Origin of the sequence: Prosthecobacter algae (assembly GCF_039542385.1) — a bacterium.
Lineage (GTDB): Bacteria > Verrucomicrobiota > Verrucomicrobiia > Verrucomicrobiales > Verrucomicrobiaceae > Prosthecobacter > Prosthecobacter algae.
In genome coordinates this window covers 1-114000 of the sequence record NZ_BAABIA010000009.1, presented here as the reverse complement: position 1 = coordinate 114000, position 114000 = coordinate 1, and the positions used below count along the sequence as shown (strand labels likewise).

Below are 114000 nucleotides of genomic sequence, written 5' to 3'. Positions count from 1 at the left end.
GGGGCTGACCGCGCTCAGATGCAAAAGCATGTCTGACATCGCCGACCGTCTCCAGGAAATCCGCCATCGCCTGACCCAAGCCGCTGCACGCTCTGGCCGCAAGCCGGAGAGCGTGGACTTACTTGCAGTATCGAAGACCTACCCTGTGGAAATCATCCAGGAAGCCGTGGATGCCGGGCAGATCCTCTTTGGTGAAAATCGTGTGCAGGAAGTCTTGCTGAAACAGCCGCAGCTTCCAGGAAAGTTGCAGTGGCATCTCATTGGTCCGTTGCAGTCTAACAAAGTGCGTAAAGTCCTGCCTCTGGTGCAGATGATCCATGCCGTGGATTCCGTGGAAATTGCCAAAGACATCAACCGCATCGGTGGGGAACTGGGCCTGCATCCGAAGGTGCTCATCGAAATCAATCTGGCTGCGGAGTCTTCCAAACATGGGTTTACCCCCAAGGCGATTCGTGAGCAACTGGAGGCCCTTTATGAACTGGACCGCCTCTACATTCAGGGGGTGATGTGCATCCCTCCGTTTGATCCGTTGGCGGAGAAGAGCCGGCGTTATTTTACCCAGCTCCGTGAGGTGCGTGATGAACTTGAAAAGGTCGGCGGAGCGCCTTTGCCCGCCCTGTCCATGGGCATGAGCCATGACTTCGAAGTCGCCATTGAAGAGGGCGCTACTATCGTGCGGGTGGGCAGTGCCATCTTTGGCTCGCGGAAGCCGGCGAAGTAAGAAGCCGTTACTCCTTCGGACCCAGGATGGCCTCGGTCATGCGCAGGGCTTCCATATTGGCTTTGACCTGGTGCACGCGGACGATGCGGGCGCCCAGCTCTCTCGAGTAAGAGGTCAGCGCCACGGTGGGCCAGTCGCGGTCATTCACATCGTCACTTTCCAGCAGGCGGCTGATGAGGGTCTTGCGTGAGACCCCCACCAGTACAGGCCGTCCTTGCACGGCCAGCAACGGCAGTGCCTGCATGAGGGAGATGTTATGCTCCAGTGTCTTGGCAAAGCCGAAGCCGGGGTCCAGCACAATGCGTTCTGGGGCGATGCCTTGCTCCGCGAGAATGTGCAAGCGCTCCTCGAAATAGGTCTGTACCTCTGCCACTACATCCTCATACACAGCCTGCTGCTGCATGGTGCGCGGGGTGCCCAGCATGTGCATCACCACCAGCCCCACTTCGGTTTCAGCAGCCACCCGGCACATCATGGGATCTCCGCGCAGGCCGGTGACGTCATTGATGATGTCCGCCCCAGCTTCAAGGGCAGCGCGGGCCACATTGGCCTTCATGGTATCAATGGAGATGAGCGTTTTCGTTTCAGATCGGACGGCACGGATCACTGGCAGTACGCGCTTCAGTTCTTCTGCCTCATCTACCGGGTCTGCGCCAGGGCGGGTGGATTCCCCGCCGATGTCCAGGATATCTGCACCTTCAGCGACCAGGGTCAGGGCATGTTCCACCGCACGGCCCGTGTCCAGGTAGCGGCCACCATCGGAAAAGGAATCGGGGGTGACATTGACGATGCCCATGACCATACCGCGTTGGGTGAGGTCATAGTCCTGTCCTTGGATGCGCCAGTGGAAATTCATGCGCTCAGTTCAGACGAGAAGACTGCGAATCACAACACAGTTTTCAGCAGGGCGGCCAGATTTGCCGAGGCGGCCTGGCCCACGCTCACCACTTCCGCATGGTGCAGCGTCTGCGCTTTCAGCCCAGCGGCCCAGTTGGTCAGCATGGAGATGCCAGCCACCTGCATGCCCAGGGCACGGGCTTGGATGGCCTCCGGCACGGTGGACATACCTACCGCATCGGCCCCTAGCGTGCGCATCATGCGGATCTCTGCCGGGGTCTCATACTGCGGTCCCAGAGTGGCCGCATACACTCCCTGGTGCAGCGGCAGGCCGAGCTGTGCCGCCGCCTGGAGAAATTGCGTGCGCCACGCGGCGGAGTACACCTCGCTCATGTCATGGAAATGCGGTCCGCCCCGCAGGGGCGTGGTGCCCAGGAGGTTAAGATGATCCGTGAGTAGCATGAGATCTCCCACCGCCATGGATTCCTTGATGGCACCTGCCGCATTGGTCAGGATGATGCGCCTAACACCAAGCGTGTGCATGAAGCGGATGCCTGCAGTCAGCTCATGTGCGGACAATCCCTCATACAAATGACGCCGACCTTGGGCAATCAGGATAGGTTTGCCATTCACGCGGCTGAGGACAAAGCGCCCAGCGTGACCCGGAACCGTGGAGGCACTAAGGCCAGGAATATCCGCGTAGGGAACTTCGGCCTCAATGCCCAGGCTATCTGCCACACTGCCCAGTCCCGAGCCGAGCACGATGGCGGTTTCAGGACAGGCTTGCTGAATGCGGGATAAGGACATCCGGCACTGACGTTGAGGCGGCAGAAAGTTCAATCATCGGCTCGGGGAAAGTGAAGAGGTATTGGTCTCTCTGCCTGCCTATGCTTTGTTTGCATACCAGGCATGGATGAGGCCGGTCTGGAGGAAGAGGACCGGTTTCTCGAAGCCGCCGGTGGTGATGAGGGAACCAACCTCCTCCAACGGCAGCAGGGCAACGTCCCGGCTATAGGCGGTGCGCATGGCCTCGATGCTTTCTTCGGTCAGGTCGGCGGAGAGCATCATCCGCATCCAAACATCCAGGAGGCTGGGGTAGGAGGGGGAGGCCACATCGTAAGCGAGGTCCGCACTGGCCAGGAGACCGCCGGGACGGAGGCGGCTGGCGATGCCACGGAAAAAGGCGATACGGTCTGCTGGAGCGAGGATGAAATGGGAAACGAGCAGGGAGGTGGCGGCATCGAAGGCATCCGCAGGCGGAAGGCTGTCGAGATACCCCACATGAAATTCGCACCGGGAGGCAATGCCGCTTTCCTCAGCCTTGCGGCGGAAGACGGCCAGCATGGGCGCGGAGGGCTCCACAGCGGTGAAGTGCCAGCCGGGGTTTTTCTGCGCCAGGTACATGATTTCCGCGCCGGTCCCGGCACCGACGCAGAGGATTCGCGCTTGCGCAGGAAGCGGAGAAAAAACAGCGCCGATGAGCAGATGCAGGGCATCGCGGATGGCGGCAATTTTGACGAATTTCTGGTCGTAAGCGGCGGCGTGGGTTTCGTCGAAGGCGATCTTCGGAGCGGAATCTTTCATGAGGACAGGGCCGGGCAGCGGAAGCGTGTTTTATGAAGTTGAGTGGCCGGGACAGCTTCAGCTCAGACGAGCTTTCAACTCATCATGCAGGGCCTGCACGAGGGGCATGGAAAGGCCAGCCACGGCGGCCTGGCGAATAGGCTGCCCCCAGATAGCCTCAAGCTCCACCTCACGGCCTTCCAGATAGTCAATGAGGGAGGAGGGTTTGTAGGCGGCCATGGTGCGGGTGTTTTTAACCATGGTTTCAATGAGGTTTTCCGGCAGTGTATGCCCAAGGCTGGCGGCGGTCTGGATGATTTCGGCCATGAGCTCACGCACGCGAGTTTCCTGGGCCGGGTTTGCCAAAATAGCCTCGGTATCCATGCCGCCTGCGGCAATAGAAAGGCCGTTGAAAGGAATGTTCCAGACGAGCTTTTGCCAACGCGCTGCGGCTAGGCTTTCCATGACCTGACAGTCAATCTGGCTACGCTGAAACTCAGCCGCGATCTGGCGCGTGCGGGGCAGGGGAGCGCGGGTGTGTTCCCCCAGATTGATCCGGCCTTGGGCGATGTGATTAATCTCGCCAGGGGCCGTGCGGTTGATGCACACGAAACACAGGCCGCCGAGCACACGCTCGCCACCGAAATGTTCGGCGAGGAACTCCTCATTACCCAGTCCATTTTGCAGCGTCAGCAAGGCGGTGTTCGCATGTAGAAGCGGCGGCAGGAGATCCAGCAGTGCCGCATTGGATGTCACCTTCATCGCAATGATCACAAGGTCACAGGGACCGATGTCGGTGGTGGTTTGATGGGCTTTCACTGGCAACTGCACATCGCCTAGTGGACTGGTGATATGCAGGCCCTTTTCGCTGACGACCTCATAATCACTGCGCATCAAGAAATGCACGTCATGCCCATGCTGAGCCAGCCGCCCGCCATAATAACAGCCGACAGCTCCAGCACCAATGATCGCCACGCGACCTAACTCAGAAGGAATATCCACAGAAGACACGGATTTCAGAGGCATGAAGAAGCCAAATATTCCGTGTACTTCTTGGTTTTCAGTCTTGATCTATCACGCAATCAGCTTGCCTGTGATAGGCTTCTTCAGTTCGTCCGTGACGAATTCCACCAAGGCCTCCACCGCCACCAGTTCCTGGCTGCGGCTGACGAGGTTTTTGATGGCCACCTGGGGATACTCGGCACCGAAGACCACGGCCAGACGAGCTTTCTGGTTTTCAGCAGCTTGAAACTGCTTGCCCACTTTCTGGGCGCTGAAGCTGTAATCCACCCGTACGCCTGCGCTGCGCAGGGCCTGCACAGTGGCCAGAGCCGGTGCGCGTTGAGCTTCATCGGCGATGACGACATAGGCCTCCACGCCTTGCTGGGCGTTGAGGTATTCCGTGATGCCAAATTGAGCTCCAGGTGTTTTGGAGAGCAGGATACCCAGCACTACATCCCCCATGGCAAAACCTGCCGCTGGCATGTCCACGCTGCCATCGCTCATCAAGGAACAGAGCTTGTCATAACGTCCGCCACCGGCCACGGCTCGCAGGCCGTGCTTGAGGTCGAAGACTTCAAACACGGTGCCCGTGTAGTAGGCGAGGCCACGCACGATGCTGGCATCAATCTTCACATAGGACCATAGGCCACGTGCACTGAGGTCGGCCTTCAGCGCGGCAAAGGCCGGGTGATCCCCGTCCGTGCCTGTCATGAAGGACCTGACTTCATCCAAAGTTAGGCCAATGGCCTCCAGTTTCTTGGTGGTGTCTTCAGGCTTGGCTCGTTCGATTTTGTCGATGATCTGTAGAAAGGCGGAGGTGTGCTCCACCGCGATGTTTTTGTCCGCCAGGAAATCGGTCCAGATCTGGCGATTGCTCAGACGAATAACAAAATCCTCAGCCTGGATGCCAAAGGCCAGCATCACATCAATGGATAGAGCAACGAGTTCTGCATCCGTGCCCTGGCTAGCATCCCCTAGGATGTCTGCATTGAACTGGATGAACTCACGTGTGCGGCCTTCCTGCGGCTCTTCATAGCGAAAGCAGGAGCCGATTTGGAACCACTTCATCGGCTTTTTATAGTCGCGATGACGGGTCGTGGCCATGCGGGCTAGGGAAGGGGTGACCTCTGGGCGCAGGGAAATTTCACGCTCAGCCTTATCTGAAAAGCAGAAAAGCTGGCTGGTGATCTCGTCCCCGCTCTTTTTGCGGTACAGGTCGGTAGACTCCACGACGGGAGCTTCGTATTCGACAAAACCATAGCGGCGCGCGACAGAGCGCCAGGTGTCGAAGATGTAATTGCGCAACGCGCACTCCTCGGGGAAGAAGTCGCGAAAGCCTTTGACGGTGCGGAAGGAGGCCATTAGAAGGGCCGGACACATGGCCCCCTGCTCAATGAATTCAACCAAAATTCAGCCTAGGGGCGTTGTGTGAGAGGTGCCCATGCTCACAGATCTGCTGCTTCGAGACTTCCGTTGCTTTGAAGAATGCCGCGTCACGCTGCATCCGGAGATGACGGTTTTTGTCGGTCGCAACGCACAGGGAAAGACCTCCCTCATGGAGGCCGCATGCGTGCTTTTACGCCTGCAATCCCCCCGCACCAGCAACCGGGCCGAAGTGATCCGCCTGGGAGCTAAGACGATGCTGATCGAGGGCACGCTGAAAGACAAACGACTGCGTTGCGCACAGTCGGTCACTGCTCGCCGTCTGGCCGTTGAAGGTGCTGTTTGTGGCAAAACGGCGGAATACCTCTCGCAAAGTGGGCTGGTCGTCTGGATGGATCATCGTGACATGAACTTGCTGCGTGGCAGTGCTGAACATCGGCGGCGTTATCTTGACTTTGCTGCCAGCCAGATGTTCCCCGACTATTTGAAGGCCCTACGTGGTTATGAGCGTGCTCTACGGGGGCGTAACTACGTGCTCAAGCGGGATGCCGTCATCGCCTGGCGGCAAGCGGATGCTTTTGCGAAAGTCATGGATGATTTTGGCCAGGTCATTATCGCTCGTCGTCATGAACTGGTTCAGATTCTGCAACCGCACGTGACACGCATTCATGCCGAACTGAGCGGTGGGAGTGAATGTGGCGTAACCAATTATGCACCTAGTTTTTTCGAGGGCAGTCTGGTGGAAGGACTGGCTGAGAGACGTGAAGAAGAGCAACGCCTGCGGCAAACATCCGTGGGGCCGCATCGGGATGATTTGCTGCTGCTGCTCAATGATCTGGATGCCACCTCCTTCGCCTCAGAAGGCCAGCAGCGCAGTCTGGCCCTGTCACTGAAGATCGCTCAAGCTCATGCCTTGGAGCAAGTCGCAGGTCAGCCTCCACTGCTTTTGCTGGATGATGTATTTGGTGAACTGGATGCTCATCGTCGCCGGGCCTTGCTCAGGCTGTTGCCCGCAGGCACACAGAAGGTCATCACCACCACGCATCTGGATTGGGCTCAAGGGGAGGCTATTCCAGGATTGGTCTATCAGGTGGAAGTGGCATGTGTGACCACCGTAGAATGAAATAATTTCTGCTCCTTCATGATCCTTTGTCGTGGGTTTGCTCGCATACCCTGATATGGCTACCCAAACTTCATTTTCAGCGAAAGCGACGACCGCTACTTTTATTGTTCATTTTTGCCTGACCTATGTCTTTGCCGCATGGATTTTCATCACGGCCATGGGGTCCTTCACTGAAAACGTGACTGATGAAATGGCTTTCTGGAACAAGTGGATGTGGATTTGGACGCCATTGGCCAGAGCCCAGTTTAAAGTGGAGGATGCAAATTTGTGGAACCTCCATCTACTAGCTTTCGGCTGGTCAATGATCGTCGGGATGATGGTCGGTTTGGTTGGAGAGTGTCTTGGGAAATATTCCAGCGCGGCAGATTCATCGGATTGAGGTGGATATGGACCTCTTTATCGAGGCTCACGGTCTCCTTAAATTTTCGATCAAGAGGCTAAATACCTGACTTTTGGCCCAAAATTGCTCAAAATCGGGCCGTTTTACCTCTTTTTCACCTTGGGGAATCTCTCCTTGACCCTAAAAACCGCTGCCCTTACGTTCGTGGCCAGTCAGGAGCCCGTGGGTGGCGCTGCTTTTGTGATCTGAAAAAAGCCGGATTCCTTCCACTACCACACAGGGTCCGCTGCTAACTCTTTCATTCACAACCTTTTATAGCTCATGCTTGGCAAACTTTTTGGCTTCGTCGCCAACGACATCGGAATCGATCTTGGAACTGCTAACACCCTCGTTTACGTCAAGGATCACGGCATCGTGCTCCGCGAACCCTCCGTGGTCGCCGTAAAAACCGGCACCAACGAAGTGGTGGCCGTCGGGGATGATGCAAAACGCATGCTGGGGAGAACCCCCGGTGGTATCACCGCTATCCGCCCCCTAAAGGATGGCGTCATCGCAGACTTCCGTGTCACGGAGGCCATGCTGCGCCACTTCATCCGTAAGGTGCACAACAACCGTCGCGCCATGCGTGGCCCACGTGTGGTCATCGCGGTGCCCTCTGGCATCACGGAAGTGGAAAAGCGCGCCGTCAAAGAAAGCGCCGAACAGGCAGGAGCGCGGGAAGTTTACCTCATCGAAGAACCCATGGCCGCTGCCATCGGCGTGGGCCTGCCAGTGCAGGAAGCTGCCGGCAACATGATCGTGGACATCGGCGGTGGCACTACGGAAGTGGCTATCATCTCCCTCAGCGGCATCGTTTACAGCCGCAGCGTGCGTGTGGCCGGGGATGAGCTGGATGAAGCCATCATCAATTACATGAAGCGTGCCTATAACCTCATGATCGGTGAGCGCACGGCGGAAGAGATCAAGCTTCGCATCGGCTCTGCCTTCCCCCTGGGCAAAGAAACCACCATGGAAGTGAAAGGCCGCGACATGGTCGCAGGTCTGCCCAAGACCATCACCATCACCAGCCAGGAAGTGCGTGAGGCGATGCTGGAACCCCTGAACGCCATCATTGATGCTGTGCGCACCACGCTGGAGCGCTGCCCGCCAGAACTTTCCGCTGACCTTGTGGACCGTGGCATCATGCTCGCCGGTGGCGGTGCACTGCTGCGCGGTCTGGACAAGCTGCTCCAGGAAGAGACTGCTCTGCCTGTTCACGTGGCAGAAGATCCCCTCAGTGCTGTGGGCGAAGGCACGGGCCGTGTGCTCAGCGAACTGGAGTTCCTGCGCAAGGTCAGCACCACTGAGGTGTAAGAGTGTCGCAGGTGCAAACCCGATCCTGTGGCCATCAGTGAAGCTGCTGAAGACAGGAGAACAGGCTAGACCATGAAAAAGCTCAACATCCTGGCGCTGCTGCTTTTCATCGCGGCGGTCGTTTCCGTGTTCACCATGGATACGCCCGTCACGCGTGACATCCAGAGCCGCACCATGACGGTGCTGTCACCCTTCATCCACTCCAGCGCGGCTGTGGAGCAAAGTGTCAACAGTGTAACGGCCTCGCCTGAAGATCCACGTGAGATGAAGCGTGAAAATGAGCGCATGCAGATCGAGGTGGAGAGACTCCGCATCATCTCGCAAAAGTATGCGCAGGTGCTGGAAGAAAATAACAAACTGCGCGACCTCATCGAGTTCAAACAGGCTGCTCCGTTCAAGTCCACAGCAGCACGTGTGATCAAGCGTGTTTCCTCCACCTGGTGGAACAGCATGATCATTGATAAAGGCTTGCTGGATGGGCTAGCCACAGACAGCCCGGTAATCAGTGCTTCGGGTTTGATTGGTAAGACCGGCAAGATGGCCGACCACATGGCCGAGATCATTCTGCTCACCGACGAAACGTGCCGCGTGTCTGCAAAGATCGAAGGCACCTTGGAGCAGGGGATCATTTCAGGAGAGCGGGCAGGTTTGGATATGCGCCCCGATTTGCGTCTGCGCTTCCTTAGCAAGAACATCCTCATCAATCCTGGAGCCAATGTGCTCTCCACGGGTGAAGGCGGAGTCTTTCCCGCGGGCCTGCTGATTGGGCGAGTGAAACGTTTTGAGAATCGCGACCTCTCCGGCGAAGCGATTGTGGAGCCAGCAGTGGATTTTTCCTCCCTGGAATACGTGTTTGTGGTGGAAATGCAGCCCGCCACGGAGCCCACGACCAAACCTGAGCAAAAATGACGAACGAAGTGTGGACTCCGAATGACAAAGCAGCCTGCCATGATTGAATCACCCTCCGCCTGCTCTCTGAGCGAGACGGAGATTTCCTCATCCTGCCGTAGTCTCCTGCCCGTCTCAGCGTTTTAGCCGTCATGGTCTTTTATCCCGTCACCTTCCTGCTGCTGCTGCTCACCTTCGTGGTGCAGGAGTTTATTCCCGGGATACCCATGGCGCAGTATGCTACCCTTTTTCTGCCGCCTGTCTTTTTCTTTGCGGCGTCGGTGGCCGTGCCTTTTCCCGTCATGCTCATGCTGGCCTTTGTCACCGGCTTCCTGTGGGATGCCCGCTATGTGCCCGGCGTCTTTGAGCCTGTGGGCAAGACCGCCCATTCCCTGATCAGCGGCAGCGGGAATTTGCCTGAACTGGACATGGCCGGCGGCGGCTTTGGGTTCGGCCTATCCATCTTGCTGTTTGGCTTGTTAGGCATCTTTTTGCAGGGCGTGCGGCCTTTGTTCAAACGTGGCCGTTTGGAACTGCCCGTGCTGTTGGTGGGCTTCACCACCTTCGCCTGGCTGCTCAGCGAGTACCTGGTGATGACTTTCCTTCGGGGCAGTCTGCATTTCCCCCCCATGGTCTGGACCAAGATGGTCACGGACACGCTGCTGGCCATGCTGGCCTCGCCGCTCATCTTTCTTTTCCTGTATTCCCTGGCGGGTTTGTCACGTTACGAGATCAAATACGAAGGACTGAGGTACTCATTCGATGGTCGTTAAATATCGCTTCCGCCTCTACTTGCTCACCCTCGCCATGCTGGGTGGGTTTGGCATCCTCACCTATCGCCTCTGGACGCTGCAAATCGTCCGTCATGAGGAATTCGTCAACAAGGTGCCGGAGGCCCGTCAGCAGCGGGCCCGTGTCCCCGGGGTGCGTGGCGAGATCAAGGACCGCAACGGCATAGTGCTGGCCACAAACAAGGCCACCTTTGAGGTGCAGGTAAACCTACGCGAGGTTTACGAGGAGTACGCGCGCCAGTGCAAGGTGAAGAAGGTGGATATCCCCACCGTGCCATTTGAGTACATGGACAATGGGCTGCCCCGTAAAAAGCTGGAACCCGATATCGTGCGGATGTTTCAGGAGCTCATCATCGGCCGTCTGAATGAGATGGGACTGGCGGTGGAGTTCAATGCGGAGAAGGACCTGCGTACCCATTACCGCAGCTTTGGCGGCGTCATCCCTTGGGTCTATCGGGACAGCCTCACCTTTTCTGAATTCAGCCGCTTTGCTGAGCATAACCTCGGCCTGCCCGGTGTGACCGTGGCCGAACGCGGCAGCCGCGTGTATCCATTCGGCTCCATGGCTTGTCATATCCTTGGTTATGTCAGCCTGCCGGATGATCAGCGTGTCTCCGTGGAAGAACGGAAAGGCTGGGACTATTACATGCCGGATGACTTTGGCGTCGCCGGGGTGGAAAAGAGCTTCGACAAGCATCTGCGCGGCAAGCCCGGCGTGCGCACCATGCAGGTCAATGAGCGCGGTCGTCTGGTGGGAGAAGTCAGCTTCGATGCACCCCGCAAAGGCAATGATGTGCATTTGACGCTGGATGCGCGCATCCAGTACATCGCTGAAAAAGCCCTTCGGGATGGCAAGATCGGCCGCGGTTCCGTGGTCGTCATCCAGCCACAGACCGGCGAGGTGGTGGCCATGGCTTCCGTGCCCAGCTATGATACCAACAGTTTCATCCCCAGCATCCGTCAGGCCGACTGGGATGTGCTGATGGACAATCGCACGGTGCCTCTGATGAACCGTGCCACCCGGCCCTTTGCGCCTGGCTCCACCTACAAGGTGCCAATTGCCCTTGCAGGCTGTTTGGCCAATATCCAGGGCCGAAATTTTAACTGCAGCGGCAGCGTCACTTACGGTAGCAAGGCCATGCAGTGTTGGATCCAGCGCCAGAGCGGTGGTTCTCACGGCTCCCTGGGCCTCAGCGATGCGCTGATGCGCTCCTGCAACTGCTTCTTCTATCAGTATGGCAACACGGCCGGGATCGATAACATCACCAAGGTGGGCAAGCTGCTGGGCTTGGGCGAACGCACTGGCATTGAGCTGGATGAAGATGAGGCTGGCATCCTGCCGAACCCCAACTGGCTGCGCCTGAACAGCCCGCAGGAACGCTGGAGCAACGGCTACACTGCCAACACTTCCATTGGTCAGGGGTCCGTGCTGGCATCTCCTTTGCAGATGGCCTCCGTCACGGCGGCCGTGGCCTCGGGGAAATCCTTCAAGCCGCATCTTCTCCATCGCGTCATGGATGGTGATGAGATGGTGCTGGATCAAAAGCCGATACTGCGGGCAGACCTTGCCCAGCACTTCGATCCCAAATCTCTGGAACTTGTGCGCAAAGGCATGTGGAAGGTGGTCAACGATGCAGGCGGCACCGCCAAAGGTGCGCGCATTCCAGGGGTCGAGGTGGCGGGCAAAACCGGCACTGCCCAAAACTGGCGGCGCAATGAGAAGAATGTCCGCGTCGTGGATAACCATACGCTTTTCATCAGCTTTGCTCCTTACGTAAATGCTAAGTACGCCGTTTGTATCCTGGTGCAGGGCGGCAAGTCGGGCGGTGGTTGTGCCGCCCCTGTTGCCCACCGTGTTCTGGAGCAGGCGCTCGCCCTTGAAAATGGATATCAGGTCACACCCGCGCCGCTGGCTGCGGTGGACGGCAATTTCAACGCCATCGAGTCCGTCACCTATGAGGACCTTGGCGTCCCGGTGGTGGCAGCGGCCGATGAGGATGGCGACACCGGCACCAATGAGCCGGCCAATGAATCTACTGACGAAGCGCCGCGCATCCGCAGCGCCCCTAAAATTCGCAGGGAGGCCGACCGTGAAGGGTCGTCCGGTGTCAACTCCAGCCGTGCGGTCCCGAAAGCTGAGCCTGTCCGCAGAGCTCCGCTATTCAACCGTGGAGGCAACACCGACGAACCTTCGACACCACCAGCCCCAGGTGGTTTTTTACGGCGGATCTTTCGTTAGTACCTTGCCTGTTTTCTTACCCCTAACCTTACCTATTTTTTTATGCCCCTTGGAATCGTGAAACGCATCAAAGAGTTCATCACCGGAAAAAAAGATCTCAAAAGCGGAACCCGCCTGGTGATCAACTGTGAGAAACTGGAAAACCGCGTGGCCTTGCTGGATAACGGAGTCTTGGAAGAATACACCATCGAACGTGTGGGGACGAGCACCATCGTGGGCTCCATTTTCAAAGGCCGAGTGAAAAACATCGAGCAGGGCCTCAAGGCCATGTTCATTGACATCGGTCTCGACAAAAATGCCTTCCTGCATTTCTGGGATGCCATCCCGGAGGCCCTTTCCAACCAGGGCATGGAAGAAGTGACCCGCGGCGGTGCGCAGAAGAAACGCAAGCGCATTGAGGCCAAGGACATTCCCGATCTCTACCCAGTGGGCTCGGAAATCATGGTGCAGGTCACCAAAGGTCCGATTGGCAACAAGGGCCCCCGTGTCACCACCAACGTCTCTCTGGCGGGACGCCTTCTGGTGCTCATGCCGCAGAACGATCAGTTCGGCATCTCCCGCAAGGTGGAAGATCCAAAGGAGCGCGCCCGCCTGCGCAAAATCATCGAGAAGGTGAACCTGCCCGAAGGCATGGGCCTGATCATGCGCACCGAAGCCTCCGGCAAACGTGCCCGCCACATCATTCGCGATCTCAGCCTCCTCATCGAGCAGTGGAACGACATCGTCGCCAAACGCGACGGCCAGAAAGCCCCCGTGTGCTGCTTCCAGGAGCCTGAACTCATCGAGCGCACCGTGCGTGATTTCCTCACCGAAGAGATTGACGAAGTGGCCTGCGATGACCTCGCCACCGTTGAGCGCATGCAGAAGATGGCTGCCCAGATTTCCCGTCGGGCCAAGAGCCGCATCACCTATTACCAGGGGCAGACAGCCCTGTTTGAGCACTACGGTATTCAGAAGCAGATCGATAACGCCTTCTACCGTCAGGTCTGGCTGCCCTGCGGTGGCTACATCGTCATTGATCAGACCGAGGCACTGGTCTCGATCGACGTGAACACTGGCCGCAACAAAGGCGCGAAGGATCAGGACAAACTGCTCCTCGATACCAACATGGAAGCAGCCCAGGAAGTGGCCCGCCAACTGCGCCTGCGCAACATGGGCGGCCTCATCGTGGTGGACTTCATTGACATGAAGCATCGCAAAGATCAGCAGGCCGTTTACAAGGCCATGATGGATCACCTCAAGCGCGACAAAGCCAAGACCCAGGTCCTGCCGATCAGCCAGTTTGGCCTCATGGAAATGACTCGTCAGCGCCTGCACGAAAGCCTCAGCAGCGCCCTTTATGAACCTTGTCCGTATTGCAAGGGCCATGGCCAGGTGAAGACCACCATGACCATGAGTGTCGAGCTTCAGCGTCGACTCAGCGCCATCCTGGGCCGTGGCAAAGAGGATCAGAAAAGTCTCCTCGTGGTCGTCCACCCGGAAGTCATGCAGCGTCTGAAAACAGAGGACGGCGAACTGCTGGTGGACCTCGAGCGCAAATACGGCGCCCGCCTGACCTTCCGCAGCGATCCATCCCTTCATCGCGAAGAAATGAAGCTCGCCAATGCCACCAATGGCGAGGAAATCCGCAACTGACGTTTTCGGTGCATTTTGGATTTGAACGTATTCCGCTCCGCCGCTTGTCATAACGCCTATGTCTTCAGCCTCTTCTTCGTCTAAACAACGACTCGTTCTCATCGTCTCCGGTCTCGCTGTTGCTGCCGTGCTTTACATTGCCTGGCAGTTCGGCGGTTCAGAGCCCGTGCGCCCAGATGTGGCTGAAAAGTCCCAGGCCAAGCCAGCGGCAAAAACGGACATTCAGCCGCTGGCACCTACCACCCAGATGCCTGCTGGATCCGCCCCTGCCACCCAGTTGACGACGGCTGAGGAAGGTGATGTGCTCATCGACGAGATTCTGCGTTCTGAAAAAGAGATCCCGCAGATGGCTAGGGACTTGCAGGAGCTTGTCAAAAAGCTCAATGGCGAAGCCCAGGTCAATGCCAGCCGCCATTTGGTCAACCTGACCAGTGATGAGGACTACAGCCTTATCGCCGGTCTCCTGGTTGACCAGAAGACGAATCCCGAAGTCATCGAAGTGCTGTTTTCAGACCTCATGAACCGCGAGCGGACCCTTCAGTTGCCGTTGTTCCTGAACATCCTCAAAAACCCCCAGCACCCCCAGAATGAGGAAGTGCGCAACGTGATGAGCATCCTCGCGGGGGATGATTACGGCACGGATTATCCCGCTTGGGACAAATGGGCGGCAGAGGAGCTGAAGACGCTCCAGGCCCAGTAGTCCAAACTTGAATCCTTCTGTTGGCGGAATCTTTGAACCGTCTTAGTGACAGTGCTGTCTCCCATCCTGCCTTGCACTCTGCATAGGCATTTGATATCCTACAGGCTTCCCTTTTTTGCCCATGAAAAATCCTGACGAACTCATGCTCATCCCTCACGAGGAGGGATTCCGTGCATGGCGTCTTCGTGCTGGCAGCGAGGCACAGGCCGACCAGGATTCGCGCTCCCGCCGTGGCACCGCCTGGATCGCCCTTCCGGCGCGCAGTCTCATCACGGTGCCATTTCGTTTTCAGGGTGTGGATCCCGCACGACGCGAATCCATGGCCCAGTTGGAGCTGGAGGCTGCGGGTTTTGGCCAGGAAACCTCGGACTCCAACAACTTCGACGTTTGGAATCTCGGTCAGGATGATCGCGACCAGCGCTCCATCAGTTTCATTCAGGTGGCCCCGCTGCCTGCGGATATTCTGGAAGAAGGAAGCGATGCCAAATTCGCCCCATCGGTGGCCTTTCATCAGCTCCAGCCGGGGGAAGCCCTCATCTGGCGCGAAGCAGGGGCCCTGGTCCTCGCGATCCCTCATGAAACCGGCGAACCGCTTTACTGCCAGGCCCTGGCTGGCCGTGTGCTGGATGCAGATGCTGCAGCGGAGATTCGTTGCATCCTCGCCTCCCTGGAGCTCGGCGGCCTAACGCCGAGTGTGCAATCGCTAGCTGTGGTTAGTTCCGCCCGCGCTGCATTGTCGGTGGGAGAAGAGGGGGCGGAAGCCCCAGCTTTGCTGGAAGACCTCATCACGGATGACTTCACACGCGATCTGGACATGCCGGTAACGCTGCGCCAGGAGCAGACCCCTTCGCTCCCACATCATGCCTCCCGGCTCATTCCTGCACCTGTGGTTAGGCTGCGCCACGAACGGCAGCAACGCCGCATGGTCATGATGGGGGCGCTCGCCTTCACCTTTGTGCTCATTGCCGCGCTTGGGGCCTTTGCCGCTCGCGTCGCCCTGCGCCAACACTCGGTGGCCAAAGAGGCGGCTCGTCTGGAAGCCCTGGAGCCAGAGTTGGTCACCATCCGCGATGCCCAGGCGGCCTGGGAAGACATGCGCTTTGCCGTCACTCCGGAGCTTTATCCTGTCGAGGCTCTGCATCAGCTTGTGCAGTTGCTTCCCCAACAAAACATCCGCATCACCAGCTTCGAACTTCGTGAAGACGGCATCGTTATTGCCGGTGCCGCCTCCAGCCTGGGCCATGGCATTGATTTTCGCGAAAAGCTGATCTCGCATGAGGCCTTCAAACGCTGGGTTTGGGACTTTCCCAATCCGACCAATCTTAACGATGGCACCGCCACCTTCCGTGCCGAAGGTCGACCTGCGGAACTGGTGGCTGCTGAAACGGAGGTGACCCAGCTATGACCGCCAACGAACAACGTCTTGCCCTGGGTCTAGGGGCTGTGGTCGTCATCGGTGGCGCTTTCATTGGTCTCACCAAGCTCAAGAACTGGAAACAAAGCGTGGATGTCCGCTCCATTGAGGTGGAGACACGCCGTTTGGAAGCCGAAGATCTCCTGGCTCAGAAAGAATTTTGGAACGAGCGTTTCACTTGGCTTACCGAAAAACAGCCCCTTTTCACCCGCCGTGGCGAGGCCGACAACGGCTTCCTGGAGCAATTGGAAACGTCTGCTGGATCGCATGGGATTAAGCTCCCAAAAATTCAGCCTATCGAGCCGACTGAACGCGCAGGCATTGTCTCCTCCACCTTCAATTTGGAAGCCCATGGAGGTTGGAAGGAAATCAACGAGTGGCTACACGACCTGCAAAAGCCAGATTCCTACATCAGCATTCCTTCGATGACGATGACCGTCAATAATGACGATACCGCCCAGATCATCGTGAACTTAAACATTCAGAAATGGTTCCGCCTTCCACCTCTATGAAAAGGCTGCTCACATTTCTAATCCTGGGTTGTGTTGCCATGAGTGGGCTCGCTCAGGAGAATGCCGTCGAGCCAGATGCCTCCTCCCCAGATCAAGCCGGGGCGGAATCTCCCATTTCCACTCCGCCCACTGCGGCGGAAGTGCTGAGTGAAGAAGTCATTCCCAAAGCCTTCGAAAATGCACGTTACCAGGAAACCTGGAAGAAGAATCCCTTTTTGCTGATTACCAACACGCCATCTGGTCCAATCATCGATTGGTCCAATGACTGGGCCCTAGCCGGGATGTACAAAAGCACCACGGGTAAGATCACCATCAGTGTGCAGAACAAGCAGACAGCGGAGTTCAAGCGGGTGACTAGCGATGGCGATGCCAAAAGCGAGTTTAAGCTGGTGTCCGCCAACTTCAACCGCAACCGCAACGAAGCTTCTGTGGAGCTGGAGAAGGACGGTAAAAAAGCAACGCTCAAGTATGATGACAACCTCACCTCCCGGCCCGTGACGGTGAGCAACACCTTCAAGGCCCCGGGTGCTGGCCAGCCTGGAGCCGTCCAGGGCAATCCCAATCTGCGCCCCCCACAGCCGGGGCAGCCTAATCAGCCTGTCAACGTCACGCCTCCTCGGGGTGCTATTTTGCCAGGAGCCGTACCTGCCGCCAATACGCCGAATACCGGTGTGCCAGCCGCTAGTAGCCCCCCCACCATTTCCCGCCGTCGCCAGTTGATACCCGCACCTGTTGTGCCGCCAGCCCAGCCGCAGTAAGCCTTTAGCCAGTCCATCCTCATGATCGTTTCCTACCGCCGCATTCTTCTGGCTGCCTGCCTTGGCCCAGCGACTGTTCTGTTGGCTCAGATTCCACCGCAGGCGCGCCCGACCAATCCGAATGCCGTGCCCCCTCCTGGTGCTGCTGGCTTTAATCGCCCCAGGCCTAATGTGCCTCCGACCGGGGGGGCTCCGCAGCGTCCCGGAGCTGCAGGCAATGCCGCCAATCCAGGTGAAGAACGTCCCGCCATCCGCCCCGAAGATGCCATTAAGCCCGGCGGCGGTGTGGAACTCCAGTTTCCTAACACCCCTCTGTCCCAGATTCTCCTCGTCTATGAAGACCTGACGGGGCTGAAAATCATTCGGGATGCTGCCATCGAGCAGGTGACGGTCTCCATCGAGACCACGGGGGAGCTGCCCAAGGACAGGGCCATCATGTTCATCGAAAAGAGCCTTTTGCTGAACGGCTATTCCTTTGCACCGGCGGGTGAGGGCATGGTCAAGATCCTGGGCGAGGGCAAGAAGGCCCAGGCTGAAGGTGCTCCTTTGTTTGAGGCTGCCGCTGACTTGCCAGAGACGGATCAGGTGGTGAGTTTTGTCGCCATTTTGAAGTACCTGACTCCGGATGATGCGGTGAAGGCGATTGATCAGATCATCCCCCGCCATAGCTATGGCGTCATCACGCCGGTCCCCAATGCCAAGGCTTTGGTCATTGTGGAAAACAGCAACACCATCCGTTCCATTCTAGGCCTGCTGGAGCGTCTGGATGTGAAACCAGGAGCTACAGTTACCAAACGCATTCAGCTCGTCCGCTCAGATGCTGAAGATGTAAAGAAGGCCCTGGATGAGATCCTGGGACTCGATGAAAAAGAGGGGGGAGCAGGGGGTGCCACTGGTCGGCCCAGCACGCCCACCATTGCTCAGCCCGGTGGCATTCCCCAGCCACAGCTTGCCGCACTTCCGGCAGGTGTCGGTGCCGAAGGTTCCACCGCAGCCGAGGTAAAGCCCAAAATTCTCGCCATCCCCCGCACCAACCGTCTGCTGGTCATCGCCATGCCGGACACCCTCGAATACATCGAGACCCTGGTGACGGAACTGGATGCGGCCTCTGAACTTCGCACCTTTGTTTCACGCACGCTGAACTATCTCGGAGTCGAGGCTGCGATGGGCATCATCAGCGATGCCATCGCTCGCACAGAAGGTGAAGACTCAGGCTCCGGTGGCAGCGGCGGCGTGAACAGCCTAGGCCAGTCCAACAGTTCCTCTTCAAACAACCGCAATAGCAGCACCGGGACCTCCGGTTCAGGCACGGGCAGCAGCGGTCTTTTTGGCAACAGCAGTAGCAGTGGTTTCGGCAGCAGCAGCAATGGCGGATTTGGCAGCAGCAGCAGTGGATTCGGCAGCAGCAGCGGCGGTGGTTTTGGCGGCGGTGGAAGTGGCCTGGGTGGGGGTGGCGGCGGTAATCTGCAGCCTCTGCGGCCAAACAATGGCCCGCGTTCCCTGGTCATCGGCAAAACGCTGCTCATCAGCGACCCGACCGCAAACTCCCTTTTTGCTTCCGGCCCGCCTGAGCATCTTCGTGTGCTCAATGAAATTCTGGATGAGCTCGATCGCCGTCCTCAGCAGATCCTGATCTCCGCTGTGATCGGTGAAGTGCAGTTGAGCAAAGGTGAAAGTTTCGGTGTCGAGTGGCTGTTCCGCAGTCGTCGCAATGGCACGGCCACCGGGGCCTCCAGCAGCCTTGCCAGCCGCCTTGGCAGCGGGATCGCGCCTCTGAATCCTCGTTTGCCTCTCAGTCTGACGGATCTTGCTACTGGCAACGGTTTCGCTTTCTATGGCGCGATCAGCCAGAATGTGGACGTGATCGTCAATGCATTGGACAGCTATCAAAACTTCAAGGTCATTTCCAGGCCTTCGGTGTTCACCATGAACAACACACCAGCACTGATCAGCAGCGGTCAGTCCTTCCCTATCGCCACATCCACCCAGGGACTCGTCGGTGGAGGTGCAAACAACGGCCTCCTCTCCAACGTCCAATATCAGGATGTTGCTCTCAGCTTGAACATTGTTCCTCTCATCAACTCCGACGACGAACTGACGCTGCAAATCTCCCAGGAGAACAGCGAAGCCACGGACAACACCGAGATTGCGGGGAACGAATATCCCGTGTTGAGCAAGCAGCTTCTCAACACTGTCGTGATGTGCAAAAACCAGTCCACAGTCCTCTTGGGCGGACTGATCCGTGAGGGCAAAAGCAAGGACAGAACGGGTGTGCCTATCCTTTCAAATGTGCCTGTTTTGAACTTCCTCACAGGCTCCCGAGGCAAAGACGATGCCCGCCGCGAACTTCTGATCTTTATCGAGCCTCGCATCGTCCGGGCCGATTACGATCTGCCTCCTTCGGCCCAGGACAGCCCTGGCAATAGCAGCTTTGGCCGTGAAGTCACAGGCTTCATGAACCACGAAAAAAATCGCCAAAGCTATCCTTCCAAGGAAGTCTATGCGCCACCCCCCGTCAAAGAAGGCCGCCTTCGTTCTTTGGTGAACAAATTGTTTAAGCGCGACCCTAAGGCAGAAGAGATTCCTTTTGGCACTCCGGAACTGCAATAGTGGTCTCTTCACAGAGGTTAGCATCTGCAGCCGTTTATCTCGGCTGCTAGAGTGTAATTCTCCAATGACGCAGGTGTTCTATTCTGGTGCCTGTGAAGTGAATTGAGGAGAAAAAGCAAAAGAACTCGCCAGGGCCTACAAGCCTTTCTGAAAGTCTTGCACAGCCGGGAAGTCCTGCCGCCAGTTTCTGACAATGGCGGGATGGATTTGGCAGTGCAGCACTTTTTCCCCATCTGAGGCATCGGCGATGATGACGCCATGTGGGTCCACCACCACACTGCGGCCACAGTAGGTGTAGTTAGGTTCCTGCCCGCAGCGGTTTACCCCGACGACGTAGGCCTGGTTTTCGATGGCTCGGGCTTGCAGCAAAGTCAGCCAGTGCTGAATCCGGCGCGCGGGCCAGGCGGCGATGTAAACGAGCACTTCGGCCCCCTGGGCCAGAGCTGCACGTCCTAGTTCAGGGAACCGCAGATCGTAGCAGACCAGCGGTGCTACTTGGAGGTCCTGCCATGGGAAGATGGCGGTTTCTGTGCCTGCTTGGTGAACATTGGATTCTCCGCCAAGACTGAAGGGGCGAATTTTGCAGTAGCGCACAAGCTCCCGGCCATCCGGGGCAATGGCGAGCGCCTGATTGCTACCTAGCTCATCCGACACCGAAACCACTAGGCCGCCCAGCACAGCGCATTGCCAGCGGGAGGCCACCTCGCGAAAGAAATTTTCCGTTTCAGCCGCCATGAGCTCGGCGGTGATCGCCAAGTTGCAACTGAACCCGGTGGCAAACATTTCAGGCAGCACAATCAGGGAGCCGGGCAGGGGAGCAGCTTCCGCCAAAAGTGCGCGGACCTTGGTAAAGTTAGCGGCTTTGTCCTCCCAAACGGAATCAAGCTGGACGGCGTAGAGATGCATGGGAAAAGGCGGGTGAGCGAGCAGTGAAAACTGCACCCCAATGCTCTTATTGTAGAGTCTCCAAGACGAAAAACAACCGACGGTTGTGGTCTGTTTTAATTCCTACTTGACGAGTGTATTTATAAAGAATAGGAATATGCGCGGAGCGGCCCGCTGCCTTGTTATAAAGCAGCCTTGTCGGGACCTTTTTTCTCATGAACCTTCATCTCTTTAGCTTGCTGACCATGCTCCAGAAGACGGCCCTCGCGGTGTCTCTGGGCGGTTCCGTTTTCATCACCTCGATGATGGCTGCGGATGCTGGCCCGACGAGCTATTACCGCGCACCGAAAAGTTACAGCACGACTCGGGATCCTGACCTGCCCAAATACGCCACGCAGGCCTCCAAACTTGGCTGGGATGTTTTGCAGAATGCGGCATGGCTAGACCTCGGGCTGGATTACCGCTTTCGTTATGAATATCGTGATGACGATCTCCGGCGTGCCGAGGCGGGGCTGGACGAGCCGCTGCTGCACCGCACCCGGGCCTACCTGGGCATCCATGATGTGCTGGATCCTTTCCGCTTCGCCGTCGAGATGCAGGATTCCCGCCGCTACAATGGCAACTACCCGCGGGATAACCGGGATGTGAATGAGTTTGAGATCATCCGCCTTTATGCCGAGCTCTACTTTGAGGATGCCCTGGGCACAGATGCACTGGGTAACAGCCGCCCAGTAAGCCTTCGCTACGGCATCCATAACTTCGAGTTTCTGGACCGTCGTCTTATCGGGAACAATCAGTGGCGAAACACGGCCAATACCTTTCAGGGCTTTCAGGGCCGCGTGGGGCAGGAGAGCAATGACTGGCAACTGGACCTGCTGGCGGTGCAGCCGCTGAACCGCCAGAAATATGACTGGGACAGGCCGGTGGAGCAGCAGTGGATGTATGCCGCCATCGGCCACTGGCGCCGCTGGTCCGATGTCATCACGCTGGAACCCTATTACCTTGCCCTCAACCAGTCTGCGCATGGAAAGGTGGAAGAGCGGCTGGTACATTCACCCGGTCTGCGTGGGTATGGCGTGGTGGGGGAGACCGGCTTCGATTATGATTTCAATTTGGTTTATCAGTTTGGCTACAGCGGCTCCAAGGATCTGCAGGCTTACGGTGGTTCGGTGGAGGTGGGTTACAGTTTCAAGCAGCCCTGGCAGCCGCGCTTCAGTCTCTTTTATGGTTATGCCAGTGGTGACCAGGATCCCAATGACAACGAGGACAACCGCTTTGAGCGTTTCTTTGGCTTTGGCCGCCCCTGGTCCGCGAATGACTACATCGTCTATGAGAACATCAGCACTCCGAAGCTGCGGCTGGAGCTGACGCCAAACAAGAAGTTGCGAATGGATCTGGGATACAGCTTCTATTGGCTGGCCAGCGACACGGACCGCTTTTCTGCCGCCAATCTTCGTGATCGTCAGGGCGACAGCGGCAGCATGATCGGGCACGAGTTCGATGGACGCATCCGCTGGCAGGTGACACCCAAGGTGGAAGCCATCCTCGGTTATGCCCACTTCACGGCTGGCGATTTTACCCGTGGCCAGGGACGGCCACAGGACACCGACTTTGCTTATCTGGAAATCAGCCTCAAGGCATTCTAACAAGAATTGATTCAAAAATACACCCGATGAAAACCATGAACCGCAGACACTTCCTTTCCACTCTCAGTGCCGCAGGTCTCGCTGCCTGCAGCAAAAAGCCAGCCGATGCCAATGCCCCGCTGCGCTTTGGCCATTTCCCAAACATCACTCACATTCAGGGACTGGTCGCTCATGCCCTGAGTCGTCAGGGCAAGGGCTGGTTTGAGCCGCGCCTGGGCGTGCCTGTGGAGTGGTTTGTTTACAATGCAGGTCCCTCGGCCACGGAGGCTATCTTTGCCCGTTCGTTGGATGTGACTTACATTGGCCCCAGCCCCGTGCTGAATGCGTATGCCAAGTCCAAAGGCACGGAGATCCGTATTCTTTCCGGGGCAGCCACAGGTGGCAGTGCCCTGGTGGTCCGGCCAGAGGCAGGCATCCAAACACCTGCTGATTTTAAGGGGAAACGCATCGCCACCCCGCAGCTCGGCAATACCCAGGATGTGCAGTTGCGCGCCTGGTTGGCCGACAACGGGATCAAGGTCACTGCGACCGGGGGCGAGGCTTCCGTGCTGCCCACTCAGAATCCGGATCAGTTGGCCCTCTTCATCAAGCGGGACATCGATGCTGTGTGGACGGTGGAGCCATGGGTTAGCCGTCTGGAACTGGAAGCGGGTGGAAAAATCTTCGTCGAAGACAAAGGTACCTTTGCCACCATTCTGGCCTCCAGCGTCGCCTTTGTGAAGGATCGCCCCGAACTGGCGAAGAAACTGGTGTCTGCCCATGAGGAACTCACCGAATGGATCCAGAAAAACCCACTTGAGGCACGCAAGCTCATCCAGTCCGAACTCAAGGAACTGACGACCAAGGCACCGGGGGAAGCGCTGCTGGACCGCGCCCTCCCACGGGTAGTCCTCAACACCGAGGTCAACCGCAGCGGCCTGGACGAAATGGTGGTGGCCGCCCAGAAGGCTGGCTTCCTCAAAGACATCCCATCCCTGGATGCCTTGCTGCCCCAACTTTGATCTGACTTCATGAGCATCCAAGAGGAACTGGGAGCATCCAGCACTGCCAAACTGCACATCCACAATGTCTCGAAGCTTTTCCGTGGGGCTCGGCAGACAGTCACGGCCCTGGAGGACATCAACCTGCAGGTGGAGGACGGCGAATTCGTCTGCCTGCTGGGTGCCAGCGGCTGTGGCAAGAGCACGCTGCTCAACCTGATCGCTGGCCTGGAGAAGCCCACCGAGGGCAGCATCCAGTCGGATGGGCAGGACATCACGGGGCCAGGGCGGCAGCGCATGGTCATGTTTCAGGAACACGCGCTTTTCCCCTGGCTAGATGTCATGGGCAATGTGCTTTTTGGACTGAACCTGAAGCCGGGCCTCACGCAGGATGACCGGCGTGAACTGGCCATGTTTTATCTCAAGCTGGTCGGGTTGGAAAAGTTTTCCCAGTCTAACATTCACGAACTCTCCGGGGGCATGAAGCAGCGTGTGGCGCTGGCCCGTGCCCTCGCCCCAAATCCCCAAGTGCTGCTGATGGATGAGCCCTTTGCTGCCCTGGATGCGATGACCCGGGAGCAGCTCTACGCTGACCTGCAAAACATCCAGCAAAAGCGCCGGAAGACGGTTGTGTTTGTCACCCACAACGTCCGTGAAGCCGTGTGTTTGGGAGACCGTGTGGTCCTCTTCACTCCACGCCCCGGACGCATCCACAACGAGTATCGCGTGGACCTGCCACGACCTCGCGACATCAACGATGTGGCCGTAGCCCAACTCGCTAGCGCCATTACGGCTGACCTCAAAAAAAATACCCCTTCTGCATGATCCGCGTTCTCCGTTCCCTCGGCTTTTTCTTGTTTCTCATCATCATCTGGGAGGCGGCTTCGCGGGCTGGCTGGTGGTCGCCCGTATTGGTGCCTGCGCCTCTGGCCATTGGGGAGTACCTCATCACTGCACTGAAAGACGGTTCCTTGTTTGAGGCGGGCTGCGTGACCATGAGGCGGCTGCTTTTGGGCTATGTGGTGGGTTTGGCTGCGGGCATCCCGCTTGGCCTGCTGACTGCTCGTTTTCGTTTTGCGGCGGATACGCTGGGCGTGCTGGCCCTGGGCTTGCAGACGTTGCCGAGTGTTTGCTGGGTGCCGCTGGCACTGCTGTGGTTTGGCCAGACGGAGACGGCCATGCTGTTCATCGTCATCATGGGCACTTTGTGGGCTGTGTTGCTGGCCACGGATCACGGCATCCGTCAGATCCCGCCCATCTATCGCCGGGCAGCCTCCACCATGGGCTCCGGCGGGTTGCATCTGTTGTGGCACGTGCTTTTGCCAGCCAGCCTGCCGCATCTCGTCAGCGGCATGAAGCAGGGCTGGGCCTTTGCCTGGCGCTCCCTGATGGCGGCGGAAATCTACGTCACGGTCCTCACCGGTTTTGGCCTGGGACATCTGCTCCATTACGGACGTGAACTGCAGGCCATGGATCAGGTGGCGGCCATCATGCTGGTGATCCTCATCGTCGGCTTTGCGGCGGACAAGCTGCTGTTCAGCCCCTGGGAGTCCTTCCTGCGGCGGCGCTGGGGCCTGGTGTGATCGGAATGACGGCAGCCCTCTCATTCAGCATGGCTTTTTGAGAGGCAGCGGTTTACGGTTTAGGCATGGCTCAATACATTGTGCAGCCGGGGGATAACCCGACCAAGATCGCGAGGAAGTTTGGCATGTCCCTGGCTCAGTTCCAGCAGGCCAATCCTGGCCTCTGCGAGTATGGGACGAACAACTGCCAGGTGCTCTTTCCCGGTCAGATCCTACAGGTGGTGGGTGCCGTCACGGGACAGCCCGCAGATGTTCCTGTGGCCCAGCCTGTGAGCTTCAATGCGCCGCCTCCCTGGATGCAGATCGCCATCATGGAGCAGGGCGTGCAGGAATGGGGCGCTGGGAAGGACAATCCGCGCATCCTCGAATACCTCTCCAGCGTCGGCATCGGCGGTGGCCTGCTGAAGGATGAAACGGCCTGGTGCGCCGCCTTTGCCTACTGGTGCCTTTGGAAGTCTGGCTACCCTGGGCAAAGGAGTGGCCGTGTTTCGGAGTGGTGGGGCTGGGGGCGCCCGGTGGCTGCCACCTACGGGGCCATCTGCATTCTGCAGCCGCTGACGGTGGATCAGGCCAGCAGCGGCCACCTGGGCTTCCTCCACGCTATGGATGATCAAAATGTCTGGTTGCTGAGCGGGAACTCCGCAAATCAGGTGCGCATCAGTGCGTATCCGAAGAGCAAGCTGATCCACAATGCCCCCTACCGCTGGCCCTTTTAAAAAATCATGACTCCCGAACTGCCCGTTACCATCCGCCATTATCGCCTGGAAGATCTGGAGACTCTGCGGCAAATCACGGTGGACTCCTTTGGGGCTGTGGCCCTGGACCAGATGCTGGAGGATCGCCTGGGCATCTGGAATGACCGTGACTGGAAAGCCCGCAAGGCCGACAACATCAACGATGATTGCACGGTCAATCCCGAAGGTTGCTTCGTCGCAGAGCGGGGGGGCCAGATCCTGGGCTACATCACCACCCGGGCAGACCATGTCAATTCGGTGGGGCGCATTCCTAACCTTGCCGTGGTGGAGGCCGCACGTGGTCTGGGCCTTGGCCGCCGCCTCATCCATCACGCGCTTGACTATTTTCGGGAGCAAAATCTGCGTGTGGCCAAGATCGAAACCATGGCCTCCAACGTCATCGGGCAGAATCTTTACCCGAGCTGTGGATTTGAAGAAATCGGTCGCCAGGTGCATTTTGCCATGCGGCTTTGATCTTTCCTGCTGCCCGAAAGCCGAAGAATCCGTTTCCCATTGAACAATGGGGAGATGAGGTCAGTCTGTCCCTGCGCGACGTATCATTGTTATGAATGCAAAATCTCTCCTTCGAATCTGCCAGACGGCTGCGTGTCTCACGCTGTCACTTGGCCTGATGAGTTGCGCCTCCCCTGTGGAGCGGCGCATCGCCAGCAACCCAGAGCTGTACAGCAAGCTCGCTGACAGCGACAAAGTGCTCGTCAACCAGGGGCGTATCCGGGAAGGCATGACGAAAGAAAGTGTTTTCCTGTCCTGGGGCCGCCCAGACCAAGTCTCTGAAGGTAGCCAAAAAGGCGTGAAGATTGAAAAATGGACTTATGTGGGTACCCAGCCCGTTTACACTCAAAGCTATGGCTTGGGCTGGGGCGGCGGTGGTTATGGTTATGGGTGGGGCAGGGGATTCGGGCGTGGCTATGGCTACTACGGAGCCTGGGATCCCTACTGGGGCGGCTATGGCCCCAGCGTGACTTACGTGCCTTACAAGGCCGCCACAGTCTCCTTCCGGGGGAACCGGGTGACGGAATACCTGCGTGGCCGTCAGTGAGGTAACCTGAGATGTCTTTGCGAAAAAGCCCGCAGGCCTAGGTCTGCGGGCTTTTTCTTTCTTTGGGCAACTCGCTTTTACTCACCCACCTGACGTCGCACCGTGGTGCCGGGGTTCATGAGATCATCGCGCTCCAATCCCGTGAGCTTTTTCAGTCGGCCAAGCATCCAAAAGAGAAGGCCCATGGTCGCTGCCATCATGGGGACGCCGATGACAATGAACCCCACCCAGTTTTGCCGGCCGATGGCTTTCGTGTATTCCTCCGTGCCTGGCACGGTGCCTTCGAGATAATAAAGCACCAGCATCGCATTGGCCACGGCAGAGAGGAGCATCGTCCCGGCCAGTGCCCAGGAGGCCTGCCGGAGGAGAGCTTGAAAGGACTGCTTTTGTCCCTCAGTATTGAGGCGGCTGTTGAGCAAGTCATGGTTGATGACCTGAGGATTTAGCAGCAGTTCGGAAACCAGGGGCTTTCCCCATAGGAAACTGAGAGGAAAGGCCAGACCTAGGAAGATGGGAAATGCCGCCTCTTTCGCCGCAAACCAGACCGCGCTGAGATTCAGCAGACCGAGGCCGCCCGTGACGATGATGGCCACCAGCCCCAGCACGGAAAAGAAATTCAGCCCGCGCTTCTTGATGAAGCAGTAAATGCCAAAGCCGAGCGGCAGCAGCAGCGCCACCACCAGGGCCCAGGCAGGCCCCAGGCGATCAGGTTTGCTCAGGGACTCGAGAATGACTGACGGCAGAATGATGGTCAGGAGGAGATCGGCGAGAGGATTCGGCTGTTCTTGGTTAGGCGGAGGCATGGGGGATAAAAACAAACATCTGGTTAGCCCGCCCGGTGGGCTGGGCTGGAAGGCTGTCAAAGCAGAGAGCTGTCGTCCTCTCTTTCCAGTTTGCCTACCTTCTTTTTGATGGTCTCAAGCTGCACCGTCATCTCATGGAGCGATTTCAGGCACTCCCCCATGGTCTCCGCATTCTGGAGGTGGGGCAGCGCTGGGTGGATCTTCATGAACTGAAGTGCGACGGTCTTGCAGGCGTCGCGGATTTGCTGAATGGCTTCGGGGCGGGTCATAGGAAGGGTGAATGGAGGGCTAAAAGGCGGTTTTGCCAAGTGAGGCGGAAGTTTTATTGAATTTTGAGTGAAAAGAGCACAAATTGTCTTTGACAGGAAGGCTAGGCCAACTACTCTCAACCCACTTTTTCAACAAAAGAGCCGGGGTGTATTGTCGCCTGACGTCATCAGGATAGACTGTGTGTCCCGGTTTTGTTGTCGAAAGAGGAGGAGATTCTTCGCGAGTCGCCGCCGGATAAATTTTGCTGATGTAGCTCAGTGGTAGAGCACGTCCTTGGTAAGGACGAGGTCGAGGGTTCAAATCCCTCCATCAGCTCCAGCGGAGTCATGCTCAGGAATCGCCGTTACACGACAAACGAACAAGAAGTCCTAGCGCACTAAACTCACCTCAACTCATGGCTAAAGAAGCATTCCAACGCAACAAGCCGCACGTGAACATTGGCACAATCGGCCACGTTGACCACGGCAAAACCACGCTTACCGCTGCAATCACGACCACCCTGGCAACCAAGGGTTTTGCAGAAGCGAAGAATTATGCTGATATCGATGCAGCGCCTGAAGAAAAGGCACGCGGTATCACCATCAACACCGCTCACGTGGAATACCAGACCGACAAGCGTCACTACGCTCACGTTGACTGCCCCGGACACGCTGACTATGTGAAGAACATGATCACTGGCGCTGCCCAGATGGACGGCGCGATCCTGGTTTGCTCTGCTGCCGACGGCCCGATGCCACAGACTCGCGAGCACATCCTGCTTGCTCGTCAGGTGGGCGTGCCAGCCATCGTGGTCTTCCTGAACAAGGTTGACATGGTGGACGACGCTGAACTCCTCGACCTCGTCGAAATGGAAGTTCGCGACCTCCTTTCCAAGTATGAATTCCCAGGCGACGACATCCCGATCGTCAAAGGCTCCGCTCTGAAGGCCCTCGAAGGCGACGAAGAGCAGCGCGGTAACATCTACAAGCTGATGGACGCTGTGGATGCCTACATTCCCCTTCCTGAGCGTCCGATCGACCAGGACTTCCTCATGCCAGTCGAAGACGTGTTCGCGATCGAAGGTCGTGGCACCGTCTGCACCGGCCGTGTGGAGCGTGGTATCGTCAAGAAGATGTCCGAAGTCGAAATCATCGGCATCCGCGACACGATCAAGACCACCGTCACCGACATCGAAATGTTCCGCAAGCTGCTGGACGAAGGTCGTGCCGGCGACAACGTGGGCCTTCTGCTTCGCGGCGTGAAGAAGACCGACATCGAGCGCGGTCAGGTCATCGCCAAGCCAGGTTCTGTGAAGCCTCACAAGAAGTTCCAGGCTGAGATCTACGTTCTTTCCAAGGACGAAGGCGGCCGTCACACTCCTTTCTTCAACAACTATCGCCCACAGTTCTACTTCCGCACGACGGACGTGACTGGCAGCGTGACCCTTCCTGAAGGTGTTGAAATGGTGATGCCTGGTGACAACGTCTCGATCACCGTCGAGCTGATCACCCCGATCGCCATGGAGAAGACCATCCGCTTCGCTATCCGTGAAGGTGGCAAGACTGTGGGTGCCGGCCGTGTTGCCGACATCCTTGACTAATCTGCGTTCTATCGTTTGCTTGTCGTAGCCGCCGCAGAATCTGGCGCACAGATTCTGCGGCGGCCCCTTCATCGGGAGGCAGGTCGAACTTAAAACGCAACTCGCAGGAAAAATAGCATTCAGGTCAGTAGCTCAGTTGGTAGAGCGGCGGTCTCCAAAACCGCGTGTCGGGGGTTCGAGTCCCTCCTGGCCTGCCATTTTTCCTCTTCTTAGTTTAGAATTTTCCGTTGACGCCCGATTCACATGAGCCGCTTCCGCACCTATCTTGGTGAAGTTTACATTGAACTCAAAAAAGCAAATTGGCCGTGGGACCCTAAAGAAAAGGGTTTTGCGAAGTACAAGGAGCTGATTGATTCGACCATCGTTGTTTTCATCGCGATGATCTTGCTCGGTGCTTTCGTGGCCTTTTTTGACACTGCTTTGCGTGGAGCCTTTGATGCTCTGGCCAAGTCAGTCGCCGGCTGATTACAGCCACCTTTTCATTTAATTTAATTCCACCGATTGACTATATGGGAGCTATCCCCGCCCCTCGCGATCAATGGTACGTGATTCACGTGCGTTCCGGCTTCGAACAGAAGGTCCGTGACAGCATGGTCCGCCGTATCCAGACAGAAGAGATGGGTGATTACATCTACGAAGTGCTTGTGCCTACGGAGCGTGTCTCCGAAGTCAAAAAGGGTAAGCGTTCGGAGACCAATCGGAAGTTTTTCCCCGGTTACGTAATCGCCAACTGCTACTTGCTCAACGAGCACAACCAGCTGGTGGACAGGACCTGGTACTTCGTGAAGGAGACCGATGGTGTCCTGAACTTTGCCGGTACCAAAGACCACCCGATCCCCATGCGTCAGCGTGAAGTGGATGGCATGTTGGCCCAGGTGCGCGACAAGGATGACTCCGTCGTGCCGAAGATCGCTTTCACCGTGGGTGATAGCGTCCGCGTGGCCGATGGTCCGTTCGAAAGCCAGACGGGCATCATTGAAGAAATTGATCCTGAGCGCGGCGTGCTGCGTGTCTCGGTGAACATCTTCGGTCGTTCCACTCCTGTGGATCTCGAATACTGGCAGGTCGAGAAAGCCTGATGCTACTCCGGCAGTCCTGATTTTTGAGGGGCTGCTTTCTTTTCAATCTCAAGCAAGCGAACAAAAAACATGGCCAAAGAAATCGTCAAATTCATCAAGCTCCAGATCAAGGCTGGTGCTGCTAACCCCGCTCCGCCCATCGGTCCTGCGCTCGGTCAGGCTGGCGTGAACATCATGGCTTTCTGCAAAGAATTCAACGCTGCGACTCAGAAGTCCAGTGGCGACGTTCTGCCGACCGTGATCACCGTCTACAAAGACAAGAGCTTCACCTTCATCACCAAGCAGCCGCCTGCTTCCAACATTCTGAAGAAGATCGCCAACATTGCCTCCGGCTCTGGCGAATCTGCCAAGAAGAAGGTCGCCAAGATCACCAAGGCCCAGCTCCTGGAAGCCACCAAAATGAAGCTGGTGGACCTGAACACTCCCGACCTTGAGCGTGCCTCACGCATCATGGCAGGCACCGCCCGCCAGATGGGCATCGAAGTTATTGATTAATCCAACCGCAGGAGAACGGTCCCCGTTCGACAGCACTGCAAGCATCCCATGATCACAAGAAGCAAAAGATACAAGAAAGCTGCCGAGATGGTTCCGGCAGGAAAGACCTTTTCCCTCGAAGAGGCCGCTGAGCTCGTGCGCAAACTCCCTGGCACGAAATTCAACCAGACCGTGACCCTCTCCTTTCATATGGGTGTGGACCCGAAGAAAGGTGACCAGATGGTTCGTGGCACCTGCCCGCTCCCTCACGGTTCCGGCAAGAGCGTCCGCGTGGCCGTTTTCGCTACGGGTGCTGCTGCTGATGCTGCCAAAGCCGCTGGCGCTGAAGTTGTCGGTTATGAAGACGTCATCGCTCAGGTGAAGGAAGGCAAGATGGACTTCGATGTCGCCATCGCCACTCCTGCTGCCATGAATGAAGTTCGTAAACTTGGTAAGCAGCTCGGACCTCGTGGTTTGATGCCCAACCCAAGAACTGGCACTGTGACCGACGACGTCGGTGGTGCAGTCAAGGCTGTGAAAGCTGGCCGCGTTGACTTCAAGCTCGACAAGAACGGCAACATCGCCGCCACCATTGGCAAAGTGGCCTTTGACGTGACCTCCCTGGCGGAGAACGGCAGTGCCCTGATCGACGCCATCGTCCGTGCGAAGCCTGCTTCCGCCCGTGGTAAATATGTCCAGAGCATCACGCTCGCCGCGACGATGTCGCCTGCGCTGCGCATTGATGTCTCCAAATACGTGAAACTGTAATTCCTGAGGAAAGACACCCATGAAAGCTGAAAAGACACTCCTCATTGAAGACCTGCTCACCCGGGTCAACGCCTCCCCCTTCCTCTTCGTTGTGGATTACACTGGTCTCACCGTGGACAAGTTCGCCGAGCTGCGCAAGCGCCTGGCCGCCACGGGCGCTGAGATCCACGTGTTCAAGAACACGCTGGTGAAGAAGGCCGCAGAACGCGCCGGTTACCCAGAAGAACTTGGCACTCACCTGACAGGCCAGAGTGCCTACGTCATGGGCGCCCAGGACGTCTGCGCTGCCGCGAAGATCATGAAGAACTTCGCTGCTGAGTTCACCAAGCCTAAAATCAAGGCTGGCGTGCTCGATGGCAACCTCCTCGACGCAGAAGGCATCAAAGTCCTTGCCGACCTGCCTTCCAAAGAAACCCTCCAGGCCCAGTTGCTTGGCGTGCTTCAGGCCCCTGCTTCCAAGCTGGTCCGCCTCCTCAACGAGCCTGCTGCCTCCCTGGCACGCGTGCTCAAGGCCAAAGCCGACGCCGGCGGTGCTGCCGCAGCGCCAGCCGCCGCGGAAGAAGCTGCTGTCGAAGCCGCCGCAGCCTAAACCCCACCCCTTTGATCAGATGGCTCCTTCACCGGAGCCTGAACGCAACATCCAATGGTTCCTTGCCGGAGCGAAAGCTTTCTCTCTTAAATCACTCGATGCTTCGAGAAACGGCGATACCGACACACTATTATGGCAGACCTTACAAAAATCGTTGAAGAACTGAGCGGCCTTACGGTCCTCGAAGTCGCAGAACTCGTCAAGTCCCTCGAAGACAAGTGGGGCGTCAGCGCTGCTGCTCCTGTCGCAGTTGCCGCCGCTGGCGGTGGTGCAGCTCCTGCTGCTGCTGCTGAAGAGAAGACCGAGTTCGACGTCATCCTCGTTGATGGCGGCGCAAACAAAATCTCCGTCATTAAAGAAGTGCGCGGCGTTGTTCCTGGCCTCGGCCTTGCTGAAGCGAAGAAGCTCGTTGAGAGCGCTCCGCAGAAGGTCAAGGAAGGTGCCAAGAAAGAAGAAGCTGAAGAGATCAAGAAGAAGCTCGAAGCTGCCGGCGCTAAAGTGGAGATCAAGTAACCTCCCATCCTTTCCCGAGTGTCGCCCTTGCGGTGACACTCGGCTGAAAGGAGTCTTTCCCAAGAACTTCCTTTCTGAAAAAATCCAACTTCCGCATGCCCCGCCCACTGGTTCGCACTTCCTCCGCTGCACGAAGCTCCTGCTTCGTAAACGAGGGTGCCACTCAGGACGCGGGCTTCGTAATATCTATTTCACCGCCTGAACGGGGACTTTCGTCCGCGTTCTGGTTTCGTCATTTTCACGCTGAGTCCATCAATCTTCTGGCTGGCTGCCAGATTTTCTGATCCTCAGTGCCCGCAGGTTCACCCCCTGCACCCCGCCACCGCCGTTGCCACCCCGTCGTCTCCCTACCTTTGCTTATGTCCCAGCGCACCAACTTTGGCAAAATCCATGAAGTTACCGAGCCCCCGAATCTGATCGAGATTCAGCTCCGGTCTTATGAGGAGTTTCTTCAAAAGAACATCCTTCCTTCCAAGCGCAAGGAAGTTGGTTTGCAGGCTGTCTTCAAGGAAGTTTTCCCCATCGAGAGTTACGACGCCAAAATGACGCTCGATTTTGTCATGTACGAAATCGGCGAGCCTAAGCTGTCCTCCCTGGAAGCCATCCGCGAAGCGGAAACCTACAGCGCCCCTCTCTACGTCACCTTCGAACTCCGTGACGAGGCCGGTGCTAAGCAGGAGCGCGTTTACATGGGCGAAATCCCGCTCATGACGGATCGCGGTACTTTTGTTATCAATGGCGCTGAGCGTGTGGTGGTCAGCCAGCTCCACCGTTCCCCCGGTATCTGTTTCGAAAGCAGCCAACACTTGAATGGCCGCTGGCTCTATGGTTTCCGCATCATTCCTGACCGCGGCACCTGGCTCGAAGTCCAGTTCGACACCAACGATCTTCTCTACGTCTATCTCGACCGCCGCCGTCGTCGTCGCAAGTTCCTGGCCACCACGCTTCTGCGCGTGATCGGCTACTCCCACGACGAAGACATCCTCAAGCTGTTCTACAACATCGAAGACCTCAAGCTGAAGGAAAACCTCAGCGAAGAAGAAGTCTCCGCCAAACTCCTGTTCAAGGACATCCTGGACGGCGAGCTTATCGTCGCCCGTGCCTATGAGCCACTGACCGCCGGCGTCATCCGCCAGCTCATCCAACTTGGTCACAAGACCGTGAAAGTCATCACGGCCTCCCAAGATGATCTCATCGTGACCTCCCTGCGCAAAGACCCTGCCAAGGACGAAGATGAAGCTCTGAAGGAAATCTACCGCCGTCTGCGCCCAGGCGATCCTCCGACCATCCCGAACGCCCGTGCTCTGGTGAAGCGTCTGTTCTTCGATCCGAAGCGCTATGACCTGACCCGCGTCGGTCGTTACAAGATCAATCAGAAGCTGACGCTGAAGACGGACTCTGACATGCGCATTCTGGATCCGAATGACGTGATCAGCGCCATGAGCTACCTCTTCAAGCTGCGTGCTGGTGAAGGTCTTCTGGATGATATTGACCACCTCGGCAGCCGCCGTGTGCGTGCTGTGGGTGAGCTTTTGGCCAATCAGTGCCGCGTGGGCCTTGCCCGCACGGAGCGTCTGGTCAAAGAGCGCATGACTTTGTTTGACGTGAGCATGGACACCATGACTCCGGCCAAGTTGATCAATCCTAAGGCCCTCAGTGCCGTGGTGCGTGACTTCTTCGGTCGTAGCCAGTTGAGCCAGTTCATGGATCAGATCAACCCTCTGGCTGAGCTGACCCACAAGCGTCGTCTGTCCGCACTCGGGCCTGGCGGTCTGAACCGTGACCGCGCTGGTTTCGAAGTTCGTGACGTTCATCCTTCTCACTATGGCCGTATCTGCCCGATTGAGACGCCGGAAGGTCCGAACATCGGTCTGATCAACTCCCTGGGCTCCTATGCCCGCATCAACGAATTCGGTTTCATCGAGACGCCTTATCGCCCGGTCAAAGACGGTGTGGTGGCGGACAAGATCGAATACCTCACGGCTGATCAGGAAGAAAACCACTTCATCGCCCAGGCCAACAACCGTCTGGATGAAAAGAGCCACTTCACGGCGGCCAAAGTCACCGTGCGTTACCGTGGTGACTTCCTGGAAGTCGAGCCGAACAAGCCGACACTCATGGACGTGTCGCCGAAGCAGCTCGTTTCCATCGCGGCAAACTTGATTCCTTTCCTGGAACACGATGACGCCAACCGCGCCCTCATGGGCTCGAACATGCAGCGCCAGGGCGTGCCTCTTCTTGAGGCGGAATCCCCCCTCGTCGGCACCGGCATGGAAGGCAAGGCTGCCCGTGACTCCCGCGCCGTGATCGTCGCGGATGCCAATGGCACTGTCGCCTCCGCCACTGCAGACGTGATCATCATCACCAAGGACGGCAATCTGCCAGTCAGCGACAAGCAGTTCCTGGCTGACCCGATGAAGTCCGTCCAGACCGACGTGGAGAAGGGGACCTTTGTCTATCCTCTGCGTAAGTTTGGTCGTTCCAACGCCGGCACCTGCATCAACCAGCGTCCGCTGGTGCGCCGTGGCCAGAAAATCAAGAAGGGTGACGTTATCGCTGACGGTCCTTGTACGGACCAGGGCGAACTCGCCATCGGCAAGAACATGCTCGTCGCGTTCATGCCTTGGAACGGTTACAATTTCGAAGATGCCATCGTCATCAGCCGCCGCGTTTCGAAAGAAGACATCTATACTTCCATTCACATCGAAGACTTCGACGTCATCGCTCGTGATACGAAGCTGGGGCCTGAAGAAATCACCCGTGACATTCCAAACGTCGGTGACGAAGCCCTGAAGAATCTCGATCAGGACGGTGTCGTCCGTATCGGTGCGGAAGTGAAGCCTGGCGACATCCTTGTCGGCAAGATCACTCCGAAGTCTGAGACCGAACTCGCCCCTGAAGAGCGCCTCCTGCGCGCTATCTTCGGTGAGAAGGCTGCTGACGTGAAGGACACCTCCCTGCGTGTGCCTTCCGGTTGCGCAGGCATCGTGATGGATGTGAAGCTGGCCCAGCGTGGTGGTGTCAATGGCACCGACAAGGAGAAGCTCTCCCCGGCCGAAGCCAAGAAGCAGATCAAGCAGATCGAAGAAGACTATCGTGCGAAGAAGGAAGACCTCACCGAGCAGCTCACTGAGAAGCTCAGCGACATCCTTCTCAATGAGAAGATTCCTCTCGATGTGGTGAACGGCCAGACGGGTGAAATCATCCTCGGTGCCAACAAGAAGATCACCAAGACCCTGCTTCGTAAGCTGGCTGAAAGCTACGACTCGGTTGAAATCGACCCAAGCCCGATCCGCAACAAGATCTTCGACATCATCCAGACCTTCGAACAGAAGTTCGCCGATGCCGACATGGAGCGTGAGCGTAACCTGGACCGCATCGAAACCAGCGAAGACGGAGCCGCCGATGGCGTCGTCAAGCAGGTCCGCGTGTTCGTCGCCAGCAAGCGTAAGCTTTCCGTGGGTGACAAGATGGCCGGTCGTCACGGTAACAAAGGGGTGGTGGCCACCATCGTCCCTGAAGAAGACATGCCGTTCCTGGAAAACGGAACGCCTGTGGACATCGTGCTGAACCCTCTAGGCGTGCCATCTCGTATGAACGTCGGTCAGGTTCTTGAAACCCACTTGGGTCTCGCCGCCAAGGCTCTAGGCATGAAAATCGCCACTCCGGTGTTCGATGGTATCCCTGAATCCAAGATCATGGAATACATCAAGGACGCCAAGAAGGTGGAAGGTTATGAGTGGATGGGCCTCAATGGCAAATCCAAGCTCTATGACGGCCGCACGGGTGAGTCCTTCAATCTCGACGTCGTGGTGGGTTACATCTACATGCTGAAGCTGGGACACCTTGTCGCTGACAAGATCCACGCTCGTGCGGTGGGCCCATACTCGCTGGTGACGCAGCAGCCTCTGGGTGGTAAAGCCCAGTATGGTGGTCAGCGTTTCGGGGAAATGGAAGTCTGGGCCCTTGAGGCCTACGGCGCCGCCTACACGCTCCAGGAACTCCTGACGGTGAAGTCTGACGATGTCCAGGGTCGTACCCGCATCTACGAACAGATCGTCAAGGGTGACAACGCTCTGGAAGCAGGCACTCCTGAATCCTTCAATGTGCTGATCAAAGAAATGCAATCTCTGGGTCTCGATGTGCGAGTCCACAAGCGCGCCACTCTGGATGCGGATGTGGAAGCCATCGAACGCTTCACGGCAGGTGCCTAATTAACCCTGAACCAAGCCAAAAACCCTTAACGCATCAAAAAACGACTATGAATGCTGACGCGAGCTTGAAAGAAATTTTCGGGGAAAAGCCCACCGGTGAAGAGTTTGACTCCGTGTCAATCTGCATCGCTTCTCCAGACCGGATCCGGTCCTGGAGCCACGGGGAAGTGAAAAACCCTGAGACCATTAACTATCGTACGTTCAAACCTGAAAAGGGCGGCCTTTTCTGCGAGCGTATCTTCGGGCCTACCCGTGACTGGGAGTGTGCCTGCGGCAAATACAAGCGCATCAAACACAAGGGCGTGATCTGCGACCGTTGCGGCGTCGAAGTGACGCTGTCCCGCGTGCGTCGTGAGCGCATGGGCCACATTGAGCTCGCCGTGCCGGTGACTCACATCTGGTTCTACAAGTGCATGCCTTCCCGTATCGGCCTCATGCTGGACATGACGGCCCGCAGCCTGGAGCGCGTGATCTATTATGAAGACTACATGGTGGTAGATCAAGGCAGCACTCCGCTGCTGCGTGGTCAGCTTCTCACTGAAGTGGATCTCCGTGAAGCCGAAGAACAGTACGGTGCCGACGCCTTCCGCGTGGGCATGGGTGCTGAGGCCATCCGCGACATCTTCAGCCAGATCAATCTGACCGATGCCATCAAGGACCTCGAGGACGCGATGACCAAGACGCGCTCCAAGCAGATCCGCAAGAAGCTGGCGAAGCGCTTGAAGCTCTGCCAGGGCTTTGCCGAATCGCACAGCCGCCCTGAGGCGATGATCATGGAAGTGCTTCCAGTCATCCCGCCGGACCTTCGTCCGCTGGTGCCGCTGGAAGGTGGCCGCTTTGCGACTTCGGATTTGAACGACCTCTATCGTCGTGTCATCAACCGTAACAACCGTCTGAAGAACCTTCTTCAGCTCCGCACTCCGGATGTTATCATCCGTAACGAGAAGCGCATGCTTCAGGAAGCTGTGGACGCCCTCTTTGACAACGGCCGCCATGGCCGCCCGGTCACAGGCGCAGGTAACCGTCCGCTGAAGTCCCTTTCCGACATGCTCAAGGGCAAGTCCGGTCGTTTCCGTCAGAACTTGCTCGGCAAGCGCGTGGATTACTCCGGTCGTTCCGTTATCGTCATCGGCCCTGACCTCACTCTGAACCAGTGCGGTCTGCCGAAGAAGATGGCCCTCGTCCTGTTCGAGCCTTTCATCATCCGCCGTCTGAAAGAGATGGGCCTGGTGCACACTGTGCGCTCCGCGAAGAAGATGATCGAGCGCCGCACGCCTGAAGTGTGGGACATCCTCGACGAAGTCACCAAGGGACACCCAGTTCTCCTGAACCGTGCGCCTACCCTCCACCGTCTTTCCATCCAGGCTTTCGAGCCGAAGCTGATCGAAGGTGAAGCCATCCGCGTCCATCCCCTGGTTTGCGGTGCTTACAATGCTGACTTCGACGGTGACCAGATGGCCGTTCACGTCCCGCTTTCCATTGAGGCCCAGCTTGAGGCCCGCCTGCTGATGCTGGCGCCGAACAACTTGTTCAGCCCTGCCAGCGGTAAGCCGATCATGACGCCTTCCCAGGACATTCCTCTGGGTTGTTACTTCCTGACTTATCTGCGTGAATTCCCGGATAAGAACAAGAAGAACGAAGGGCCTGAGCGCCTGCCGATCTTCAACGATCCTTCGGAAGTCGAATTCGCCCTGACTGAAGGTGCGCTGAGCGTCAATGACAAGGTGCGTTATCGCAACCCTGACTACCAGCAACCGAAACGCGCGTTTGGTGATCCGACCAAGACCTTCATCGAGACGACGGCTGGCCGTGTGCGCTTCAATGAAATCTGGCCTGAGAAGCTCGGTTTCATCAACAACACTGTTGGTAAGAAACAGATCTCTGACATTATCTGGCGCTGTTTCCAGACCGTCGGCCAGAAGGAAACCGTGGCTTGCCTCGACCGTCTGAAGTCCCTGGGCTTCCGCGAAGCGACGCGCTCTGGTTGTTCCATCGGTATCACGGACATGGTCATTCCTGAAGCCAAGAAAATGGCTCTGGAAAAAGCCTACAAGGAAGTCGAAGACGTCGAGAAGCTTCACCGTCGTGGTCTCATCACGCAGGGTGAGCGCTCCCAGAAGATCATTGACGTTTGGACCCAGGCTGGTGACCAGACGGCTGACGAAGTGTTCCGCACGCTGGAATACAACGAAGGCAAGAAGCATCACAACCCACTTTACGTGATGGTGACGTCCGGTGCCCGTGGTAACCGCACGCAGATCAAGCAGCTCGGCGGGATGCGCGGCCTGATGGCTAAACCTTCCGGTGAGATTATCGAACGTCCGATTACCTCGAACTTCCGCGAAGGTCTGAGCGTACTCGAATACTTCATCTCCACCCACGGTGCCCGTAAGGGTCTGGCGGATACGGCTCTGAAGACGGCTGACTCCGGGTACATGACCCGTAAGCTGGTGGACGTTTCTCAGGACGTGATCGTCACAGAAGACGACTGCGGCACTGTGAATGGCATTACCCTTGCCTCCATCTATCAGGGTGACGAAGAAGTGGTGGACCTGAAGACCCGCGTTTATGGCCGCACAAGCTGCGAAACCATCCACGACCCGGTCACCAAGGAAACCATCATTTCCGCCAACCAGCTCGTGCTTGAGAACGAAGCTGCCCACCTCACCAAAATCGGTGTGGAGAAGCTGAAGATCCGCTCCGTGCTCACTTGCGAAAGCAAGCGTGGTTGCTGTGCGATGTGCTACGGCCTCAGCTTGGCAACGAGCCGTCTGGTGAAAATCGGTGAAGCTGTGGGCATTGTCGCCGCCCAGTCCATCGGTGAGCCCGGAACGCAGTTGACGATGCGTACGTTCCACGTCGGTGGTGTGGCCGTGGGTGCCTTCAAGCAGCCCTTCATTAACGTGAAGAACAGCGGTATCGTGAAGCTGGCCGACATGCGTATGGTGCAGACTCCAGAAGGTCAGTGGATCGCCCTGACCAAGAACGGTGTGCTGGCCATCGTGGACGAAGACGGCCGCGAACTGGAAAGCCACAAGCTGGTGCTGGGTGCCATCATCGCGAAGCCGGACGGCTCCGTGGTGAAGAAAGGCGAGCAGATCGCCACTTGGGATCCATACAACATGCCGATCATCACCGAGAAGTCGGGTAAGATCGAATTCCGCGACATGATCGCCGGGATTACCTTCACGAAAGAGAAGAACGAATCCACAGGCAACGAAGAAACCGTCGTCATCGAGCACAAGGAAGACCTTCACCCGCAGGTGGTGGTGACCAATGCGAAGACGCACGAAGTCCTCGCCAGCTACACAATTCCAGCCGGTGCTCACATCAACGTGAAAAACGGTGAGAAGGTGGAAGCCGGTACGACTCTGGCTAAGACGCCACGTAAGGCGAGCAAGACGAAGGACATCACGGGTGGTCTCCCACGTGTGGCGGAACTCTTCGAAGCCCGTAAGCCGAAGGATGCCTGCGAAATCGCCCGCATCGACGGTGTGGTGGAAATCGGTGGTCTGGTCCGTGGCAAGCGCCGCGTGATCGTGACTGACCAGAAGTCTGGCCAGCAGGAAGAGCACCTCATCCCTCGTAGCAAGCACATCCTGGTCTTCAACGGCGACGTCGTGACCAAGGGTGACCAGCTCACCGACGGACCGGTGGTGCCGCATGAAATCCTTGAGATTCTTGGGCCTCAGGCGCTCCGCGAACATTTGGTGAACGAAGTGCAGGAAGTTTACCGCGCCCAGGGCGTGGAAATTAACGACAAGCACGTCGAAATCATCATCCGTCAGATGCTGCGCAAGGTGAAGATCACGGACACGGGTGATACCGAGTTCCTGTGGGGTGACCAGGTGGACCGCACCGAGTTCGAAAGAGAGAACGAGCGTGTTTCCGAAGAAGGTGGTAAGTCTGCAGAGGCTGAGCCAGTTCTTCTAGGGATCACCAAGGCCTCTTTGGAAACTGAGTCCTTCATCTCGGCGGCTTCCTTCCAGGACACCACTCGCGTGCTCACTGAAGCCTCCACCTTGGCGAAGTCTGACTACCTGCGTGGGTTCAAGGAAAACGTCATCATGGGTCACCTGATCCCTGCTGGTACCGGTTTCATCAGCCATCGTAACTTCGACATCGTCGAGACTGAGAAGTCTCCCGTCGTCGACCAGGACGAAGACTCTGATCTGATGCAGGCCTAATCCCCTCAAAAATTCGCAAGCCCCCTGTCGAGCTGTAAGGCTGGCAGGGGTTTTGTTTTGGGTGTAGAATGCCGAATGTCACTGCACTTCCTGCCGGGGCTGGGAGCCACCTCCGCGTTATATTCGGGTTACTCGTTTCCTTTTCCCATTCACACGCTGGACTATCCGGGTCCACCGCGTCCTGGCTGTGGTTTTGATGAATACTCAGCGTTTTTGATCCAGCGGCAGGGGATCCAGCCGGGAGACAGCTTGGTGGGGGTATCTTTGGGAGGCATGCTGGCCTGTGAGATTTCCAAACAGGTGCCGATCCGAAAGCTCACGCTCATTTCCTCCTGCACTCAGCGACAGCACTTGCATCCACTGCTGACGCATCTTTCCTTTTTAGGACCGCATGTGCCTTGGGGCCGCCTTCAGCGTGTAGCGAGGCCTTTGCCGGGATTGTCGTCGGCCAGAAAGCTGGCCGTGGAAATGTTTCGTGAAGCGGATACGGACTTCGTTCGCTGGGCTTGCTCTTGTGCAGCAGATTGGTCGGGCTTGGCCGAGCATGAGGACTTGGTCAGCATCCATGGCGATCGGGACCCGGTGTTTCCCATTCACCGGCAGCGGGTGCATCACGCGATTGCAGGTGGCGATCATTTGATGATTATCAGTCGGCGGACGGAGATTTTGCCTCTACTGCTGGAGCGGCATGGAGGAGAAGGCTGAGGGGTTTGTAGGTTTGGGGCATCTTGCAAGAATGCATCTACTGTGGACGATGGGTGTTCATGAAACTTTTCGCCTCGGTCGTTTTGGGAGCCTTCTGCTTGGTCGCAGGTCTGCATGCTGAAAATTGGCCCATGTGGCGAGGCGTGCAGGGGGATGGAACCACGGTGGAGAGTGGGCTGCCTACGACATGGGGGGCGGAGCAAAATGTGCGCTGGAAGATCGCCCTGCCAGATCGCGGCAATTCCACGCCGGTCGTGTGGAAGGATCAGGTGTTCATCACCCAGGCCATCGAAAAGACTGGCCAGCGGCTGTTGCTGAGCCTGGACCGCAAAACGGGCAAGCAGCTTTGGGAAGCCGGCACGATCTATCGCGAGCCGGAGTTGACGCATGGGACGAACCCTTATTGTGCGGGGTCTCCAGCCACGGATGGGGAACGTGTCATCGTCTTTTTTGCCTCCGCCGGTGTCTTTTGCTATGACCTCAAAGGCAAGGAACTGTGGAAGCGCACGGACCTGGGCAAGCATCATCACATTTGGGGCAGTGGTACCTCGCCGGTCATCGTGGGAAACCGGGTGTTTTTAAACTTCGGTCCCGGGGAAAAAACGACGCTGTATGCCTTTGATAAAGTCACCGGAAAGACCCTGTGGCAGCATGAGGAGCCGGGCGGTGCCTCAGGTGAAGGCAAGGAGAAAAAGTGGCTGGGTTCCTGGGCGGATCCTATGGTGAGAACCGTGGGCAGCCGGGAAGAGCTCTTTCTTTCCTATCCTGGACGTGTGGCGGCGTTTGATCCTGCCACGGGCAAGGAATGGTGGACCTGCGAAGGGCTGAACCCGCTGGTTTATAACTCGCCCTTGTTTGCGGAGGGACAGGTCATCGCCTTTGGCGGTTATGGGGGCATGGGGCTTTCCGTCAGGGCGGGCGGGCAGGGGGACGTGACCAAAACGCATCGTCTCTGGCACTTGCCCAAGGTGAGCCAGCGCATCGGCTCAGGCGTGGTTCATCAGGGGCATCACTACATCCTCAGCGATGGAGGCATCGCGGAATGCCGGGATCTGAAAACGGGGCAGATGGTGTGGAACGAACGGCTGAAGGGGCCTGGACCGACGGGGCAAAACTGGTCTTCCCTGGTGCTGACAGCAGACGGCCAGTGCTATGCCATCAATCAGGGCGGGGATGCCTTTGTTTTCAGGGCCAGCCCAAAATTTGAACTGCTGGCTACCAATTCACTCGGGGAAAAAGTCATCGGTTCCATGGCGGTGAGTGATGGCCAGCTTTTCATTCGCGGCTACAAGCACCTCTGGTGTATCGGTAAATAGTCTAATAGTGATATAGGCAATAAGCTGGAAATAGCAGCTTGGATCGTCTGCAAAAAGCTGTACTGTGGCAGTCATTGCGGAGCGCTGGTTTCGCCTAAGTTAATACCTATTAGATGTCCAATTCCTTGGCCTGCCTAGTTTTCTGATATTCAAGGTTTTGAGAGCAGGCTGGGTAAAAACTTTGCCAAACTTCTATGCATATTGGGATCATTCTTGCTATCACTGGCTGAAACGTCTTTATTTTGAGGGTTAATGTTGCAAACATTCTCAAACATAATAGAAAAGATTGAAATTCCAGTCACTGAATGAAGGTCAACAACACCATTGTCGTTTCGATAGGTCAGGCAGGTAACCAGATTGCGGCTTCTTTTTGGAAGACAGTCTGTCAGGAACACGGAATCGATCCGCTGACCGGACAGACTGCCCCAGGGGCCGCACCGAAGGGGAACTGGAGTTCCTTTTTCTCAAAACTGGGGGAGGCTTCTTCGGGCAGTTATGTGCCGCGTGCCATCATGGTGGATCTGGAGCCGAGCGTGATTGACAGCGTGAAGGCAACCAGTGGTTCACTTTTCAATCCGGCCAACCTGATCTCCCGCACGGAAGGTGCAGGGGGCAATTTTGCCGTGGGTTACTTGGGGGCCGGCCGTGAGGTGCTGCCCGAGGTGATGGGGCGGCTGGATTATGAAATTGATAAATGTGACAACGTGGGTGGCATCATCGTGCTGCACGCCATCGGCGGCGGAACGGGGTCGGGCTTTGGGTCGCTATTGATCGAGTCGCTGAAAGAGAAGTATGGCGAAATTCCGGTGCTTAGCTGCGCGGTGCTGCCGTCTCCCCAGGTGTCTTCGGTGGTGACGGAGCCTTACAACACGGTCTTTGCGTTGAACACACTTCGTCGTTCGGCCGATGCCTGCTTGATCTTTGACAATGAGGCCCTGTTTGAGCTGGCCCACCGCAAATGGAACATTGAGAGCCCGACGGTGGACGATCTGAACCTGTTGATCACGGAAGCTTTGGCTGGCATCACGGCCTCCATGCGTTTTAGCGGATTTCTGACGGTGGAAATCAGTCTGCGTGAGCTGCTGACGAACTTGGTTCCCCAGCCTTCGCTGCATTTCCTGATGTGTGCCTTTGCACCGCTGACGCCTCCAGACCGCAGCAAGTTTGAGGAACAGGGCATTGAAGATATGATCAAGTCTCTGTTCGACAATGGTTCTGTCTTTGCGGCCTGCTCCCCGATGGAAGGCCGCTTCCTCAGCACTGCGGTTCTCTACCGTGGCATCATGGAGGACAAGCCGCAGGCAGATGCCGCGCTGGCAGCGATGCGTGAAAAGCTGCCGCTGACTTATTGGATTCCCACGGCTTTCAAAATTGGTTACGTGGAGCAGTCGGGCATCTCGCATCGCAAGAGCATGGTGCTGCTAGCGAACAACACGGAAATCGCCCGTGTGCTCGACCGGATCTGCCACAACTTTGACAAGCTTTGGCAGCGCAAGGCCTTCGCCAACTGGTACCTCAATGAAGGCATGTCTGAGGAGCAGATCAATGCCCTGCGCGCCTCGGCCCAGGAACTGGTGCAGAGCTACCAAGTGGCCGAAGAGAGCGGAGCCAAGGCCAAGGTGCAGGATACCGCTGGCGAAACCAGCCTGCGCGCTGCTGCGGCGAGTGATGATGCGCGTGGTTCCATGAGCCTGCGTGACCTTGTGGACCGCCGCCGTTAGGCCGCTGTCTGGCACCTTCAGAGCAACCGTTTCAAGAACCATCCCGGAGAACAAACAGTGAGAGAGATTTTAAGCATTCACGTCGGACAGTGTGGCAATCAGATCGCAGACAGCTTTTGGAGGCTGGCACTGCGTGAGCATGGCCTTACGGAAGCAGGCACCTTGAAGGAAGGCAGCAATGCTGCGGCTAATTCCAACATGGAAGTCTTCTTTCACAAGGTGCGCGATGGCAAGTACGTGCCACGTGCCGTGCTGGTGGATCTGGAGCCTGGTGTCATCGCCCGTATCGAAGGTGGGGATATGTCCCAGCTTTTTGATGAGAGCAGCATCGTGCGGAAGATCCCAGGTGCGGCGAACAACTGGGCGCGTGGCTACAATGTGGAGGGTGAGAAGGTCATCGACCAGATCATGAACGTGATTGACAGCGCGGTGGAGAAAACCAAGGGGCTGCAGGGCTTCCTGATGACGCACTCCATCGGTGGTGGTTCAGGCTCGGGTCTCGGCTCGCTGATCCTGGAGCGCCTGCGCCAGGCCTATCCGAAAAAGCGCATCTTCACTTTCTCCGTGGTACCTTCGCCGCTGATCTCGGACTCCGCTGTGGAGCCCTACAATGCCATCCTCACCCTGCAGCGCATTTTGGACAATGCGGATGGGGCGGTGCTGCTGGACAATGAGGCCCTGTTCCGCATCGCCAAATCGAAGCTGAACCGCAGCCCGAACTACATGGACCTGAACAACATCATCGCGCTGATTGTCAGTTCGGTGACGGCGTCTTTGCGGTTTCCGGGCAAGCTGAATACGGACTTGAGCGAATTTGTCACCAATCTGGTGCCGTTCCCGGGCAACCACTTCTTGACCGCCAGCTTTGCGCCGATGCGCGGTGCCGGGCAGGAAGGGCAGGTGCGGACGAATTTTCCGGATCTGGCGCGCGAAACCTTTTCGCAGGATAACTTCACGGCGGCCATTGACTGGCAGCAGGGGGTCTATCTGGCGGCGAGTGCGCTTTTCCGTGGGGATATCAAGGCGAAGGACGTGGATGAAAACATGGCCACCATCCGCAAGTCCCTGAACTATGCGAGCTACATGCCCTCCTCGGGCGGGCTGAAGCTGGGGTATGCGGAAACAGCGCCTGGAGGTTTTGCCTCGAGCGGTCTGGCCCTGGTGAATCACACCGGCATCGCGGCTGTCTTTGAGCGTCTGATTGCGCAGTTCGACATCATGTTTGACAATCATGCCTACACGCATTGGTATGAGAACGCGGGGGTTTCCCGTGACATGATGGCGAAGGCGCGCAACCAGATCGCCAACCTTGCCCAATCCTACCGCGACGCGAGTTGATCCCGGTCACGGTTTAGCCTATTCTTCATTGTGGACCCCAACCTGGAGCGTCAGATTGCCGCCGCCTCGCGCAGTGTGGAGGAGGCGCGTCGTGTTGCCTACCATGATTCTTCCCGAGTCGGGACGCTGGTGGAGCAGATCAGCGTTTTGGCAGATTTGCGGCAAAAGGAGGGGGAATTTCGCAAGGCGGAGTCGCTTTATCGGGAGGCTCTTTTTCGCGCCCAGGAACCTCGCAAGCCGGATGCTGAACTGCTCACGGGCATTCACTCGCTGCTGGCGCATCTGTATGATCGCTGGGGCCGTGCAGATCAAGCTGCGGAATATTACCAAAAGGCACTGAAGATCGCCGAACAAGGAGGCATCGCCAACAGTGATAAGGTGGCCACCATCAAGAACAATCTGGCGATGATCTTCAAGCAGACACGGGATTACACGAAGGCGGAGCAATACTACCAGGAGGCGCTGGATATCTTCCAACTTACGGATGGGGATCGTAGTGCCCGGGTGGCCTCCGTGTATAACAATCTGGGGGTGCTTTATTACGCGAATCTGGACGTGGAAAATGCCCAGCAGATGCATGAACATGCGCTGAGTATCCGCGAAAATTTGGCCACGGACCAAATGGATCCGGCCGATCTTTCCCAGACCTACATCAACCTGGGGGCCGTGTACAAAGCGTCGGGGGATTTTCAGAAAGCGGAGGCCTGTGTGGACCGTGCCAAGAAGATCCGTGCGAGCATGAACGGGTATCACCCAAACCCACGCCGGGCTGCGGCTCTGTTGATCGATAAATCGCTGTGAATCCTGAATTTGCCACCCTTCACACTCTGCTGCGTCAGAGGCTGGAAACCATTGCAGATCATGCCTTTCGCGACCGTGACCCAGCGGCACATCTGGCGGAATTGCAGCGCGTGTCGGAAGCTTTGAGCGCGGAGCATGTCCGGTTAAAACCAGTGCTGCCGGCCCGCCTGAATCACTTCCTAACGCAGTCCAGCCTGACCAAGGCCCTGGACTACCTAGAAGACCGTGGGGAAGGGCACTGAGGGACGAGGGGGAACCACGAGGCATTCGACATCAGAGCCGTCCTGGTATAAGGAAGGCATACCCTCCTCATGCTCGAGATTCCTGACTACCCCTTTCGCGCCTACATCTTTGATTGTGACGGCACCCTGGTGGACTCCATGCCGAAGCACTACGAAGCTTGGCTTGCCTCGCTGAAGCTGCACGGTGCGCCCTTTGATTTTACCGAAGAGTTCTTCTATGCCCGTGCGGGTGTTCGGGAGCAGGATGTGGTGATGGAACTCAATGAGCAGTATGGCAGTGCCATTGATCCCGACGCCGTCGCGGAATCCAAAGTGGAGATGTTTTTGAAGATCATCCCGCAGATGGAGGCGATCAAGCCCGTGGCGGATTTTGCCCGTTCTCTGGAAGGCAAGTTTCCGATGGCTGTCGCCTCGGGCAGTGAGGAGATCATCGTGCGCGGCTGTCTGGCCGCCAGCGGGCTGCTGCATCTGTTCCCGGTCATCGTGACGCCTGCGTATGTGAAGCGTGGTAAACCTGCGCCGGATATGTTTCTGCTCGCGGCTGAAAAGCTGGGTGTGGACCCGAAGGAATGCCTGGTGCTGGAAGATGGTCAGGCGGGCATCGTGGCGGCAGAGGCGGCGGGTATGCAGTGGGCCTTTGTGCCGCGCACGCTCCGCTGAATCACCGGCGCTGACGGGCGGCCTCAAACAGCATGACGGCACCAGCGGCGGCGACGTTTAGCGACTCCACCCCTGCATGCATGGGGATGCGAAGACGAACGTCGCACTGCTGCATCAGCTCTGGGGCCACACCTCGCCCCTCATTGCCTAACAAAAGAAGCGTAGGCTGCTGCCAATCGTAGTCGGTGTAATCCATTTCGCCTTCACCCGCAGCAGCGACGATCTTGAAACCCTGATTTACCTGCAAGGCGTTGAGGTCTGCTGCGCTGGCATTTTCCAGCAGGGGCAGGCGGAAGGCGGAGCCCATGGAGCTGCGCAGAACTTTGGGAGAGAATGCATCGGCACTGCCTTTGAGAGAGACGATGCCGCCGACGCCAGCGGCCTCGGCGGTGCGAATGAGGGTGCCGAGATTGCCAGGATCCTGCAGGCGATCCAGGCCCAGCAGCAGAGTGCTATTTTTTTGCCAGGCTCCTGTGGTCTGCTGGGCAGGGCGGCGTGCGATGAGGATGATGCCCTGGCTCTGCACCGTGTCACTCATGGCCCGGATGATGTCCGTGGTGGTGGTGAAGTGCGGCACTGAATTTTGTTCCAGCCGTTTTAGGAGTGCGACCAGACGTGACTCGGCTGGGTCAAGAGAATCGGAAAAACAGACTTCAATGGTTAGGCTGGAGTTCACTGCTTCCTCAGCTAGGCGCAGGCCCTCAATGAAGATCAGACCGGGCTCACGACCATCGCGGACACGGCGGGCGTGTTTGATCTTTTCATTGCTGGCACTGGTGATCTGCATGGTGCTGCGGATAGCGCAGCCGGGGCGGTGGGTCCATGAAGAAGTCACGGGATGCCCCTCACAAAAAGAAAGCCAGCCTCCCGCCATTGGCAGAAGACTGGCTCTTTTTTCCGGGGGGAGGGTTAAGCCTTGAGTAGGCCGGCAAAAGCGCGGCGACCGGCGAAGAGCAGGTAGGCAGAAAGGGCTGTGATGAGCAGCACCGGTGGCTCAAACAGGCCCGCGCCCTTGGTCAGGAAGACATGGAAGGCGAGGATGTTGACGACGATGGGGCCGAGGATGAGCAGGCCGATGTTGCGGGTCTTCGGCAGGGCCACCAGGAGACCGCCGGTGATTTCAAGCACCTTCACAAAGGCGAGGTAGCCCGTGGGGAAGAGCGCGGCCATGAAAAGCTTGTGCGGGGCGTCAGCGGGGGAGGGATCCGCAGGCATGGGGATGAAATTGAAGAAGAAATTCAGGCCAAAGGTGATAAACAGAAGGCCCAGAAGGGCGCCAGCGGCGGTAGGTGCGTGTTTCATAGCGGTGAGGTTTTGACTTGTTGTTGATCGGATGATTGTCGTTGTTGACATACGATCACTCGCCGAGCGGCCCACACCTCTCCAATGCAGCCTCCTTGGTCTCAGCATGACGGCGGGGCATGGTGGCTGAGTTTTGTGGCCATTCGTCACAGACAACTCAAATCTGGTCTTGCGAGACGGGCGCAGGGGCGCATACTTCGCCCTCCCGATGTTAGACAAAGTCAAAGTTGCCGTCCTTGGTGCGAGTGGTTATTCAGGCATTGAACTGCTGAAGCTGCTGCTGCGCCATCCTCATGCCGAGCTGGTAGCGGTGACTTCGCGCACGCTCGCTGGTAAAGCCCTCTCGGCGGAGTTCCCCCGCTTCCGCAAAGTGGGCGTGGCGGATACGCTGACTTTCACGAACCCGGATGTCGCGACCCTGAAGGAGAGTGGCGCACAAATTGCCTTTCTGGCCCTGCCTCATGGGGTGTCTGTGGAGTATGCCAAACCGCTGCTGGAGGCGGGCATCAAGGTCATCGATCTGAGTGCTGACTTCCGTCTGCGCAGTGCCGAAGTGTACAAGGAATTTTATGCGCATGAACATCCCGCACCTGAGCTGCTGGATGAGGCGGTGTATGCCCTGCCTGAAGTGCGTGCAGAAGAGATCAAAAAGGCACGTCTCATCGCCTGCCCAGGCTGCTACCCCACAAGCATCTTGCTGCCGCTGATCCCGCTGCTGAAGGCAGGGCTGCTGACGGAAGATCCACTAGCAGTTTCCAGCATGAGCGGGGCCAGTGGGGCGGGGCGGAATGCTAGCATCCCGCTACTGTTTTGTGAGATCCAGAACAGCCTGCGTAGCTACAGTGTCCCCCAGCATCGCCACTTGAGCGAAGTCGGCCAGGAACTGGAGATCGCCGCCGGACGTCCGGTGCGGTTGTCCTTTGTGCCCCATCTGGTGCCTGTGTTTGCGGGTATTTGCACCACCATCTTTGCGACACCGAAACCGGGTGTGACGATTGAGCAGGTGGAAGCTGTATTGAATAACGCTTACGCCGACCAGACCTTCATCCGTCTGCTGGGCAAGAATCAGAGCCCGGATACGAAGCATGTGATGGGGACGAACTTTGTGGATATCGGCTGGGCCATGGACACACGGGCGGGCCGCCTGATTTTGATGAGTGCCGAAGACAACATCGGTAAAGGCGCTTCCAGCCAGGCGGTGCAGAATATGAACCTAGTGTGTGGCTTTGACCCTGCTGCAGGACTTTTGAGTGTATGAGCGACGATTTCTTTGATCCCTTCCGCGAGGTGCGGGTGCCATTTAAAATCATTGACGGTGGGGTGACGGCTGCGCGCGGATTTCGTGCGGGGGCCATCTCCTGCGGCATCAAGAATCCAGAGGTCACACGCCTGGATCTGATGCTGTTGACCTCCGATGTGCCCACGGTGACGGATGCGGTCTTTACGACGAACAAGGTCCGTGCGGCCTGCGTGCGTGTGTCCCAGCAGCACATCAAGGACAGCGATGTGCGTGCCATCATTGCCAACAGCGGCAATGCCAATGCCTGCACGGGGCCCCAGGGCATCCAGGATGCGAAGGCCATGTGCAAGGCCACGGCGGAAGCGCTGGGCATCCGCATGCGCCAGGTGCAGGTGTGCTCCACCGGCATCATCGGCATGAACATGCCCATCCAGCGCATCACTCCCCGAGTGAAAGAACTGGCGGAAATACTCACGCCCACAGGTTCTGACGATGCCTCACGGGCGATCATGACCAGCGATACGAAGCCGAAGAGCTACTCCATCGAAGTACCCTGCGGGGACGGGAGTTTCCGCATCGGTGGCATTGCCAAAGGCGCGGGAATGATCTGCCCGAACATGGCGACGATGCTGTGCTTCATCACGACCGATGCGAAGATTTCTCCCGATGAACTGAAGCGGGCCATGCGCAGTGCGGTGGATCAGTCGTTCAACTGCATCACCATTGATGGTGATACGAGCACAAACGATACCGTCATTGTGATGAGCAACGGCATGGCCGAATGCCCACCGATTAAAAAAGGCAGTGACGAGGCGAAGATCTTCCGCTGTGCGCTGCATAAAGTGATGCTGGAGCTGGCGAAGATGATCGTGAGCGATGGTGAGCGCGTAACGAAGTTTGTGGAGATCCGCGTGCGCAATGCCCGCACCCATGCCGATGCGAAAAAGGCGGCGGAAGCGGTGGCGAAGTCCATGCTGGTGAAGTGCTCCTGGCATGGCAGCGACCCGAACTGGGGACGTGTGATCCATGCCGTGGGTTACTCTGGCGCGCGCCTGAGGGAGGAACTCATTGATATTTACTTCGGCGGCCTCATTGCCTGCAAAGGCGGCCTAACCACGAATACGCCCGTGAGCGAGCTTGAGAAGGTGGTGAAGGAACCACGCTTCTCCGTGACGATTGATCTCAATCAAGGCAGTGCCAATCACATTGTTTACACCAGTGACCTGTCTGAGGAATACGTGGACTTTAACAGCAGCGAGTATTCGGCTGCGATCCATGCGAAGCGTCAGAAGGGGCTGGCTTGAGGTCAGGGCCGAGGGGGACCTTCGACGGTGGATACAACCCCTTTGGGGTTGATCGCGGGGACGGGATGTGGCGTGGTTGTGACCCAGGGTTGTGCCAACCCTGGGCTTAATTCCGCAAGCCCGTTGGGCTTGCTTGGGTGTTTCGTCCATGTGTGAATCTTCGTATTTCCGGGTGTTCCTTCAAGGGTATTCGCAGGTGCCGAGGAACCATTTCGCAAGGATATAAGCTTCGGTTGTCATGTTTTGTCATGCGATAGCTTCTCTGAAGCATCGGTCTCAGCCAAACAGATCAAGCTCCGCCTGCTGTTGGATCGGAGGATAAAATACGCCTATGATCACAAAGGGATTGTTTGCCCAGCGGTCATATTTTTTGGTCGTGCCAAGGTAGAGATAGAGATCCTTCGTGGCGAACTCGGTAAGGTACTTCTGCCGGACTTTCTCGACCGCTTCCGCGGGAGATTTGGAGGTCTTGAGGCAGTTCCAGTAGAGCTCGCCGATCTCCCAGTCCTCGATCATCATGGTGCTCCGTTTGCCAGCATCGTCTTCCAGGGTGTATGAAAACTTCCAGGGCAGTTTCCGAATCAAGGCGGCGAGGTCCGCCCCTTTCCAACCGGAGAAAAGGTCTCCCTGGCTTGCCAGGGCATCCACAGCGGCCAGCTTTTCATCTCCCCAGTCCGCCTTGTCTGCCTCCGCTTTGAAGTCGATAATCTTCGCGGGTTTGAAGGTGGCGATGGATAGGACGCCCTGTTTGTTCGCCTCGATCAGCTCCGTGAGGTTGGTATGCACGGTGCCGCGTTTCAGAATCCATTGCCGCCGCTCGCGCCAGTGATCGCCGGTGGAGAGCTCCTCCCCGGTCAGGTTCAGCGTGTCCGTGTTCACCTTGTGGCTTTCCGGGCGGGCATCCTTGTGATTTCGGACGATTTCCGCTTCGATGAAGCTGTACTTGGGAAACCTCTGGTAGGCTTCGAGCTGGCGAAAGGGCACGGGATAGATGCGAATCCAGGAGCCGTCCTGCCTCAGTCCGGCGGTGCAGACCAGCTCACCGTATTTCGCCGACAGCGTCGGGTAGGTTTTGACGGTGATCAGGATCCGCTCCGTGGGCATGGGTCAGATATGCTGAGGTTCCGGGCAGTCCTTGAGCAGGCGTTTCATCTCATCGGCCACGCAGTGGCGGTGGCAGCACTGGTGATCCTTTTCAAAGCAGGTCAGGGCGATGCGATCGTATTGCTTCAGCAGGGTTCCCAGCTCCTCAATCGCCTGTCGGGCCTGGGGCAGGTCTTCTTGGCGGTAATCAACAAACAGGGCCTGATAGTCGGCTAGCGTGTTCAGCTCCTGGCGGCGGTGGCCGGGGATGCCGAGTTCCGGCAGGTGCCGGTATTCGATGCCGACTTTGGCGCAGTAGCTGGAAAGCGGGCCTTTGGAGAAGCCCGTCTTCCGACTCAGTGGATTGCGGCGCACGTCACACAGCAGTTTCACGCCATGACGGATCAGGCGCTCCAGGTAGCCATCCACGCTGTCGCCCTCATAGCCGATGGTGAAAAGAGCCTGGCCGCTGTGGGCCGGGCATGCGTCACGGATGGTTTTCTGATCCACCTTGGCTGGAAAGACGCGGTCCAGGATCTCGCTCTTAATAGCATAGTATGGATGAAGCCGATAGACACGGCGCACCAAGTCATGCCCCCTTTCCGGTACCATCCGAGTCACAAAGTGGGTCATCTCCGCCTTCCGCTTCGGGTCAAGGTAGGGCTGGGCTTTGGGCGTCAGCTTCCACGAACTATCGTCAGACTCAAACAGCAGACCCTTGTGCTCGAGCACCGCCCGGTCTGCATAGGATTGGAACGAAAAGCAGCCGAACCGATAGGGCACGAATTGAAAGCTCGGTTCCGCCTCATTCTGCCGGGAGTAGAGGAAGAGGAGTTTTTGTAGGTCCGTGGCCGCCAGTTCACCGCCCGCCGCATGGACAAGATCGAGCAGGAGCTTCTGGCGTTTGTAGAGCATCATGAATGGAGATTTCGTGGAATGGATTTCCTTCCTCCTTCAGAAGGCACCCAGACGCCTCGCATTTTACCGCGCTTCTTCAGGATGGGAACAGCCATCTTCTGGAGTACGGACTTTCTGATCCATGGGCATTCGCGCCAGTTCTTGACGGCGTTGCTGTTTGGCGGCCAGGGCAGCGTTTAGGGCGTTGGATTCCATGCATTGAATCGCGCGGTCAGTGGACGCATCTTTTCCTCTTAAATGGCGGCAGCTTCGCTGGTTAACAAATCGCTCACGTCATAGCGGCGTTTGAGTTCATTGCCGACAAAGCGCATCCAGATGCGGTCAAATTGTAGCCTTCCAGCTACGATTCCTTCGGAGATACCGAGTTGCTTCGCGAGCGCCTTGCCTGCTGCCACGGGCAACTTTCCTCCATGACTGGCACGCACAGCCGCGATCCGCTCCGTCGGGATGAGGAACTCGCGGGCAAACTGGTTCGCATCCACCTCTAGGGCATCTTCACGTCCCTCATACTCTACCAGCCATTCGCGTTTCAGTTTACCTTGCAGCACATGTTTGGCCTCATGGAAGAAGGTGAACCAGAAGTGGCCGTCATCTTTATAGCGGCCCGTTTGCACGATCAAAGCGGTGCTGTCCGTGAGCTGGCGTGCCGCCCCACTCACATGAGTGCCTTGGAGCTCCGGCAGCAGCACATAGGCCACGCCACATTCATTGCAGGCTTGTTGGATGGTTGAGACCCATTGCCTCACAGGCAGCGTGGTGGCACCCCGTAGCTTTTGTAGTGCCTTGAGAAAGGCGGCTTCATCGTAGGGAGCGCAGGGCTGCTTACGGGCTTCCAGCTCCGCCTTGCGCAGCCAGGCAGCCACGGCCTCGGGATCGCTTTGCAGCTTGGGTGATTTACGGAAAGCAGCCACCGGCCCGCTCCAGACTTCTTTCCACCCTTTCACGTTGGCGCAGCCAAAGAAGTTCAGCAGTTCCACCATGATCTGCTTCTTGTCTTTGGTTCGGGAAAGCCAGCCCAGTTTTTGCATTGCCATAACCGGCAGGCTGGCCAGCCATTCCTCGTCCACCTCTAGGCGGTCAGCGGCACGCTGGCGGGCCAGAAGCTCGCGGTATTGAGTTTCCAAATTCATCCAGAAGTGGGCTGGCACACCCAGGACGCGTTCGAGTTCCAGGGCTGTGTCCGCTGTGAGAGCGGCTTTGGCCTGGATGATTTCATTGATGGTTTTGATCGGCCTTCCCATGCGCCGGGCCAGTTCGGACTGCGTCAGACCCATCGCATCGAGGGTCTCCGCAAGCGTCTCTCCTGGCGGGGAGGCGTAGTCGGGTTGGAAGTTGGTGCTCATGTGTGTTGGGGGATTTGGGTTGCTTGGTGTTTCTCAGTGGTAGTCCACCACTTCAAAAATCGTGATCTCTGTCACCGCCTCCCAGTCCAGTCCGCCGTCCGCCTTACGCGGCTCAGGTTCATGGGCTACCAGGAGGATCAGGCGGTGGGGATGCCGCACGGTGATGGAAATCTGTCCTTGTCGGTCGCCCGTCAGCTCATGGGCGCGCAACTGCGGCAGCAGACGCAGATCCGCCAGACGCCGTGCTGCCCGCAGCTCGGTCACACGACGCATGAGTATCCGCCCCTGCTCCGACCCATAGGCCCGCACTAGCTCCTTTTCTGAGGAGAACTCTTTTTCAATCTTGGTGTTTCGGAAATGAACCAGCATGGGCCGACGGGTGTGAATATCCTGTCAATATCAGGGTGAACGATGGTGAACAATGCCTTTTTACCCCAAAGGTTAAAATAGTTTTGACATTGCCTTTTACCCACCCCACTCTATCCACCGTGAAGCTCAACTTACAGCAACACGAAAAAGCCGCCTCTGCTGATACAGAGACGGCTCACTCCGGCCGCCCCCCGGCACGGAGCACTCCGCCCGTTTGGAACGGCTTTCAGTCGGGACGACTGCACGCATTTTCCTGGCAGACTGGACGCGAGTCAAGCCCTGAGCTTGGAGGGGAGAACTCTCAAGACTAGAAAGGAAAATCCCCCACCATGGCAAAAGATGCACCAGGCATGCTTGGCAATCGGTCCCGCAATCCCAGCGGACCTTTACGCGCCAAACGTGGCGACACACTTGTCGGCACGATAGAGAAGCAGTACGGCGTCGATCTCGGTGTGCGAAGCGACATGCGCCTCGACACTCTGAAACAACGCACGGGTATGGCCTCCCTCAATGACATCCTCCACGGAGGAAAGGGCAAATAGTTCTCCCCACGAGGCGGCGGCGCGGAGACGTGCCGCCGCTTTTTCATATCCTTGCCAGTAGGCAGCCCATACCATTCGGTTTGATTTGGTAATCTGAAGCCCGCTGCTATTTGTTTGGGTGCTTCGTGTGTATCCAAATCTTCGTATTTCCGGAGGTTCCTTCAAAGATAGTCGCAGGTTTGGCATTCATGCAGGAACGGGGCTTTGATACCTTGATTTGCACGATGCCAGTGGTTTAGAAAAGAATTAGCTAGCTTCTCCACGGCATCACAACAGTTCTTTGGCTGCAAGGATTTCAAATTCTGAGAAGAGGTCTTCATGCCGCGTTTTCAGAAACCGTGAGACTTTGGTGTTGTCCAACAGCTTCTTCACATAGCTGCGCGCAACCGTAAGGTTCAGCATGTTGTCGCCATACGTTGATTCGATGGCTTTGAAATCCGTGTGCAGGCTCTCCATTTCCTCCTCCAGGCGAGCAATCTCCTCCACTGTCATCCCCTTGGCTGCCTTGGGTTCCTGGGGATTAAGGAGCTGATGCTTCGGTGTTCCTATCAACAGGGCATCGACATAATTGCGCGTGAATGTGTTGGTGCTCACCATGAGCTCAGCGATTTCAATCTGTCGAACAGCCGTGACTTTCTTTAGGCCGTGGATCGCCCCAGGCGCGACTTGCTTGTCTTTGAGCATGTCAGCCACCTCTTCATGAATGCCATCCAGAAGGCGAAGACTGTCTCGGATGTCTTTGACGCGAAGATTGAGTGCCGTCGCAATGCGTTCAGGGGTGAGTCCATCCTTCACCGCTTTCAGGATCATTTTGTGCTCTTGGATCGGTGCGAGGCGGCTGATGCGAGCATTATAAGTGAAGCTTTCGTCGTCTGTCGAGATCAGGCATTCGGCTTCCGTCATTCCAAGTGATTTCATGGCATGAAGCCGCAGATGTCCATCGACGAGAATGAATTTGTCTTTTGACCTGCTGACAATCAGAGGCTCAACAAGACCGACTTCTTGGATCGAGCTGCGAATGGCTTTGTAACGGGAGATCTTGTTCTCTGGATCTTGAATCAGCCGGATTGGGAGAATCTGATCGAGTGGGAGAACGATGCTCTCCATTTCAAATCCGCGTGTGGGTTCGTTCATGCTATTTGATTCTTTTGGTCGATTCAGCGATAAATTTCGGAGCCGTAGCCAGTCCCTCCGCTCTCAGCAGGTTGATAAAATCCTCGTTGCTCAGCAGTTGCTTGAATGCCGCCTGCACAAATACCAGCTTGGCCTCACAAAACTTGGCCTTTTTGACCATGAGCTTTTGCCGCTGTGACTCCTTTTGGTAAGCATAGACCAAATCTTCGGCGGTTTGCCTCCTCCTTGTGCCTCGTCCACCAGCGGTGAGGGCTTTACCAAAGAAGTGACGTTGGTCTAACAGCTTCTTGACCACACGGATTGAGGTCTGATTTAACTGCCGAGTTTCATAGGCTTTGAGCAAGCCTTGCTGCGCTTCACGGTTGTCAGTCTTGGCAATATCAATCGCCACCCCCAATGGCACCTTGCCTTTGATAGCTGCATCAATGAGACGCTCTTCGCCGGCACTTCGCAGTACAAGCAGGCCACCCACCTGAGTGTCACTGATGTCGAGCTTCTTGCTGATAGCCAGATTACTGTACCCCTGAGTTTTTAATCTCTCAATCTCCATGATCAGGTCCATCGGGGCTGGATAACGCCTGGCCATGTTCTCTACCAAGCTCATCAGTAATCGGTCTTCTTTTGATACATCAACGACGATTGCAGGTATGTGCGTAAATCCTAGCGCTCGACATGCCTCAATCCGGCCCTGACCACATACCAAGTCGTACCCTGGCTCTTCGCCATCCTTGACGTTGCGGCGGCTAATTTTCACCGGCTTCTTCAAACCCAGGTTTTTAATGCTTTGGACAACTCGCTCGAACTTTGCCTTGTCCCGATGACGAGGATTCAGGATTCGTATCCTGTCGATGGAGATGGATTGGACTTCGGATTTCATATACATGCGTCCACAGGCAGCCGTTGTGAGAGTTCGAAGAATCGCTCAAGCGAGTCATATCGGTAGGTGTCCAAATAGATTCCGTTGACCTCAGCCAAATGGAGACGCTCTGGCGGAGTGCCATCGAGGGAGTCAGCACTCACACGTCTCTTCAAATGATCCCAGGTCATGTCGAGGCTTGGCAGCAGGTAATAGTCCTTCACATTTTCATTGGTGTGATCCATGCGCACAGCAATCGTGAGATCAGGGCACAAACCGTGATCCAGCCTTATCTCCCATCTTGATGCACCTGCTTGTGTTGTTCGATGTCGGCAGAGCACCAGTGAAACACGAATTTCATCATTCAGCAGAAAGATGCCAGCATCGCTGGTTTGAGCAACGTGAGCACCGAGCGCAATCAGCTTTGAGATCGTGTTCTGTATGACTTCAGGGAAGAAATACCGCAGCCGACGATTGATCTCAATAAACGTGAAATCAATATTCGGTCGGTAGCCCACAAGGGTGTAAGCACGCACCAAACTCCCAAACCTGCTGCGATAAGCCGCGCTGGAGGGAATGCCTTCGGATTCGTTGATCAAAATCCCTGAAATTTTGCCGTGATTACGCAGCAGTAAGCGCAGCTTCTCCAATAACTCCTCATTCGTTAGCTTTTGCGAGCGTGCTAGAAAAAGCTCTCTGGCTTGGAGAAATAGAGTTCGGTCAACGATCCCTTCAAAGGCACCTTCGACACGTATCCACTGATCTTCCGGGTTCCTGGTATGCTTCTGCTTCAGTTTGAAGGAGGTGCGATGATACACATTGTTGCCAATGTATTTCTCATTGGACAGCACTTCTCGAACGGTTGTGCGATTCCACTTTCGACCAAAGTCAGTCAGGATACCGGCATGGTTCAATGACTCTGCAATGGTGGCTTCACTTTTGCCCTCCGTGACAAAGGCATGATACATGGCGCGAACGGTCATCACTTCGTCTTCAGGTCCAGGAACTAGAATCACACGATCAGTCTGCAGGCTCTTTTGCTCACCGATCTTTAATACCGCCTTCTTTTCTCCGCTCTGGTCAATTAGCATTCGTCTCATGCCATAGCCTGCTGCGCCCCCTTGCTTGAAACCAAGCTGGATGAGGCGACATGCGCCCCGGAAGACTTTGGTCGAAAGCTCGCGACTGTATTCTCCAGCCATTGAACGCTTCATCGTTTTGATGATTGACGATCCGAGACTGCCGTCGTTTTCAAACTGCTCAGCACAGTAGTGAACTGCAATCCCAACCCGACGGCAGATGTACTCGTAGTGAGCACTTTCGTCAGCGTCCTGAAATCTGCCCCATCGGCTCACGTCATAGACCAAGATGCAGGTGAAGTTGGCCAATCCACCTGTCACATCCGAAATCATCGTCGAGAGCGAGTCTCGTCCTTGAATGTTAAGGCCGCTCTTTCCCTCGTCCGAGTAAATTTTGACGATGTCCATCCCTCGCCTTGCTGCATACTCACGGACCGCATCCATTTGGTTGCTGGTTGAGTATTGCTGATGCTCGGTGGACATTCGCACATAAGCCGCTGCACGAATGGCGTTGCCTGCTGGAGCCTCTGATGAATACATGAAGCGGTATTTGGTTTGCTGTTTTCGATGCTCACGCGACGACATGATGCCAACTTCTGCCGACACCAGATGACTCCAATATCAGACTGCCAATTAGTAGATGATGTGCTGTCGGGGGCTCGTTTCGTTTCATCTTCGCTGCTGGTTTGATTGTGCTGAGGAGCAGTGATCTCCGTTGCATGCAACTTTCCACAGACCCACGAACGGGGAATCGACCAGTTGTGTGCTTTGCTCACCCATCAGGGGAAATCGGGCGATGACAACGATACCGACCAAACGCTGTAACCTGAAAGTAGCTCACCAGCTTTCTGGTTGCCTGATCCAGGCGGCCATAGGCTTTTATCAGTGAACTCCATGACCCCTCCTTGAATAGGTTCGAATCTAGCAGTCCAAGCGATTGACCGACTGTTAAAACCAGATCTGGAACCCACGCATTGAATCGCCTCCAGTAGCGGCGGAGCAACCCATGCCATCGCAAGGTGTCGCTTCCGGCCGTTGTGCCATTGAAGTAGCGCTCGATGGTAATGCTGCAAATCAACCGATAGGGCTGAGCAAATGAAGGAAGTAAGCTGAGTGTTTTGTGACAGTGCTCGCACAGAAAGCGGCGCACCTTGATCGCCACAATCTTGCCCGACCTCGACTCGGTGACAGAGCGGCTATAGAAGCCAATCGCGCGCAAGGCCCCATGTTGCTTACACTGAGGGCATTCGGATGGACGCTTGACCCGACGATGTGCCTGACCAGCCACATAGTCTACTGCATCCACTAGACTGGGGGAGATCATCTGCATGGGCTCTCTCAGATAAGAGCATACACGCAATTGCCGAATTGATCAGGTCGATCTTAATGCCGTTTCGCCCAGGCCGCGGCGGCACGAACCTGCGACAGTTCAGCTTTCACATCGGCACTGATGCGGGCATAAAGCTTCCAGTATTCATTCAGCACACGCAGTGCGTCTTCACCCATCTCTTTCCCAGCAAAGAGCTCCGGAGCGGTGTCGGCGAAGTTCAGGCCCAACTGCACGCCTTTGCCCTGCACCTCGGCACCCAGTTCGTAGTTGGTCAGCAGCAGGCGGCGCTTGGGACTGGTGGCAGCACCGCAGGAATCGAGAAACCAGGTGGGTGATCCAGTGGAGTCGGCATGGAGCAGGACCAAGAGCTTCTTCTCAATGTGCCAGAGATCGCGCAGGGTTTCTTCGGTGATCGAGAGTGTGCGCAGATTCACCACCGTGTGGAGAAAGGCGAGATAGGCCACGGAATAGCCTGCACCGTCGAACGTGGGGAGATCAAAGCGCGATTGCAGGCCGGAGAGATACACTGTGGATCGGTTCAAAGCTTTGGCGAGATCGGCGAAGGTGTGCATGGTTTGCCAATGGGGTGCGCTCATTCCCACTCGGCAGTGCCAAACCCAAGCGTCTTGGCATTCTCCGAAACGGCACGCTTGGTCTGGTCGGCAGCGCCGTTGGGAAAGCTGGCTTCGATCTCGATGCGGACTTTAACTTCGGCGTTGGGGTCGGCGGCGAGGGTCGCAATGATTTCCTCGGCGATTTGCACGAGGCGCATTTTGGCAGCGGCAGGGGCAACTACAGTGGAGCCGTGAAACGACTTTGCCTTGGATGGCGGAGTCGGTCCCGGCGGGGTCGTGCCTGGGGGTGTTGGCCCGGGCGGGATCAGCCCCGGAGGTATCGGGCCTGACGGAACGGGTCCCGGAGGTGTCGGCCCTGGTGGCGGAGTCGGTGCTGGTTGATTCGCCGCTTCGTATGCTTTGGCCGCCTCTGGTTCGATGAGCAGAAGTGTGTCGTCGAACTGGATGTTGGCATCGCCGAACTTGAAACCGTCGAACTTGCCTTCGTGTTCACCGTAGGCGGTGCCGTAGAAGTCACGAGTCCCGGCTCCTTTGACGATGGCTTGTGCGATGACACCACGATCCTTCATACGTGGCAGATACAGGTAGCGCAAGGTGTCTTCCCAGAACTCAGCGGCTTTCACGGCTGGCTTATCCGACTTCCAGTAGAGTTCCTTCAGCTTGGTGCGCAGATGGATAGGCGACCAAGTGGGGATGACCCATTCGTTATCGAGACACACTCGTTCGATCTCAGGTCCCAAGGCGGCTCCACTGGTATTGAGTGAGACCGTTTCGACGGATGGTTTGCCTGTGGGGCTGTCCTGCGAAGGGCAGAGCAGCCACTTGTAGCATTCACGGGCGACCCGTGGCAGCACATCCTCGGCTCCCTTGAGCTCCTTCTTCGCTTGCTCTGACTGGAGCATGTCCAGGTTCAGCCGCATGGCGGCGACATCTTCGACGATGGAATTCCATGCGAGGGCCACGCGGATGCAGTCGCGCAGTCTCGTGAGTGCGCCGTGGTCGGGTGCGAGGAAGAGCAGGCGGTTACCACGATACCTCGGTTTGGTTCCATTGTTCCGCACATAGTCCAGCACGCCTTCGGTGGCGAGGCGGGGCTCTTCTCGCGAGTAGAACTGCTCCGGCGGCATTACGACGAGGCGCAGCGCACCGTCATCAGGCACGTCGCTGTGTGGTGTGAAGATATGCGTGCCATCGAAGAACGTCGCTCCGGCGGTGAGCTTCTTGACGACTTCGGCCATGCGCCCCCGCACTTCATTTTTGTCCTCGAAGCGCTTCTTTCGTTCTTCCATCTCACGGCGGAGGTTAGCCTTCGTGTCGAACCAATACCGTGTGCTGTCCTGAGATTTGTCCCCAGACGAACTCATGTAGTGGAGTTGGTCCGACAGTCGATTCAGAGCATCGGAGTAGAGCGAGGATGTCTGACCGGGCTGGAGACAGCCGAGCAAAATGCTGGCACGCCCGATGCCTCGGGTTCCGGGCCGGATGTTCACCGAGGAAGGAGCACTGCTCAGAAACACCGTTCGAGCCACCCGGCGGGCAGCTTGGACGGAACCAAAACGCGTTTCCTTGGCCTCGAGAACGGTTGTCTCCGCCCGCTCACCATCAATGTCGCGATCCATCACCGGGTCCCAGCCAGGGCCGAGGTAGTAAATCAGTTCGTTGCGGGCGCTGCCGTCGTAGAGCGGCAGGCTGCCGGGAAGAATCATGAGGTCTTTGTTATCGTCCTGCCAGAGGCGGAAGATGACCTTGGCCATAAGTTTCAGCACGCCGCGCGTGCGTTGGAATCCATCAATGGTTGTCCACTCCTCATAGAGCTGGGCAAAGACTTCCGGATGGATCGGGTAGCTCTGCATCATCCGGTCAAAGTAACGCGCTTCCTGGGTTTCCTGCGGCACTTTTGAGCCTTCAGCCACATAGGCATCGGCAAAAGCACGGCAGACTTGGTCGCGGGCCTTGGGGTCACGAATCTTTTCAAACAAGCGGCGGCGCACGATCTCGAAGGCTTCCTCGGGTGCCACGGTTTTCCAAAGCGCCTGCACCCGGTTGAAGACTGCCTCCAGTGCCTTCAAGGCGGAGATACCGCGAGGGCCACCGGCTTGGCTGTCAGACTCCGGCAATGACGCCAACACGACGACATTTTGCACCAGCTTGGCTGCTTCCGTCAGGGATTGGATGAAGCTCAGATTGCTGTCGTAGGTGCCGCCACTCAGCGCCTGGCTCTCGACGAATTGCCGAATGTAAACGACAAGCTCATCCAGCAACACCACGCACGGCGCAAAGCGGCTGAGCAGCTCGATCAACACATCCTTGCCCGGTGAAGTTCCATTTTCATCGGCCTCTTTGACCATCGCGTAGCCTTCAGCTTTCCCGAGCTGCCAAGCCAACTCACCCCAGAGTGTCCGAATGGCATGCTTGCCTTGCTTCCAAGGCTGGCCGGGCGCGTGGGCTGTGCCGTCCAGCACGGCGATTTGTGCCGGCGGCACATCCAGCAGCTTTGCCTGATCAAGCAGCGCCGGAATGCCGACGAGCTCACCAAGCGGGCACTTGCGTGAGGCCAGATGATACACCGCCAGCAAGGTATGCGTCTTACCGCCTCCGAAGGCGGTTTGCAGTTGGATCACCGGCTCGCCGCCCTTGCCGTTGAGCCGCTGCGCCACCTGAGTGAGTAGCCGTCCCATGCCTTCGGTGATGAAGGTGCGCTCGTAGAAGGCCTTCGCGTCGCCATATTCAGGTGTCGCCTTGCCGGAACGCACCGCCGTTAGGTCGGCGGCAAACTCGGATTGTTGGAACGTGCCGTTCAGCACGTCGGGATGTGGGACGATGACTTCTCTCCAGGGTTTCAGACTCATAAATGTAGTTGGTTAGCTAACGGTCCATGGCACTCCTGCCGCCGGAGTATTGGCAATTTTGAGGACTAGTGGGTTGGCATCGATTGACTTCACCAAACGGCGTAGTTGTTGCAGCACACTTGCGGCAAACCCCGCTGGGAAGAGTGCGCTGTGGGCACCTGTGTGCGGTTCGAGGTGAAGCACAATGCGTCGTGTCCCTGAAGCGAGAGCATCTGTGGCGAGTTCCTTTTCTCCTGTTTCAACGGCATTCGCACTCGCATCGGCCAATCCGGCAAGTGTGTGCATAACTTTGTCCGCCACAAACTGAGCGAGCCCTCCGATGTTCGAAGGTTTGGGAGGGTTCGTAATCACTCGGAAATCCTTGGCTTCGATCAACCATGCCACGCTTGGCGGCGGCGCTCCTTCGACGGCCACCACATCCACAGCTTTCTGTCCGCCCGTAGCGGCGTTCCAGACGGCTGTATAATGCTGCCACTGGTCATAAATCTGCGCCGCAACCGTGGCGTCAAAATCAAACCTCAGCGTATCGACTTGGAGTGTTGGCATGGGCTTAGGCTTTGGATGAGTCGCTGCCTGCTGCTTGGTCAGGCACACCCATCTCATTGTCGATATACCTCTCCGACTGCTGCAAGTCCTCATCCAGGGCCGCTATCTCACCGACGTCATCCATCGTTCTGCCCTGCTGAATGATCACCTTCCCGCAGGATTCGAGATGAAGCCCGAAACAGCGTGTATCCAGACCTTGGAAGCCGGGACTGTGTTGCAAAATGTGCAGTTCGCGGAGCAGAAACAGGCTGTGGCTAGCAATGAAAACTTGGATGCCCTTGTGAGCCAGTTCAAGGATGGATCGCGCTATTGTCTTGATGATTTTTGGATTGAGGTTGGACTCCGGCTCGTCCCAGAAGAGGTAGCCCTTGTCGAGCAGCGAGCCTGTCGCGATGAGCCGCGCCACCATGGCGAGCTTGCGCAAGCCCTCGGCCACAAGGTGCATCTCCATGCTGCCGGTGTTGGTGTTCAAGTAAAAGCGCCCCGACTTGTCCAGTTCCACGTTACCACCCATCGCGGATTCCAGAGGTCGGAGCAGATACTTAATCCGAGGTTCACGGGGTCCGCGGGCCAGCGGCGCACCCAGCAGAAGACAGGTGTCATTCCAGGTCTCTTCAAATGGCAGGTGCGTCTCCTTGTAAAGTGAGGAAAAACCCGGGTAGATCGAAAGAAGCTCTCGTGTCGGGAGGAAGACCGGTTTTTTTTCAAGCCAGGCTGAAGGAGATTTATCCACCACGACCTCGGCTTTGGTCCGGGTGGAAAACTGCACACTGAAATCCAGTGCCTCCTGTTTGAAGTGATACTCGAGCCGGCAAGTGGTGTGGCCCTGGGTGCGGCGGGCTAGCCGGCCTAGAGTATCGGGCCTGAACACCCCCCGCAACTTGTCGGCAAAGGCCTTTGCCAAAAAGTCCCTGGCTGGAACTCCTTGAGCAGTGCCCTTCTTTCCTTCTGCGCTTACTGCCAAGGCGCAATAGACCGTCTTTAATAAGTGCGACTTTCCCGAGCCATTCTCACCAATAATGATGTTCAAGTTCTTGCCGAACTTGAGTTCAGCGTTGGGAAAAACCGTGAGGTTTTCAATATGCAGTGATTTGAGCATAAGGAGAGTGCCTGATTATTCGAAGCCGGGCAAGTTCTGCTCGGCAGGTTTCGGTGCGGCAGCCGCAGCTGACTCAATGCCGGTCCAGCTCGTGATGAGTTCGTTGTAGGCGCGGGCGTCTTCGGCCTGGCCGAGGCGTTCGCAGAGGGTGTAGAGGCGATAGGCAAGCTGGCGCACGGCTTCGGCTTTGCCGCCGAGGGCGGCGAGGAGTGCGCCGGAGGCGGATTCGCCGCCTTGTTTCAGGGCGCGGATGAGCTGGTGCAGGGCTTCCCAGACGGGCGTGCGGGTATCGGTGCGCGGGTCCCAGTCGGTGGCATACTCGGCCCACTTGAGCAGGCGCACTTTGCCGCTGCCGCTTTGCAGCACCCCGGCTTCCTTCATGGCGTCCACGCTGGTGGATTTAGAGCGGGCCAGGACGTCGGCTTCGCCAAAGACGCTTTCCGTCCAGCCGTGTTGCTCGAACCAGTGCAGGCAGAACTGGGTATCGGAATCGAAATCATCTTCGGCGAGGAAGCGGTTGATGAGCTGGAGGGCGGTGCGCACGCTCATTGGCGAGCCATCGGCCTCCAGCACGGCGGCGTATTTGGAAAAGACCGCCATGCCCGGCCCGATGATGGCCTGCGAAAGGTCCACCGGAGCCACGGGCGAACGCTCGTCGCCGGAACCTTTCGTCATCTCGTCGAGCGCCTCTGGCAATACGCCGTTCAACTCGCGGATGAATTCGCGGCGGGAAATGGAGGGCGCGTCAGCGGGGCGTTTGCGGCAGACGAGGACGACGCTGGAAGCGAGCGAATTGGTGCCTTGCCCAATCATGCGTGAGCTGTTCTCAGTCCGCAGAGGCCAAGTTCCTGTTAATTGAAGTCCTGCCTCATTGACGGCTCCGAGAAAAGTCGCCCAGCCAGGTGATACCGTGCCTGTATCTGCACTCGTTTCGGACTGCTTGAATGCGTAGTAAATTGTGATCGGCGCTTCTGGGTGGGCTTGGTCGGATAAGCTTTTCATTGCCAGCGTCATCCCATTCAGAAAAAAGCCTTCTGCGCCCTCTTTCCCGCCGTGGCGATGGGAGGCGGCAACAAGTTCCTCAACTTTTGGCACGGCTATCGTTGCGAGCAAACCTGGGTAAACAGTGCGAAGCGAACGCCGAAGCCAAATGTAGAAAAAGTCTGACAGGTCAGCGTAACCAATGTTGTCGTAATATGGCGGGTCGCTGGAAATGAACTTACCCGAAGAGATTGTCTGGGTCTGAGCGTCAGCTTGGCTCGCGCAACCCGAAAACCATGACTGAGTTTGTTCGAAGACTTTGGCTAAAGCCTTCGAAAGACCATCAATGAATATCTTCCACGATCCCGAAGAGTCTCCCAGTGAATTGGCTTCGGCGAAATCCCAGATCATCGGAATCGCCTGTTTACCGAACATTTGTCTTGGACATTGGGCTATCGGCTCCCAACGCACGAGGCTGTTTCCGAGATCGGCCATCTTATCGAGTGCAAAAGCCAGATATACCGTGACGGCTTCAGCGTAGGCTCGTGGACCAGCGCCGCCGGCATCGAGCCCCTTGTCTGTGTCACCCGCGATTCCTATTTCGATGGCATCCTTGCAAATCCGTTCGCGCGTGTTCTCCAGAAGATCGCTGAATGTTGTAAGCGTCACCAACTGTCTTGAGGTGAACGCATCACCCCAAGTGAACATCCCATACATTGGCAATCGATCGATATCGTGACACGGGGTTGTAACTCTTAAATCTGGTTTCCACTCGGGATTCGCCGACCGAGCGAGGTTCTCCATTGCATCCGTGGGAGGTAAATAGACACGTCCTTTCGGTCCATCGGCAGCAATAGCCATGAGGCGAGAACCCATTCTGCCTCCACAAGCTTCAGCACGGATATATTTGGTATTGATCGGAGCACCAGACAGCAGGCAGCCAAAATTCGCTTTCGCAAGCTTAGTGCCGTTAGCAGCATCAGGTGGTGGCGTGCCAATTTTTACCGTAAACCGATAACTTTCGCCGGCCACCATAGGCTGGACATACGACACTTTCCCGTCCTTGCTCGATAAGATGAAGGACGAAGCCAGCGGCACATCCACATGCGAGAACGCCGGGTTCGGACTCTTGACCGTCCGCGCCCAGATCCAAGCGATGACGGTGAGCTTCTGGCCGACGAGCGGTTTGAGGTCGGGCCGTTCCTTCGCCAACTCCGCCGTGATTTCCACCAGCGGATAGAGGTGGCCGATGCGCTTCTGCGCTTCCTCGCGCATCCAAGCGCCGTAGTAACGCACGTCTTCCGCCAGACCGGTGGCTCCGGGCCATTCCCGATCCAAATCCAGTTCCTTCTTCTTCGCGCCTTGGCGGCTTTGCAGCAGGCTGACCGGTGTCCTGCCCGCGAACTTGGGCGGGATCTCGATCATAGCCTTGTTGATGAGCACGGCCACGGGGTTGAGGTCGCTGGCGTAAGCCTCCAGCCCCAGCCGCTGAGCCTCCAGAGGGATGGCTCCGCCACCGGCAAAGGGATCGTGCAGGGCCGGCAGCTTGTCTGGATTGAACAGCTCGGCGGCCTGCGGGTGGTCCTTGTTCAGCTCACACACCTCCCGCCACGAGCGGCGAATCTCGGCGCGGGCACGCTCTAGCACCTCCTCATTGGTGGTGTTCTCCCACAGCACGAGGTCTTCGATGATCTTGAACAGTCGCTTCCGCTCAATGGCGGCTTCCTTCTTGTTCTTCCCGTATTTGAACCCGCCGCCCTGCTGGTAGCCGGGATCATTGACCAACTGCGCAAAGATGACCGCCCGCGCCGCCGCCAGCGGCCGCCGCGCCCACCACAGATGCAGCGTGGAAGGGTGCCCATGCCGGATGGATTTCTCCCGCGCACAAGCCTCATTGATCGCGTCCAGCGGAAGGGCGACTTCGATGAGCTTGCGGGGGGATTTGATGGGGTGGTCGGTCATAGCGGCGCTGGCCAAGTGGGATGAAAATAGCTGTTATGTAGCGGGAGATTGTCGATAAATGCTTCCAGCTCGATCCTGGCAATGGACGGATCAGGGCAGTGCAACAGTCCCAAGCTTCGCAACACGGTGCGGATAAAGTGAGCGCTGCCCAGCAGTTGAGGTGTTAGTTCATGGTAATACCAAGCCCACCAAATCTCCTCAGTCGTCTTCTGGGCCGATGGAAACAAATTAGTCTGTCCATCATTCAGCGTAGTTCTGTAGCGTGCGCACAGCTTGTGATAGGCAGGTGCGAGCGGTGTCAGGTTGATTGATTCGACCACTCCCAAACTCCTCAAGAACGCGAGTTCTTCGGATTGGACATCGAGCAGCGTGGCGGCTCGCACGTAGACATCACGGCAATGGCGCACGAGAGCGCTGAGCGCCTGGGCAGCTCCCTGCAATTGTTGTGCGGCTAAATCTTCTTGGATCATTGAATTGTCATGGCTCGTTCGAGCAACGCTTTGAGATCGTAGTTCACCGAGGACACACCCCAGCCAGGCTCTTCCTTGAACGGGTGGGAGATGTAATGTGGGCCGTCGATGCCGTCATCCTCTCCGACGAGCACGATGGCGAGGTGGTATTTGCTGCCCTGATTCCAACTCTCAAAGATTTCATTCTTGGTCACGGTGACGGTGGTCGCGCCTTGGATGCGGCCCTTAACTTCGATGTGGCGGGACTCGGGCAACTTGCCATCCACGGCAGGCGCGTAAGAGGTGATGTCCCAGCCACACTTCTGCGCAGAGACATCCACCACGCGGCAGCCACGAGCTTCTTCAGCAAGGCGGACGGCGTTCATGGCAAGCATCTCGATGCGTGAGCGGGCGGCGGGATCTGCGGAGAAGCTTGTGGTGGCAGCATCGGGCGCAGGTTCGCCGCGCAGTTTTCGCAGGAGGCCTATGGGGACGACAAGGGCACCGCCAAGCACGACGGGCGTGCCGTTGGTAACGTGGCGCATGGATTGCAGTTCCTTCTTCCGGTTCTCCAATCGGCCGTTGAGGTCGTTGATGGTGCGCTGGATGTTGTCGAGGTTCAGACGCACGTCTTTCCCGGCTTCCTGATCGTCCTTGAGCCGCATCCAGCGGTCGGACCAGAAGGCAATCTCTTTGGTCAGGCGCTCGTGGACGGCTGTGAGGGTCTTGTTCACATGGGTAATGCGGCGCGTTGCGACTTCGCCGTAATGCTCGGGGACTAGCGTGGCGGCAGCGAGGGCTAGGGCTTTTTGTTCCTGATCGGCACAGAGCCACGGTTCGGCCAGGAGTGGCTTCAGCAGGTGGAGGTCACCGGAGGGGAGCGGCTCATAGTCGAGATGTGGTGCCCAGCCGGCAAAACTGGCTTTCCCGTCGCGGGTAACGTGGACGAATTGGAGCCGCTTTGATAAGACTGTGCTGTCGCCGGACTTGATCTCGTGGGTAATGAGAAAGAGGAGCGAGGCCTCGGTGGCATCGTCGGCGGGGTCCACGAGAATGGCTCCCTGGCGCATGAGATTACTATGCTGCTCCAGCACGAGATCGCTAACGGCGAGCATGAGCGGATGACCGGGGTGGATCATCTGGGCGAAGGCGAGGCCTGGACGGTCCAACGGGCGGACGGCTTCCTTGGTGAAACAGACGCGCTCGTAGCGTTTCAGCACGGGGGCGAGTTCGCGGCGATTGCGCCCGGTTATCTGGCGGTCCCGCTCGCGGATAGCTGCGGGAACGTGCGTGATCTCAAAACGTCCCGGCTCGCGAGGATACATGGCTCCGTTGAGCCCCTCGAAGGCTTTGGCAAAGAAGGAGCGGACGAAGTAGGGCTGCAAGCGGCGGGCCTCGGCCATTTCCATCTTCTCCTTCACGGCGAAGAGCTGCTCGGCGTTCATCGTTTCCTGGGCCAAGGCGTTGCGTTCGAGCAAGCCTTGGATGTGAGAGACATCGAGTGCGTTATCAATGCTCCTGAGACGCTCGGCTGCGCGCTCCGGATGATCATTGTAGCGGATGGCATCAAGCAAGAGGTCTTTCAGGCTGCGCTCCTCAAACACTTCACCCAGGATGTCGAACACCCGGCCATGAAAGGCTTCGTTGATGGTTTCCAGTTTGGTGAGCAGGCGGTGATAAACCTCACCCTCGCGGGTTTCCTTGGCGACCAAGTTCCAAAGGTGGCAAACCTGATCCTGGCCGATACGGTGAATGCGCCCGAAGCGCTGTTCGAGGCGGTTGGGATTCCACGGCAGGTCATAGTTCACCATCAGATTCGCGTTCTGAAGGTTCACACCTTCACCTGCCGCATCGGTAGCGATGAGGATGCGAACGATAGGATCAGAACGGAACAAAGCCTGACGTTTGCGGCGCTCATCGCGATGCACGCTGCCGTGGATGGTGGTGATGGCGTCCGGTGTGCCGAGGACTCCGCCAATCTTCCGCTCCAGGTAGTTCAGCGTGTCCTTGTGCTCGGTGAACAGGATCATCTTGCGCTGACGGCCATCGGCATCGCGCATGTGGGGGTTGTTTTGAAGAATGCTGGAGAGTTCCTCCCATTTCCGATCCACCCCGGAATCCACAACGCCACGAGCCTGATTGACAAGACCGCCCAGAATGATGATCTCGGCTTCCAGTTCGGCAATGGTCTCGGCGGCCGTGGCGGTGGCGACGAGTTTTTCCTCCAGATCTTCCTGCTCTTCGGCGCTGATGTCGTCCTCGTCTTCCGGCACCTCGTCAGCCACCTGACGTTTGAACTGCTGCCCCTTGGACAGGACCCGCTCTTCATTGAGCCGGTTCTCAAGCCGTTCTTTGCGTCGCTTTAGGGATTGAAAGATGGCCTCGGGGCTGGAAGCTAGACGGCGCTGAAGCGCGGTGAGCGCAAATCCAACCGATCCCTTGCGCGGACCTTTCAACGCATCGGCCTTCCCCATCTCGGTTTTGACGTAGTTGGTAACCGATTCGTAGAGGGCGGCTTCCAGCGGGGAGAGAGGATAATTGGCTGTGTAGGCTTTGCGTTCGGGGAACAGCTTGGTGCCATCAAAGCGGACCATCTCTTCCTTGGTCATGCGGCGCATGAGGTCGCTGACATCCACCTTGTGCGCAGCATCGCCACCACCGCGAAACTTGCCGTAGAAGCGGTCGGAATCGAGCAGGGACAGGAAGAGCTGAAAGTCTTCATCCTTGCCGTTGTGAGGCGTGGCGGACATCAGCAGAAGGTGCCGTGTGTGAGCACCCAGCCGTTCGGCGAAACGGAATCTGGCAGTCCTGTTAAGCTTGGTCCCAAAGTAATGGGCGGAAAGTTTATGAGCTTCGTCAAATATCACCAAGTCCCATCCGGCTTCCAAAAGCTTGCTTTGGAGAGGTCCAGGGTGCTTCTCATCCGATCCTTCGCTCACCTCGTCTCGCGACAACTGGTCGAGCCTCACAATGAGATGGTCAGCATCCTCAAACGGATTGCCGGTAGGCGTGCCTGCCTCCAACGCTGCTGAAAAGACCTGGAACTGAAGCCCAAATTTCTCGTACAGCTCATCGCGCCACTGTTCCACCAAGCTGCCAGGAGCGACGACGAGAATGCGTCTTGAATCGGCACGCATGATGAGTTCGCGGATGTAAAGGCCCGCCATGATGGTCTTGCCTGCACCGGGGTCATCTGCCAAAACGAAACGGAGCGGCTGACGCGGCAGCATCGATTCATAAACGGCGGTGATCTGATGGGGCAGCGGTTCCACGTTGGACGTGTGGACAGCCATCATGGGGTCAAACAAGAACGCGAGGTCGATGCGCTTGGCTTCGACAGCCAGCTTGAATGCTTCGCCATCGCCGTCAAAGGACCAAGGGCGCTCCGTCGTGGCAACGTCAATCGTCGAGATTTCGCCCTGTGTGATCATCCGCTCGCGGATCGTACCGTCGGGAAGCTTGTAAATAAGTTGGGCGGCTTGGTTTCCGACGGGCATGACCGCTAAAACCGATACCACCATGTCAGTCTCCACGCCCTTAAGCGAAAGGCCTTGTTTGAGGGCGGTCATGGAGGTCATTGGGAGGACGGATTTGTTGGCAGAATGATGAACTGGATTCTCATCAAAGCCGGGAGGGATGCCGATGGCAAGAAATGCCGCTTAATTCCTCCCCGGAATCTGGTGCCAGCCGCCGGCTACCCATACCGGAATCCAGGAATTCAGATCGAATCCGGCTGACTGGTTTTGGCGAGCTAAATCCTTCATCCTGCGGCCAGAGCGGGCCAGAGCGCTTCTCGATGGCGTCGCGGTCCCTTTGAAAATATGGGCTGTCAGGCGGGCTGTCAGGCGGGCGGGCGGGCGGGCGGGCGGGCGGCGACGTCGGTGAGGGTATTGAAGACGTGCTGCTTCTGCCACTCCATCATACTGTGGTGGATGTCGTGGTAGGCGGAGAGTTTGGGCGGTGAGTGGGGCTGAGAGCGATGGCGCTTTTGAAGTTGCCGTAGTCGATGCTGGTGGTCAACGCACTCATGAACCTGGGCAGATCCGCCGCAGGGCAAAGGATGCGCCACGGGTAGTCGGAGCCTGCATACGAGGCGATGGGTGTGCCTGTGCAAGCAGCCCCGAGCTGGTCCAGATCCTCCCGACAGCGGGCACGAATATGGAAGGTGTCCGGTTCTTTGCGGACGATGGAGAGGAAGCCGAGTTGGGTGCAGAGCCACATGGGAGATCAAGTTAGAGAAGGATGGTTTGTGCCACGCTTTAGATTGCTGAACGCGGCTGCATTGAGGGTGATTTGATCGACGCGCAGGGTGCGGTGGGCTTGACGATGATGGCACCAGCCTGAGACATAAAGGGGAGCTTCATCTCCCTCGGCTGTTCGGAAGAGAAGGTATGGCGTGAACGTGCGTGCCAGCCCAGGAGTGCTGCCTGCATGGTAAATCAGAGACACTGGCATCGACCGCTCGGCCGCTGCGATCAGCAGTGACTCGTCAGGATCAGCGCTCTCCCAAACAGGTCGTCGCGGCAGACCGCGCCAGTGCCTTAGCCAGGCTGGCATCTCAACCTCAGGCGGCAGCACCACCGGGCATTCGTCTATGACTTCATGCACAGGGTCAGGGATGACGATGGCGTTGCATGGCACGGTAAGGGCAGCGTGAGCGCCCAGAGCAGCGGCCATGCGGGCGAAGAAATGACGGCGATTCATGGAGATAGTCGAAGGTATGTGGAAGTGGAAAAGGTGAGAGTGATAGCAGCTACCGATGACTCATGGTAAAGATGCGCCGACGTAGCGACCTTGGAGCCAGACCAGACCTCGGACGAGATCGCCACGACGAGGCGTATATGCAGAACACGAGCATCGAGCAGCCGTTGGCGGCTTCATCAAGCGTGCGGGAACATGAAGTGTGCATGATGAACGAAGTGATTGTGCAAGGATTCGGAGTTCGGCCTCATTGGCCAATGGATAGCTACTTCGCCTCTTCTTCCTTGATGATTTCGGCCATGCATTTGGCGTCGTCCTCAGCAGCGCAGGCATCCATGGTCCCGCTGCTTTTCATGCGCATAGCTCTGACTTTGCGTGCCATGGCACTGCCTGTAGATTTTACACCCTTGAGACTGAAGCTGACATTGCCACTCAGATGCGCATCCATGTGCATAGCGCTGGCAGAGGCGATGGCGTCCTGGTTGGCAGCGAGAAAAATAAAGTCCCAGCCTTTCGTGTCGCGATAGAGGCGAATGAGATCGCTGATGTGCTTAGCGCTGTATTCCTGTGAGGCGTTCTCTTCGCCATCGGTGAAGATGGCGAAAATGACTTTACCTGGCTTCTCTGCGTCAGGAAGAGCGTTGATTCGGCGGTCAGTCTCTTTGATGGTCCGGCCAATGGCATCGAGCAGGGCTGTGCTGCCTCGGGGTGTATAGGTGGCGGCTGTGAGCTGGGGCACATTCTGGATGAGCTTGGCTGAGACTGGAACTTCGTAAGAGTCATCAAACTGGACAAGCGTCAGGCGGGCATCGCCGGGGACATCGAGCTGAGATTTGACGAAGTCATTGAAGGCGGCGACGGCGGGCTCCTGCATGGGCTGCATAGAACCGGAGCGGTCGAGAATGTAAGCGATTTCGGTGAGATGTGGATTCATGATCATCTCGAATCTCTCACAGGGGGTGGGACATTCGCAGGGTGACAGGCAAAGTTTATGGATTATTCTTCATTAAGATGTCCAAAGAATCCGCCACCCGACGATCACGACTTAAGACTGTCCAATCCTCGTCGTCTCTACGTTCAGGAGCCAGTCGTCCTGCCATGTGGCGGGTGCTGGAGATTCACAAGATCATCCGCACTGGCAAACATCCCAATTGCTCCACCCTGGCGAAGGAGATTGAGGTGACACCGAAAACTATTCAGCGGGATGTGAGCTTCATGCGCGATCAACTCGGGCTGCCTTTGGAATACCACGTCATCAAGCACGGCTATTACTATACGCAGGAGGTGCATGAGTTCCCGATGCTTCACCTGTCACGGAATGATCTTGTCGCCTTGTTCCTGGCACGTCATGCCTTGGAGCCAGTCCGTGGCACGAAGCTGGAGCGAATGCTGGCCGACAGTTTCAGTAAAATCGCTGAGGCGTGTCCCGGCGAGGTGTCGATCCAGTGGCATGAGCTGGATGAGGCATTCTCAGTGAAAGCATCTGGTGTGCTGCCTGCTGACGTGACACTGTTCGGGGATTTGCTGGATGCGGTGATGGCTTGTCGCGAGGTGAGCTTTGATTATCACAAGCTCACAGGTTCCAAGCCCGAGCATCGCACCATTCAGCCCTACCATGTGGGGCAGATCGAGCACGGATGGTATCTGCTGGCCTATGATCTAGGGAGAAAAGGCATGCGGACGTTTGCCCTCCAACGCATCACCAACCTCCAGGTGCTGAAGTCCAAGTTTCAACGGAACCCACGCTTCAACGCGCGGGATCATCTGGGCGGAGGCTTTGGCGTCTGGAGCTACGATGACAAAGAAAACCAAGCGCACGAGATCAGCATACGTTTTGAAGGCTATGCCGCCCGCGTCGTGGCAGAGCGCATGTGGCACCCATCACAGGCGATAAGGAAGCTGAAACAAGATGGCAGCGTGATTGAGTTTCAAGCGATGCTGTCTGGACTGGAAGAAATCACCCGCTGGGTGCTGAGCTGGGGCAGCAAAGCGAAGGTGCTCGGGCCGCCAGAGTTGAAAAAGCGGGTCCGGGAGGAAGTTGTAAGGATGGCTGCCAATGCATGATGCATCATTGGCCGAGATGCGGTTAAACTCAGAGTCAACGCCACTTTTGAGTAATGGCTCATCGCAAGTTCATCATCGCGTTGATTTGGGGACGTAGTAGCCGCTCATGCCACCCCCATTGAATCGGATACCCGGAATGCCTGCCACGTCCCGCTTAGCGCTTGGCTCAGACATGGCGAAGTGATGCTCGTAGTGCCGACGCGTCATCTTCTTTCCCGAAAGCACCTGGTCACGAAACCATGCCTGCCGTTCTGCCAGAGGAGGGCGACGTTCCTCCTTCACTGGGCTGACCGTCACACCTTCTTTCCAGGTGATGCCTGGCGAAAGGCTGTAACCCTTGTCGCTGTTGCAAATGAGGCTGTCAGTCTCCACCCGCAGATTCTTCTGTGCCATGGCCTTGCGAAAGCCCTTGCGCAGACTTTTGATAGCATCATTCACGGCATCATCTCCGCGCTCGAGATTCAGGAGATTGGCAAGCCCCTTCCCGCTCATGGCGACCCTGGCGCCATGTGGTGCATTGGCTGCGAGAGTCTTCAGGATGAGGTAACCCGTGGCATTGGATCGCACGATCCTAGCATCCAACAATTCAGCCGCCTCTTCGGTAAAGGTTAGCTCACCGCCTTTGAATGGCTGCATGCTGTCGCTTGACGTTTCCTTGTCCTGTCTCCTGGCGGCATGCTTTTGCAGTGCCTCATTGATGGATTCCTCCAGCCGCTCATCGAAGGGCTTGTTGAGGAAATCCACGGCACCGAGTTTCATCAGCTTCACTGCAAGGGCGGGTGAATCCTTTCCATGGGCCGTGATGACCAGAACTGGCGCGTTGCCATTGCGTGGGTCTTTGCGGAGATTGCGAAGGGTGTTCTCCCCCATGCTTTTGGCTGACACACGCCCATAGCGAATGGGGATTTCAAGATCGAGCAGCACATAGGCAAACGTGTGCTGTTTGAACATCTCCTCGGCTTCTGACTGTGAGCCAACGGCAATGCATTCATGCCCGAAAGACTCAAGCCTCTCTTTAAGGTGTTCGCGAATTTCAGGGTCGTCGTCGATGACTAGGGCATGGGGTTTCATGGTTCTGAATGGTCCAGAGGAAGCGTGATGGTGATGGTGGTGCCGACTGCCTCCTGACTTTCAATTTTCAAGCTGCCGCCGTGGTTGTTGATGTTCCGGTGAGCCATGGGCAGGCCATAACCTGTGCCGTAGTAGCGCTTTGAAGTTCGACCAGGCACCATCTGCCGCAGTTGATTTAACTCGTCGGCACCCAGGCCAGATCCTCCGTCACTGATCGAGATGGAAAGCTGCTCGTCACGAATTGCCGCACTCACTCCCACATGCCCTTCAGCGAATGTTCCAGGGTTGGTCATGTGCGCCTCAAATGCGTTTTTGATCAGATTGCGCAGCGCCAGCACCATCGCCATGCGAGACATGGGTGCAGACAGGCTGTTGGGCACATCCACACGCAGCTTAATCATGGACACATCGAAATCGCAGGCTTTGAAGTGATCAACCGCCAACCCAACAGCTTCACCAACGACATCGGCAATACGTTCGCTCCGCCGATCTCCAGGAGTGACTTGGGTGAATGCCTTCATGTCATCGATGAGCCGTTCAACGAACTGGAAAGACTGCCTCAGCTTAGGGCCAAGTCTCTGTGCCCCGTTAACGCCATGCCCATTTTCGCAGTCCTTCAGCAAGAGTTCCACATTGCCCTTCATACTGGTGATGAAAGTGCGGATCTCATGTACCGAGGTTCCGACCATCACCTCAAACAGATTTTGTGCATGCTGATGCACCATGGCCGCCCCTTTGCTGCCAAGCAGGGTTTCAAGGTTGGATAGATCCGCATCACTCTTGCTCGTCTTCCGGCGCTTTGAAGGGCCGGCTTCTGTGCGCTTTTTTCGCTCCAGCGCGCGCTCGGCGGCACTGCGAACAAAGGCATTATGGTCCATGCCCAGTTTTGCCGTCGCTTTGTGGAAATGATGTTCTGGCAACAAATGCACCATGTCCGCGATGGCCTTGCGAACCTCCATTCGAGGATCGTCCAGCAGCAGGTCTATCAAGTCCAGCATGTGGACATGAGCACTTTGAGGAGACTGCTTGATCGAGTCAATGCAGCCCTGCGCGAGTTCTCGACGCTCTGGCCAAGGCATCGCATTGAAGTCTTCCCTCAGGATCTCAAGTAACTGGTTGAATTCGCGCATGTTCATGGAGTCAGTTTATAGCGATTGCCACGCTGACGGAAAGCATCTGCACCACCTTCAAGCAGGTTGACGATGGGTTTTTCGCAGTGATCAACCGTACCCGACACGGTGCTGCGACCATGCTCTCCGTCGCTTTCCATCACAATGACCATGTCAGCATCGCCCAGCACAGGGATATTCGGATTGTGCGTGACGAAGATGAGCTGCCGCACCTTCTTGACCCGCTGTATGCTGCGCACAATCGTCTCAAAAACGAAGCGGTTGTCCAGGTTGTCTTCGGGCTGGTCGATCAGCAACGGGTTGACGCTCTCCATGAGAAGGATGGGCAGGATAGTTGTGCATTTCTGACCCGTGGACAGACAGACGGAATCCTTGTAACCAGCCCCATCCTTAAGCTCGATGGTTGGCGCGTCATCCAGATCAACGGTTTCCAGGAGAGCCAGGTTCTCAAGGGTTCCGAAGATCGAGATGACTCGCTTGGCCTGGTTGCTATTGAGTTCTGCATCAACCATCAAGGTTGTTTCATCGGACCGGCGGATGATGTCGGCCAACGTTGATGGGGGGATGCGTGTTGCCAGGCGTTGCGCCACGATTCCTTGCTGTACCCCCTGCCCGCGCAGCTTCTCCTCGATGAGTTTCTGGTAAGATTCTGTCTCGCCATCCTGGCTGATCGAAACCCGAATGGTCGGGCCTAGTTCACTGGTCAACCTTTCTGCAATCTGGGCACGGACAGCAAACCGCGCGTCACGGAGATTCGACAGTTGGTCAAGGAGCTTCGAGCGTTCACTGCCAAGCTTGCTGAGCTTGTCTGAAGTCAGGGCCGACTGCTGCTTCATTTCCTCAAGCTGATTGCGGCGACGCTCAAGGGTTACCCGCTCAGCCGACTGCGCCTGATGCTCCTTATGTTTTTCGATCAACGTGCGAAACTCGATGTCTTGAACGACATGTGCTTCTCGCAGTTCCTGCTCACGTTGTCCAAGTTCTGAAAGGGCACTGTCGAGATGTGCCACAACTTTGTTGAGTTCGGCGTCCGTTCCAGTGACACATGGCCTCATGCCACTGACCAGCGCGGAGAGAAGTTCTTTATTGGCACCAGCACCCAAGACAGGCGTCAGGCATTGGTTAAGTTGGTTCTTTAAACGGCCAACCAGCGGCTCCACATCATTTTTCATGGATTGCAGCACCTGCCGCGCGGTGGCAACAGCCCGCGTCTCCCGGTCACGACGCGCTTTGGCCTCGTGTGCCTGATTCACAGCTTCCGCCTCACTGTCCTTTGACTCACCGACCAGCGCTTTGAGCTTTTCCTCAATCATGGGCAGTTGCTTGAGGCCCTCCTGGCATTCATTCAGTTTGACCTGAAGGGGTTCCTCGCTGCGGGCAAGGTTGCGAACCTGATGCTGCACGTCCTCAATCTTTTGATTGAATTCATTGATCTCCGCGAGGCTGAACGTGTCGATGAGATCACGCTGGAACCGCTTGGTATCTGCAATCGTTTCCACCTCGTTTTGACTGAAGATGTCAGCACGGAAGAAATCGAAACTCTTCACCGACAGTGCGGTCGCTTCGCGGGCTTCGTTCATGACGATGGGATCATCTCCGACAGACCGTGTGATGATATAGCGGAGTCCATCTGTGGTTTCGATCAGCATCTCGACGCGACCACCATCGAGATTGGCCTCAATCAAGGAATCGACGCGCTTGCGGGCGGATGCTGAGGTTTCGGCGCGTGGAAGTTCATCCAGAACGTAGCGAACGAGTTCCAAAATCGTGGTTTTCCCGGTGCCTCGGGCACCAATGATGCAGTTCAGACCGGTATCAAATTCGAGGTGAACGCCGTCGAGGAATCCGCCGATGATGCTGATGGAGTGGATGCGGTGGGGTTTCATGGTGATGCAGATAATCGCATGGAGATGCACGCATCCACCGGGAACTGCATCAGTATCAAACTCCAGCCGGTGGCCTGATACCGGTATCAATGCCCGGCCATGATACCGACCTGGAAGTCCAGATGAGTTTGCCGCCTCCCAGTTGACGTCCGTGGCGATGAGACCGGTCGGCAGGTGATGACTCCACCACGCCCTTCGCGGCGCAAACACCATCCAACTCATACTATGAAACTCAGCACTCAAGCCAACAAACCCTTCGACACTCATCCTGAATATAACGGCCTCGCCGTCTGTGTGGATGTCACTCCACCCAAAACTGTGCAAACCGACTACGGTCCCAAGGAACAGTTCCGTCTCGTTTTTGAAACCACCCAACTCCGCGAGGACGGCCGGCCCTATCTGGTCTGGTCGCGCGGCTTCACCACCAGCCTTGGTGAGAAGGCGGCACTGCGGGCTTTCCTCAAACAGTGGTTCGGTCGTGATCTCACTGCCGCCGAGCAGAAGGAGTTCGACACCGACACGCTCATCGGTCGCATGGCTCAGCTCGTCATCGTCCACACGGAGGGACGCAATGGCGAAACCTATGCCAACATCGGCCTGATCCGTCCCGACAAGTCCGGCAGCACCATGGCCCCTTCTGGCAAATACATCCGGGTCAAGGATCGCCAGGACAAAGACACCTCCTACAACCGGGTCAGCCAACCCGCGTCTGATGCTACGCAAGCTGCGGATGACTGGCACTTCACCAAAGTTCACGTCGGCAAGCATCAAGGGCTGGACATCTGCGAACTCGATCAGGCTGCGGTGCGTGGGCTCTACGACAACTGGCTGCCCATCGCCAAAGCGCTCGCCAAGCCACTGAAGGCGGATCGCGACCTCATGTTCGCCGTGGAGCAGGCGGCTGCCGAGTTCGGCTTCGCCAAGCCGGCAGAGGCTTCCGAGAACATCCCCTACTGAGATCAATCCTCCTCCCGAATCCGATCCCATGATCCTCATTCAACGCGAATCTCCCTCCCACTGGTATTTGCCAGACGGCACCCCGTATCACGAGGTGGTCCGGGCCGATGGCAACGGCCTGCGTTCCGTCACCCTGCGTGACGCCCGCAAGGTCAATGCGCTGCCCTCCGTCACCAATGTCCTCGGCGTTCTCGCCAAACCCGGCCTTGAAGGCTGGAAGCAGGAGCAGGCCATCCTTGCCGCTCTCACGTTGCCAAAGCGTGAGGACGAGCCCCTCGATGCCTTTGCCCGCCGTGTCGTCGAAGACATGGGCGAGCAGGTCCGCTCCGCCGCTGATCTCGGCAGCTCTGTTCACGCCGCCATTGAGGTCTATCTACAAACCGGCGAGTCCCCGGAAAATCCTGACATCCTGCGCCTGTTCGCACCAGTGAAGCTGTGGATCGACGAGCACGTCGAACGCATCGGTCTGGTCGAAACCGTGGCGGTGCATTCGCAGTTCGGATTCGCCGGTCGCATCGACCTCGTGGCCAAGCTCAAAAGCACGGGCACCTGGGCGGTCATTGATTTCAAGACGCAGAAGATGAAGCCCGACAAGAAGGGCGTGTATCAGGCCAGCTACTATGAAACCTGGCCGCTGCAATTGATGGCCTACTTCAAGGCGCTCAACAGCGCCGGTGAATGCTCGCGTCGATTGGAGGACATCGCCTCGGTGGTGATCAACTCCGTCGAACCCACGCCCGTACAGGTGAAGGTCTGGCCCCGTGAGGATCACGAGTCGCTCTGGCAGGCCTTTAACAATGCCCGCGAACTGTGGTGCTTCATCAAGGGCTACCGCCCGCAACCCGCCGAGCCGGTCCTCAGCGCATGAACCTTTCACCCGACAAGCCCATGCCCACCCTGATGACACTGCTCGATGAGCGACGCCCGTTGACCTCCACCCATCGCCGTCGGCCTCACGGGTCGTGGCCCTGGATCACCTTCCTGCTTGGGCTCGCCCTGGGCTGGATTCTTCACCCACACCTCTCATGAGCTTTGATCCAACTGCCGAGAGGTTTCATCGGCTGGTGAAGCAGGGCCGCAATGTCCTGCTCACCGGCCAGGCTGGGACAGGCAAGAGCACCTTGTTGCGCAACGAGATCGACGCTGAGGACGAGGCCGTGGCGATCACTGCCTCCACCGGCATCGCGGCGCTCAACATTGGTGGCAGCACCATCCACCGCTGGAGCGGCATGATGCTGGGCCCCAAACGTGGCGAAGATCCACGCGGCTACCTCCGTGAACTGATGCATGACAGGCGCCAATCGGTTCGCGCGGGATTGGATCGCATCCGCAACTGCCGTCTGCTGGTCCTCGATGAGGTGTCGATGCTCTCGGGCATCACGCTCGCCTTCTTCGATCTGCTGTGTCGCACGGTGCGTCGTGATCAGGCACCGTTTGGTGGCATCCAGATCATTGCCACAGGCGACTTCCTGCAACTGCCCCCGGTTCGCACTGATCCGCGTGAGGCCTATGACTGGGCCTTCCTGACTCAAAGCTGGATTGAGGCGAACTTCGCCACCATCCATCTCACGAAGGTTCATCGACAGGAGGAACCTGACTTCCTGCGCGCTTTGGGTGAGTTTCGTGTGGGCAAGATTTCATCGGCCAGTGGGTCATTGCTCGCTTCCCGTGTGGTGCATTTCCCGGACGCTGACACACCACGCCTGTTCACCCACAACAGCCAGGTGGATAAATGGAACGCCTATCGTCTCGCCTGCATTGAAACCGACGAGACGATCTACCCGGCACGCACCTCGGGTCCCGATCATCAAGTTCAGTTCCTTCGCACCAACCTGCTCACGCCTGAGCAACTCGTGCTCAAACCGGGAGCTAGGGTGATGTTCACGGTGAACCAGCCCGACCTGGGTTTCGTAAACGGTCAAACAGGCACCGTGATCGTCTGCGGGCGCGACGAAGTGCTCGTCGATTGCGATGGAATGCCGATCCGTGTCGCGCCCTACGAATGGCGGTTTGATTCGCGCGACAAGCACAGCGCCACCTTCACCCAGTTCCCCCTGCGGCTGGCCTGGTCGCTCACCATCCACAAGGCCCAAGGCCTCACTCTCGACAGTGCCTACATTGACGTGCGTGCGGCGCGTGAACCAGGGCAGGCCTACGTCGCTGTGTCCCGCGTGCTCTCCCTGGCTGGCCTCAATCTCAAGGCCTGGTTCAGCGGCATCTTCGTCAGCCAGGCAGCCATCCAATTTTACCAATCCATCACGCCCAAACCCGTAGCTGCATGAGCTTTTCCATTCCGTCCAACATCAACGAGCTCGACCGCCTGCAGGCAGCTCAGTTCTACCACGACCAACTTGGCTGGGCCGTGCATCCGCTCATGCCACCCGATCGCGGCGATGAGCAGGAGCGTGGCAAGAAGCCCATCCTCAAAAGCTGGCGTAACCACCGCGCCGAGGAAGTCACCCAAGACTTCATCCGCCGACACTTCAACGGCACTTCTCATACCAATGTGGGTTGCGTGGTCCGACCTCCGTTCATCCACGTCGATCTGGACAGCAAACCCGACGCTGGGGAATCCGTCCGCGCCTGGCTCGCCACCAAGCCCGAACTCGATCATGCGCCACGCGAGCGCACAGGAGGTGGTGCGCACTGGTTCGGCTTTGAAACTCCCGAAGCAGCCAAGCGTGGCCGCCCCAAGAAGGATTCCGCCTGGTGGTCCGCCTTCAACGGCGATCTCGCCACCTTGGACGTCGTGGCCCTGTTTCGTCGCGCGGGTCGTTTGGGCGACTGCATCGACCCGGACTCATGCAAGTGGGCGGTGCGCTGTCCCTGGGATCATGATCACTCGAAGCAGCATGACGGCATCGGCACTGACACGGCCATCTTTGCCTCCGAGCCTCCTGGATTCAAATGCCTGCACGCCCACTGCGCCGAACGCAGCATCAAGGACGTGGTGGAGTGGTTTGAAACGCAGCAGTCCGGCATCGTGGATGAGCACTGTCGCGAGCAGCGTGTGTGGAAGGACGGTCAAAAGGATCGCGAAGGTCGCCCGCGCATCGTGTTGCCCGGACCTGATCGTGAAGACTCCGAGTTCGCCACCGAAGTGGCCGAGGTGATCGCGCCCAAGGAGGTTTGGTTCAACAAGGCCGAGCGTGTCGTGTCGGTTCGCCTGCTGCGCTTTTCCGAGAAGGCGCAGTCACTCGGGTTTCAGGCGCTGGAACCCATCGAAGCTCGCACGGCCATCGAGGATCATGTGCAGACGGGCTTGGTGCAAATGGACCGCGACACCAGTCAGCCGGTGTTTTCGGCGCGCACCATGACGCGTGAGTGCGCGGCTGGACTTTTGGCCGCACCACAACTCCGGCGCAAGCTGCCTGAGATCATCCGCATCCTGGATTTTCCGCTCCCCATCCGCCTGCCTGGTGGTGAGATCGCTCAGCCTAAATCTGGCTACGACCCTCGCTTCCGCATCTACACGGACCCTGCGGCTCCAGAACTGAGGCGCATGTCACGGGACGAAGCTTTTGAGTGGATCAAACAGGCGCATGTTGGGTTCGGGTTCCGTGACAAGCAGAGCCTGGTCCATGCTATCGCTCGTCTGATCACGCCCTACTGCCGAGGCCTCATGGGTTGGGATGGCAGGTTCCCGCTTTGGCACTTCTCAGGCAACCGGCCCAGGGCAGGCAAGGACTACCTCGCGGGCGTGACGCAGATTGTTTATGAGGCTCGCAGCATTGAAGACGCCCCGCTGGAACGTGAGTCCGAGGAAACTCGCAAGCGCATCACGGCCGCGTTGATGAGCGGGCGACGGATGCTGCACTTCGCCAACTGCCAGGGCCACATTCAAGACGCTGTCTTCATCGGAGCGATCACCAGCAAGACATTCGGGGCGCGCAATCTCGGCAGCACCGATGCGCGCTCCGACCTCACCTTGCCCAACGAGATCGAGTTCTCCATCTCGGCCAACATCGGCCTCACGTTCCGGCCCGACGTCGAGCCACGCACACGCCGCATCACGCTGGAGTTCCCTGAGGACAACGCCAACGGTCGCGAGTTCCCCAACCCGGAGTTGCACGACTGGGTGCGTCAGCACCGCCGTGAAATCCTGTCAGCCATCGACTCACTGGTCGCCCTGTGGGTGGAGGCTGGTTGTCCTGCCGGCAAACGTCCCTTCAACAGCTTCCCCGAGTGGGCCACCGTCGTGGGCGGAGTGCTCGGGTTCCACAACCTGGGTGATCCATGCGAACCCCATCTGGATGATGGGGGACTGCCTGCCGACCGGCAGACAGAGGCCATGCGGATGCTGTTCGTCATTGGCTACGCTGCCCACCCCGACAAGTGGGTCGGCAAGGCTCAGATCTATGAGATCATCGAGAGCAACGCGGAGACGGAGGCCTTTTCGTGGTTCGGCGATCTGGCCGAAAAGGGCGTCAAGCACCGCATTGGCAAAGACCTGCGGCAGTTCAAGGATCGCGAACTCGATGGCATCATGCTTCAAATTGATGACCACGCCGACAAAAGCCAGCAACACCGCTTCCAGTTCACCAAGCGCAAAAGCAACAGGGGCAATGTGCTCAATGACTTGTTCACCGGCCTATCCACCGTTCAAGACGCCACCGCAACCGATCCAACCACACCCAACCACGGGCATTTAGGGCGTTTCGGGCATTCTATAGCTCTGCCAAAACTCCAGAGCTTTAAATTGGGGGAAAATAATAAAAAGAGAGAGTATATAGAGGGGTATAGTACAGACACAGGGGAGGAGATGCCCGAAACGCCCGCAATGCCCGTGGGCAGGTTCATCACCGTCGGCTCCGAGTTGCCAGCCATCGCCGCCGCGATCCGCGAATCCCACTCCGTTGCGCTCGATCTGGAAACCTATGGCTCGCGCAAAGGCGATGGCCTCGATCCATGGGCTGGTGACATCCGACTGCTGTCGCTTCGCGTGGACGGCCAGGAAGCCTGGATCTTGGACCTGCGTGCCATCGGCTACGATCTCGGTGAGCTGAAGACAGCTCTCGAATCCGTCGAGATCATCGCCCACAACGCCAAGTTCGATCTGCTCTGGCTGCGCGTGAAGTGCGGGCTGCGTGCCACGCGCGTGTTCTGCACGCTCGTCGCCGCTCGCCTGCTCAGTGCTGGCACCAAACCCGGCAACGACCTCGATAAATGCCTGGAGCGTTACCTCGGCATCGCTCCCGCCCCTGATCACAGCCGCTCAGACTGGGGTTCGATGTTCCTCACCGAAGATCAGCTCGCCTATGCCGCGCGTGATGTGCTCCACCTGCAAGCGCTCTCCAACAAGCTCTGGGGCCTTCTCGAAGGCGATCAACTCGATGTGGTGGGCCGGCTCGAATTCGATCTCGTGCCCGTCATCGTCGAGATGGAAGCCGCCGGCATTGCCGTGGACAAAGCCAGGCTCCGTGAGATCGAAACGAGGGCGCGCTCCTCCGCCTCCGATCATGCCGGGATGCTGCGCCAAAAGCTCAACCTGCCCAAGCTCAACCCCGGCAGCCCACAGCAGCTTCTTGAAGCGCTCAAGGCGGTAGGCATCGAGCTGGAGAACACCAACGAGGAAACGCTCAAGGCGGCGGACGATGGCGAGATCATCCCGCTGATCCTCGACTACCGGGGCGCTGAAAAGCTCGCTCAACAGGCGGCATCATTGCTGGAGTGCGTGAAGCAGGACGGGCGCATCCATGGCCGCTTCGATCCAACCGGCACGGCCACAGGCCGGTTCTCATCGAAGGACCCAAACCTGCAAAACGTGGGGCGTGGTGAACTGCGCACCTGCTTTGTGCCTGAGCCTGGCAACAAGCTCATCGTCGCCGACTACTCGCAGATCGAGTTGCGCGCTGCTGCCGTGATCGCTGGCGAGAAGAAGATGATCGAGGCCTACAAGAACGGCGTGGACCTGCACAAGCAGACCGCTTCCGAGGTGCTGGGGAAGCCGCTGGATGAAGTGACCAAGGAGGACCGGCAAACATCGAAAGCCTGCTTCTCGGGAGACACTGAAGTGCTGACGCCGAAAGGCTGGGTGCGTTTCGACCAGTATGATGGTCGGGCCGAAGTCGCCCAGTATGTGCTTCCCGAGGGCGTTGTCTGGAATCCTCCACGACCAAGGTCAAACCGCTGGGGACATCCGACAGGCAAGGTTCACTGGGACGCCCGCAGGGGAATCATCGAGTTCGCCACTCCCCTCGGATTTCAATCCTTTGAAGACCGTGAACTCTTCCAGCACGAAGATCGCAACACTGACCTGTTGGTGACCGCCGATCACCAGATCGCATTCATCTCCAATTCGGGCGACGCACGCAGGGTTGCTGCGGCAGAAGTCACGAGCGGCAACTGCCGTCAATTCATCGCGGCGGGCCATCTTCAGGGATGCACACAGCCAAACACCAGGCTGGAGCTTTTCACCCGCAGCCTTGCGATGGTCATCGCCGATGGATCCTTTTCTTCAGCCCGCTGTGTCCGCTTCGGGTTCAGCAAGCAGCGCAAAGTAGAGCGTTGCCTGAAGCTGTTATCGGCTCTCGGTTTCCACCCCAAGGTCAGCACATCAGGCAGGGTCACCACCATCAGTGTCGCGGACGCAGCCTGGGTCGATGCCATGAGGGCATGGACTCAGGGCGGCAAGGATCTCTCCTGGAGCTGCCTGCACCAACTTCCCGCCCGAATTTATCTCGAAGAGGCCGCCAACTGGGACTGCCATGTGATCCTCGGGGCTCAACGGGACCGGGCGCAGTTCTGCACCACTTCGAAGCAAACGGCCGAGGTGATGCAGGCGATGGCCGCCCTCAGTGGCATTCCGTCCCAGCTCAGCTGCAGTCCAAAGACCAACTCAAAACATAAGCCGACCTACCGACTCTCCTATGTGCTGCGTGGTCCTTCCACCTGGCGTGCCTCATGGAACCTGAAACCCACGGGCCGCCGTGAACGGGTTTGGTGTGTGCAAGTGCCCTCGGGTGCGATCCTGATTCGTCGCAACGGCAAGGTCTGCGTGCAGGGGAACTGCAATTTCGGCCTGCTCTACGGTCAGAGCGCTCCTGGCCTCGTGCGCTATGCCGCATCGAGCTACGGCGTGCAGATGGAGCTGGACCAGGCCGAGCAAATCCGCCGGCAGTTCTTCCGCACCTACGACCGCCTGCGCCAGTGGCATGGTGTCAGCCACAACCAAGCCGACGCCGGTGCCCGCGAAGTCAGAACCGTGCTGGGTCGCCGCCGGTTGATCCCGGAAACCGCTTCCGAATGGGAACGCTTCACCGCCCTGGTGAACACACCCGTTCAAGGAAGCTGCGCCGATGGCATGAAACAGGCGCTTGTGCTCCTGGCCCCGCGTCTGCCCAGCGAGGCTCGCCTCATCTCCACCGTGCATGATGAAGTGCTCGTGGAGGCTCCCGAAGCGATGGCGAATGAAGTCTGCGATCTGGTCCAAGCCACCATGATCGAAGCGATGGCCGCCCTGTTCCCGCAGGTGCCCATCGAGGTCGAGGCGGGTGCCTGTGCCAACTGGGGCGAGAAATGAAAGGAGCCACCCCATGAACTTCGATGAAGATGAAGAACTGCCGCCAAGCTCCTACCAGAGTCGCCAGCGCGACATGGACGATGATTACCGCCGGGAATATCAGGAGTGGATCACCTCCCTGCCACCCGAGGAGCGACGGAAGGTCAAGGAGATGGGCTTGGACAAAGCCTACCTTCCCTCCGGCTCCGGCGGTGCCACCAAGGACGCCGCTGAATCCTCCCGCGCCCGCTGCGAGGATAGCTTTGAAGAGCCTGAGGAATCATCCCTCATCGAGCCATGTTCACACCATCCGCAGCCTGCGGACACTGAAGGCCTGCACGATCTCCTGCGCCGCCTGGTGGGCGAGATGGTCAGCCAGAGCAACGCCCGCCTCTCGCTCGACTGTCTCGCCCTCGTCACCGGGCTTGCTTACGATGGCGACTCGATGACCGAGATCGCCAAGCGCCACAATGTGACCCGCGCGGCCGTCTCCAAACGCTGCGTCGAGTTGACTCAATCCCTCAATCTGAAACCCAGCCGTGCCATGCGCTCACTGCTCGCCCGCGAGAGCTACCGCAAGGCCCGCATCCATCATCTCCGCGTGAATCCATGAAACCCGCCCGCATCGACCCGAAAATCACCATCACCCGCACAGGGTTGCAGGTGACCGCCGACCTCAGCTTCGAGGAGTGGCAGTCCATGGCCTCCCGCTTCGGTGCTGCCATGTCCAGCGCGGCCTTCGTCATCGGCGACTGGCTCGTGTATGGCGAGGATCACTTCCGTGGCCAGAAACGCCTCCCTGGCTTTGAAGACGAATCCATCAGCACCCGAAGAGTGCCCTCCGAGATCTATGACGAAGCCCTGCGTCTGACAGGTTTGGACCGTAGCACGCTCGTGACCTACGCCTATGTGGCGCGGCGTGTCCCCGCTTCGTTGCGCAACGAACAGCTTTCTTGGGAGCATCACAAGGCGGTGGCGAAGTTGAAGGAGGAAGATCAGCAGCGCTGGCTCCAGATCGCCGAGGCTGAAGGCGACGACGCCCATGGCGCAGTGTCCACCCGCCGACTGCGCAAGAGCATCACCGCTGGTCGCCTGCTCACCGCCGAGGAGATGACCTCCGATCCAGCCGACCGTGGCCGCCTCAATCATATCCCGTTTCTCAACCGTCTGAACGCCTGGTGGGTGCAGATGAAGGACAACGGCTGGCTCAAGCGGGCGACCCGCGAGCAGAAGGAGACCCTCAAACGCGACCTGAGCATGGTCGTGCGGATCATCCGCGAACTCGATTCCAACTAAATCACCCAGCCCCGCCATGGACACAGACCAAACCCTCCAAGATCAAGCCCTCGAACACGCCCGCGAACTGCTCGCCACCCACTGGCGCGAAGCGAAGGACTCCGCCGACGAAGACGGCAAGTTCGCCATCGGCCTGCGCATCTCCGTTCTCAACGGCGCACCCGCCAAGCTCAAAGTGAAGTGCAGCATCAGCAAAACCATCACCGACGAGATCGAGAGCCAGGTGGACGACCCGGAGCAGATGAAACTGCTGTAACCCAAACACCATTCCAAACCCCGAAGATCATTATGACACCCGCAGAAATCATCGCCTGGGCGCTCGCCGTGGGCCTCGCCTGGGTCGTTCTCGCCCTGTGCATCCCTATCGAGCGTTGGATCGAGCTGCACATGCAGCGCCGAGTGCGCAACACAGCCTTGGAAAAGCGACTGGAAGAACTGGAACGTCGCCTCAAGGAGCAGTCTCCACCCGAGGCGTAAAGTTGACTCTCAGCGCAGGCCATGCCCCGCCTGCGCTACCGTGCCCCGAAATCTCCCTCCAGTCTGGAGGCGCGCTTCCTGATGCTCTGGAACCACGTCAAAGGACCTGACTTGGAGAGGGAATACCGCTTCCACCACGAGCGGCGCTGGAGGTCTGATTTTGCGCATGTAGGCGCTCGTATGCTGATCGAGATCGAGGGTGGCATCTGGGTCAACGGTCGCCACAACCGCGCCGCCGGGTTCAACGCGGATCTGGAGAAATACCTCGCCGCAGGACTCGCGGGCTGGCGCGTGTTCCGATTCGGACCGGATCAAATCACGCTGGAGAATGTGAAGCGCATGGCTGAGCTGGTGAGTGACGAAATCAGGCAGTTTTCCACCGAATCCACTGGAACGGAAAAAACCCAAATCGTTGATTCTGAATCGCTAGACGCGAACCAGGCAGTGAAAAAAGTGGAAAGCTGAAATTCGCGTTTGCATGGAATTTGCTTGGTGGTGTGCCGACCCAGGGTCACGGACGATCTCAGAAAGAGATTTCCTTACACATTCACACTTCGGTCGGCGATTCTCTCTGCACTCAGTACGGATAATGCAGTTGCGGGTTCTCCATGCATTCACGCCCTGCCATCCGTGCTCTAGTCCGCTCTTTCCAAATGGACCCTGCAAAGGGGCGGCCGGAAAACCATGACTGGTGAACCTCACACTGCTCGAAGAGGGCCAATGCCTGCTGGAAAAAGGCGGCGCTGCGATCTGGATCCAAGGGCTGGAGGCTTTCACCCGCTTGCAAGGAGGTGGTGGCGGCAAAGAAGTCGAAGAGTGAGATGCCTTCGTGGTTGTGCCGGAACTGCCGGACGGCGTTGTCAAAATCGTCAGAAGCTGCCTGCGCCCTGCCTTCGAAAGCATGCCAGGTGCCCCGGTATTTCAGCGCTGTGCCAAACAGCCATCCGCTGCCGGGCATCCCGAGGTCTTCCGCGTCGTGCATCCAGCCAGGGGCCTTGCCCTCCACTAACATGCTTCGATACACTGCCAGCCAGCGATGCCTGAGCAGATACTGCTGGCTGGTTCTGCTGAGATCCAGTTTCTCGGCTGCCGCCCAGGCGTTCTGCCAGGCTTCAGCCGCTTGTCCAGGTGCATGCAAGGCATGCCATAAAAACAGATAGGCGGCATTTCTGGGTTCTTCAGGTTCACCCAGGTGACGACGACGTGCGTCAATTTTTTGAGCGCATTGCCTGGCGTGTTCGAGCAATCGGAGTGCCTCCAGGGAACGGGATGGATCAGGGCCACCAAGGCCCCAGTATGTGAGCAACTGCCCCTTGGTTCCGCTCACCTTCATATCCAGTTCCAATGATTCAAGATCCTGTTGGAAAGGGTGGATCACACTCAATGCCTGCTCGCAGTTTTCCATCGCGGCCTCGTATTCGCCAAGGTCTTGGAGAATCACGGCTGACCTGGCCAATGCCAGGCCCCGCCACGACGACGGAAGCCGCTGGGCCAGCTCAAGAGCCTGCCTGCTGGCATCCCGGGCCTCCAATGGGCGTCCGAGGTGGCTCATGGCCGCAGAGAGTGTCAGCAGCGCCTCGGCCCGGACGTCAGTGAGGCGACTGTCGTTGTCGGGTAGACTGTCGGCGATCGTTTTGCGTATCAGCCGCTCAACAAGCTCAGCTGGCTGATGACCACGGTGCATGGCTTCCGCGTGCTGGCTGACCTTTTGCAGCAAGGCATCATGCGCGTCACTTTGCGCGACGGGCGTCAACCGGGCAAAGAGGTCCTCGATCCGCAGAGTGAGGTCTTCACCGCAAGGCCAGCGGGTTGGTCCTCCGCCGGGAAGGATCACCTGCTTCACCCCGAAGGAACGCAGGAGCGTCTCCTTTTGGGAAAGGGTTTCGGCATCACGATGAGGGGCGAGGCTGCTGCCGCCGCTACCCAGGGTGCCTGAAGCCGCAAACTGGAAGACAGGCACTCGGAGTCCTTCGGCCCTCAAGCCTCGTGCCAAGGCCACGGGAAGCCCGCAGCTTGCTCCTGAGACGGGGAAGTCGCAGGAACCCTCGAGGGTGGTCATTTCCACCGCGAAGCAGTCGTTCCGTCCGATCCATCCTGCGCGCCGGGCCATCTCGATGGCGGCTTCAACACCTTCATTCAGGTCTAGCCCACAGGGTTGCCCCCGGCATCCCACGGCATGAGGGCCGTGCGTGCCCACATTGTCCCGAATCCGAAAGGGCAGCCCGACGGCGCGGAGACAGTCATTGGGCTCTCCAGGTGGGGCGATGAAGGGGATGATGCCATCCGCCTCCTGCCAGCCTTGCAGGAGAGTGCCGAGCTCCTGCCGCAGCTGCGCGTCCGCCCACTCCAACCATGGTGCAGGCGGAGCATGGTCGCGCGTGCTGTGCTGGGAGCAGCCCCATTCCAGAATCGCCGTGATGACAGTTTCAGGGATGTCGAGGTGCTTCCACGCTCGCTCGAAGGACGCTGTGTGGCCAAAGTCGAGGGAACTGCCTGCATAGAGCCAGACCCGATGCACAGACTCCGCGATCAACCGGGCTTTCAGCACCGGTGTAAGAGGTCTGAGGAGCACCCCGGCGAGTGTCTCATGGGACACGAATCGAAGAAATCCCCGATGCGTTTGGAGCCTGGTGATGAGATGCATGGAACTACGCATCAACCCGGGTGAGGAGGGCCAGCGATCCCGATGCCAGGCGAATGAGCAACGAGCCATCCCTGACCTCAAATGGATGAGATGAAAGTCCGCCGCGCACGGTGGCAAGCACGCCTCCGTCCACATCGAGGATCTCAGCGCCTTCGAGACTGCCGGACGGATCTTCGAGGACTTGGAGCATGAGTTCCGCCCTGGCCGGAATCTCACGCACGATGTGGAACCATGCTCCGCTGTCCACGACCCGGAACTCGGTGACTTGGACGCCGCCAGCCCGCTGCTCATCGTCAGCCTTGAAGCCAGCGGGCGCAGGGACGGAAAATTCGAAATGAGCCAGATGTCCTTCAGCCCAGTCAAGCAAGCCCTGGGTGGAGTCCTGGACGGTGCGTCCGGCCTGCCTGGCGGCTGCCATCCAGCTCTGCCATTCTTCGCGCAGCCACTGGCTCACCTGGGTGCGGGGTATGGCGGCTGGGGAGAGCACCTCACAGAGGACCGGTTCCATCAGTTCGGTCATGCGCTGCACCAATGATTCATGGAAGAGGAAACCAGGATCACGGTCGTCGGTAAAAGGACGCCCGGTGAGAATGCCGTCTGGAAAGGGGATGGATTCATCTTCCAGTCTGTGGCGGAAGGCGTCGATTCGACGGGTCCATTCCTCCGGCAGATGGCCCACACAGCGTTTCAGGCTGTCCTGGGCCAATGGCGACTCGCAACCCAAGGCGATGCCGGCTTCCCAGCCAAGGACATGAGAGGGAAGAATCGCATCCTCGAACGAGGCGAGTTCGATCTCGGAAAAGACGGGTGCCACCCGCAAGACCCGGCCGAGGCGTGAATCCATGCCAGTGTCAGCCACGACCAACAACAATATCCCTTCCGTCTCAGTCGGATACTGCCCTGCTAATTCACCACCAGATGCGATCCATACGTCACCGGGACGAGCGGGGGCAGAGGTGCTCATCACAGGCACCAGCAGACGTGGACGCGGCGGACTGTCCTTCGCGGCCGTTAAAAGCCGTTGGAATCCTGCTGCCAGATCCTTGTGGGAAGGTGTTGTCATATCGTCACAGGGGAAGGAAGGCTGGAATTCTCACGTTTTCCGGTGCATTCGTCACAGCGGGCTGCCAGTTCGGAAGCAACCAAAGCCACGAATACCGCATGCCACGAATGATGCGCCGTCACGGCTTCATCCTCCGCGAACGCTTCAGGACGCAGTTCCTCGGCAAGAAGTCGCATGATCTTTTCCTTTTTGTCGAACACCACCGAGTGTTTGCCGAGGGCCTCAAGCGTCACTTTCTTCCCTTCCAGCACTTTGGGGAGAACATAACCGCAGAGCACCTCACACAGTGTCTTCTGACGGAGAGTTTCCCAGAGTGTGCCGGCTCTGGCGCGAGCCAGCTCCAGCAGTTTCAGTTCCGTGTCAGGATGCCGGCGGTCTTCCTCATTCAGAAAGCCGGGGTTGTTCCCATCGTCAATGGATACATCCACACTCAAAAGATGAACATGTTTTCGGAAAGCTGCGAAGAGTTCGCGCATGGTTACCCAGCCGGGGGCGCAATCGAGAAGAGACGCGGCCAGCTCCCGGGCATCCGTGGGAGAAATGATTTTTGGCACCTTTTTACCTGCCGCACCCAGCGCTCCAGGCGGATAGTAGTGTCTGAGTTTCTCCGCGCACTCTTCAAACACCACCATGTCGGTGGCTTGAGGAACCCCCGTGGCCGGACCCGCTGCCCACTGCGCATCATTGCTATTGGGAGCAGACCAGTTGGCACCCACTCGGCAAGCGTGCCCCTGCCGCGCTAGCTCCCGAAGACTTTCACTCAGGGTTTCCCAGAGTTCGTCAGACGCTGGATTCTGCGAGCGCCATACGTGGCGGCGAAATGCCGTGCGCAGGCCGGCCTTTTTCTCGATGCCTCCCAGGCCTTCGTGGCGGGCGGCCACTAGGAACTCGTGAGCCAGATCCATCGCATCCATGCCAGGCCTGGTCGGGCTGTCTTCCCGCAGTTCGTTGGCGAGGTTCACACATACTGCAAACAGCCCGCCGATCAGACGGTCATGGTCAGCACCTGCGTCCTCACGGCCCATCCACACCTCAATGGCTGTGGGAAGGTCGGATCCGCTAACAGCATCAAAGGTGTTCATGGGGTCGGCTTGGGATTGAGCCGTTCACGGGCTTTCTGAATCCACTCCTCGGGCAGCAGTCCCACGTAATGACTCTCGTGCCGGGTGATCTGAGACTTGAGAGTTTGCCTTGGGACCGGGATTGGCCCCAGCCCCAGCAGAAGCCAAGAGTCCTTTTGCAAACTCTCCGAATTCCGGTCCCGACTCAGCGGCGTCCCTTTTGGCATCGCTAGAGAAGTCTCACGTTCCCACCTTGCTGAAGGCGTTTTTGAGGTGACGGGCGAGAAGCGCATGACGCCGAGGTGCTTCCCTCCCTCTTTTGGAGCCCGAACCATTCCGTAGTGCGGAAGCCCTTGGGCAAACGGTGCAAGAGGCCCGAAATAAACGCTGCCAAAGGCGGAGTGCAGTTCTGGCTCCGGCGACCGCAAGGTGCCCGCCATCAGCGCTTGCTGAATTTCTTGGGCGAATGCTGCGGAAATTTTGCCTACTGGGGACATCTATGTAGAGGTGCAGACCGTTCAAGCGGTCTGCCAGCTTCGTCAATTCCAACTCACTCTACTTTGCCGGATCTTCTGCTGCCATTCTATTTTGACAAGCGTCTGGCGGAAAAGGTCCTGCCAGCCTTGCGAGCACTCGGGGTTGAGATGACCGCCGGGGTTGACGAACTTATCATAAAACCTTCGCGTCTCGCGGTCTGGCCAGTGCGAATTCGGCGACCCAGAGAGGGAGTCATGCTTATGCCCGTTCGCCGGGGAAAGAACTGTCATGCCGGGGAAGTTGTCGTTCGCTTCTCCGGCGGGGAGGCACCTGAGTCTTTGCAAGGCATTGTGCGGATTGACCGCGTTTACGGCATGTCTGCCCAGGCATCGCCGGCCGAAGCGGGGGCGCCGGGAAAGACTACTTGGGAGGACCACCCGATGCTGGCGGTTTCAACGGACTTCATCACGATCCTCGCGGATATTCTGCCTGGGAAGGACGTCTTCGTGGGGGTGGAAGTCTGGGCCAACTCATTGCTACCCTTGCCGTTGTTGGCCCAACGCCCACCTGCCGGAACGAAGAAAGAAGGTGATGCTCAATCATGGACCCTCCGCCGGCTGGCAGAGGGGGATGTGAAACTGGGAGTGGTCTGCACTGGATGTTGCGGCTCTGGAGAGGTGGTGTGCAGGAAGTGCGAGGGGCACGGGACATGGCAGCCCGAGGGTGTGTGCAAGAAGTGTGGAAGTTCCCGCACCGTTGCTTGCTCGAAATGTGGCAGCTGCGGGCACGTTTGCTGCCGGCGCTGTAACGGAAGCGGTGATTTCATTGGGAGAAAGGGGGATCGCATGGGAGATTGCAGGACTTGTTCCGGTAGTGGACGACTAGATTGCAATGTCTGCGAGGGAGCTGGCCGACAAACATGCTATGTATGCAAGGGAAGCGGCAAGCCTCCGATCCTAACCTGCAATGCCTGCGAAGGTTCTGGATCAAAGAGCTGTCGTGAATGTTTGGGAGAAGGTGTTGTTCATGTGGGATTCAATTCAGCCACCGGGTGCTATTTTTGGCGCGATGATGACATCCCCCATGAAAAGGTGGCTGCCTGGGACGGTGTCGCTGGTGCTGACTATGCGCTTTCTCAGAATGCCAGGAAACTGCTCCATGTCCTGCTGCGCAAAGCGGATGAAGATTCGGCGGCGCGTGCCGCAGTCGTGGCAGTTCAACACGAAATCGCAGGGCTCGGTGTATGTCTAGAGATGGCGATGGAGGCGGGCGGTGTAGCGCGTGAATTGCTGGACTTCCGTGCGGTTCAACTCGGTGCGCCAGAGGCCACGACCGCACGAATGCGGAAACGGGTGATCTTGAGGTTTCCCATCATCAAGCCGCCCGCTTGGGCGCGGGGAGGCACGGAGCCGTTCGCTGTGTCCACCCCCCTCCGGCTGGCCTATGATGAACGCGGCAGCGAAGTGCAGATCAGGCGCCAGTCTCCAGATCCGTTCGGGAAACCTGTGGATCCGCTCTTTGCCGGCCTCGACTGCTCCGCGAGATCGCCCTGCTTTTTGATCAGTTTTCCCGCTGATATCGTGGTGGCCGACGTGCCGGAATGCGTGTGGGTGTCCCCCTATCTGATCCCTCCCCCTGAACTGGCCCAGTTGAAGGAGCTGGCTCGCTGGTGCATACCTGATGAAGCGCCTGATCTGATCTCAGCCTTCACGAAAAATGCACCCGGCAGACCGGTGACTGCGCTGGATGTCGTCGCATCTGATCCGGCCCTTAGCGGAAACCCGAGGCAGCAGGCCGCCTTGAACTGGATGATGTCGGACGCGCCGCTGGTTTTGGTGAAGGGACCGCCAGGGACGGGCAAGACCACGGTGATCACCGAGGCCGTGCGGCAGGCGATCCCGAGGAAGCAGAAAGTCTTGATCTGCAGTGAGACACATCAGGCCGTTGCGAATGTTCTTGAGCGGCTTCATCGCGATGGCTCACTCCGCATGGTGCGCCATGCCCGCCCTGACAATCCACGCCTCACCGACTTGGAGAGAGCTTACCTCGAAGGCGGCACAAAGCAGGGCTTTCTGGCCCGGGTGCGTGAGCGGGCTGCCGCACAAGTGCAGGCCTGTCACGATCTCCGAGGCAGGCTCGCTCCCCTGCCCAAAATGCTGGAATCCGCCCATGCTGGAGCTGTCATCCTGGCGGCGAGGCGTCACGAGATTGAATGCCTCACGCAAGAGGCACAGGAGGAGTTCGAACGGACGAGGGAGACAGCTGAGCGCCAGCGAGCGGATCAGACAACGACCTTGGAATCGAACAGAGACAGCGAGCTCGCACGTATCGAGGTTGAAGCCGCCGCCGACGGTCGTGCACTGCTCAAAGCCCAGGCAGACTGGCGCGCTGCGGCAGAAAGAGGTGATGATGCGGCGGGTGCCTACCTGAAGAAGACCGGCGCTGCGCCTGAACACAGCGGGGCCGAACCGGGCAGATGGTTTGACCTTTCGTCCCTGGTGCCAAACATGTTCGCAACAGCTGCGTTGTTGCAGCAGCGCTTCTCGCGCGCCATCGCGGACGAGCAGGCGGCGAGGCGGCAGATTGCGCAATATGAGTGCTCCTTCGCGGAACATGAGAGGAACCTTCAAGAGTGCCGCTGCCATGCATCCACCGCCATTCAAGAAGTGCAGTCAGCGAGCAACATGGTCCTTGAAGCAGCGCAACAATCGTTGCGCGGGCGTTTGCAGGATCTGAAGCATGAGCGGGAGCTGGCAGAGTCTGAACATTTGCCGCCCCAGGAGCGTGCCGCCCAGGCATGGAATGCGGCTGGGGAATTTGCGCCCATCACATGGGACAACCCGCCGCCAGTGTGGAACGACCGGATCAGCGAACTGATCCACGCCATCAGGCGGAATGAAGAGAAGGCAGCTTTTTGCGAGCGTTGGCAACAGGCCGCCGAAACGTCTTCGCAAGAGCTCACCGGACTCTTTTGGAACACGACACAGGTCTTTCTGAGCACCTGTGTCGGCCTGGCATCATGGAGGGCATTCCACGAGTATTACGGCAAGGAGGGCGTGGACATGGTGATTGTAGACGAAGCGGCTCACGCGACTCTGGCCCAGACTTTGATTCCTCTGTCCCGAGCCAAGCGTGCCATTCTGATTGGCGACGAGATGCAGTTGCCTCCGGCCCCACCGATGGAGCTCGGACGGCAGTGCGAGAATTCATGCTCCGCACGGTGTCATGACGTGACACGCCTGCCCTCATCGAGTCAGTCGTTCAAACCGTCGATGTCCTCGTGCTGGCTAGAACGCAGCGCCTTTGAATGGCTGACCGAAACACGACCTTCGGTTCCTAGGGTGGTGCTGAATCGCCAATTCAGGATGCACCCTGACATTGCTGATTTCATCGGGCATGTCTTTTACCAAGACGATGGTGGCCTTGAGAACGGCGTAACGGCAGAGGCTCGCCATTTGGCCTTCGGTGAGTTCACGAAGGCTGTTTGCCTAGTTTCGACCTCGGCCTATCAAGATCGGCACGAGGAGACGCCCAATGACGACTCGACAAGTATTCAAAACCCACTCGAAGTGGACTTAACGCGGCGTATTCTCAAGCAGGCCAGACAGAGTCTTGGTGAGGCTGTCACTTTCGGCGTAGTCACGCCTTACGCTGCACAGAAAGTCCTGATGGAGCAGAAACTCAGTGAGTTCTTCGCTTCGGGCAGCCATGTCACTTTGGAAAAAAATGACATTGCTTCAGTGGACAGTTTTCAAGGCTCAGAGCGGGATGTCATGATTGCATCATTTGTTCGGAGTCCGACGCAATGTAAAAGGTGCAGAGGAAAAGGAATCTCACACGGCCAACGCTGTGGGCCATGCAGAGGCCGGGGCTGGGAAGGGCCAGGGCTCCGTTGGGTGCATGATCTACGTCGTCTGAATGTTGCCTTCTCAAGGGCGAAGCGAATGCTGATTTTGGTGGGAGACATCGAGTCGCTTACAGACCATCGTTATGGCACGGACGAGGGTGCTGAAGTGCTAAGTCGCTTCCGCAAACATGTCTCTGATCGAGGTCGGGTGCTTCACGTTTGGGAGGATGAACACAATGGCTAGAAAACAAAGACCGCTTAACCTTTTCAAAGTCATCGAGGAGGCCTTGGCTGAAACCGCCGAAGCACCTACACTCAGAAGACTTATCCCCATGGCGTGGCCTATTATCGAGGTCGAGCACCACCTGAAGGTTTGTCTTGAGGAGGAGATGGGCGTCATTGAACGCCACTTGCTGGAAGCGCTTGCGAGGTTCGGCCCTTTGACAAGTCAGGAATTGTCGTCACTCCTGGGTTTGGAAATGTTTGTCGTGGATGCCGTCATCCATGATTTGGAACGTTTTCCGCGTGTGATCACCCAAAAAGCTACAGGGTATGCTGTCCCAAGCGATACGTTGGACAGGCTTTCGCGAGGAAAGTGGACTAGGGAAGTCGTGCAACCCTATGCATTCCTCGTAAATGGGCCAACCGGCGGGCTTGTGCCACTTGTGCTCGGGAAAGCTCCGCGATGGCACTGGGTCGAGGTGAATCTGGCAGAGGCGGGAGGAGCGGTTGAGGATTATACGGGGAAACTTCAAAGGAATGCTTGCTGGGTGGCTCCTCTTCATTCGACCGGACAAACCTACCTCGTCCGTGCTTTAGAAGATACCGACCCCAAGTGCAAGGCGGATTGGGGAATTCCTGAAGGGGCCATTGAAGTGATTGAAGGGTCTGGCAAATGCCTGCGCCAGCGCTGGCTTCTTGCCCTGGCGGAGGTTAGGGATGACGGTGCGATTTCGGTTAGACCCGCTTGTCGCCCCGACCTTGAATTGTTGTCGGTGGACGTTGCCCATGCGGAAAAATTCGCGGAGCAGATCAGACGAGGAAAACACTCTGCCTATGGATTGTTTCAGCCGGATGCGAGTGGGCTTGTCGCCCAGGACATCCCGCCAGCGTGGAAACCTCACCTCGAATATGAAGGCAAAAACGGCACACTGTTAGTTTCACTACCTCATCCAGCCAAAGTGCCGCTATGGTTTGGCAAACGGGATGCCGAAGAGTCGGATGATGATTGGCAGGAGGAAGGAGAAGCGTCGCGAGTGCCATCCGAAGAATTCCCCGCGCAACTCAGGGATATGCTCTCGTTTCCGCACTGGTGGCACCCGTTTAGTTTCGCTGTCAGGCACATTGAGCCACGAGACGACAAGACTGCTGAAGTGTTGCTGTTGCTCGCTGGCCTGCGGAGACTTACGCATCTGGCATCCAACGGAGTCGATTCAACTTTCGACCTTCCGACGTGGTGGTCTGAAAGCCAAAACCGTATTTCCGAGGCTTGGAAAAGTGACTCTGGAAAGGCGAGAGTACGCTTCGACGCGATGCTGGCAGCCGCACGCCGGAGCCCCGATGGGGATGTGGTGGATTTCATCAGCGAATTCTCGTGAGGCCATGAATTGGATTAGCACCACCCAAGATTTCAATTCGCTCACCAGCGGGATTCGCGCAGATGGATGTTTTCGGGCCACCACCCCACATGGAGGTCTCACACAAGAGATCGAATCAATCCTGGAGCTGGCGGCAGACGGAGATTCGCTCCGAATTATTTCCCCAATAATTGATGACCCTGGTGTGGTCGATTTGCTTTGCGATGCGCGGAAGCGCGGAGTGGTGGTCAGAATTCTCGCTCCACTGACTGACAATCGAGGGAAGATGGTGACGAAGGGTTGGGATGCATCTCTGAATGTCAAAGAAATCCACCATGAAGTCATCCGAACCCTCGCAAAAGTCGGCGTCCTACTCCGCTCGCCCAGAACCACGCCTCACACAAAGTTAGTTCATCTCGATAGAAGAAAGGCAGTGTTCGGTTCCGCGAATCTCACAAAAAATTCATTGAGGGGCCGTGCCTTGGAAGCCGCCATTGTTATCGACGACCAGGCTTCGCTAGCCGGAACAAAAGACGCCTTTGATCGCATTTGGAGATCGAGCCCCTACTCGATGAAGGCTTTAGCCGGAGCAGTGACGCTTGATGAAAAATTGCAAAAATCCCACGCCACAGAATCGCAAGAATCATCGCACTGGTGCCTCGGGGATGCCAAGTTGTTCCTCTCCGCTCCTGCAATTGGCGTCATCAGCGAAAAGCTGACAGAGCTGATCAACGGAGCGAAATTCGAGATTTTTCTGATCACCATGTCGCTCTATGAAACTGACACTATTCCGGGATTCGGTGATGCTTTACTGGCGGCACTTCAACGCGGCGTTCATGTTCGCGCAGTTGTCCGACCCGAGCATTTCAAGACAGATAATTACCCGGATCGTGCGACCGTTGAGTTGATCAAGCACGGCATGGAATTACGGGGAATCACCGGACTGCACGCAAAGGGAATTCTCATCGACAAGCAGTTCTGCGGCATTCTATCGGCTAACTTCAACCCATACTCACTCAACGGCCAACGCACGGAAGCCAACTGGGAGACTGCGATAGTGGGTTCCGCTCTAGCACCTGCGCTTAAAGACTTTGCGGCTTTCGTCGAGAAACTAGCCTGCAACCCAACACATGAATTTGTCCATTGAACAAAGTGGGCCGTCATGTTGCGCTATCGGTAGTTGAAATAAATCAGGTCGAGAACAGGATCAATTTTGTCACGGTCCGGTTCACTTGAAAGAACATCACTGAGCTGATCAACCTTTGTGCCAGCGGCTGGCAGCACTTCGACAAGAGGCTGTTTCGGAACCAAGCATTTCCATCCTCCATCCATGATGCCGAGCGCTGCTTCGCGAAAGTCGGGCTCTTCGGTGTCCAGCCAAGCCACAGTGGCAATGACGGCGGCTACCACGCGGCATTCTTGTCATGAAAACGCAAGCCCACTTTGATTCGACTCGTCGACCAGGCACCATCAAGGAGGAATCCTCTGGCCAGACCGAGCGATGGCAAAATAGATCATCCGAATGCCCGTCTATCCGGACAAACGCAAAACTCGACCCCGATACTATGACGATGGTGCCAGCGAAGAGATGGTTCTTGAGCGTTTCTTCGAGCTGTGATCGGAACTCTGGGTCGCAGAGAGCCGAAGCCGATGGAATGGCCCCTGTCAATTCTTCAGTAGTGATGGTGGTTTTATCAGAGGGCTGCGCAGCATCTTGATTCATAGTGTCTGGATTGAGGTAGAGGAAAACGATCATCAACAAGCTTCAAAAAAATGCAGTGATGTCCGGAAAAATGAACAAGTGCGGCCTTCACAATAGGAAAGGACCAACACCGAGCCACCGAAAACCAGCCCCCGACATCATGAGCCGCCGCATTCGCCACATACACGCCCGCCCGAACGAGTGGGTCCGCGTCCACCGCAGTAACAATTCCGGCAGCGGTAGCAATGGCTGGGGCTGCCTGATTCTGATTATTCTACTTATCTTGATCCTGAGTTGATGCAGGTGGCCCAATCTCAAAACCACTCTCACACACTATGTTCGCACTGATCAGACAATTCTTCGCGGCTTCTGCGCCACAGGCAGTCGCTGCATCTAAACCAAGCAAACCGGTATTGCAGTCCCCAACGCCTTCGTTCACGCAGAGCACACCAATCAAGACGGCTGCCTCACCCAAGGCCAAACGGAGAGTCCTGCAAGGCGTATGTGATGTGTATGGAATGGAGAAGCGACTGGGGAAAGAACTCGCCCGTGGTGGTGAAGGAGTCGTGTACCAACTGGAGGAGCGGGTGGATGTGCTGGTGAAGGTGTACCACGCTCGCGTCCTGCAGGATGCCAGGTCTGCGGCACGACTGGAACAGAAGATCGCCGCAATGACTGCTAACCAGCGTTTGCGCGGATTGGATCGTGCTGCATGGCCGCTGCGACAATTGTATGATCCGAACTCGGGCCGATGGTGCGGCTATGCAATGCGGCGCCAAGCTGGCATCAGCCTTCAAGGACTGCTCGGTGCCCCACAGAATATGCGAGAGTTCGCCCCGAATTGGAACCGCCTGCACCTTGTGCGCCTGTGCCTAGACTTTCTCGAAACGATCGAGATCCTCTCCGCAGAGCGGACGCTGCCGGTGGACTTCAATCCCTGCAACTTCCTCGTCGATGTGACGACTGCACGCTGCGCCTTCATCGACTGCGACGGGTATCAGTTTCTAGATGCCGCAGGAAACCTGCACTTGTGCGAGGCGGTGCGGCCGGATCTTGCTGCACCGGAACTGCTGGAGCGCAGCCGCTGGAGCGAGGCATCGGTGAAGCCGGCAAGCCTGCGGTTTTCTGTGGGCATGGTGCTGTTCTTCATCCTCAACCTCGGCAACAATCCCTATCGCCATCGCAACGGCAATGACCCCGTGGACAACCTCCGTGTCGGCATCTGCGGCCTCGGCAAGGACGCGGACTGCCCCATGCCGCCCGGCCCCTGGTATGTGATCTGGAGCCACATGAGCTTCGATTTGAAGAACCTTTTTATCCGCTGCTTTCGCGATGGGCATGCCGATGCAGCCGCCCGGCCGGCCATCGCCGAGTGGCGCGAAGCCCTGGAACGCTACGAATACCGCCTGCGCTCCGGCAAGGCAGATGCCGCGCTGATCCCCGCCCGCGCCAAGCTACCTGCCACCAACACCAATTAAGTTTCGGAATTCTTCACACCTCAGTCCTTCCACTTAATCAAATCCAAGCCCCCCATGAACTCCTCCCGCAACCCTTCCTCCTCTTTCTCTCCAGTCATCGATCTCGAAACCGATTTCCCCACCGTCAGCCGCAGCCTGCAACTGGTGAAGCTGGACTTCGCCGCGAATCCGCAGCCGCGCTGCCCGGTGGTGCTGCTGCTGGACTGCTCCTCCAGCATGGCCGGGGAACCCATTCGCGAATTGCAGGAGGGCGTGGGTCAGTTTTATCAGGAAGTGGGCTCGGATGCCATCGCGCGCCTCTCGGTGGAACCCTGCCTCATCCCCTTCGGGTCGAGCGTCGAGGTCTTGCGCGGATTCGAGCCGGCGGTTGATGCCCTCAAGAGTCCGAGCCCGCGTCTGGATGCCGGCGGCAACACGCCCATGGGTGCCGCGATCACGCTGGGCCTCAACGAGATCTCCGCCCGACGCCGCTTCTACAAGGCGCAGGGGCTGGCGGCCTACAAACCGTGGATGATCCTGTTCACCGATGGCCAGCCCAATGACGAATGGCACGGTCCCGCCGCACGCGCACGGGAGAAAGCGGCACGCGGCGGCCTGCAGTTCATGGGGATCGGCATCGGCCAAGGCGTGGACATGCATACGCTGGCCTCCATCCTGCCGCCCGACTGCCCACCGCATCTGCTTCAGGGACTGCATTTCAAGGAATTCTTCCGCTGGCTTGCCGACAGCCTCAAGGTCGTCACCAGCGGATCCACCACCCAGCAAAGGGCAACCCCTCACGTGGACGAGTATGACTGGGCGATGTGAATCCATGACGACAGACACGGCCCACGGATGGACCTCCCTCTCCGCCGCCGTGCCCGGGGGAGGTCATCTGGAACGCGGCGTGCCCTGCCAGGACCGCGCCGCCGCGTGGGCTGCGCCGCGCCCATGTGGGATCGTTCTCGACGGACGCGGCAGCGCCCGGCGCAGCCATGACGGTGCCGAAGCCGCCATCACGGCCCTGCGCCAGCGGCTGCTCGAACTGGAAACGGAACTCGCGCAATGTCTGGACCGCGATGATCCGGCACTCGCACGGGTCGCATGGAAGGGCGTCGCTTCGCAACTGTACTGCACCGCGGCACGTGAACAGCGTCGTCTTTCGGAAGCCTCCGGACTGCCTGCAGGAGAGTTCGAGTTCACGCTCTCACTCACCGTTTCCGGACGCATAAGCACGGGATGGATGTGCGTGGGGGACAGTCCCATCGTCGTGCAGCGTGCAGGCGTGCTGGCGATGCCTTTCTGCCAGACGGGCGGATCGTTCGCCAATCAAACGCATTTCGTGCAGGCACGTCCAGACGGCCCGCTGAATCTGCACGGCGGGATATTTTCATCCACTGGCCTCGAAGCCGTGCTGCTGATGAGCGACGGCACGGCGGCCAAGTTCATCGACCAGACGGCGCAGGTTCCGGCGGAGGCCAACCGTCAGCTTGCCGATCTTCTTGCTACGGGTGATCTCAATAACGGGAATCTCACCAGCATGCTCGAAGCCGAGCATTGGAGCCAGACGACGCGTGATGACCGTTCTCTGGCCATTCTGGTGCCGCTGCTACAGAACACTTCGATGCCAATGCCGCCGTCTGATTCTGAGGACACGGAGAGTGCATGTGAAAATGATCTCGCCCTGCGCGAGGAGTATTTCGACTTCGAGATTCTAGCGCTGTTTCTCTTGCCGCTGGCAATCGTGCTCCTCGCGGTCGTCGGCTGGGACAGCACCTCTGTCGAGTGCTCGTCGCACTGTAAACTGGCAACTCTACCAGCCACCGTGCGCCTGCCTGCCAACTCTCTCGATGATGATGAGGAAGCCTAACGCGCAGCGTGACCTGCTAGGGAAATCGTCAGAAAGAGGGTGGCAGCACGTCGCCGCTCTTGCTGTTCAAAAACATCAACGGGAAAATCCGAGGGCCTTCAGAAGCCTGTCAAAGGATGCCCATTCTCATGGACTTACAGACTGCATTTGAGCCCTGACTCATTCACGACGGAGCACTCCCCGCACAAAACCCAATCCTCCTCCGGCTCTTACCCTTCTCTCCCGCGTGTTCCGCCTTGGCCTTCTTCGCCTTCGCAATCTCCCGCTCCAGCATCTCCTGTGTGACCCTCCACCGCTCCGGGTTCGGGTCCGTGCTACCGGCATAGATCGCATTCAGGCAGATGTTCAGGATGTCCCCGCCACTGAGGCCCCGCGATAGCTCCGTGAGAACCGCGTAATCGGCCTGTACCCGCTCAGGGTTTGGTAGATGAAGGGCGAACAGCTCCCCGCGCATGGAGGCGTCTGGAACGCGGAATTTGATATGACGCTGGATACGGCGAAGCAGCGCTGGGTCGTAGTTCTCAAACAGGTTCGTCGTCACGATCACCACGCCGTCGAAGCGGTCCAACTCCTGCATCAGGCAGTTGCGGTTCTGGTTGATGGAGGTTGCGCAGGACTCACCGGTTGATACACGCTTGGAAAGCAGGCTGTCGGCTTCGTCGAAGAACAGCACCGCGTTGTGATCGCGGGCAGCGTCAAACGCGGCTTTGATGTGCTTGGCAGTGTCGCCGAGGTATTTCGAGATCACCGCTGAGTAGTCCACCTGATAGAGCGGGTTCCCAAGCCGATGGGCAATGCCCAAGGCTGCGCGCGTCTTACCGGTGCCGGGTGGGCCGTAGAAGTTGAGAATGCAGCGGCCCTGCTGAGGCTGGATGCTGCTCAGGTTCCAGATGCGGTCCAGGTCAGAGCGGGTTTCCAGTGCTCGCAGACCGGCAAGGATGTCCGTCTTCACCTCCGGGTGCAGGATCAGCTTGTCGAGGCAGTGACGGGGCTCTGGCTGGATGATGATACCAAGATCGGGCGCAGCTTCCTCAGCATCACGTCGTCGTCGGCGCGGGTTACGGTGATCATCTGTCGTGGCTGCATCGGGTGGAAGTTCGACTTCGGCAGGGTGGTCGCTCAAGGGGTGTGTGGGCATGGTCGTGGTATCAGGTTTAGGTTCGGTTTTAGGGGTCCGCAGGTGGCGGATGATTCATGTGAGGATCAGCAGGCCGGTCAGCGCCATCCAGGCAAAGAGGTCGTCGGAAGGCATGGGAGGTCAGGCCTGCGTGGTCAGTCGCACGGTGAGCATCAGGCCATGCAAGGCGGGGGTGAAGCGGTTGGCCGGAAGCACCTCGCCATGACTGACGGTCACAGACTCGACGTGGTAGCCTTCGGCGGTGAAGTAGCCGCGTGCGCCGGCGATGGCGTCTGCATCACTGGCAAACCAGTCAGCAAACGTGGCATTGTCACCGACCTGTGACCCGTTGATGAACAGCAGGGTGTGATACTTGTTGAGGGGCGTGCTCATGCCCTCCTGCCTCGTCACCATGCCTTCGTATGTCGCACCGTTTTGATCACCATTTTCCAATCATCACTGGATGAAAAAAGGCTTTGCCACGGACGCAAAAGCGCAATGCTCTTCCACCATGTTCCGGATCATCCCACACTGGGTCAAGACAGGCCAGGCCGACAAGTTTCGGGAGTTCAGTGTCGGCGAGCTGCCCCGATGCACGCAAAGGCTCGCCTACCAGCAGATGCTCTGGCCTGGGCAGGACAACTTGTTTGGCACCTTTTGTTTTGAAACGGTGCATCTGTCTCGTGCGGTTTACGAACATTTGAAGATCAACGCCGTCGATGGCCGAGTGACGACTTTGGATCATGACTTGTTCGACTGGCTTCGTGGCAGAGATCGGGATGCCGAGGCGACAACCATGCTGCCTCCGGCCTGGAGAGGAATTGAGATTATTATCCTGAAGGGAGTCATCGAACCCGGACACTTTGAGGTGTGGTACCACGCCTGCCGCCACCTCTATTCGCCGGGTGAGCTGGTGGTGCCACCTGGACGCGAGGTCATAGGATCGATCCATGACCGCCTCGCATGTCCAGCGGGTCATCTTCTTAGCTGTATCGAGGTGATGCACCTTTGTTAGGCGCACTCCAACCTGTCTGCCCCAGCAATCATTCCTGCTTGCAAAATCCCTGCGCCTTGAGATTACGATCCCACTGGCTGGCGAAGTCTGTCAGGTCACGTAACTGCGCCGCATCCTTCACATTCACAAAGCCCTGCGGTGTCACTGTGGCCACGACCTGCCAAGCCCCCAGGTAGCTGTTCTCGAACGTGAGTGGTGTCCATGTCGTGCCCTCGGCTGAAGGCACCACCAGGAAAGTGATCTCGGGATCACGCATGGCATCGCCATTCTGCTCCCCATAGTGCGCCACGCTCACCTCATACGCGAGGTTCGGATACGGCCCGCCGATCACCTCGATCACCAGCCGCATGAACGGCGGGTTCTCAAGGCGCAGGTAATCCGTTTTCACGGCTTCAAAGCCGCCGTGTCGTTCAATCATTCTCTGGATGTTGTTCATGGTGCGTTGCGTAGGTTTGTTCGGGGGTTAGGGTTGCTGGTCGAGATAGGATTCGAGATCGGCGAGGGCGGCCCGCACACAGCCACCACTGCCCACGGCGATCTGCGTGGCGGTGACAGATGGCACAGCCCAATGAGCGCTCAGGAACGCCGCCAGCTCCTCCGTGGTCGGTGGCAGCAGCTTGATGGCCTGGAACCGCGTCTGGAACCGCTCGGTGAGCAGATCGAGCTGCAGGTTGCTCGTGCCGAGGAACGCCCGGCCCGGTGGCAATCGGTCCAGGTAGGTGAGCAACAAGTCCTGCGCTTCACGGGAACATCGATCCAGCTCATTAACGATCTTGACCGACCATGAACTGAACAGGCTGCCATAAGGAAGCTGGCGCATCCAATCGCGCACGAGATCCACCGTCACCTCACGCCCGTTGTAGTCCTCAATGGACAGAGGCGTGCCAGCGAGTTGCAAGGCCACCAATTCCACCACGCTCGTCTTGCCCACACCGGGTGGACCGTAGAGCAGGAGCTTCATGGTGGCCGAAGGATCACTGGAGAGCCGCTTCGCCTTGCTCCCCTGCGCCATCGCCACACGCTTGGCCTGGCCGATCAAATCCTCCGCTATGCGCGGTCGCCAGTTCATCGGGGAGAACGGAGCTTGTTTGAGAACACGTTCACGCGCCTTGGATGCCATGATGGACCTCCTTTCCATGAGTCGTGGAAAGCGTCGTAATCGCGGAGGCCACCGACCGTGCGCCCTTCTTGTAGAGCGTGACGGCGAGCAACTGCCCGTCGATCCACACGGCCCAGTAGCGCGTGCCATACTTGGTGATGGTGAGCCGATCACTCATGGGTCCAGCCCTCCCGACGGATGCGTGCTTTCACGGAGTTAATCGAAAGCTTAAACTGCGCGGCGGTCTGCTTGATGGAACCCGTGCGGCGGTAAACCCGCTTCACCGCCTTCCAATCCACCACAGTGCCATCGGTGGTCACGCTAGTGCGCTTGCGCCCGGGCTTGGGCGTGACAGCGGCAGGTTGTCCAATGATCTGTTCAGCCACCGCTCCACCGGCAAAGGCATCGAACCGCTGCGGCGCGGGTGGTGGCGCAGCCTCTGCCGCCTGCACGGTGCGCAAGCTGGCGAGTTGTTCTCTGACTGCTTCGCTGGCGATGGGTCGGAGCATCTGCTCCACCGTGGCCGGTGCTTGCCCACCGTTGAGACGTTGCAGGGCTTCGACGAGTCGCGCATCCACGATGCTCTGAATGAGGTCCACGGGGATTTCCGTGATGGCATACACCACCCCGGTCAGTGAGTTGAGCCCCATCAGGGCTTTCATCTGTTCACGCGCTTCGCGCGGGGAGTCGGCCTCCACACGGTCATCGAACAACACTTGGCCAGCTCGGCTGGCGATCAGTTTGAAGAGTTTCATATCGGGTTATCAGGTTTGAGTTTGGGTTAGCAGGCAAAAAGGCAGGACTGGCCCAGGGGGCGGTGATCGGTGGTCTTGGCGTGGTGACGCCGGGACTGGGCGGCGCGCAGGCGCGGGACGAAGTGCGTGTTGCTCACCTGCATCCCCCGCCACTCCTCCCAAGCTCCGTAGAGCCGCGTCTCCTGCGCATTCATCCACACCCAGCGCCCTGGCAGCTTGTGCAGCGCCTCAGGGCCGGTGGTGTGGACCACGAGAGCCGCCGCTCGGGTGTCGCTCATCGGAGAGGCCGGCAGCGGCTCCTTGCGATGCTGCTCCAGCCGCATCAGGGCATCCACATACCCGCTCCAAGTGCCGTTGTGGAACAGCACGCTCCCGGCCATGCCCGAGAGGCTCACGCTGGCCTTCGGAGTGATGGGGAATGGATGACACAGCCGTCCATCCACCCCGCCCACACTGGCCCAGCGGAAGTGGATGACCACTTCGCCCTCCAGCTTCTTGAGCAAGGTCACGAGTTCGCCAGTGCTGAGGTTCTTCTGCCAGCGCACGCGGCCACCTTCCCGCCATGCCACGCCCGCGCCGTGCGGGTTGGCTTCATGACAGGCATACACCACCTCGGGCTTCGGGCGCACAGTTTCAGGACAAATCAGGATCACACACATATCAGGTTCGTTTCTTGGGTTCGTTGTTCTTGGGTTTGGCCCGGCTATCCGCAGACTGCGTATAACTTGGGCAAAGGCTTAGAGGTTCGCGTCGGGGTAGCGGCTATCGAACTGCTGGCAGAGCCGCTGCGCGCTCTTGCGGTAGTGGCGGAACTCCGAGTGCAGCTTGCCGAAGAGGCCGAGGGCGACAGGACGCGCACTGCCGGTCCACCCGAGGTAGTCCCAGAGGAATCTCAGGCCATCAGAAGCCGTGGCAGTGCGCTTGGCTTGGATCTTGTTCTTGCCGAACCCGCCGAGGCATTGGACCTCGTGGGCGCGGCGACACAGGCCAAGCACACTGGCGAGGTGATGCAGTATCTTTTCGATGTTCAGCGTGCCGGCAAAGACGCGGAACTCCACCACCCCGACGAAGCGTCCGTTGCGATCACGCTTGAACGCTTTTCTAAAGTTCACCATGCCGCGCCCGCACTGCTCGGCGCACTCGGCTTTGACCCGCTCTTCCTCGCAGGTGACAAGCTTGCGCATGTGGTCGGCAGTCTGCTCATAGAGCGGGTGGCTGTAGTGGTTGAGATGGCGGTCCGTCCCGGTCTGGCCGTAAAGGCTGCGAGCGTGCCAGCGGGCAATGTGGGCGAGTTTGCGGATGAACTCGCTCACCGCTTTCGTGTCGGAAGTGCCGATGATGGACTCAATGCCCACGGTGATGTGGCAGCCGCAGGAGCGATCCACCGTAGCACCGAGGGCGTTGAGCCATTCAACGAAGGCGATCAAATGATCCACGCCATGCTCGCCATGGAGGATGGGTGAGACAAATTCGCAGGGCATCTGCCCGGCGTCGCAGCGGATGGAGCCATCGCGCTCGGCTTTCCAAGTGTCAGCATGGAAGGCTGGAGCATTGCTGCGAGCACCGGCCAGGGTGATGCCAGTGGTGACCGGATACCCGGCGTGGTAACTGCCCACTGACACCTGACTGGTGACAGGAAGGCGGGTTTCCAGTTCGATGCCCCACTGGATGAGGGCGGCTTTGGGATCGGCAGGTTTCATGTGGAGGAATGGATGCGGGTGGCTGGCCCCATGCAGGGCACCCCTTGGCCTCGTCACCGTGGTCGCGTGTGTCGCACCGTTTTGATCACCATTTTAAAGACCGCTTATGAGAGGTCCCACTGCTCACGGAACCCGATGAACTTCGGGAACCTGGGCGCTTCCTTCGCGCCGCTGGGTTGGTGCTTGAACTTCACCATGCGGCCCAACAAAGAGGAACGCTGCTGCCAGAGGGATACTCGATCCACTCCGCCGACGACATGGTTGTAACCCAGCCGGAACTCGATGCCCGTCTCCACAAGCTTGACGATAAAGCCGCCGAGTTCGCCGCGCCCGACCATGCCGGACTGCGCCATGCTGCGCTTGGTGCGGCCAAACGCATCCTTCTCAGCCGCGTTGTGATTGCTCATGCCTTCATAGGTGTCGAGCACCACGGCCTCCGCGTCCTCGAAGCGCTTGATCTTTAGCAGATAGCCCTCGCGCTCCGTGGAGCGGCCACACTTGTAGGGTGAGCCCGGCGTGCGGATCATGACACCTTCATAACCCTCACTCACGCAGCGCTCTTCATAGGCCATGAGGTCATCGAGTGAATGGATCTCCTCAGGCAGCACTTTATCAACGCGCAGGTAATCAGGCAGCCGCGCCAGTTCCTTCATCCGACAGGCATAAGGTACGTCGATGCCATCGCTCACATAGTCGAAGACAGCGAAGGTGAAGTCAGGCTCACCACTCTCGCGGCCCACATGCCCGGCGGTTTCGTTGAAGGTGGTGCCTTTGACGATCAACTCGCCGTCCAACCCATCAGGCAGGTTGGCTTCGATCCACTCACGGATGAAACGATTGGACACCGGCTTGAAGCTGCGTGTCAGGGCGCGGCCATTGATCTTGAGACAGCGGATACCGTCGAGCTTGGGCGTGGCCAGCAGGGGGAAGGAGAGGGCATGGAGACGCTCGCACTTGTCGGCGAGCATGGGCTTGGTGATGGGTGATGAGGCGGTAGTGTTCATGGACATGGAGGAGTGGCTTGTTGACCAGCGCTGGGCTGGGTTCCCTCCGGCCTCGTCACCATGACCGCGTGTGTCGCACCGATTTGATCACCATGTGGCGGAGACGCAGAACACCGTTGTCCATCCATGATTGGCACCATTTGAACGACACTCAGTTCCAACCAACAACACCCCGCATCAGCAGGACCTTGTGAAGGCGCGTAGGAAGCGTTTTACGATGGGGACCGCTCCGCAAGGTATGGCTGTATGGCCCAGCCTCACATGCACTTGTTGAGATTATCAGCCTGCCTTGATGCGACCTTCGCGAAAACTCACTCGTCGATAAGATGATCAAACAGGCCGGGCTGCAACGGCTCCAGTGCCGCCTGCTCCGCTTTGAAGAAGTCCGCTTTGGTCTTGCCGCGCTTCTTGCCCTCCCGCGTGTGGCAATCATACGCATATTCAGGGATGGCGACATACTCACCACTGCTGCGCAACTCCAGCGCAAGCGTGTCAGGATCAAGCCCCGCCGTCTGGTCATAGACGAAATTTTGCAGATGATCGGGATCGCGGCTCTTCTTCGACAGGCACAGCAGGATGACTGCCTTGCTGATGAAGATGCGGCCCTTGGCCTGCTTCGGCGGGATGCCGTCGTTGATGACGAGGTAGCTGTCATGCAGCGCCTTAACCTCCTGAGTCAGGATACCCCAGCAATCTTCTGCGCTGATGGTGAGCAGGCGCTTCCACACATACTTGCCAAAGCCGCTGCTCCACAGTTCTAGCGCCCAGTAACCCGCCAACGCCGCGTCACCACGGCGGATGGCTTTCTGCATGGCAGAAGATACCTCGCTGAAGTTATAATGACGAATCGTGCGCAGTTGCATGGGGTTGGCGGGAAAGAGATCTGGGAGGTCCATGGAGGAAGCCCTCGTCACCGTGGCTTCGGGGTTCCATCCGTTTGCATCACCAAATGATGCCGTGGGGTTTGGTTAGGTCGCAGGGTTTGGGAGGTGCCTTGGGGTGCGTCGTCACAGGGCAATGCTTTGGCGGCGTGGGGCGCTCATCGAGACGCGCTCCTGACTCTTGTAGTCACCGAAGTCGATGTGGGCCTTCCACTTGCGTTTGAGGTGCCGCTTCTCAGTGGCGATGCGCTCCGCACTGCGGAACAGCGAGTTGCCGCCCAGGTTCTTGTCGCGCTCCTGCACGAAGCAGAACCGCGCTTCATTCCACACCAGGCGATTGTCGAGAAGCTCCTGGAGCGAGGCGTCGATGTCGCACTTGCACTTGAGTAGTTCATCCCAAACCGGCACTCCACCTTCAGCATCGCGCACCACACCCACCGCTCCTCCAACCCAATGGTTCACGCCAAAGGGATCATTGCGTTGCAGCAGGCGCGGATCACTGCGTTGATGCCAGCCAAACAAACGTGCTCCGGCTCCACGCGCGTTGTAGGCCGAGTTGCTGAGCATTTGCAGCGTTTCCTCCACGGACAGCTTGCGGCAGCGGAGCGATACCATGCAGACGCACGCACTGATGTCGTCATCGAGCATGATGATCGCATCCTCCTTGAAGT

Annotated in this window: 104 protein-coding genes and 2 tRNA genes; 58 read left to right on the top strand and 48 right to left on the bottom strand. The window is 57.9% G+C overall.

The window, feature by feature from the left end:
• Positions 1-28 precede the first annotated feature (28 nt).
• Positions 29-721: a YggS family pyridoxal phosphate-dependent enzyme gene (locus ABEB25_RS19790; protein WP_345738171.1), complete on the top strand. Its 693-nt coding sequence runs from the start codon at positions 29-31 to the stop codon at positions 719-721.
• A gap of 7 nt (positions 722-728) precedes the next feature.
• On the opposite strand, the gene folP is transcribed toward ABEB25_RS19790, so the two are convergent.
• From folP to hisS, 5 genes are all read right to left on the bottom strand, one after another.
• Positions 729-1577: a dihydropteroate synthase gene (folP, locus tag ABEB25_RS19785; RefSeq protein WP_345738170.1), complete on the bottom strand. Its 849-nt coding sequence runs from the start codon at positions 1575-1577 to the stop codon at positions 729-731.
• A 29-nt stretch (positions 1578-1606) separates the two neighbouring features.
• Positions 1607-2365 carry a purine-nucleoside phosphorylase gene (locus ABEB25_RS19780; protein WP_345738169.1) on the bottom strand — a complete coding sequence of 253 codons (759 nt, stop codon included), beginning with the start codon at positions 2363-2365 and terminating at the stop codon, positions 1607-1609.
• 78 nt (positions 2366-2443) lie between these two features.
• The gene (locus tag ABEB25_RS19775) at positions 2444-3142 is read right to left on the bottom strand and encodes a class I SAM-dependent methyltransferase (protein WP_345738167.1); all 699 of its coding nucleotides are present in this window, start codon (positions 3140-3142) and stop codon (positions 2444-2446) included.
• A 57-nt stretch (positions 3143-3199) separates the two neighbouring features.
• On the bottom strand, positions 3200-4147 hold the full coding sequence (locus ABEB25_RS19770; RefSeq protein ID WP_345738166.1) for a 2-dehydropantoate 2-reductase: 948 nt from the start codon (positions 4145-4147) through the stop codon (positions 3200-3202).
• A 48-nt stretch (positions 4148-4195) separates the two neighbouring features.
• Positions 4196-5503, bottom strand: a complete 1308-nt coding sequence (gene hisS / locus ABEB25_RS19765) for a histidine--tRNA ligase (protein WP_345738165.1) — start codon at positions 5501-5503, stop codon at positions 4196-4198.
• 61 nt (positions 5504-5564) lie between these two features.
• On the opposite strand from hisS, the gene recF reads away from it, so the two are divergent.
• The 12 genes from recF to ABEB25_RS19705 all read left to right on the top strand — a co-directional run bounded on the left by recF (position 5565) and on the right by ABEB25_RS19705 (position 19869).
• A complete protein-coding gene (recF, locus tag ABEB25_RS19760) occupies positions 5565-6629 on the top strand; it encodes a DNA replication/repair protein RecF (protein ID WP_345738164.1) in 1065 nt (354 codons plus the stop codon).
• 55 nt (positions 6630-6684) lie between these two features.
• Positions 6685-7008: a hypothetical protein gene (locus tag ABEB25_RS19755; RefSeq protein WP_345738163.1), complete on the top strand. Its 324-nt coding sequence runs from the start codon at positions 6685-6687 to the stop codon at positions 7006-7008.
• A gap of 282 nt (positions 7009-7290) precedes the next feature.
• Complete coding sequence (locus tag ABEB25_RS19750; protein WP_133796388.1) at positions 7291-8322, top strand: rod shape-determining protein; 1032 nt, start codon at positions 7291-7293, stop codon at positions 8320-8322.
• A gap of 72 nt (positions 8323-8394) precedes the next feature.
• Entirely contained in the window at positions 8395-9231 is an 837-nt protein-coding gene (gene mreC / locus ABEB25_RS19745) for a rod shape-determining protein MreC (RefSeq protein WP_345738162.1), read from the top strand.
• A 131-nt stretch (positions 9232-9362) separates the two neighbouring features.
• A complete protein-coding gene (locus ABEB25_RS19740) occupies positions 9363-9983 on the top strand; it encodes a hypothetical protein (protein ID WP_345738161.1) in 621 nt (206 codons plus the stop codon).
• Positions 9973-12240, top strand: coding sequence for a penicillin-binding transpeptidase domain-containing protein (locus ABEB25_RS19735; protein ID WP_345738160.1), 2268 nt, complete (start codon positions 9973-9975; stop codon positions 12238-12240). Before ABEB25_RS19740 ends, ABEB25_RS19735 begins: the two co-directional genes overlap by 11 nt.
• Before the next feature lie 42 nt (positions 12241-12282).
• Positions 12283-13875: an Rne/Rng family ribonuclease gene (locus ABEB25_RS19730; RefSeq protein WP_345738159.1), complete on the top strand. Its 1593-nt coding sequence runs from the start codon at positions 12283-12285 to the stop codon at positions 13873-13875.
• Positions 13876-13933: 58 nt separating this feature from the next.
• Positions 13934-14575 (top strand): hypothetical protein, encoded by a 642-nt coding sequence (locus tag ABEB25_RS19725; protein WP_345738158.1) that lies wholly within the window; start codon positions 13934-13936, stop codon positions 14573-14575.
• Positions 14576-14696: 121 nt separating this feature from the next.
• Positions 14697-15980: a hypothetical protein gene (locus tag ABEB25_RS19720; protein WP_345738157.1), complete on the top strand. Its 1284-nt coding sequence runs from the start codon at positions 14697-14699 to the stop codon at positions 15978-15980.
• Positions 15977-16501 (top strand): hypothetical protein, encoded by a 525-nt coding sequence (locus ABEB25_RS19715; RefSeq protein ID WP_345738156.1) that lies wholly within the window; start codon positions 15977-15979, stop codon positions 16499-16501. Before ABEB25_RS19720 ends, ABEB25_RS19715 begins: the two co-directional genes overlap by 4 nt.
• A gap of 38 nt (positions 16502-16539) precedes the next feature.
• Positions 16540-17259 carry a hypothetical protein gene (locus ABEB25_RS19710; protein WP_345738155.1) on the top strand — a complete coding sequence of 240 codons (720 nt, stop codon included), beginning with the start codon at positions 16540-16542 and terminating at the stop codon, positions 17257-17259.
• Between the two features lie 21 nt (positions 17260-17280).
• Positions 17281-19869: a secretin N-terminal domain-containing protein gene (locus ABEB25_RS19705; protein WP_345738154.1), complete on the top strand. Its 2589-nt coding sequence runs from the start codon at positions 17281-17283 to the stop codon at positions 19867-19869.
• Between the two features lie 135 nt (positions 19870-20004).
• Here ABEB25_RS19705 and ABEB25_RS19700 read toward each other — a convergent pair whose 3' ends face one another.
• Positions 20005-20775 carry a nitrilase-related carbon-nitrogen hydrolase gene (locus tag ABEB25_RS19700; RefSeq protein ID WP_345738153.1) on the bottom strand — a complete coding sequence of 257 codons (771 nt, stop codon included), beginning with the start codon at positions 20773-20775 and terminating at the stop codon, positions 20005-20007.
• A gap of 194 nt (positions 20776-20969) precedes the next feature.
• Here ABEB25_RS19700 and ABEB25_RS19695 point away from each other — a divergent pair, with 194 nt between their 5' ends.
• The 7 genes from ABEB25_RS19695 to ABEB25_RS19665 all read left to right on the top strand — a co-directional run bounded on the left by ABEB25_RS19695 (position 20970) and on the right by ABEB25_RS19665 (position 26757).
• Positions 20970-22400 (top strand): alginate export family protein, encoded by a 1431-nt coding sequence (locus ABEB25_RS19695; protein ID WP_345738152.1) that lies wholly within the window; start codon positions 20970-20972, stop codon positions 22398-22400.
• 35 nt (positions 22401-22435) lie between these two features.
• Positions 22436-23401, top strand: a complete 966-nt coding sequence (locus ABEB25_RS19690) for an ABC transporter substrate-binding protein (protein ID WP_345738151.1) — start codon at positions 22436-22438, stop codon at positions 23399-23401.
• A gap of 9 nt (positions 23402-23410) precedes the next feature.
• Complete coding sequence (locus ABEB25_RS19685) at positions 23411-24205, top strand: ABC transporter ATP-binding protein (RefSeq protein WP_345738150.1); 795 nt, start codon at positions 23411-23413, stop codon at positions 24203-24205.
• Positions 24202-24963 carry an ABC transporter permease gene (locus ABEB25_RS19680; RefSeq protein WP_345738149.1) on the top strand — a complete coding sequence of 254 codons (762 nt, stop codon included), beginning with the start codon at positions 24202-24204 and terminating at the stop codon, positions 24961-24963. The genes ABEB25_RS19685 and ABEB25_RS19680 overlap by 4 nt, the downstream gene beginning before the upstream one ends.
• A gap of 65 nt (positions 24964-25028) precedes the next feature.
• On the top strand, positions 25029-25679 hold the full coding sequence (locus ABEB25_RS19675) for a TIGR02594 family protein (protein WP_345738148.1): 651 nt from the start codon (positions 25029-25031) through the stop codon (positions 25677-25679).
• A gap of 6 nt (positions 25680-25685) precedes the next feature.
• Complete coding sequence (locus ABEB25_RS19670; RefSeq protein ID WP_345738147.1) at positions 25686-26171, top strand: GNAT family N-acetyltransferase; 486 nt, start codon at positions 25686-25688, stop codon at positions 26169-26171.
• A gap of 157 nt (positions 26172-26328) precedes the next feature.
• Positions 26329-26757, top strand: coding sequence for a hypothetical protein (locus ABEB25_RS19665; protein ID WP_345738146.1), 429 nt, complete (start codon positions 26329-26331; stop codon positions 26755-26757).
• Positions 26758-26834: 77 nt separating this feature from the next.
• Here the strand turns inward: ABEB25_RS19665 and ABEB25_RS19660 are convergent, their stop codons facing one another.
• Positions 26835-27560: a VC0807 family protein gene (locus tag ABEB25_RS19660; RefSeq protein WP_345738145.1), complete on the bottom strand. Its 726-nt coding sequence runs from the start codon at positions 27558-27560 to the stop codon at positions 26835-26837.
• 56 nt (positions 27561-27616) lie between these two features.
• Entirely contained in the window at positions 27617-27829 is a 213-nt protein-coding gene (locus ABEB25_RS19655) for a hypothetical protein (protein WP_345738144.1), read from the bottom strand.
• A 244-nt stretch (positions 27830-28073) separates the two neighbouring features.
• On the opposite strand from ABEB25_RS19655, the gene ABEB25_RS19650 reads away from it, so the two are divergent.
• From ABEB25_RS19650 to ABEB25_RS19565, 18 genes are all read left to right on the top strand, one after another.
• Positions 28074-28148 (top strand) — tRNA-Thr (locus ABEB25_RS19650).
• A 76-nt stretch (positions 28149-28224) separates the two neighbouring features.
• Positions 28225-29409: an elongation factor Tu gene (gene tuf, locus ABEB25_RS19645; RefSeq protein ID WP_345738143.1), complete on the top strand. Its 1185-nt coding sequence runs from the start codon at positions 28225-28227 to the stop codon at positions 29407-29409.
• A gap of 121 nt (positions 29410-29530) precedes the next feature.
• Positions 29531-29606 (top strand) — tRNA-Trp (locus ABEB25_RS19640).
• A gap of 46 nt (positions 29607-29652) precedes the next feature.
• Positions 29653-29874 (top strand): preprotein translocase subunit SecE, encoded by a 222-nt coding sequence (locus tag ABEB25_RS19635; RefSeq protein WP_345738142.1) that lies wholly within the window; start codon positions 29653-29655, stop codon positions 29872-29874.
• A gap of 44 nt (positions 29875-29918) precedes the next feature.
• Entirely contained in the window at positions 29919-30488 is a 570-nt protein-coding gene (gene nusG, locus ABEB25_RS19630) for a transcription termination/antitermination protein NusG (RefSeq protein WP_184206506.1), read from the top strand.
• A 69-nt stretch (positions 30489-30557) separates the two neighbouring features.
• The gene (gene rplK, locus ABEB25_RS19625; protein ID WP_184206508.1) at positions 30558-30983 is read left to right on the top strand and encodes a 50S ribosomal protein L11; all 426 of its coding nucleotides are present in this window, start codon (positions 30558-30560) and stop codon (positions 30981-30983) included.
• Between the two features lie 48 nt (positions 30984-31031).
• Positions 31032-31730: a 50S ribosomal protein L1 gene (rplA, locus tag ABEB25_RS19620; protein ID WP_345738141.1), complete on the top strand. Its 699-nt coding sequence runs from the start codon at positions 31032-31034 to the stop codon at positions 31728-31730.
• A 19-nt stretch (positions 31731-31749) separates the two neighbouring features.
• On the top strand, positions 31750-32319 hold the full coding sequence (gene rplJ / locus ABEB25_RS19615; protein WP_345738140.1) for a 50S ribosomal protein L10: 570 nt from the start codon (positions 31750-31752) through the stop codon (positions 32317-32319).
• A 132-nt stretch (positions 32320-32451) separates the two neighbouring features.
• Positions 32452-32832 (top strand): 50S ribosomal protein L7/L12, encoded by a 381-nt coding sequence (gene rplL / locus ABEB25_RS19610; RefSeq protein WP_345738139.1) that lies wholly within the window; start codon positions 32452-32454, stop codon positions 32830-32832.
• Positions 32833-33191: 359 nt separating this feature from the next.
• On the top strand, positions 33192-37046 hold the full coding sequence (gene rpoB / locus ABEB25_RS19605; RefSeq protein WP_345738138.1) for a DNA-directed RNA polymerase subunit beta: 3855 nt from the start codon (positions 33192-33194) through the stop codon (positions 37044-37046).
• Positions 37047-37093: 47 nt separating this feature from the next.
• Entirely contained in the window at positions 37094-41233 is a 4140-nt protein-coding gene (gene rpoC / locus ABEB25_RS19600) for a DNA-directed RNA polymerase subunit beta' (RefSeq protein WP_345738137.1), read from the top strand.
• Between the two features lie 75 nt (positions 41234-41308).
• Positions 41309-41938 carry an alpha/beta fold hydrolase gene (locus ABEB25_RS19595; RefSeq protein WP_345738136.1) on the top strand — a complete coding sequence of 210 codons (630 nt, stop codon included), beginning with the start codon at positions 41309-41311 and terminating at the stop codon, positions 41936-41938.
• Positions 41939-41997: 59 nt separating this feature from the next.
• On the top strand, positions 41998-43254 hold the full coding sequence (locus ABEB25_RS19590) for a PQQ-binding-like beta-propeller repeat protein (protein WP_345738135.1): 1257 nt from the start codon (positions 41998-42000) through the stop codon (positions 43252-43254).
• A 305-nt stretch (positions 43255-43559) separates the two neighbouring features.
• On the top strand, positions 43560-44975 hold the full coding sequence (locus ABEB25_RS19585) for a tubulin beta chain (protein WP_345738134.1): 1416 nt from the start codon (positions 43560-43562) through the stop codon (positions 44973-44975).
• Positions 44976-45032: 57 nt separating this feature from the next.
• Positions 45033-46313 carry a tubulin beta chain gene (locus ABEB25_RS19580; RefSeq protein WP_345738133.1) on the top strand — a complete coding sequence of 427 codons (1281 nt, stop codon included), beginning with the start codon at positions 45033-45035 and terminating at the stop codon, positions 46311-46313.
• A gap of 30 nt (positions 46314-46343) precedes the next feature.
• Positions 46344-47114 carry a tetratricopeptide repeat protein gene (locus ABEB25_RS19575; RefSeq protein ID WP_345738132.1) on the top strand — a complete coding sequence of 257 codons (771 nt, stop codon included), beginning with the start codon at positions 46344-46346 and terminating at the stop codon, positions 47112-47114.
• Positions 47111-47356, top strand: a complete 246-nt coding sequence (locus ABEB25_RS19570; RefSeq protein WP_345738131.1) for a hypothetical protein — start codon at positions 47111-47113, stop codon at positions 47354-47356. Before ABEB25_RS19575 ends, ABEB25_RS19570 begins: the two co-directional genes overlap by 4 nt.
• 69 nt (positions 47357-47425) lie before the next feature.
• Positions 47426-48016 (top strand): HAD family hydrolase, encoded by a 591-nt coding sequence (locus ABEB25_RS19565; RefSeq protein WP_345738130.1) that lies wholly within the window; start codon positions 47426-47428, stop codon positions 48014-48016.
• 1 nt (position 48017) lies between these two features.
• Here the strand turns inward: ABEB25_RS19565 and ABEB25_RS19560 are convergent, their stop codons facing one another.
• Positions 48018-48851, bottom strand: a complete 834-nt coding sequence (locus ABEB25_RS19560; RefSeq protein ID WP_345738129.1) for a TrmH family RNA methyltransferase — start codon at positions 48849-48851, stop codon at positions 48018-48020.
• A 74-nt stretch (positions 48852-48925) separates the two neighbouring features.
• Positions 48926-49318 carry a hypothetical protein gene (locus tag ABEB25_RS19555; protein ID WP_345738128.1) on the bottom strand — a complete coding sequence of 131 codons (393 nt, stop codon included), beginning with the start codon at positions 49316-49318 and terminating at the stop codon, positions 48926-48928.
• 208 nt (positions 49319-49526) lie between these two features.
• Here ABEB25_RS19555 and argC point away from each other — a divergent pair, with 208 nt between their 5' ends.
• Positions 49527-50576 (top strand): N-acetyl-gamma-glutamyl-phosphate reductase, encoded by a 1050-nt coding sequence (gene argC / locus ABEB25_RS19550; RefSeq protein WP_345738127.1) that lies wholly within the window; start codon positions 49527-49529, stop codon positions 50574-50576.
• Entirely contained in the window at positions 50573-51862 is a 1290-nt protein-coding gene (gene argJ, locus ABEB25_RS19545; protein ID WP_345738126.1) for a bifunctional glutamate N-acetyltransferase/amino-acid acetyltransferase ArgJ, read from the top strand. Before argC ends, argJ begins: the two co-directional genes overlap by 4 nt.
• A gap of 276 nt (positions 51863-52138) precedes the next feature.
• Here argJ and ABEB25_RS19540 read toward each other — a convergent pair whose 3' ends face one another.
• From ABEB25_RS19540 to ABEB25_RS19445, 20 genes are all read right to left on the bottom strand, one after another.
• Positions 52139-52966, bottom strand: coding sequence for a hypothetical protein (locus ABEB25_RS19540; RefSeq protein WP_345738125.1), 828 nt, complete (start codon positions 52964-52966; stop codon positions 52139-52141).
• 3 nt (positions 52967-52969) lie between these two features.
• On the bottom strand, positions 52970-53863 hold the full coding sequence (locus ABEB25_RS19535; RefSeq protein ID WP_345738124.1) for a DUF488 domain-containing protein: 894 nt from the start codon (positions 53861-53863) through the stop codon (positions 52970-52972).
• 63 nt (positions 53864-53926) lie between these two features.
• On the bottom strand, positions 53927-54058 hold the full coding sequence (locus tag ABEB25_RS19530) for a hypothetical protein (protein WP_345738123.1): 132 nt from the start codon (positions 54056-54058) through the stop codon (positions 53927-53929).
• A 38-nt stretch (positions 54059-54096) separates the two neighbouring features.
• A complete protein-coding gene (locus ABEB25_RS19525) occupies positions 54097-55206 on the bottom strand; it encodes a HigA family addiction module antitoxin (RefSeq protein ID WP_345738122.1) in 1110 nt (369 codons plus the stop codon).
• A gap of 33 nt (positions 55207-55239) precedes the next feature.
• On the bottom strand, positions 55240-55575 hold the full coding sequence (locus ABEB25_RS19520; RefSeq protein WP_345738121.1) for a type II toxin-antitoxin system RelE/ParE family toxin: 336 nt from the start codon (positions 55573-55575) through the stop codon (positions 55240-55242).
• Positions 55576-55961: 386 nt separating this feature from the next.
• On the bottom strand, positions 55962-56192 hold the full coding sequence (locus ABEB25_RS19515; protein WP_345738120.1) for a hypothetical protein: 231 nt from the start codon (positions 56190-56192) through the stop codon (positions 55962-55964).
• A 192-nt stretch (positions 56193-56384) separates the two neighbouring features.
• Positions 56385-57251: a plasmid partitioning protein RepB C-terminal domain-containing protein gene (locus tag ABEB25_RS19510; RefSeq protein ID WP_345738119.1), complete on the bottom strand. Its 867-nt coding sequence runs from the start codon at positions 57249-57251 to the stop codon at positions 56385-56387.
• Position 57252: 1 nt separating this feature from the next.
• Positions 57253-58128 carry a plasmid partitioning protein RepB C-terminal domain-containing protein gene (locus ABEB25_RS19505; RefSeq protein WP_345738118.1) on the bottom strand — a complete coding sequence of 292 codons (876 nt, stop codon included), beginning with the start codon at positions 58126-58128 and terminating at the stop codon, positions 57253-57255.
• The gene (locus ABEB25_RS19500; RefSeq protein WP_345738323.1) at positions 58125-59726 is read right to left on the bottom strand and encodes a recombinase family protein; all 1602 of its coding nucleotides are present in this window, start codon (positions 59724-59726) and stop codon (positions 58125-58127) included. The genes ABEB25_RS19505 and ABEB25_RS19500 overlap by 4 nt, the downstream gene beginning before the upstream one ends.
• 232 nt (positions 59727-59958) lie before the next feature.
• Positions 59959-60516: a DUF6431 domain-containing protein gene (locus ABEB25_RS19495; protein WP_345738117.1), complete on the bottom strand. Its 558-nt coding sequence runs from the start codon at positions 60514-60516 to the stop codon at positions 59959-59961.
• 53 nt (positions 60517-60569) lie between these two features.
• Positions 60570-61088 carry a hypothetical protein gene (locus ABEB25_RS19490; RefSeq protein ID WP_345738116.1) on the bottom strand — a complete coding sequence of 173 codons (519 nt, stop codon included), beginning with the start codon at positions 61086-61088 and terminating at the stop codon, positions 60570-60572.
• 20 nt (positions 61089-61108) lie between these two features.
• Positions 61109-63940: an ATP-binding protein gene (locus tag ABEB25_RS19485; RefSeq protein ID WP_345738115.1), complete on the bottom strand. Its 2832-nt coding sequence runs from the start codon at positions 63938-63940 to the stop codon at positions 61109-61111.
• A gap of 12 nt (positions 63941-63952) precedes the next feature.
• Positions 63953-64486, bottom strand: coding sequence for a cysteine--tRNA ligase (locus tag ABEB25_RS19480; protein ID WP_345738114.1), 534 nt, complete (start codon positions 64484-64486; stop codon positions 63953-63955).
• A 4-nt stretch (positions 64487-64490) separates the two neighbouring features.
• On the bottom strand, positions 64491-65585 hold the full coding sequence (locus tag ABEB25_RS19475) for an AAA family ATPase (protein WP_345738113.1): 1095 nt from the start codon (positions 65583-65585) through the stop codon (positions 64491-64493).
• Positions 65586-65600: 15 nt separating this feature from the next.
• Complete coding sequence (locus tag ABEB25_RS19470; RefSeq protein WP_345738112.1) at positions 65601-68528, bottom strand: DUF1156 domain-containing protein; 2928 nt, start codon at positions 68526-68528, stop codon at positions 65601-65603.
• Positions 68525-68998 (bottom strand): hypothetical protein, encoded by a 474-nt coding sequence (locus ABEB25_RS19465; RefSeq protein ID WP_345738111.1) that lies wholly within the window; start codon positions 68996-68998, stop codon positions 68525-68527. Before ABEB25_RS19465 ends, ABEB25_RS19470 begins: the two co-directional genes overlap by 4 nt.
• A complete protein-coding gene (locus ABEB25_RS19460) occupies positions 68995-72555 on the bottom strand; it encodes a helicase-related protein (protein WP_345738110.1) in 3561 nt (1186 codons plus the stop codon). The genes ABEB25_RS19465 and ABEB25_RS19460 overlap by 4 nt, the downstream gene beginning before the upstream one ends.
• Before the next feature lie 340 nt (positions 72556-72895).
• Positions 72896-73198, bottom strand: coding sequence for a hypothetical protein (locus ABEB25_RS19455; RefSeq protein ID WP_345738109.1), 303 nt, complete (start codon positions 73196-73198; stop codon positions 72896-72898).
• Positions 73199-73204: 6 nt separating this feature from the next.
• On the bottom strand, positions 73205-73681 hold the full coding sequence (locus ABEB25_RS19450; RefSeq protein ID WP_345738108.1) for a WYL domain-containing protein: 477 nt from the start codon (positions 73679-73681) through the stop codon (positions 73205-73207).
• A gap of 262 nt (positions 73682-73943) precedes the next feature.
• Positions 73944-74612, bottom strand: a complete 669-nt coding sequence (locus tag ABEB25_RS19445; RefSeq protein ID WP_345738107.1) for a vWA domain-containing protein — start codon at positions 74610-74612, stop codon at positions 73944-73946.
• Between the two features lie 77 nt (positions 74613-74689).
• Between ABEB25_RS19445 and ABEB25_RS19440 the strand changes: the two genes are divergently transcribed.
• A complete protein-coding gene (locus ABEB25_RS19440; RefSeq protein WP_345738106.1) occupies positions 74690-75742 on the top strand; it encodes a helix-turn-helix transcriptional regulator in 1053 nt (350 codons plus the stop codon).
• Positions 75743-75814: 72 nt separating this feature from the next.
• Here the strand turns inward: ABEB25_RS19440 and ABEB25_RS19435 are convergent, their stop codons facing one another.
• From ABEB25_RS19435 to ABEB25_RS19425, 3 genes are read right to left on the bottom strand one after another with little or no spacing between them, the layout of a single operon-like run.
• Positions 75815-76813: a response regulator gene (locus tag ABEB25_RS19435; protein WP_345738105.1), complete on the bottom strand. Its 999-nt coding sequence runs from the start codon at positions 76811-76813 to the stop codon at positions 75815-75817.
• On the bottom strand, positions 76810-77949 hold the full coding sequence (locus tag ABEB25_RS19430) for a sensor histidine kinase (RefSeq protein ID WP_345738104.1): 1140 nt from the start codon (positions 77947-77949) through the stop codon (positions 76810-76812). Before ABEB25_RS19430 ends, ABEB25_RS19435 begins: the two co-directional genes overlap by 4 nt.
• Complete coding sequence (locus ABEB25_RS19425) at positions 77946-80051, bottom strand: AAA family ATPase (protein ID WP_345738103.1); 2106 nt, start codon at positions 80049-80051, stop codon at positions 77946-77948. Before ABEB25_RS19425 ends, ABEB25_RS19430 begins: the two co-directional genes overlap by 4 nt.
• Before the next feature lie 3 nt (positions 80052-80054).
• Here ABEB25_RS19425 and ABEB25_RS19420 point away from each other — a divergent pair, with 3 nt between their 5' ends.
• Genes ABEB25_RS19420 through ABEB25_RS19375 form a run of 10 tightly spaced genes read left to right on the top strand, consistent with a single transcriptional unit; the run spans position 80055 to position 90525 of the window.
• Positions 80055-80786 (top strand): phage replication initiation protein, NGO0469 family, encoded by a 732-nt coding sequence (locus ABEB25_RS19420; RefSeq protein ID WP_345738102.1) that lies wholly within the window; start codon positions 80055-80057, stop codon positions 80784-80786.
• Between the two features lie 28 nt (positions 80787-80814).
• Positions 80815-81654 carry a PD-(D/E)XK nuclease family protein gene (locus ABEB25_RS19415; RefSeq protein ID WP_345738101.1) on the top strand — a complete coding sequence of 280 codons (840 nt, stop codon included), beginning with the start codon at positions 80815-80817 and terminating at the stop codon, positions 81652-81654.
• Positions 81651-81815 carry a hypothetical protein gene (locus ABEB25_RS19410; protein WP_345738100.1) on the top strand — a complete coding sequence of 55 codons (165 nt, stop codon included), beginning with the start codon at positions 81651-81653 and terminating at the stop codon, positions 81813-81815. Before ABEB25_RS19415 ends, ABEB25_RS19410 begins: the two co-directional genes overlap by 4 nt.
• Positions 81812-83068, top strand: a complete 1257-nt coding sequence (locus ABEB25_RS19405; protein WP_345738099.1) for a DEAD/DEAH box helicase — start codon at positions 81812-81814, stop codon at positions 83066-83068. Before ABEB25_RS19410 ends, ABEB25_RS19405 begins: the two co-directional genes overlap by 4 nt.
• A complete protein-coding gene (locus ABEB25_RS19400) occupies positions 83065-88308 on the top strand; it encodes a DNA polymerase (RefSeq protein ID WP_345738098.1) in 5244 nt (1747 codons plus the stop codon). The genes ABEB25_RS19405 and ABEB25_RS19400 overlap by 4 nt, the downstream gene beginning before the upstream one ends.
• Positions 88309-88321: 13 nt before the next feature.
• Positions 88322-88900, top strand: coding sequence for an HMG-box domain-containing protein (locus ABEB25_RS19395; protein ID WP_345738097.1), 579 nt, complete (start codon positions 88322-88324; stop codon positions 88898-88900).
• The gene (locus tag ABEB25_RS19390; RefSeq protein ID WP_345738096.1) at positions 88897-89583 is read left to right on the top strand and encodes a hypothetical protein; all 687 of its coding nucleotides are present in this window, start codon (positions 88897-88899) and stop codon (positions 89581-89583) included. Before ABEB25_RS19395 ends, ABEB25_RS19390 begins: the two co-directional genes overlap by 4 nt.
• Before the next feature lie 16 nt (positions 89584-89599).
• Positions 89600-89839, top strand: a complete 240-nt coding sequence (locus tag ABEB25_RS19385) for a hypothetical protein (RefSeq protein WP_345738095.1) — start codon at positions 89600-89602, stop codon at positions 89837-89839.
• Between the two features lie 32 nt (positions 89840-89871).
• Entirely contained in the window at positions 89872-90060 is a 189-nt protein-coding gene (locus ABEB25_RS19380) for a hypothetical protein (protein WP_345738094.1), read from the top strand.
• A gap of 21 nt (positions 90061-90081) precedes the next feature.
• Entirely contained in the window at positions 90082-90525 is a 444-nt protein-coding gene (locus tag ABEB25_RS19375) for a hypothetical protein (protein ID WP_345738093.1), read from the top strand.
• Positions 90526-90637: 112 nt separating this feature from the next.
• On the opposite strand, the gene ABEB25_RS19370 is transcribed toward ABEB25_RS19375, so the two are convergent.
• The 3 genes from ABEB25_RS19370 to ABEB25_RS19360 form a co-directional block, all read right to left on the bottom strand.
• On the bottom strand, positions 90638-92020 hold the full coding sequence (locus tag ABEB25_RS19370; RefSeq protein ID WP_345738092.1) for a hypothetical protein: 1383 nt from the start codon (positions 92018-92020) through the stop codon (positions 90638-90640).
• 688 nt (positions 92021-92708) lie between these two features.
• Entirely contained in the window at positions 92709-93767 is a 1059-nt protein-coding gene (locus tag ABEB25_RS19365; RefSeq protein WP_345738091.1) for a hypothetical protein, read from the bottom strand.
• Positions 93764-94849: a hypothetical protein gene (locus ABEB25_RS19360; RefSeq protein ID WP_345738090.1), complete on the bottom strand. Its 1086-nt coding sequence runs from the start codon at positions 94847-94849 to the stop codon at positions 93764-93766. The genes ABEB25_RS19365 and ABEB25_RS19360 overlap by 4 nt, the downstream gene beginning before the upstream one ends.
• A gap of 1547 nt (positions 94850-96396) precedes the next feature.
• Between ABEB25_RS19360 and ABEB25_RS19355 the strand changes: the two genes are divergently transcribed.
• The 3 genes from ABEB25_RS19355 to ABEB25_RS19345 are packed head-to-tail and all read left to right on the top strand — an operon-like array spanning position 96397 to position 101876.
• A complete protein-coding gene (locus ABEB25_RS19355) occupies positions 96397-99396 on the top strand; it encodes a DEAD/DEAH box helicase (RefSeq protein ID WP_345738089.1) in 3000 nt (999 codons plus the stop codon).
• Complete coding sequence (locus ABEB25_RS19350; RefSeq protein WP_345738088.1) at positions 99341-100750, top strand: hypothetical protein; 1410 nt, start codon at positions 99341-99343, stop codon at positions 100748-100750. Before ABEB25_RS19355 ends, ABEB25_RS19350 begins: the two co-directional genes overlap by 56 nt.
• A gap of 4 nt (positions 100751-100754) precedes the next feature.
• Positions 100755-101876, top strand: a complete 1122-nt coding sequence (locus ABEB25_RS19345) for a phospholipase D-like domain-containing protein (protein WP_345738087.1) — start codon at positions 100755-100757, stop codon at positions 101874-101876.
• A 23-nt stretch (positions 101877-101899) separates the two neighbouring features.
• Here the strand turns inward: ABEB25_RS19345 and ABEB25_RS19340 are convergent, their stop codons facing one another.
• Positions 101900-102139, bottom strand: coding sequence for a hypothetical protein (locus ABEB25_RS19340; RefSeq protein WP_345738086.1), 240 nt, complete (start codon positions 102137-102139; stop codon positions 101900-101902).
• 810 nt (positions 102140-102949) lie between these two features.
• Between ABEB25_RS19340 and ABEB25_RS19335 the strand changes: the two genes are divergently transcribed.
• From ABEB25_RS19335 to ABEB25_RS19325, 3 genes are read left to right on the top strand one after another with little or no spacing between them, the layout of a single operon-like run.
• Positions 102950-103909, top strand: a complete 960-nt coding sequence (locus ABEB25_RS19335; RefSeq protein ID WP_345738085.1) for a hypothetical protein — start codon at positions 102950-102952, stop codon at positions 103907-103909.
• A 54-nt stretch (positions 103910-103963) separates the two neighbouring features.
• On the top strand, positions 103964-104716 hold the full coding sequence (locus ABEB25_RS19330; protein ID WP_345738084.1) for a vWA domain-containing protein: 753 nt from the start codon (positions 103964-103966) through the stop codon (positions 104714-104716).
• Positions 104700-105758 carry a protein phosphatase 2C domain-containing protein gene (locus ABEB25_RS19325; protein ID WP_345738083.1) on the top strand — a complete coding sequence of 353 codons (1059 nt, stop codon included), beginning with the start codon at positions 104700-104702 and terminating at the stop codon, positions 105756-105758. The genes ABEB25_RS19330 and ABEB25_RS19325 overlap by 17 nt, the downstream gene beginning before the upstream one ends.
• Before the next feature lie 163 nt (positions 105759-105921).
• Here ABEB25_RS19325 and ABEB25_RS19320 read toward each other — a convergent pair whose 3' ends face one another.
• Complete coding sequence (locus tag ABEB25_RS19320; RefSeq protein WP_345738082.1) at positions 105922-106896, bottom strand: ATP-binding protein; 975 nt, start codon at positions 106894-106896, stop codon at positions 105922-105924.
• A 120-nt stretch (positions 106897-107016) separates the two neighbouring features.
• The gene (locus tag ABEB25_RS19315) at positions 107017-107268 is read right to left on the bottom strand and encodes a hypothetical protein (protein WP_345738081.1); all 252 of its coding nucleotides are present in this window, start codon (positions 107266-107268) and stop codon (positions 107017-107019) included.
• Positions 107269-107338: 70 nt separating this feature from the next.
• On the opposite strand from ABEB25_RS19315, the gene ABEB25_RS19310 reads away from it, so the two are divergent.
• Positions 107339-107890, top strand: a complete 552-nt coding sequence (locus ABEB25_RS19310) for a hypothetical protein (RefSeq protein WP_345738080.1) — start codon at positions 107339-107341, stop codon at positions 107888-107890.
• Positions 107891-107918: 28 nt separating this feature from the next.
• Here the strand turns inward: ABEB25_RS19310 and ABEB25_RS19305 are convergent, their stop codons facing one another.
• The 9 genes from ABEB25_RS19305 to ABEB25_RS19265 all read right to left on the bottom strand — a co-directional run.
• A complete protein-coding gene (locus tag ABEB25_RS19305; protein ID WP_345738079.1) occupies positions 107919-108308 on the bottom strand; it encodes a DUF6908 domain-containing protein in 390 nt (129 codons plus the stop codon).
• A 45-nt stretch (positions 108309-108353) separates the two neighbouring features.
• A complete protein-coding gene (locus ABEB25_RS19300) occupies positions 108354-108959 on the bottom strand; it encodes an ATP-binding protein (RefSeq protein ID WP_345738078.1) in 606 nt (201 codons plus the stop codon).
• A gap of 31 nt (positions 108960-108990) precedes the next feature.
• On the bottom strand, positions 108991-109167 hold the full coding sequence (locus ABEB25_RS19295) for a hypothetical protein (RefSeq protein ID WP_345738077.1): 177 nt from the start codon (positions 109165-109167) through the stop codon (positions 108991-108993).
• Positions 109160-109744 carry a hypothetical protein gene (locus ABEB25_RS19290; RefSeq protein WP_345738076.1) on the bottom strand — a complete coding sequence of 195 codons (585 nt, stop codon included), beginning with the start codon at positions 109742-109744 and terminating at the stop codon, positions 109160-109162. The genes ABEB25_RS19295 and ABEB25_RS19290 overlap by 8 nt, the downstream gene beginning before the upstream one ends.
• Positions 109745-109770: 26 nt before the next feature.
• On the bottom strand, positions 109771-110373 hold the full coding sequence (locus tag ABEB25_RS19285; RefSeq protein ID WP_345738075.1) for a hypothetical protein: 603 nt from the start codon (positions 110371-110373) through the stop codon (positions 109771-109773).
• A gap of 108 nt (positions 110374-110481) precedes the next feature.
• Positions 110482-111444, bottom strand: coding sequence for an amidoligase family protein (locus ABEB25_RS19280; RefSeq protein WP_345738074.1), 963 nt, complete (start codon positions 111442-111444; stop codon positions 110482-110484).
• Positions 111445-111548: 104 nt separating this feature from the next.
• A complete protein-coding gene (locus tag ABEB25_RS19275) occupies positions 111549-112454 on the bottom strand; it encodes an ATP-dependent DNA ligase (RefSeq protein WP_345738073.1) in 906 nt (301 codons plus the stop codon).
• 305 nt (positions 112455-112759) lie between these two features.
• Complete coding sequence (locus ABEB25_RS19270; protein WP_345738072.1) at positions 112760-113344, bottom strand: hypothetical protein; 585 nt, start codon at positions 113342-113344, stop codon at positions 112760-112762.
• Between the two features lie 111 nt (positions 113345-113455).
• Positions 113456-114000, bottom strand: a 545-nt coding sequence (locus tag ABEB25_RS19265) for a hypothetical protein (RefSeq protein ID WP_345736713.1), incomplete at its 5' end; no start/stop codon positions are given.

Excerpts from the sequence above, each read along its gene's own strand:
- ABEB25_RS19790 (WP_345738171.1), top strand. The coding sequence starts at position 29 with ATGTCTGACATCGCCGACCGTCTCCAGGAAATCCGCCATCGCCTGACC.
- folP (WP_345738170.1), bottom strand. The coding sequence starts at position 1,577 with ATGAATTTCCACTGGCGCATCCAAGGACAGGACTATGACCTCACCCAA.
- ABEB25_RS19780 (WP_345738169.1), bottom strand. The coding sequence starts at position 2,365 with ATGTCCTTATCCCGCATTCAGCAAGCCTGTCCTGAAACCGCCATCGTG.
- ABEB25_RS19775 (WP_345738167.1), bottom strand. The coding sequence starts at position 3,142 with ATGAAAGATTCCGCTCCGAAGATCGCCTTCGACGAAACCCACGCCGCC.
- ABEB25_RS19770 (WP_345738166.1), bottom strand. The coding sequence starts at position 4,147 with ATGCCTCTGAAATCCGTGTCTTCTGTGGATATTCCTTCTGAGTTAGGT.
- hisS (WP_345738165.1), bottom strand. The coding sequence starts at position 5,503 with ATGTGTCCGGCCCTTCTAATGGCCTCCTTCCGCACCGTCAAAGGCTTT.
- recF (WP_345738164.1), top strand. The coding sequence starts at position 5,565 with ATGCTCACAGATCTGCTGCTTCGAGACTTCCGTTGCTTTGAAGAATGC.
- ABEB25_RS19755 (WP_345738163.1), top strand. The coding sequence starts at position 6,685 with ATGGCTACCCAAACTTCATTTTCAGCGAAAGCGACGACCGCTACTTTT.
- ABEB25_RS19750 (WP_133796388.1), top strand. The coding sequence starts at position 7,291 with ATGCTTGGCAAACTTTTTGGCTTCGTCGCCAACGACATCGGAATCGAT.
- mreC (WP_345738162.1), top strand. The coding sequence starts at position 8,395 with ATGAAAAAGCTCAACATCCTGGCGCTGCTGCTTTTCATCGCGGCGGTC.
- ABEB25_RS19740 (WP_345738161.1), top strand. The coding sequence starts at position 9,363 with ATGGTCTTTTATCCCGTCACCTTCCTGCTGCTGCTGCTCACCTTCGTG.
- ABEB25_RS19735 (WP_345738160.1), top strand. The coding sequence starts at position 9,973 with ATGGTCGTTAAATATCGCTTCCGCCTCTACTTGCTCACCCTCGCCATG.
- ABEB25_RS19730 (WP_345738159.1), top strand. The coding sequence starts at position 12,283 with ATGCCCCTTGGAATCGTGAAACGCATCAAAGAGTTCATCACCGGAAAA.
- ABEB25_RS19725 (WP_345738158.1), top strand. The coding sequence starts at position 13,934 with ATGTCTTCAGCCTCTTCTTCGTCTAAACAACGACTCGTTCTCATCGTC.
- ABEB25_RS19720 (WP_345738157.1), top strand. The coding sequence starts at position 14,697 with ATGAAAAATCCTGACGAACTCATGCTCATCCCTCACGAGGAGGGATTC.
- ABEB25_RS19715 (WP_345738156.1), top strand. The coding sequence starts at position 15,977 with ATGACCGCCAACGAACAACGTCTTGCCCTGGGTCTAGGGGCTGTGGTC.
- ABEB25_RS19710 (WP_345738155.1), top strand. The coding sequence starts at position 16,540 with ATGAGTGGGCTCGCTCAGGAGAATGCCGTCGAGCCAGATGCCTCCTCC.
- ABEB25_RS19705 (WP_345738154.1), top strand. The coding sequence starts at position 17,281 with ATGATCGTTTCCTACCGCCGCATTCTTCTGGCTGCCTGCCTTGGCCCA.
- ABEB25_RS19700 (WP_345738153.1), bottom strand. The coding sequence starts at position 20,775 with ATGCATCTCTACGCCGTCCAGCTTGATTCCGTTTGGGAGGACAAAGCC.
- ABEB25_RS19695 (WP_345738152.1), top strand. The coding sequence starts at position 20,970 with ATGAACCTTCATCTCTTTAGCTTGCTGACCATGCTCCAGAAGACGGCC.
- ABEB25_RS19690 (WP_345738151.1), top strand. The coding sequence starts at position 22,436 with ATGAACCGCAGACACTTCCTTTCCACTCTCAGTGCCGCAGGTCTCGCT.
- ABEB25_RS19685 (WP_345738150.1), top strand. The coding sequence starts at position 23,411 with ATGAGCATCCAAGAGGAACTGGGAGCATCCAGCACTGCCAAACTGCAC.
- ABEB25_RS19680 (WP_345738149.1), top strand. The coding sequence starts at position 24,202 with ATGATCCGCGTTCTCCGTTCCCTCGGCTTTTTCTTGTTTCTCATCATC.
- ABEB25_RS19675 (WP_345738148.1), top strand. The coding sequence starts at position 25,029 with ATGGCTCAATACATTGTGCAGCCGGGGGATAACCCGACCAAGATCGCG.
- ABEB25_RS19670 (WP_345738147.1), top strand. The coding sequence starts at position 25,686 with ATGACTCCCGAACTGCCCGTTACCATCCGCCATTATCGCCTGGAAGAT.
- ABEB25_RS19665 (WP_345738146.1), top strand. The coding sequence starts at position 26,329 with ATGAGTTGCGCCTCCCCTGTGGAGCGGCGCATCGCCAGCAACCCAGAG.
- ABEB25_RS19660 (WP_345738145.1), bottom strand. The coding sequence starts at position 27,560 with ATGCCTCCGCCTAACCAAGAACAGCCGAATCCTCTCGCCGATCTCCTC.
- ABEB25_RS19655 (WP_345738144.1), bottom strand. The coding sequence starts at position 27,829 with ATGACCCGCCCCGAAGCCATTCAGCAAATCCGCGACGCCTGCAAGACC.
- tuf (WP_345738143.1), top strand. The coding sequence starts at position 28,225 with ATGGCTAAAGAAGCATTCCAACGCAACAAGCCGCACGTGAACATTGGC.
- ABEB25_RS19635 (WP_345738142.1), top strand. The coding sequence starts at position 29,653 with ATGAGCCGCTTCCGCACCTATCTTGGTGAAGTTTACATTGAACTCAAA.
- nusG (WP_184206506.1), top strand. The coding sequence starts at position 29,919 with ATGGGAGCTATCCCCGCCCCTCGCGATCAATGGTACGTGATTCACGTG.
- rplK (WP_184206508.1), top strand. The coding sequence starts at position 30,558 with ATGGCCAAAGAAATCGTCAAATTCATCAAGCTCCAGATCAAGGCTGGT.
- rplA (WP_345738141.1), top strand. The coding sequence starts at position 31,032 with ATGATCACAAGAAGCAAAAGATACAAGAAAGCTGCCGAGATGGTTCCG.
- rplJ (WP_345738140.1), top strand. The coding sequence starts at position 31,750 with ATGAAAGCTGAAAAGACACTCCTCATTGAAGACCTGCTCACCCGGGTC.
- rplL (WP_345738139.1), top strand. The coding sequence starts at position 32,452 with ATGGCAGACCTTACAAAAATCGTTGAAGAACTGAGCGGCCTTACGGTC.
- rpoB (WP_345738138.1), top strand. The coding sequence starts at position 33,192 with ATGTCCCAGCGCACCAACTTTGGCAAAATCCATGAAGTTACCGAGCCC.
- rpoC (WP_345738137.1), top strand. The coding sequence starts at position 37,094 with ATGAATGCTGACGCGAGCTTGAAAGAAATTTTCGGGGAAAAGCCCACC.
- ABEB25_RS19595 (WP_345738136.1), top strand. The coding sequence starts at position 41,309 with ATGTCACTGCACTTCCTGCCGGGGCTGGGAGCCACCTCCGCGTTATAT.
- ABEB25_RS19590 (WP_345738135.1), top strand. The coding sequence starts at position 41,998 with ATGAAACTTTTCGCCTCGGTCGTTTTGGGAGCCTTCTGCTTGGTCGCA.
- ABEB25_RS19585 (WP_345738134.1), top strand. The coding sequence starts at position 43,560 with ATGAAGGTCAACAACACCATTGTCGTTTCGATAGGTCAGGCAGGTAAC.
- ABEB25_RS19565 (WP_345738130.1), top strand. The coding sequence starts at position 47,426 with ATGCTCGAGATTCCTGACTACCCCTTTCGCGCCTACATCTTTGATTGT.
- ABEB25_RS19555 (WP_345738128.1), bottom strand. The coding sequence starts at position 49,318 with ATGAAACACGCACCTACCGCCGCTGGCGCCCTTCTGGGCCTTCTGTTT.
- argC (WP_345738127.1), top strand. The coding sequence starts at position 49,527 with ATGTTAGACAAAGTCAAAGTTGCCGTCCTTGGTGCGAGTGGTTATTCA.
- argJ (WP_345738126.1), top strand. The coding sequence starts at position 50,573 with ATGAGCGACGATTTCTTTGATCCCTTCCGCGAGGTGCGGGTGCCATTT.
- ABEB25_RS19540 (WP_345738125.1), bottom strand. The coding sequence starts at position 52,966 with ATGCCCACGGAGCGGATCCTGATCACCGTCAAAACCTACCCGACGCTG.
- ABEB25_RS19535 (WP_345738124.1), bottom strand. The coding sequence starts at position 53,863 with ATGATGCTCTACAAACGCCAGAAGCTCCTGCTCGATCTTGTCCATGCG.
- ABEB25_RS19530 (WP_345738123.1), bottom strand. The coding sequence starts at position 54,058 with ATGGAATCCAACGCCCTAAACGCTGCCCTGGCCGCCAAACAGCAACGC.
- ABEB25_RS19525 (WP_345738122.1), bottom strand. The coding sequence starts at position 55,206 with ATGAGCACCAACTTCCAACCCGACTACGCCTCCCCGCCAGGAGAGACG.
- ABEB25_RS19520 (WP_345738121.1), bottom strand. The coding sequence starts at position 55,575 with ATGCTGGTTCATTTCCGAAACACCAAGATTGAAAAAGAGTTCTCCTCA.
- ABEB25_RS19515 (WP_345738120.1), bottom strand. The coding sequence starts at position 56,192 with ATGGTATGGGCTGCCTACTGGCAAGGATATGAAAAAGCGGCGGCACGT.
- ABEB25_RS19510 (WP_345738119.1), bottom strand. The coding sequence starts at position 57,251 with ATGAACGAACCCACACGCGGATTTGAAATGGAGAGCATCGTTCTCCCA.
- ABEB25_RS19505 (WP_345738118.1), bottom strand. The coding sequence starts at position 58,128 with ATGAAATCCGAAGTCCAATCCATCTCCATCGACAGGATACGAATCCTG.
- ABEB25_RS19500 (WP_345738323.1), bottom strand. The coding sequence starts at position 59,726 with ATGTATTCATCAGAGGCTCCAGCAGGCAACGCCATTCGTGCAGCGGCT.
- ABEB25_RS19495 (WP_345738117.1), bottom strand. The coding sequence starts at position 60,516 with ATGCAGATGATCTCCCCCAGTCTAGTGGATGCAGTAGACTATGTGGCT.
- ABEB25_RS19490 (WP_345738116.1), bottom strand. The coding sequence starts at position 61,088 with ATGCACACCTTCGCCGATCTCGCCAAAGCTTTGAACCGATCCACAGTG.
- ABEB25_RS19485 (WP_345738115.1), bottom strand. The coding sequence starts at position 63,940 with ATGAGTCTGAAACCCTGGAGAGAAGTCATCGTCCCACATCCCGACGTG.
- ABEB25_RS19480 (WP_345738114.1), bottom strand. The coding sequence starts at position 64,486 with ATGCCAACACTCCAAGTCGATACGCTGAGGTTTGATTTTGACGCCACG.
- ABEB25_RS19475 (WP_345738113.1), bottom strand. The coding sequence starts at position 65,585 with ATGCTCAAATCACTGCATATTGAAAACCTCACGGTTTTTCCCAACGCT.
- ABEB25_RS19470 (WP_345738112.1), bottom strand. The coding sequence starts at position 68,528 with ATGACCGACCACCCCATCAAATCCCCCCGCAAGCTCATCGAAGTCGCC.
- ABEB25_RS19465 (WP_345738111.1), bottom strand. The coding sequence starts at position 68,998 with ATGATCCAAGAAGATTTAGCCGCACAACAATTGCAGGGAGCTGCCCAG.
- ABEB25_RS19460 (WP_345738110.1), bottom strand. The coding sequence starts at position 72,555 with ATGACCTCCATGACCGCCCTCAAACAAGGCCTTTCGCTTAAGGGCGTG.
- ABEB25_RS19455 (WP_345738109.1), bottom strand. The coding sequence starts at position 73,198 with ATGTGGCTCTGCACCCAACTCGGCTTCCTCTCCATCGTCCGCAAAGAA.
- ABEB25_RS19450 (WP_345738108.1), bottom strand. The coding sequence starts at position 73,681 with ATGAATCGCCGTCATTTCTTCGCCCGCATGGCCGCTGCTCTGGGCGCT.
- ABEB25_RS19445 (WP_345738107.1), bottom strand. The coding sequence starts at position 74,612 with ATGAATCCACATCTCACCGAAATCGCTTACATTCTCGACCGCTCCGGT.
- ABEB25_RS19440 (WP_345738106.1), top strand. The coding sequence starts at position 74,690 with ATGTCCAAAGAATCCGCCACCCGACGATCACGACTTAAGACTGTCCAA.
- ABEB25_RS19435 (WP_345738105.1), bottom strand. The coding sequence starts at position 76,813 with ATGAAACCCCATGCCCTAGTCATCGACGACGACCCTGAAATTCGCGAA.
- ABEB25_RS19430 (WP_345738104.1), bottom strand. The coding sequence starts at position 77,949 with ATGAACATGCGCGAATTCAACCAGTTACTTGAGATCCTGAGGGAAGAC.
- ABEB25_RS19425 (WP_345738103.1), bottom strand. The coding sequence starts at position 80,051 with ATGAGTTGGATGGTGTTTGCGCCGCGAAGGGCGTGGTGGAGTCATCAC.
- ABEB25_RS19420 (WP_345738102.1), top strand. The coding sequence starts at position 80,055 with ATGAAACTCAGCACTCAAGCCAACAAACCCTTCGACACTCATCCTGAA.
- ABEB25_RS19415 (WP_345738101.1), top strand. The coding sequence starts at position 80,815 with ATGATCCTCATTCAACGCGAATCTCCCTCCCACTGGTATTTGCCAGAC.
- ABEB25_RS19410 (WP_345738100.1), top strand. The coding sequence starts at position 81,651 with ATGAACCTTTCACCCGACAAGCCCATGCCCACCCTGATGACACTGCTC.
- ABEB25_RS19405 (WP_345738099.1), top strand. The coding sequence starts at position 81,812 with ATGAGCTTTGATCCAACTGCCGAGAGGTTTCATCGGCTGGTGAAGCAG.
- ABEB25_RS19400 (WP_345738098.1), top strand. The coding sequence starts at position 83,065 with ATGAGCTTTTCCATTCCGTCCAACATCAACGAGCTCGACCGCCTGCAG.
- ABEB25_RS19395 (WP_345738097.1), top strand. The coding sequence starts at position 88,322 with ATGAACTTCGATGAAGATGAAGAACTGCCGCCAAGCTCCTACCAGAGT.
- ABEB25_RS19390 (WP_345738096.1), top strand. The coding sequence starts at position 88,897 with ATGAAACCCGCCCGCATCGACCCGAAAATCACCATCACCCGCACAGGG.
- ABEB25_RS19385 (WP_345738095.1), top strand. The coding sequence starts at position 89,600 with ATGGACACAGACCAAACCCTCCAAGATCAAGCCCTCGAACACGCCCGC.
- ABEB25_RS19380 (WP_345738094.1), top strand. The coding sequence starts at position 89,872 with ATGACACCCGCAGAAATCATCGCCTGGGCGCTCGCCGTGGGCCTCGCC.
- ABEB25_RS19375 (WP_345738093.1), top strand. The coding sequence starts at position 90,082 with ATGCCCCGCCTGCGCTACCGTGCCCCGAAATCTCCCTCCAGTCTGGAG.
- ABEB25_RS19365 (WP_345738091.1), bottom strand. The coding sequence starts at position 93,767 with ATGACAACACCTTCCCACAAGGATCTGGCAGCAGGATTCCAACGGCTT.
- ABEB25_RS19360 (WP_345738090.1), bottom strand. The coding sequence starts at position 94,849 with ATGAACACCTTTGATGCTGTTAGCGGATCCGACCTTCCCACAGCCATT.
- ABEB25_RS19350 (WP_345738088.1), top strand. The coding sequence starts at position 99,341 with ATGTCTCTGATCGAGGTCGGGTGCTTCACGTTTGGGAGGATGAACACA.
- ABEB25_RS19345 (WP_345738087.1), top strand. The coding sequence starts at position 100,755 with ATGAATTGGATTAGCACCACCCAAGATTTCAATTCGCTCACCAGCGGG.
- ABEB25_RS19335 (WP_345738085.1), top strand. The coding sequence starts at position 102,950 with ATGGAGAAGCGACTGGGGAAAGAACTCGCCCGTGGTGGTGAAGGAGTC.
- ABEB25_RS19330 (WP_345738084.1), top strand. The coding sequence starts at position 103,964 with ATGAACTCCTCCCGCAACCCTTCCTCCTCTTTCTCTCCAGTCATCGAT.
- ABEB25_RS19325 (WP_345738083.1), top strand. The coding sequence starts at position 104,700 with ATGACTGGGCGATGTGAATCCATGACGACAGACACGGCCCACGGATGG.
- ABEB25_RS19320 (WP_345738082.1), bottom strand. The coding sequence starts at position 106,896 with ATGCCCACACACCCCTTGAGCGACCACCCTGCCGAAGTCGAACTTCCA.
- ABEB25_RS19315 (WP_345738081.1), bottom strand. The coding sequence starts at position 107,268 with ATGAGCACGCCCCTCAACAAGTATCACACCCTGCTGTTCATCAACGGG.
- ABEB25_RS19310 (WP_345738080.1), top strand. The coding sequence starts at position 107,339 with ATGAAAAAAGGCTTTGCCACGGACGCAAAAGCGCAATGCTCTTCCACC.
- ABEB25_RS19305 (WP_345738079.1), bottom strand. The coding sequence starts at position 108,308 with ATGATTGAACGACACGGCGGCTTTGAAGCCGTGAAAACGGATTACCTG.
- ABEB25_RS19300 (WP_345738078.1), bottom strand. The coding sequence starts at position 108,959 with ATGAACTGGCGACCGCGCATAGCGGAGGATTTGATCGGCCAGGCCAAG.
- ABEB25_RS19295 (WP_345738077.1), bottom strand. The coding sequence starts at position 109,167 with ATGAGTGATCGGCTCACCATCACCAAGTATGGCACGCGCTACTGGGCC.
- ABEB25_RS19290 (WP_345738076.1), bottom strand. The coding sequence starts at position 109,744 with ATGAAACTCTTCAAACTGATCGCCAGCCGAGCTGGCCAAGTGTTGTTC.
- ABEB25_RS19280 (WP_345738074.1), bottom strand. The coding sequence starts at position 111,444 with ATGAAACCTGCCGATCCCAAAGCCGCCCTCATCCAGTGGGGCATCGAA.
- ABEB25_RS19275 (WP_345738073.1), bottom strand. The coding sequence starts at position 112,454 with ATGTCCATGAACACTACCGCCTCATCACCCATCACCAAGCCCATGCTC.
- ABEB25_RS19270 (WP_345738072.1), bottom strand. The coding sequence starts at position 113,344 with ATGGACCTCCCAGATCTCTTTCCCGCCAACCCCATGCAACTGCGCACG.